The sequence below is a fragment of the Phycicoccus sp. Soil803 genome, assembly GCF_001429685.1.
In the GTDB taxonomy this organism is placed as follows: Bacteria; Actinomycetota; Actinomycetes; order Actinomycetales; family Dermatophilaceae; genus Pedococcus.
In genome coordinates this window covers 3,372,227-3,477,333 of the sequence record NZ_LMST01000001.1, presented here as the reverse complement: position 1 = coordinate 3,477,333, position 105,107 = coordinate 3,372,227, and the positions used below count along the sequence as shown (strand labels likewise).

At 71.1% G+C, this 105,107-nt stretch carries 104 protein-coding genes (1 of these 104 cut by a window edge); 58 read left to right on the top strand and 46 right to left on the bottom strand.

What is annotated here, in order from left to right:
• The first annotated feature begins 248 nt into the window (after positions 1-248).
• Positions 249-875, top strand: a complete 627-nt coding sequence (locus ASG95_RS16125) for a hypothetical protein (protein WP_157582181.1) — start codon at positions 249-251, stop codon at positions 873-875.
• Positions 876-1,475: 600 nt separating this feature from the next.
• Here the strand turns inward: ASG95_RS16125 and ASG95_RS21845 are convergent.
• From ASG95_RS21845 to ASG95_RS16105, 5 genes are all read right to left on the bottom strand, one after another.
• Positions 1,476-1,706 carry a hypothetical protein gene (locus tag ASG95_RS21845; RefSeq protein ID WP_200961926.1) on the bottom strand — a complete coding sequence of 77 codons (231 nt, stop codon included), beginning with the start codon at positions 1,704-1,706 and terminating at the stop codon, positions 1,476-1,478.
• Entirely contained in the window at positions 1,706-2,035 is a 330-nt protein-coding gene (locus ASG95_RS21840) for an MBL fold metallo-hydrolase (RefSeq protein WP_200961925.1), read from the bottom strand. The genes ASG95_RS21845 and ASG95_RS21840 overlap by 1 nt, the downstream gene beginning before the upstream one ends.
• Before the next feature lie 100 nt (positions 2,036-2,135).
• Positions 2,136-3,260 carry a pilus assembly protein TadG-related protein gene (locus ASG95_RS16115; RefSeq protein ID WP_057378118.1) on the bottom strand — a complete coding sequence of 375 codons (1,125 nt, stop codon included), beginning with the start codon at positions 3,258-3,260 and terminating at the stop codon, positions 2,136-2,138.
• Between the two features lie 77 nt (positions 3,261-3,337).
• Positions 3,338-4,123 (bottom strand): hypothetical protein, encoded by a 786-nt coding sequence (locus ASG95_RS16110; RefSeq protein WP_057378117.1) that lies wholly within the window; start codon positions 4,121-4,123, stop codon positions 3,338-3,340.
• A gap of 26 nt (positions 4,124-4,149) precedes the next feature.
• Positions 4,150-4,701: an RNA polymerase sigma factor gene (locus ASG95_RS16105; RefSeq protein ID WP_056923937.1), complete on the bottom strand. Its 552-nt coding sequence runs from the start codon at positions 4,699-4,701 to the stop codon at positions 4,150-4,152.
• Positions 4,702-4,973: 272 nt separating this feature from the next.
• Here ASG95_RS16105 and ASG95_RS16100 point away from each other — a divergent pair, with 272 nt between their 5' ends.
• The 4 genes from ASG95_RS16100 (at position 4,974) to ASG95_RS16080 (ending at position 7,728) form a co-directional block, all read left to right on the top strand.
• On the top strand, positions 4,974-5,510 hold the full coding sequence (locus ASG95_RS16100; RefSeq protein WP_157582178.1) for a hypothetical protein: 537 nt from the start codon (positions 4,974-4,976) through the stop codon (positions 5,508-5,510).
• A 224-nt stretch (positions 5,511-5,734) separates the two neighbouring features.
• Positions 5,735-6,610: an HNH endonuclease family protein gene (locus ASG95_RS20965; RefSeq protein ID WP_082592697.1), complete on the top strand. Its 876-nt coding sequence runs from the start codon at positions 5,735-5,737 to the stop codon at positions 6,608-6,610.
• 116 nt (positions 6,611-6,726) lie between these two features.
• Complete coding sequence (locus ASG95_RS16085; RefSeq protein ID WP_057378114.1) at positions 6,727-7,386, top strand: TOPRIM nucleotidyl transferase/hydrolase domain-containing protein; 660 nt, start codon at positions 6,727-6,729, stop codon at positions 7,384-7,386.
• Between the two features lie 108 nt (positions 7,387-7,494).
• A complete protein-coding gene (locus tag ASG95_RS16080) occupies positions 7,495-7,728 on the top strand; it encodes a hypothetical protein (protein WP_057378113.1) in 234 nt (77 codons plus the stop codon).
• A gap of 118 nt (positions 7,729-7,846) precedes the next feature.
• On the opposite strand, the gene ASG95_RS16075 is transcribed toward ASG95_RS16080, so the two are convergent.
• The 9 genes from ASG95_RS16075 to ASG95_RS16035 form a co-directional block, all read right to left on the bottom strand.
• Positions 7,847-8,701, bottom strand: coding sequence for a trypsin-like serine protease (locus ASG95_RS16075; protein WP_057378112.1), 855 nt, complete (start codon positions 8,699-8,701; stop codon positions 7,847-7,849).
• Between the two features lie 135 nt (positions 8,702-8,836).
• A complete protein-coding gene (locus tag ASG95_RS16070; protein WP_057378111.1) occupies positions 8,837-10,126 on the bottom strand; it encodes a hemolysin family protein in 1,290 nt (429 codons plus the stop codon).
• 146 nt (positions 10,127-10,272) lie between these two features.
• The gene (locus ASG95_RS16065; RefSeq protein WP_056923932.1) at positions 10,273-10,998 is read right to left on the bottom strand and encodes a VIT family protein; all 726 of its coding nucleotides are present in this window, start codon (positions 10,996-10,998) and stop codon (positions 10,273-10,275) included.
• A complete protein-coding gene (locus ASG95_RS16060; RefSeq protein ID WP_056923931.1) occupies positions 10,991-11,299 on the bottom strand; it encodes a 4a-hydroxytetrahydrobiopterin dehydratase in 309 nt (102 codons plus the stop codon). The genes ASG95_RS16065 and ASG95_RS16060 overlap by 8 nt, the downstream gene beginning before the upstream one ends.
• A gap of 147 nt (positions 11,300-11,446) precedes the next feature.
• The gene (locus ASG95_RS16055) at positions 11,447-12,568 is read right to left on the bottom strand and encodes an ABC transporter ATP-binding protein (protein WP_056923930.1); all 1,122 of its coding nucleotides are present in this window, start codon (positions 12,566-12,568) and stop codon (positions 11,447-11,449) included.
• A complete protein-coding gene (locus ASG95_RS16050; RefSeq protein WP_057378110.1) occupies positions 12,565-13,584 on the bottom strand; it encodes an ABC transporter ATP-binding protein in 1,020 nt (339 codons plus the stop codon). The genes ASG95_RS16055 and ASG95_RS16050 overlap by 4 nt, the downstream gene beginning before the upstream one ends.
• A 7-nt stretch (positions 13,585-13,591) precedes the next feature.
• Positions 13,592-14,602 carry an ABC transporter permease gene (locus ASG95_RS16045; RefSeq protein WP_057378109.1) on the bottom strand — a complete coding sequence of 337 codons (1,011 nt, stop codon included), beginning with the start codon at positions 14,600-14,602 and terminating at the stop codon, positions 13,592-13,594.
• 4 nt (positions 14,603-14,606) lie between these two features.
• The gene (locus tag ASG95_RS16040; protein WP_056923927.1) at positions 14,607-15,617 is read right to left on the bottom strand and encodes an ABC transporter permease; all 1,011 of its coding nucleotides are present in this window, start codon (positions 15,615-15,617) and stop codon (positions 14,607-14,609) included.
• Between the two features lie 165 nt (positions 15,618-15,782).
• On the bottom strand, positions 15,783-17,459 hold the full coding sequence (locus tag ASG95_RS16035) for an ABC transporter substrate-binding protein (RefSeq protein ID WP_056923926.1): 1,677 nt from the start codon (positions 17,457-17,459) through the stop codon (positions 15,783-15,785).
• Positions 17,460-17,637: 178 nt separating this feature from the next.
• Here ASG95_RS16035 and ASG95_RS16030 point away from each other — a divergent pair, with 178 nt between their 5' ends.
• From ASG95_RS16030 to ASG95_RS15995, 8 genes are all read left to right on the top strand, one after another.
• Positions 17,638-18,078 carry a (deoxy)nucleoside triphosphate pyrophosphohydrolase gene (locus ASG95_RS16030; RefSeq protein WP_056923925.1) on the top strand — a complete coding sequence of 147 codons (441 nt, stop codon included), beginning with the start codon at positions 17,638-17,640 and terminating at the stop codon, positions 18,076-18,078.
• 185 nt (positions 18,079-18,263) lie between these two features.
• Complete coding sequence (gene typA / locus ASG95_RS16025) at positions 18,264-20,147, top strand: translational GTPase TypA (protein WP_057378952.1); 1,884 nt, start codon at positions 18,264-18,266, stop codon at positions 20,145-20,147.
• 54 nt (positions 20,148-20,201) lie between these two features.
• Positions 20,202-21,896, top strand: a complete 1,695-nt coding sequence (locus ASG95_RS16020; protein ID WP_057378108.1) for an ABC transporter substrate-binding protein — start codon at positions 20,202-20,204, stop codon at positions 21,894-21,896.
• 4 nt (positions 21,897-21,900) lie between these two features.
• Positions 21,901-22,803 carry an N-acetyl-1-D-myo-inositol-2-amino-2-deoxy-alpha-D-glucopyranoside deacetylase gene (mshB, locus tag ASG95_RS16015; protein ID WP_057378107.1) on the top strand — a complete coding sequence of 301 codons (903 nt, stop codon included), beginning with the start codon at positions 21,901-21,903 and terminating at the stop codon, positions 22,801-22,803.
• Positions 22,800-23,363 (top strand): flavin reductase family protein, encoded by a 564-nt coding sequence (locus ASG95_RS16010; RefSeq protein WP_369820388.1) that lies wholly within the window; start codon positions 22,800-22,802, stop codon positions 23,361-23,363. The genes mshB and ASG95_RS16010 overlap by 4 nt, the downstream gene beginning before the upstream one ends.
• Before the next feature lie 13 nt (positions 23,364-23,376).
• Positions 23,377-25,056: a VanW family protein gene (locus ASG95_RS16005; RefSeq protein WP_057378106.1), complete on the top strand. Its 1,680-nt coding sequence runs from the start codon at positions 23,377-23,379 to the stop codon at positions 25,054-25,056.
• A 441-nt stretch (positions 25,057-25,497) separates the two neighbouring features.
• Positions 25,498-26,682 carry a hypothetical protein gene (locus ASG95_RS16000; protein ID WP_157582175.1) on the top strand — a complete coding sequence of 395 codons (1,185 nt, stop codon included), beginning with the start codon at positions 25,498-25,500 and terminating at the stop codon, positions 26,680-26,682.
• Between the two features lie 470 nt (positions 26,683-27,152).
• The gene (locus ASG95_RS15995) at positions 27,153-28,340 is read left to right on the top strand and encodes a hypothetical protein (protein WP_057378104.1); all 1,188 of its coding nucleotides are present in this window, start codon (positions 27,153-27,155) and stop codon (positions 28,338-28,340) included.
• Positions 28,341-28,411: 71 nt separating this feature from the next.
• Here the strand turns inward: ASG95_RS15995 and ASG95_RS15990 are convergent, their stop codons facing one another.
• Together ASG95_RS15990 and ASG95_RS15985 are read right to left on the bottom strand one after the other, a co-directional pair.
• Positions 28,412-28,825 (bottom strand): VOC family protein, encoded by a 414-nt coding sequence (locus tag ASG95_RS15990; protein WP_057378103.1) that lies wholly within the window; start codon positions 28,823-28,825, stop codon positions 28,412-28,414.
• Positions 28,826-28,900: 75 nt separating this feature from the next.
• Positions 28,901-29,935 (bottom strand): GNAT family N-acetyltransferase, encoded by a 1,035-nt coding sequence (locus ASG95_RS15985; protein ID WP_157582172.1) that lies wholly within the window; start codon positions 29,933-29,935, stop codon positions 28,901-28,903.
• Positions 29,936-29,956: 21 nt separating this feature from the next.
• On the opposite strand from ASG95_RS15985, the gene fdxA reads away from it, so the two are divergent.
• The 3 genes from fdxA (at position 29,957) to ASG95_RS15970 (ending at position 32,856) form a co-directional block, all read left to right on the top strand.
• Entirely contained in the window at positions 29,957-30,283 is a 327-nt protein-coding gene (gene fdxA, locus ASG95_RS15980) for a ferredoxin (protein WP_056924243.1), read from the top strand.
• 5 nt (positions 30,284-30,288) lie between these two features.
• Positions 30,289-31,449 (top strand): succinyldiaminopimelate transaminase, encoded by a 1,161-nt coding sequence (dapC, locus tag ASG95_RS15975; protein WP_157582169.1) that lies wholly within the window; start codon positions 30,289-30,291, stop codon positions 31,447-31,449.
• Positions 31,450-31,560: 111 nt separating this feature from the next.
• Positions 31,561-32,856, top strand: coding sequence for a citrate synthase (locus ASG95_RS15970; RefSeq protein ID WP_056923916.1), 1,296 nt, complete (start codon positions 31,561-31,563; stop codon positions 32,854-32,856).
• Positions 32,857-32,994: 138 nt separating this feature from the next.
• Here the strand turns inward: ASG95_RS15970 and ASG95_RS15965 are convergent, their stop codons facing one another.
• The 3 genes from ASG95_RS15965 to dapD all read right to left on the bottom strand — a co-directional run bounded on the left by ASG95_RS15965 (position 32,995) and on the right by dapD (position 35,966).
• The gene (locus ASG95_RS15965) at positions 32,995-33,783 is read right to left on the bottom strand and encodes a hypothetical protein (RefSeq protein WP_157582166.1); all 789 of its coding nucleotides are present in this window, start codon (positions 33,781-33,783) and stop codon (positions 32,995-32,997) included.
• 373 nt (positions 33,784-34,156) lie between these two features.
• On the bottom strand, positions 34,157-35,047 hold the full coding sequence (locus ASG95_RS15960) for a hypothetical protein (protein WP_082592690.1): 891 nt from the start codon (positions 35,045-35,047) through the stop codon (positions 34,157-34,159).
• Positions 35,034-35,966, bottom strand: a complete 933-nt coding sequence (dapD, locus tag ASG95_RS15955) for a 2,3,4,5-tetrahydropyridine-2,6-dicarboxylate N-succinyltransferase (protein ID WP_057378100.1) — start codon at positions 35,964-35,966, stop codon at positions 35,034-35,036. The genes ASG95_RS15960 and dapD overlap by 14 nt, the downstream gene beginning before the upstream one ends.
• Positions 35,967-36,054: 88 nt before the next feature.
• Here dapD and dapE point away from each other — a divergent pair, with 88 nt between their 5' ends.
• Entirely contained in the window at positions 36,055-37,146 is a 1,092-nt protein-coding gene (gene dapE / locus ASG95_RS15950; protein ID WP_057378099.1) for a succinyl-diaminopimelate desuccinylase, read from the top strand.
• Between the two features lie 70 nt (positions 37,147-37,216).
• Here dapE and ASG95_RS15945 read toward each other — a convergent pair whose 3' ends face one another.
• On the bottom strand, positions 37,217-38,569 hold the full coding sequence (locus ASG95_RS15945) for a serine hydrolase (RefSeq protein ID WP_057378098.1): 1,353 nt from the start codon (positions 38,567-38,569) through the stop codon (positions 37,217-37,219).
• Between the two features lie 63 nt (positions 38,570-38,632).
• On the opposite strand from ASG95_RS15945, the gene ASG95_RS15940 reads away from it, so the two are divergent.
• From ASG95_RS15940 to ASG95_RS15910, 7 genes are all read left to right on the top strand, one after another.
• Positions 38,633-39,430, top strand: coding sequence for a TIGR00730 family Rossman fold protein (locus ASG95_RS15940; RefSeq protein ID WP_082592688.1), 798 nt, complete (start codon positions 38,633-38,635; stop codon positions 39,428-39,430).
• A 103-nt stretch (positions 39,431-39,533) separates the two neighbouring features.
• Positions 39,534-39,779, top strand: a complete 246-nt coding sequence (locus ASG95_RS15935) for a hypothetical protein (protein WP_057378097.1) — start codon at positions 39,534-39,536, stop codon at positions 39,777-39,779.
• A gap of 37 nt (positions 39,780-39,816) precedes the next feature.
• A complete protein-coding gene (locus tag ASG95_RS15930; RefSeq protein ID WP_056923911.1) occupies positions 39,817-40,086 on the top strand; it encodes a DivIVA domain-containing protein in 270 nt (89 codons plus the stop codon).
• Between the two features lie 4 nt (positions 40,087-40,090).
• Entirely contained in the window at positions 40,091-40,570 is a 480-nt protein-coding gene (locus tag ASG95_RS15925; RefSeq protein ID WP_057378096.1) for an SRPBCC family protein, read from the top strand.
• On the top strand, positions 40,567-41,148 hold the full coding sequence (locus ASG95_RS15920) for a DNA-3-methyladenine glycosylase I (protein ID WP_057378095.1): 582 nt from the start codon (positions 40,567-40,569) through the stop codon (positions 41,146-41,148). Before ASG95_RS15925 ends, ASG95_RS15920 begins: the two co-directional genes overlap by 4 nt.
• The gene (locus tag ASG95_RS15915; protein WP_157582160.1) at positions 41,148-42,338 is read left to right on the top strand and encodes a hypothetical protein; all 1,191 of its coding nucleotides are present in this window, start codon (positions 41,148-41,150) and stop codon (positions 42,336-42,338) included. Before ASG95_RS15920 ends, ASG95_RS15915 begins: the two co-directional genes overlap by 1 nt.
• Positions 42,335-43,609, top strand: coding sequence for a hypothetical protein (locus ASG95_RS15910; RefSeq protein ID WP_056923907.1), 1,275 nt, complete (start codon positions 42,335-42,337; stop codon positions 43,607-43,609). Before ASG95_RS15915 ends, ASG95_RS15910 begins: the two co-directional genes overlap by 4 nt.
• Positions 43,610-43,690: 81 nt before the next feature.
• On the opposite strand, the gene ASG95_RS15905 is transcribed toward ASG95_RS15910, so the two are convergent.
• Positions 43,691-44,512: an enoyl-CoA hydratase/isomerase family protein gene (locus tag ASG95_RS15905; protein WP_057378093.1), complete on the bottom strand. Its 822-nt coding sequence runs from the start codon at positions 44,510-44,512 to the stop codon at positions 43,691-43,693.
• Between the two features lie 154 nt (positions 44,513-44,666).
• On the opposite strand from ASG95_RS15905, the gene ASG95_RS20960 reads away from it, so the two are divergent.
• From ASG95_RS20960 to ASG95_RS15895, 3 genes are all read left to right on the top strand, one after another.
• Positions 44,667-44,840, top strand: coding sequence for a DUF3117 domain-containing protein (locus tag ASG95_RS20960; protein WP_082592686.1), 174 nt, complete (start codon positions 44,667-44,669; stop codon positions 44,838-44,840).
• Between the two features lie 104 nt (positions 44,841-44,944).
• Positions 44,945-46,468, top strand: a complete 1,524-nt coding sequence (locus ASG95_RS15900; protein WP_057378092.1) for a M17 family metallopeptidase — start codon at positions 44,945-44,947, stop codon at positions 46,466-46,468.
• Positions 46,465-46,821, top strand: a complete 357-nt coding sequence (locus ASG95_RS15895) for a hypothetical protein (protein WP_057378091.1) — start codon at positions 46,465-46,467, stop codon at positions 46,819-46,821. The genes ASG95_RS15900 and ASG95_RS15895 overlap by 4 nt, the downstream gene beginning before the upstream one ends.
• Before the next feature lie 87 nt (positions 46,822-46,908).
• Here the strand turns inward: ASG95_RS15895 and ASG95_RS15890 are convergent, their stop codons facing one another.
• Positions 46,909-47,541, bottom strand: a complete 633-nt coding sequence (locus ASG95_RS15890; RefSeq protein ID WP_056923904.1) for an O-methyltransferase — start codon at positions 47,539-47,541, stop codon at positions 46,909-46,911.
• A 166-nt stretch (positions 47,542-47,707) separates the two neighbouring features.
• On the opposite strand from ASG95_RS15890, the gene sigE reads away from it, so the two are divergent.
• The 4 genes from sigE to ASG95_RS15870 are packed head-to-tail and all read left to right on the top strand — an operon-like array spanning position 47,708 to position 51,033.
• A complete protein-coding gene (sigE, locus tag ASG95_RS15885; protein WP_200961368.1) occupies positions 47,708-48,355 on the top strand; it encodes an RNA polymerase sigma factor SigE in 648 nt (215 codons plus the stop codon).
• Entirely contained in the window at positions 48,352-48,981 is a 630-nt protein-coding gene (locus ASG95_RS15880) for a hypothetical protein (protein ID WP_057378090.1), read from the top strand. The genes sigE and ASG95_RS15880 overlap by 4 nt, the downstream gene beginning before the upstream one ends.
• Positions 48,978-50,669, top strand: coding sequence for a trypsin-like peptidase domain-containing protein (locus ASG95_RS15875; RefSeq protein ID WP_057378089.1), 1,692 nt, complete (start codon positions 48,978-48,980; stop codon positions 50,667-50,669). The genes ASG95_RS15880 and ASG95_RS15875 overlap by 4 nt, the downstream gene beginning before the upstream one ends.
• 13 nt (positions 50,670-50,682) lie before the next feature.
• Positions 50,683-51,033: a twin-arginine translocase TatA/TatE family subunit gene (locus ASG95_RS15870; protein ID WP_056923901.1), complete on the top strand. Its 351-nt coding sequence runs from the start codon at positions 50,683-50,685 to the stop codon at positions 51,031-51,033.
• A gap of 73 nt (positions 51,034-51,106) precedes the next feature.
• Here ASG95_RS15870 and ASG95_RS15865 read toward each other — a convergent pair whose 3' ends face one another.
• Genes ASG95_RS15865 through ASG95_RS15850 form a run of 4 tightly spaced genes read right to left on the bottom strand, consistent with a single transcriptional unit; the run spans position 51,107 to position 54,779 of the window.
• On the bottom strand, positions 51,107-52,309 hold the full coding sequence (locus tag ASG95_RS15865) for an Mrp/NBP35 family ATP-binding protein (RefSeq protein WP_082592684.1): 1,203 nt from the start codon (positions 52,307-52,309) through the stop codon (positions 51,107-51,109).
• 9 nt (positions 52,310-52,318) lie between these two features.
• Positions 52,319-52,888, bottom strand: a complete 570-nt coding sequence (locus ASG95_RS15860) for a DUF1003 domain-containing protein (RefSeq protein WP_057378088.1) — start codon at positions 52,886-52,888, stop codon at positions 52,319-52,321.
• Complete coding sequence (locus ASG95_RS15855; RefSeq protein ID WP_056923899.1) at positions 52,881-54,155, bottom strand: magnesium transporter MgtE N-terminal domain-containing protein; 1,275 nt, start codon at positions 54,153-54,155, stop codon at positions 52,881-52,883. The genes ASG95_RS15860 and ASG95_RS15855 overlap by 8 nt, the downstream gene beginning before the upstream one ends.
• 21 nt (positions 54,156-54,176) lie before the next feature.
• The gene (locus tag ASG95_RS15850) at positions 54,177-54,779 is read right to left on the bottom strand and encodes a hypothetical protein (RefSeq protein WP_057378087.1); all 603 of its coding nucleotides are present in this window, start codon (positions 54,777-54,779) and stop codon (positions 54,177-54,179) included.
• Between the two features lie 51 nt (positions 54,780-54,830).
• On the opposite strand from ASG95_RS15850, the gene ASG95_RS15845 reads away from it, so the two are divergent.
• From ASG95_RS15845 to ASG95_RS15835, 3 genes are all read left to right on the top strand, one after another.
• On the top strand, positions 54,831-55,922 hold the full coding sequence (locus ASG95_RS15845) for a CoA ester lyase (protein WP_057378086.1): 1,092 nt from the start codon (positions 54,831-54,833) through the stop codon (positions 55,920-55,922).
• Positions 55,903-56,802 carry a CoA ester lyase gene (locus ASG95_RS15840; RefSeq protein WP_369820387.1) on the top strand — a complete coding sequence of 300 codons (900 nt, stop codon included), beginning with the start codon at positions 55,903-55,905 and terminating at the stop codon, positions 56,800-56,802. The genes ASG95_RS15845 and ASG95_RS15840 overlap by 20 nt, the downstream gene beginning before the upstream one ends.
• 369 nt (positions 56,803-57,171) lie before the next feature.
• Positions 57,172-58,062: a L,D-transpeptidase family protein gene (locus ASG95_RS15835; RefSeq protein ID WP_057378084.1), complete on the top strand. Its 891-nt coding sequence runs from the start codon at positions 57,172-57,174 to the stop codon at positions 58,060-58,062.
• On the opposite strand, the gene ASG95_RS15830 is transcribed toward ASG95_RS15835, so the two are convergent.
• Positions 58,056-58,847: an alpha/beta fold hydrolase gene (locus tag ASG95_RS15830; protein WP_057378083.1), complete on the bottom strand. Its 792-nt coding sequence runs from the start codon at positions 58,845-58,847 to the stop codon at positions 58,056-58,058. The two genes, ASG95_RS15835 and ASG95_RS15830, sit on opposite strands and share 7 nt — an antisense overlap.
• A gap of 105 nt (positions 58,848-58,952) precedes the next feature.
• Positions 58,953-59,789, bottom strand: a complete 837-nt coding sequence (locus tag ASG95_RS15825) for a serine protein kinase RIO (protein ID WP_057378082.1) — start codon at positions 59,787-59,789, stop codon at positions 58,953-58,955.
• 400 nt (positions 59,790-60,189) lie between these two features.
• Here ASG95_RS15825 and ASG95_RS15820 point away from each other — a divergent pair, with 400 nt between their 5' ends.
• From ASG95_RS15820 to ASG95_RS15810, 3 genes are all read left to right on the top strand, one after another.
• A complete protein-coding gene (locus ASG95_RS15820) occupies positions 60,190-61,401 on the top strand; it encodes an acyl-CoA dehydrogenase family protein (RefSeq protein WP_057378081.1) in 1,212 nt (403 codons plus the stop codon).
• 154 nt (positions 61,402-61,555) lie between these two features.
• On the top strand, positions 61,556-62,149 hold the full coding sequence (locus ASG95_RS15815) for a general stress protein (protein WP_056923892.1): 594 nt from the start codon (positions 61,556-61,558) through the stop codon (positions 62,147-62,149).
• 139 nt (positions 62,150-62,288) lie between these two features.
• The gene (locus tag ASG95_RS15810) at positions 62,289-63,032 is read left to right on the top strand and encodes a PIG-L deacetylase family protein (protein WP_057378080.1); all 744 of its coding nucleotides are present in this window, start codon (positions 62,289-62,291) and stop codon (positions 63,030-63,032) included.
• Here ASG95_RS15810 and ASG95_RS15805 read toward each other — a convergent pair.
• Entirely contained in the window at positions 63,029-64,531 is a 1,503-nt protein-coding gene (locus ASG95_RS15805; RefSeq protein ID WP_057378079.1) for an aminopeptidase P family protein, read from the bottom strand. The genes ASG95_RS15810 and ASG95_RS15805 overlap by 4 nt on opposite strands.
• 80 nt (positions 64,532-64,611) lie before the next feature.
• On the opposite strand from ASG95_RS15805, the gene ASG95_RS15800 reads away from it, so the two are divergent.
• Positions 64,612-65,430: a hypothetical protein gene (locus tag ASG95_RS15800; protein WP_057378078.1), complete on the top strand. Its 819-nt coding sequence runs from the start codon at positions 64,612-64,614 to the stop codon at positions 65,428-65,430.
• Between the two features lie 49 nt (positions 65,431-65,479).
• On the opposite strand, the gene ASG95_RS15795 is transcribed toward ASG95_RS15800, so the two are convergent.
• From ASG95_RS15795 to ASG95_RS15760, 8 genes are all read right to left on the bottom strand, one after another.
• The gene (locus tag ASG95_RS15795) at positions 65,480-66,481 is read right to left on the bottom strand and encodes a DNA topoisomerase IB (RefSeq protein WP_057378077.1); all 1,002 of its coding nucleotides are present in this window, start codon (positions 66,479-66,481) and stop codon (positions 65,480-65,482) included.
• 3 nt (positions 66,482-66,484) lie between these two features.
• On the bottom strand, positions 66,485-66,913 hold the full coding sequence (locus ASG95_RS15790; RefSeq protein WP_057378076.1) for an SRPBCC family protein: 429 nt from the start codon (positions 66,911-66,913) through the stop codon (positions 66,485-66,487).
• Positions 66,914-67,053: 140 nt separating this feature from the next.
• Positions 67,054-68,106, bottom strand: coding sequence for an NAD(P)H-binding protein (locus ASG95_RS15785; protein ID WP_082592682.1), 1,053 nt, complete (start codon positions 68,104-68,106; stop codon positions 67,054-67,056).
• 3 nt (positions 68,107-68,109) lie between these two features.
• Entirely contained in the window at positions 68,110-68,883 is a 774-nt protein-coding gene (locus ASG95_RS15780; protein ID WP_057378075.1) for a CPBP family intramembrane glutamic endopeptidase, read from the bottom strand.
• Positions 68,880-70,280 (bottom strand): deoxyribodipyrimidine photo-lyase, encoded by a 1,401-nt coding sequence (locus ASG95_RS15775; RefSeq protein ID WP_057378074.1) that lies wholly within the window; start codon positions 70,278-70,280, stop codon positions 68,880-68,882. The genes ASG95_RS15780 and ASG95_RS15775 overlap by 4 nt, the downstream gene beginning before the upstream one ends.
• A 132-nt stretch (positions 70,281-70,412) precedes the next feature.
• The gene (locus tag ASG95_RS15770) at positions 70,413-72,131 is read right to left on the bottom strand and encodes a glycerol-3-phosphate dehydrogenase/oxidase (protein WP_057378073.1); all 1,719 of its coding nucleotides are present in this window, start codon (positions 72,129-72,131) and stop codon (positions 70,413-70,415) included.
• 3 nt (positions 72,132-72,134) lie between these two features.
• Positions 72,135-73,658: a glycerol kinase GlpK gene (gene glpK / locus ASG95_RS15765; RefSeq protein WP_057378072.1), complete on the bottom strand. Its 1,524-nt coding sequence runs from the start codon at positions 73,656-73,658 to the stop codon at positions 72,135-72,137.
• 56 nt (positions 73,659-73,714) lie between these two features.
• Positions 73,715-74,233, bottom strand: coding sequence for a MaoC family dehydratase (locus ASG95_RS15760; RefSeq protein ID WP_056923882.1), 519 nt, complete (start codon positions 74,231-74,233; stop codon positions 73,715-73,717).
• 196 nt (positions 74,234-74,429) lie between these two features.
• On the opposite strand from ASG95_RS15760, the gene ASG95_RS15755 reads away from it, so the two are divergent.
• Positions 74,430-74,804 (top strand): YciI family protein, encoded by a 375-nt coding sequence (locus tag ASG95_RS15755; RefSeq protein ID WP_057378071.1) that lies wholly within the window; start codon positions 74,430-74,432, stop codon positions 74,802-74,804.
• Positions 74,805-74,952: 148 nt separating this feature from the next.
• On the opposite strand, the gene ASG95_RS15750 is transcribed toward ASG95_RS15755, so the two are convergent.
• The gene (locus tag ASG95_RS15750; protein ID WP_057378070.1) at positions 74,953-76,014 is read right to left on the bottom strand and encodes a hypothetical protein; all 1,062 of its coding nucleotides are present in this window, start codon (positions 76,012-76,014) and stop codon (positions 74,953-74,955) included.
• Between the two features lie 40 nt (positions 76,015-76,054).
• Here ASG95_RS15750 and ASG95_RS15745 point away from each other — a divergent pair, with 40 nt between their 5' ends.
• Genes ASG95_RS15745 through ASG95_RS15735 form a run of 3 tightly spaced genes read left to right on the top strand, consistent with a single transcriptional unit; the run spans position 76,055 to position 78,442 of the window.
• The gene (locus ASG95_RS15745; protein ID WP_057378069.1) at positions 76,055-76,915 is read left to right on the top strand and encodes a PHP domain-containing protein; all 861 of its coding nucleotides are present in this window, start codon (positions 76,055-76,057) and stop codon (positions 76,913-76,915) included.
• The gene (locus tag ASG95_RS15740; protein ID WP_056923878.1) at positions 76,912-77,529 is read left to right on the top strand and encodes a MarC family protein; all 618 of its coding nucleotides are present in this window, start codon (positions 76,912-76,914) and stop codon (positions 77,527-77,529) included. Before ASG95_RS15745 ends, ASG95_RS15740 begins: the two co-directional genes overlap by 4 nt.
• A 10-nt stretch (positions 77,530-77,539) precedes the next feature.
• Positions 77,540-78,442 (top strand): PD-(D/E)XK nuclease family protein, encoded by a 903-nt coding sequence (locus ASG95_RS15735; protein ID WP_235543932.1) that lies wholly within the window; start codon positions 77,540-77,542, stop codon positions 78,440-78,442.
• 76 nt (positions 78,443-78,518) lie between these two features.
• Here ASG95_RS15735 and ASG95_RS15730 read toward each other — a convergent pair whose 3' ends face one another.
• The gene (locus tag ASG95_RS15730) at positions 78,519-79,442 is read right to left on the bottom strand and encodes a hypothetical protein (RefSeq protein ID WP_157582157.1); all 924 of its coding nucleotides are present in this window, start codon (positions 79,440-79,442) and stop codon (positions 78,519-78,521) included.
• A gap of 228 nt (positions 79,443-79,670) precedes the next feature.
• Between ASG95_RS15730 and ASG95_RS15725 the strand changes: the two genes are divergently transcribed.
• The 3 genes from ASG95_RS15725 to ASG95_RS15715 all read left to right on the top strand — a co-directional run bounded on the left by ASG95_RS15725 (position 79,671) and on the right by ASG95_RS15715 (position 83,114).
• On the top strand, positions 79,671-80,450 hold the full coding sequence (locus ASG95_RS15725; RefSeq protein WP_235543930.1) for a ParA family protein: 780 nt from the start codon (positions 79,671-79,673) through the stop codon (positions 80,448-80,450).
• A 197-nt stretch (positions 80,451-80,647) separates the two neighbouring features.
• On the top strand, positions 80,648-81,976 hold the full coding sequence (locus ASG95_RS15720; RefSeq protein ID WP_082592680.1) for a peptidoglycan DD-metalloendopeptidase family protein: 1,329 nt from the start codon (positions 80,648-80,650) through the stop codon (positions 81,974-81,976).
• Between the two features lie 91 nt (positions 81,977-82,067).
• Positions 82,068-83,114, top strand: a complete 1,047-nt coding sequence (locus tag ASG95_RS15715) for an NAD(P)-dependent alcohol dehydrogenase (RefSeq protein ID WP_057378066.1) — start codon at positions 82,068-82,070, stop codon at positions 83,112-83,114.
• Between the two features lie 60 nt (positions 83,115-83,174).
• Here ASG95_RS15715 and ASG95_RS15710 read toward each other — a convergent pair whose 3' ends face one another.
• Complete coding sequence (locus tag ASG95_RS15710) at positions 83,175-83,732, bottom strand: hypothetical protein (protein WP_057378065.1); 558 nt, start codon at positions 83,730-83,732, stop codon at positions 83,175-83,177.
• Between the two features lie 127 nt (positions 83,733-83,859).
• Positions 83,860-85,428 (bottom strand): DEAD/DEAH box helicase, encoded by a 1,569-nt coding sequence (locus tag ASG95_RS15705; RefSeq protein ID WP_057378064.1) that lies wholly within the window; start codon positions 85,426-85,428, stop codon positions 83,860-83,862.
• Between the two features lie 214 nt (positions 85,429-85,642).
• Here ASG95_RS15705 and ASG95_RS15700 point away from each other — a divergent pair, with 214 nt between their 5' ends.
• Positions 85,643-86,335: a ferritin-like fold-containing protein gene (locus ASG95_RS15700; protein ID WP_057378948.1), complete on the top strand. Its 693-nt coding sequence runs from the start codon at positions 85,643-85,645 to the stop codon at positions 86,333-86,335.
• 174 nt (positions 86,336-86,509) lie between these two features.
• Here the strand turns inward: ASG95_RS15700 and ASG95_RS15695 are convergent, their stop codons facing one another.
• The 3 genes from ASG95_RS15695 to ASG95_RS15685 form a co-directional block, all read right to left on the bottom strand.
• Entirely contained in the window at positions 86,510-86,779 is a 270-nt protein-coding gene (locus ASG95_RS15695; RefSeq protein WP_057378063.1) for a GlsB/YeaQ/YmgE family stress response membrane protein, read from the bottom strand.
• A 191-nt stretch (positions 86,780-86,970) separates the two neighbouring features.
• Positions 86,971-87,192, bottom strand: a complete 222-nt coding sequence (locus ASG95_RS15690) for a DUF3107 domain-containing protein (RefSeq protein ID WP_057378062.1) — start codon at positions 87,190-87,192, stop codon at positions 86,971-86,973.
• Between the two features lie 123 nt (positions 87,193-87,315).
• Positions 87,316-87,957, bottom strand: a complete 642-nt coding sequence (locus tag ASG95_RS15685) for a TetR/AcrR family transcriptional regulator (protein WP_057378061.1) — start codon at positions 87,955-87,957, stop codon at positions 87,316-87,318.
• 76 nt (positions 87,958-88,033) lie between these two features.
• Here ASG95_RS15685 and moeB point away from each other — a divergent pair, with 76 nt between their 5' ends.
• The 4 genes from moeB to ASG95_RS15665 all read left to right on the top strand — a co-directional run bounded on the left by moeB (position 88,034) and on the right by ASG95_RS15665 (position 96,385).
• Positions 88,034-89,242: a molybdopterin-synthase adenylyltransferase MoeB gene (moeB, locus tag ASG95_RS15680; protein WP_057378060.1), complete on the top strand. Its 1,209-nt coding sequence runs from the start codon at positions 88,034-88,036 to the stop codon at positions 89,240-89,242.
• A 43-nt stretch (positions 89,243-89,285) separates the two neighbouring features.
• Positions 89,286-89,627 (top strand): MGMT family protein, encoded by a 342-nt coding sequence (locus ASG95_RS15675; protein ID WP_235543927.1) that lies wholly within the window; start codon positions 89,286-89,288, stop codon positions 89,625-89,627.
• A gap of 135 nt (positions 89,628-89,762) precedes the next feature.
• Entirely contained in the window at positions 89,763-92,957 is a 3,195-nt protein-coding gene (locus ASG95_RS15670) for an ATP-dependent DNA helicase (protein WP_057378058.1), read from the top strand.
• Entirely contained in the window at positions 92,957-96,385 is a 3,429-nt protein-coding gene (locus ASG95_RS15665; protein WP_057378057.1) for an ATP-dependent DNA helicase, read from the top strand. The genes ASG95_RS15670 and ASG95_RS15665 overlap by 1 nt, the downstream gene beginning before the upstream one ends.
• A gap of 81 nt (positions 96,386-96,466) precedes the next feature.
• On the opposite strand, the gene ASG95_RS15660 is transcribed toward ASG95_RS15665, so the two are convergent.
• Positions 96,467-97,918 (bottom strand): phosphotransferase, encoded by a 1,452-nt coding sequence (locus tag ASG95_RS15660; protein ID WP_057378056.1) that lies wholly within the window; start codon positions 97,916-97,918, stop codon positions 96,467-96,469.
• Positions 97,919-97,959: 41 nt separating this feature from the next.
• On the opposite strand from ASG95_RS15660, the gene nudC reads away from it, so the two are divergent.
• Positions 97,960-98,937, top strand: a complete 978-nt coding sequence (gene nudC, locus ASG95_RS15655; RefSeq protein WP_235543925.1) for an NAD(+) diphosphatase — start codon at positions 97,960-97,962, stop codon at positions 98,935-98,937.
• Positions 98,938-99,013: 76 nt separating this feature from the next.
• Here the strand turns inward: nudC and ASG95_RS15650 are convergent, their stop codons facing one another.
• Entirely contained in the window at positions 99,014-99,283 is a 270-nt protein-coding gene (locus ASG95_RS15650) for a glutaredoxin domain-containing protein (protein ID WP_056923863.1), read from the bottom strand.
• Positions 99,284-99,382: 99 nt separating this feature from the next.
• On the opposite strand from ASG95_RS15650, the gene ASG95_RS15645 reads away from it, so the two are divergent.
• The 7 genes from ASG95_RS15645 to ASG95_RS15620 form a co-directional block, all read left to right on the top strand.
• On the top strand, positions 99,383-99,850 hold the full coding sequence (locus tag ASG95_RS15645; protein WP_056923862.1) for a PPOX class F420-dependent oxidoreductase: 468 nt from the start codon (positions 99,383-99,385) through the stop codon (positions 99,848-99,850).
• Between the two features lie 34 nt (positions 99,851-99,884).
• Positions 99,885-102,074: an ATP-dependent DNA helicase UvrD2 gene (locus tag ASG95_RS15640; protein WP_057378055.1), complete on the top strand. Its 2,190-nt coding sequence runs from the start codon at positions 99,885-99,887 to the stop codon at positions 102,072-102,074.
• A 148-nt stretch (positions 102,075-102,222) separates the two neighbouring features.
• A complete protein-coding gene (locus tag ASG95_RS15635) occupies positions 102,223-102,459 on the top strand; it encodes a hypothetical protein (RefSeq protein ID WP_057378054.1) in 237 nt (78 codons plus the stop codon).
• A gap of 255 nt (positions 102,460-102,714) precedes the next feature.
• On the top strand, positions 102,715-103,002 hold the full coding sequence (locus ASG95_RS15630; protein WP_056923859.1) for a WhiB family transcriptional regulator: 288 nt from the start codon (positions 102,715-102,717) through the stop codon (positions 103,000-103,002).
• 149 nt (positions 103,003-103,151) lie between these two features.
• Positions 103,152-103,283 carry a hypothetical protein gene (locus tag ASG95_RS22220; protein ID WP_255358335.1) on the top strand — a complete coding sequence of 44 codons (132 nt, stop codon included), beginning with the start codon at positions 103,152-103,154 and terminating at the stop codon, positions 103,281-103,283.
• Between the two features lie 106 nt (positions 103,284-103,389).
• Complete coding sequence (locus tag ASG95_RS15625) at positions 103,390-104,871, top strand: alkaline phosphatase family protein (RefSeq protein ID WP_057378053.1); 1,482 nt, start codon at positions 103,390-103,392, stop codon at positions 104,869-104,871.
• 97 nt (positions 104,872-104,968) lie between these two features.
• Positions 104,969-105,107 carry the beginning of an HhH-GPD-type base excision DNA repair protein gene (locus ASG95_RS15620; protein WP_056923857.1) on the top strand. It continues 455 nt past the right edge of the window, so only the first 139 of its 594 coding nucleotides appear in the window; the start codon lies at positions 104,969-104,971; its stop codon lies off the right edge, out of view.

Here is a 105,107-nt window from a genome sequence, read left to right as displayed (position 1 = left end):
TTCAGTCGAGTGGTCATGGACCGACGATAGAGGGCTCATCCCAATCGAGGGTGTAGGTGGGGGGTCTGAAGCCGCCGGTCTCAACGGCACCAGCCGTCCGGTTCGACGACCCGGCACGCGAGGACTGCACGAACCGCCCGATCATGCCGCGCAGCGTGCGCTCGCCCTCGTCGGCAGGTGGTTCACGGCAGATCCGCCGGCTGGGTTGTTCCCGCGCGCTGCACCCACCAGCCTGACATGCTTCGCCCATGCCCCAATCCCAAGCAGCGGTTGCAGACGCCCTGGCTGAAGCACTGGAATCACAGCGGCCGGTTCGCATCGTTCGCGAGCACGATTGGTGGGCTGAAGAAGTCCGCGGATTCGTGGTCGGTATCTCCGGCGACTGGGTCGCGCTACACCGGTTGATGGATACCGCCTACATCGACGGCTATGACATCGTGCGCCTTCAGGACGTCACCGAGCTCGATCACGATGACGATGACAAGGCTGCCTACACCGAGCGGGCGATTGCGGGCCTGGGCCGACCGGCCGTGGGCTTTCGATTGCCGCCCAGTGCGACGACACCAGCGGTCCTACACGCCGCCGCCGACAGCGCACAGCTGATCGTCGTGCACACCGAGGCGACCGACGAGGACGCGTTGCTCATCGGCCACCTCTGTCGGCTCGGCGCGGAGGAGTTCGACATCCACCTCATCGGGCCCGAGGGCCATTGGTCCCGCGAGCCCGGCCAGTGGCGCTTCGAGGACGTGACTCGGATTGTGTTCCACGATCGCTACTCGACAGCCTTGGCCCGATATGGCGACACGCGTCCGGCTGTCCATGCAGGCTCAGCGAGAGACGGGAGCCTTCTGTGCAACTGCGTCGTAGAGCCGTGAACCGCGCGTGGCCCCCGGACTGACAACCGGGCACGCCGCGAGCCGCGTCCAGGTGGCACGCATCAGACGACGAAGCACAGCGAGCACGCATCCGTGACGTGTGCGAATCGGTGAGGACTTTCTTCACATGGCTCAAGCGCGGCTTCGCCGCGACGCGGGGCCCCGCGATGGGGCCCCGCGCTGCGGGCGGCGCTGGCGCGCCGTCCTCGCGCACCCCAACGCACCCCGCGAACAGACGAAGTGCCCCGGATCTTGTCCGAGGCACTCCTCACCACCGAGCCGCCGACCCGACTCCGCAGCCTCCGGCCGGCACTCACGAGCCCGTCAAGGCCGAGCTCCCAGCCAGGTCACGGTGCACACTCCGTGTACCGCCACATCGGCGTTCATGTCAGGGCGGCCTTGACCGACTCGAGCGCCGCCCTCCACTGCTCCGCGATCGGGTCGGTGGCTCTCCCTGCCCAGCCCTTCTGGGGCACATTTGGGGCACACGAGATTCACGCCCTGCGGCAGCCACCGTCACACAACCGAAGCCAGTCGGAGCGCTGACCAGCGCAAATACCGCCGCAACACAGGCCCAAAGCCCGGGGTCGCAGTTCCGCTTCAACGTCTGACTTGGTCGGGCCGGAACGGTGCGCCGTGGCCGGGCACGATGAGCACCGGCTCCAGCGCCAGCAGGGCAGCCCGAGACCGTTCCAGGGTGGCCTGGTCCTCCGCGAGGGGGTCTTGGTCGGGACCGTCCTCGGACCACCACAGGTGGGTGCAGGCGACCAGGCCCTCTGCGGTGTCAACCAGGGTCGTGATGTCCTGGGCCGTGTGTCCGGGCGTCGCCATCAGCCGCACCGAGGGGAGACCTCGAACCCGTCCGCCGGACGGTCGGTCCACGTGTCGCCCTCGTAGACGGCCCAGAAGTCGTGGAACCGGGCTCGCTCGAACAATGCTGCGTTCAGCGTGTGGTCGGGGTGGTGGTGGCTGAAGACCACGTCGCGGACGTCTGAGGCCTGCAGCCCGAGCGCCTCGAGCGGGTCGAGGATCTTGCCGCGGTGGGACACCATCCCGGGATCCACCACCACCGCGTGCGACCCGTCCCGGATGAGGACCACGGTGCTGGCCACGCGTTCGTCGGCGTACCCCACCGAGAGGACGTCCAGCTCTGCAGTCATGCGTCATGGTGACACGGCGTCCCCGGCGGCGCGTGCCAACGGAGGCAGCGACTCGAGCCGCTGGTGAACCACTGCCGGCCTTGGTCGCCCCCTCGCAGTGCTACTCGATGAGGTAGACCTGCCGCACCTGGAGGTCGCAGGACGTGCCGAGGGCGCAGTCGCTCTCGTGGCTCGAGCCGGACAGCCGCAGCTTCACGGCCTTGAGCAAGAGGTAGTTGGTCTGGTTGTCTCCCGTCGCCGGGGTCAACGACGAGGGGTTGTTGGTGGGTCCGGCACACTCGCCGGTCATGCTCAGCCCCGAGCTGTCCTGGCCTCCGAAGTGGTAGCCACAGACGACCACACCGATCAGCGCCTGGACCGGGTAGATGGCGTTGTTGCCGCCGGCGTTGACCACCGCCGACTGGTCGCAGGGTGGCACCCCGCAGAACACCGGCAGCAGGATCTGCTTGTGCGTGCTCACCAAGGAGTCCCAGGCCTGCAGGATCGGTGTGCCACCCAGGTTGCCGCTGTTGGCTGCCAGGCAGGAGCTGGACTTCGCCGGGCAGCTGCCCTCCAGGTAGGTGCGCAGGGCGGAGCCGGTGCGCGGGGTCTGGTTGGGGACGATCGAGATCGGGTCGGTGCAGCCGTTCTGGGTCGCCGTGCCCAGGTAGGTGGTGCTGTTGCTGCCGGCCTCGGGGCAGTCGATGGACCACCAGTTGCCGCTGCTGCTGGCGCCGGGACACATGGTGTTCCCGGTCGAGGGGAGCGTCATCTGGAAGACCGTGGAGGGCAGCACCGTGGGCAGCTGGCTCCCGCAGACCGCGTAGGGCCGGACGCCGATCGCCTCGGAGGGCGCGGAGACGATGGCGGTGGCGGGTCGGGTGGTGGAGTACGGGCCGTTGTGACCGAAGATCCCGCCGAGCAGGGTGGGCGTGGAGCCCCCCGACACGTACCGGACCTGGATGGACCCCTTGGTGGTGCAGGTGGCGCTGTAGCTGGCCTCGGTGCTGCCCGGTCGGTTGTCCTCGCGGATGGCGGAGGCAGCGCTGGCTGCGGCGGCGGTCCACGCCGGGGTGGCGAGGATCGTCGCGCAGCTGCCGGTCTTGTCCGCGAAGACGTTCGCGGCCGCCAGCGCCGCGGCATCCGAGGCGGCCTGGAGCCGTCGGGTGCTGGCATAGGACACGCCGAAGTCGAGGGTGAAGGCTCCGATGCCCACCAGGACCACCATCATCACTGCGACGGTCACCGCGACCGCGCCGCGGTCCGACCGTTCACTCCCCAGGCGGCGCCGTAGGGTCCCTGTCCTCCGGGCGTCGAACCGGTTCATGGGGCGTTCGTGGGGAGGGTGGTCACGGGCCCGGGTGTGGTCAGCGTCGCCGTGGGCAGGGTGGTCTTGGACTGGCCCGGCGGCGTCGCTGGTGCCTTGCTCTTGGACGTCGAGGTCCCCTTCGGTGTCCTGGAGGTCGAGGTGCCCTTGGGCGTCTTGGTGGCACCAGAAGAGCCGGGGTGGGGGATCTTCGCGCAGTAGGCGGCGATCTTTGCCTCGCCTCCTGCGGCCTTGGCCAGGTTGCGGAAGGCCACCGAGCTGCCGGGCTTGTCCTTGTCCTGGGCCTGGTGGTGGGTCCAGGCGTTGCAGAGTCCGAACGCGGCCGGACCGGACGCGTCGGGGCCCACGGGTGTGCCGGTCTTGTCAGGCTTCGGCGTCGGCTTCGCGGCATCGGTCGTCGCGCTGGTGGCCACCGGCGCGACCGGAGTCGGATGAGCCGGGCCCATCGCACCCGAGGCGAAGACGATCGTCGCCACACCGCCCAGTGCGACCGCGGCGCCCGCCGCGGATGCGAGGGCCCTGAGACCAGTTGCTGAGGGGATCATGGCGACCCTTCGGGATCGGGGCTGGGCGAAGGTGCTGCCATAGGCGGTCATGGCCTTCGCATAGCCGGCCAGCTCGCTGCGCTCGGGCGGCGAGGTCAGTGCGTTCATGGCGTCGGCAACCCGCTGGACCTCGGGGGCGCCCTCGAGGGGACGATGGCCCTTGAGCATCGAGTCCAGGTCGGCGTCCGAGATCTCGGGCTCGGCGCCGCTGCCGGTGGGGTCGGTGAAATCAGTCATGGCACTGGATGAAGCGCCGCCAGCGGTTACTGCGTTACACCCTGGCTCCGCAGGGTCGCTGCGAGGGTCCGCAGTCCGCGATGGGCCGACACCCGGACGGCTCCCGGGCTCTTGCCCACCATCGCGGCCACGGTCTCCACCGGCAGTCCAGCGATGACTCGAAGGGCCAACACCTCGGCCTGCACCGCAGGCAGGGTCGACAACAGGGCGACCACCGATCCCGGGCTCAGGTCCTCCAGCACGCCGAGGCTCGGGTCGGGAACCGCCCACGCCTGCTCGCTGGGGTCGCCGAGCACCTCCCGTGGTCGCCGGGAGCGGCGCCGGGCGGCATCCAGGGCTCGCCGCCTGGCCGTGGTGAACACCCAGGCGCGCCACTCGACCTCGTTGCCACGGAACCGACGAAGGCCCTTGATCACCGAGATCCACGTCTCGGCTGCCAGGTCCTCGGCATGACCGCCGGGCTCCAACGAGAGGTAGCGCACGAGACGGGGGTTGAGGTCCAGCCACAGGCGCGAGAAAGCCTCCTCGTCGCCGGCCTGTGCCTTGGAGAGGAGCTCCGCGAAGTCCTCGCGCGCCACAGGGCCAGTATCTGGAGCCGGCTCGGGTCCGGCGGCGGTTCGCCGAACCCGTCGCCCGTTCGGACGAGGTCGGATGCGGGCAGGCCGGCGCCCATCCCGGCGCCTCGAGTGGGCAATTGTCCGGTAGGTCGCGGATGTCCTCACCTGAACGGGTGCAACTTGGCCTTGCCTTGACCGCTACTTGACCAAATCCATACCTACCTTGGTCCGGCTGGGCCATCCTTCGCCCCAGGGAGACCGCAGGGGTCGCCCGTGATCGAGGGGACTTGCTCATGTTCAGGAAGACTGTGGCTGTAGCCGCGCTGGGGGCCGGGCTGCTGCTGGCAGCAGCCGGGTCGGCGTCTGCGTACACGATGGATGCAGGCGGTGTGGGCTGGGTCGGCAAGGGAGAGGTCCAGAGCGCCTACGGCTGGAACAACAAGGCCATGCAGGACAACGTCGCAGGCGTGACGTTCGCCTATGACAGCACCGCCACCTACGAGGTCGTCTGCGAGTTCGACAACCCCGGCGGGCACCACGTCATCACGAACACCAAGCGCTCCTCGGTCAACACGACCGTGGGCAGCGACTCCCGCACCAACAGCAGCGGCAAGCAGGGGCCGATGACGGGCTGGTACCTCACCGGCTTCGGCACGGTCACCTCGACCGGCACGAACATCCCGGCTGTCGGAGACGGTTGCCCCGGTAACAGCGGGCTGGGCGCCATCACCTCCGTGACGCAGACGGGCACCGGCACCGGTGGACTGTATGCGCTGTGGGGCGGTCAGAGCCGACTGCTCACCCTCACCGTGGCGACCACGACCCTCTGAGCTGGCTCGCCAGATGGTTGACCGCTCCGGCGCGGGGCCCGCGATTGGGCTCCGCGCCGGAGCCGCCTGCTGTCGGCTCGGGCAGCTCGGACGAGTGGCTGCTCGTCCGTTCGGGCAGGGTTGTCCGGTTTCGGCGCAGGCGTGGTCGGCGTCGGCCTAGCGTGGCCGCCACCGAGTGAACGTTCCTCATTTCCTGCTACGCCCGGAAGTGCTTGTCCCTCCTCATGATCCGTCGATCCGACCGCCACCGGCCAGCTCTGGCTGGGTCGATCCTCGCAGTCCTCGCGCTCGCGGCCTGCGCGCCTGCCAGCGCCGACTCGGCGGCGTCCGCAACCCCTCGCGCCGGGTCGAGCAGCGGGACCACCAACCCGGCGTCGCCCACCAACCCGGCGTCGCCCTCCATCACGGCCGCGGTCGTCACGGCGGGTCTCCCAGCCACGACCTCGAGCGCCGTCGCAGCGCCGAGCACGCGGCATACCTCGTCGCAGGACCAGCCCGCGCCCGCCCAGACGGCAACGGCGCGGCCGGGCACGGCCGTCACGACCTTGGCGACCTTGACGGTGAAGGGTCGGGCGCCGCGGACCGGCTACGACCGTGACCTGTTCGGGCAGGCCTGGGCCGACGTCGACCGCAACGGCTGCGACACCCGCAACGACATCCTGCGGCGCGACCTCACCGGCACCACCCTCAAGGCAGGCACCCATGGCTGCCTGGTGCTCACCGGCACCTTGACCGACCCGTACACGGGCACGCGCATCGCGTTCGTCCGTGGCCCGGGCACGTCCAACGCCGTCCAGGTCGACCACGTCGTCGCCCTGTCGGACGCGTGGCAGAAGGGCGCCCAGCGGTGGACCACGAAGACCCGCACGGCGTTCGCCAACGACCCGCTCAACCTCCTGGCCGTCGACGGGCCCACCAACCAGCGCAAGGGAGACGGCGACGCCGCCACCTGGCTGCCGCCGCGCAAGGCGGTCCGGTGCGCCTACGTCGCACGGCAGATCGCGGTCAAGCACCGCTACGCGCTGGCTGTCACCGCCGCCGAGCGCGACGCCATGGTCCGGGTGCTCACCGCCTGCCCCGGGCAGTCCCTGCCCCGCTGACCCCGCTGACCCCGCGACGACCCCGCTGAGGCGGCCCGACCACGCCACGGTCGCGGGACCACTGCGGCCGGAAATGCCCCGGCGCCCGGGCGGGTCGATCTGGCAGATTGACCGGTATGACCGTGTCCGTGCCCGCGCAGGTCGGACCAGCGACGCCCGTGTGGGTGCTGCTGGAGGGAGCCTCCGACGTCGCTGCCGTGCGGGTGGTCGCGCAGCGCGCCGGGGTCTCCCTGGAGGCGCGCGGGGTCGAGCTGGTCGACATGCACGGCGCCACCAACATCCGTCGGCACCTGTTCGCCGCGACCGAGGCGACCGACAGCCCGCGGGTGCTGGGGATGTGCGACGCCCCGGAGGCGCCGTTCTTCGTCCGCGCCCTGCGTCGGGTCGGCTGTGCCGTGGACGGGCCCGGCGACCTGCCCTGGTGGGGCTTCCAGGTCTGCGACCGGGACCTCGAGGACGAGCTGGTGCGCCATCTGGGCGAGGCGGGCACCCGGACGGTGCTGGAGGAGCTCGGACTCACCCAGCGGTTCGCGATGCTGACCCAGCAGCCAGCGTGGGTCTCCGGCTCCTTCCACGACCGGGTGCACCGGTTCGCGGGGGCGGCGTCGGGGCGCAAGGAGCTGATGGCCGGCGCGCTGGCCGGGGCGCTCGACCTGGACGCCCTGCCGCGGCCGCTGACCGGCCTGCTCGACGCGATCTCCCGGTCCGGGCCGACTTTCGAGGAGCTCCGTGGCGCGGCTCCAGGACCGGATCGCACCGCCGAGGGGCGCGGCTGACCCCGAGGGCGCCCACCCGCGAGGGCGCCCACCCGCGAGGCTGACGCGCACAGGGAGCCCACAGGCACCGCATACCCCTGCTTGACGGCGACCCAGCACGGTGGAGCCATGAACACCGCCGCCCTCGCCACCCGTCCTGCTCCGCTCGCCGCCCGCCCCGCGCCGTTCCAGCGTCGCGGTCACCGGGTCGCTGCCGCAGCCCTCGCCCTGGCCGCCCTGTCCATCCCCGTCACCGGGACCGGCAGCGCACTGGCCGCCACCCACGCCCCGGCCCATGTCAGGGTGGCCGCTGTGGCGGACTCGGTGGTCGGCGTCGTCGCCACGGGCAAGAACGACGTGTAGTCGCGCCGTCCCAGAGCTGGTCGCGCCGTCGCGGAGCTGGTCGCGCCGGCCCGGAGCCTGCGGAACGACGAACGTGGCGACGCCCACGAGGGGCGCCGCCACGTCGCGTCGGATCGGGTCAGGCGTGGCCCACGCCGAACCCTGCGAGCCAGCTCTGGACGACCGGGATGTCGATCCGCTGCAGACCACCGAGGTAACGGCAGTTGGACGTGTAGCCGTAGCTCGTCACGGTCACCTGGTAGCCACCGTTGAACGACGGGCCACCGGAGTCGCCGAAGCAGGTGCCACCGCCACCGCGCGGGTCGTTCTCGTTGCCGTTGACCTGGAGGATCTGCGGCGTGAGCTTCTGCCCCACCTCGTCGGTGACTCGACGCACGATCGGGTAGGACATCGGCGTGGGCTTCTGGGGACCACTCTCGGCCTGGCGCACCTCGGTGCCGTAGCCGACCGCCGTGAACAGCGTCTTGTTCAGGACGTTGGGCGTGTACTTGTTGAGATAGTTCGTCGGGGCGATGGTCGCCGGGGCGATGGTGGTGACCGGGGCGTCGAGGACGATGACGCCCACGTCGTTCCAGTTCCGCAGGTCGGTGAAGTCCGAGTAGCCCGGGTGGGTGTGCGCGGTGCCGCTGAGGAAGCCGGCCGCGGTCAGCTCTGCCGACGTGTAGCCCGCGGCCGGGTTGGCGGCCGCCGGCAGCGGCGACGGCGGGGCCTCCGCCACCACGGACTTGAAGGTCACGGCGGTCTTGCCGACCGTGCCGTCGGTGCAGTGCGCTGCGGTGACCAGGACGGTCGGCGACACCAGGGTGGCGCTGCAGCGGAACCGGCCGGTGCCGTCGTAGAACGCGATCATGCCCACGTTCGGGTGGCCGTTGCCGTCGAGGTCGCCCCCGGTGATGGCCGATGCGGCGAGGGTGGTGCCCCCGACCATGGCGGTGCTGATGCCGAAGACGGCCAGCGCGCGACGAAGCTTCATGCGGACTCCCTACAGTCTGGTCACCCCCGTGGGTGACCAGCGCATTCAAACCCCTGGGGTGTCACCTGTCCAGTGTCATCGGGGGGATCTCCTGCCGGTATGCCGCGTGCTCGCCGGGGCTCCGGACCAGTCCGTTCAGTCGCTGCCCGGGGTCGTCTCGGCGGGGCGCAGCCGCACCTCGGTGACCGCGCGCCGCGCGACACCGGTGACCTCCACCGTCCAGTCGGCCACGGCGACGACGTCACCGGGACGCTCGGGCACCCGCCCGAGCACCTTGAGCACGAGCCCGGCGACGGTCGAGTAGTCCGCGGAGGCAGGCAGGCCGAGCTCGACACCGAGGTCGGGCAGGTCGTGGACCGGGAAGGTGCCCGGCAGGGTCAGCACCCCGTCGGGGCCACGGTCGGCCGCGGCGAGGTCAGGGTCGTTCTCGTCCCAGATCTCGCCGACCACCTCCTCGAGCAGGTCCTCCAGGGTGACGATGCCGTCGACGGAGCCGTGCTCGTCGACGACGATCGCCATCTGTTGGCGCTCTTCACGGAACCGGCGCAGGGCGTCCGACAGGCGCACCGTGTCGGGGAGCATCAGGGCGGGCTGCACGCGGGAGCCGACGAGGTCGTTGTCGCCGTCGACGACCGAGCCCCAGTGGACGATGCCGAGGACCCGGTCGAGGTGGTGGCCGAGCGTCACCGGGACACGGGAGTGGCCCGCGGCAGCCATCGCCTCGCGGGCCTGCGCGACGGTCAGGTCGCTGGCGAGCGAGAGCACCGAGCCGCGGGGCACCAGGACGTGGCGCACCAGCCGCTCGTGCAGGTCGAGCGCCCCGCTGATGATGACGCGCTGCTCGGCGTCGAGCCCGGGGTTGCTGGTGACCAGGTCGCGCAGCTCCTCGGCCGAGATCTCTTCCGCGGTCGTCTCGGACCGCCCGCCGAACAGCCGGACGACGAGGTCGGTGGAAGCGCTCAGCACGGCGACCGCCGGTCGTGACAGCGTCGAGAGCACGTCGAGCGGCCGGGCCACCGCGAGCGCCCACGGGAGGGCCAGCTGCATCGCGAGCCGCTTCGGGGCGAGCTCGCCGAGCACCAGGGTGACGAACGCCAGCACCAGCGTCACGCCGGCCACGACCACGGGCTCGGCCGCGGAGCCGAGGAAGGTCACGTGGGGCACGAGCGGTTCGGCCAGCGACACCGCCGCCGTCGCGGAGGCCAGGAAGCCGGCCAGCGTGATGCCGATCTGGATCGTCGCGAGGAACCGGTTGGGGTCGCGGGCGAGGCGCACGAGGCGCTCCCCACGGGCACCGCCGCTGCGTTCCAGCTGGCGCAGCTGCCCCTCACGCAGGGAGACCAAGGCCATCTCACTCCCCGCGAAGACGGCGTTGAGGAGCACGAGTGCTCCGACGAGGGCGATGTCGAGCCAATAGCCAGACATGGCTGGGTGGATCACCGGTCCTTGCAGATGGGGGGAGAGACCGGTGAACGTCCCGGCGCGGGACCGAGTTCCCCGAGCACGGCGGTGGGCGACCCCGACTGGGGAGCGGGCCCGGCCGCGGCGGCGCGCGACGGGTCCGGGACGCGTCAGACCTGGGTGCCGACCAGGGCGCCGATCGCATAGGTCACCAGCATCGCGACCAGGCCGCCCGCGATGTTGCGCAGCACCGCGGGCCGTACGGGCGCCTGCCCCAGGCGGGCGCTGCCCCACCCGGTGAACGCGAGCGCGACGACCACGGCCACCGCGGTGACCCAGATCCGGTCGCCGGCCGGGGACAGCAGGATGGCGAGCAGCGGCAGGAGGGCACCGAGCGTGAAGGCCGACATCGAGGCCCAGGCGGCGTGCCACGGGTTGGTGAGCTCCTCGGGGTCGATGCCGAGCTCGGCCTCGGCGTGCGCGCCCAGTGCATCGTGCTCGGTCAGCTGGCGGGCGACCTCGGCCGCGAGGTCTGGGGTCAGCCCCTTGTCCTGGTAGATCTGGGCCAGCTCCTCCAGCTCCTCGTCGGGCATCTCGCGGAGCTCACGCTTCTCCTTGGCCAGCAACGCCCTCTCGGTGTCGCGCTGGGTGCTCACCGACACGTACTCGCCGGCGGCCATGCTCATCGCCCCGGCGGCGAGACCCGCGATGCCCGCGGTCGCGATGGTCGACCGCTCGACGGTCGCCGCAGCCACGCCGATGACGATGCCGGCCGTGGAGACGATGCCGTCGTTGGCGCCGAGGACGCCGGCGCGCAGCCAGTTCAGCTTGGCCCCGATGCCCTGCTCGTGCTGTTCGCCGTCGTGGGGTTCGACCTGCGTCGCTGCCTCAGCCACTGGCGGTCGCCCCCAGACGAGCGGCCGACTGGGCGACCCGGTGGGCCAGCTCGACATCGAGCTGGGTCAGTCCACCCTCCGAGTGGGTGGAGAGCACGAAGGTGACTGTGCGCCAACGGATGTCGATGTCGGGGTGGTGGTCCATGTCCTCCGCCTCGACGGCCACCTCGTCGACCAGGCGGATCGCCGTCGGGAAGTCCGGCGCCTCGTAGCTCGCCCTGATCTCGTCACCCTCGCGGGTCCAGCCGGGCAGGTCGCCCAGCTGGCGCCCGATCTCCTCGTCGGTCAGCAGTCGGCTCATGGTCCCAACTCTGGCAAGGAAGTCCGCGCCTGTCATCGAAGCCCAGCCTCACCTCAACTGACCTCACGACGTCACCGCGCCCCAGGCACGGGTATGCCGCGTGCGCTCGGTGCGCACGCGGCATACCTGCCGTGGTGGTCGGGGCGGTCAGAGGGCCTCTTGGACCGAGGCGGGACCCATGAAGTCGGTGTCGTCACCGTGCTCCTCCTGGGTCGTGATCTGGGCCTTGACCTCGTGGGGCTTCAGCTCGCCGGCCGAGATCTGCTCGGCGAAGTGGCAGGCGACGCGGTGGCTCGCCGGCACGCCGTCGATGCTGATGACGCGCAGCTCGGGGCGCTCGGTGTCGCACCTGGTCTCCTGCCGCCACGGGCAGCGGGTGTGGAAGCGACAGCCCTTGGGCGGGTTGGCCGGTGAGGGCAGGTCGCCGGTGAGCAGGATGCGTTCGCGGCGGTCCTCGATGATCGGGTCCGGCACGGGCACCGCGGACATCAGGGCTCGCGAGTAGGGGTGCAGCGGCTTGGTGTACAGATCCTCTGCGTCGGACTCCTCGACGAGCGCCCCGAGGTACATCACGCCGATCCGGTCGCTGATGTGGCGCACGACGGCGAGGTCGTGGGCGACCACGAGGTAGGTGAGGCCGAACTCGTCCTGGAGCTCCTCGAGCAGGTTGATCACCTGGGCCTGCACCGACACGTCGAGCGCCGAGACGGGCTCGTCGGCGACGATCAGCTTCGGGTTCACCGACAGGGCCCGGGCGATCCCGATGCGCTGCCGCTGGCCGCCGGAGAACTCGTGCGGGTACTTCTTGAGCGCCGCCGCGGGCAGCCCCACCGCCTTGAGCAGCTCGCGCAGCCGCTTGCCGGCCTGCTTGGCGTCCTTCGCGAGGCCGTGCGCCTTCATGCCCTCGAGCAGCAGGGACTCGACCGTCTGGCGCGGGTCCAGGCTGCCCATCGGGTCCTGGAACACCATCTGGATGTCCTGCCGCTTGTGGCGCAGCTCCTCACCCTTGAGCGACGCGATGTCGACCCCCTCGAAGTCCACCGACCCGGCGGTGGGCGGCTCGAGGTTGAGGATCGCCCGGCCGAGCGTGGACTTGCCACACCCGGACTCGCCGACCAGGCCGTAGGTCTCACCCTTGCGGATCTGCAGGTCGACCCCGTCGACCGCGTAGACGTGCCCCACGGTCTTGTCGAAGATGACGCCCTTGCGGATCGGGAAGTGGACCTTCACTCCCTTGACGTCGACCAGGATCTCGTCGCTGATGGTCATCGGGTCACCTCCACGGGGTTGTGGCAACGCAACGCTCGCGCACCGTCCTCGACGAGCTCGGGAGTGCGCTGGACGCACACGTCGATCGGCTGTGAGCAGCGTGGGGCGAAGGCACAGGCGTTGGCCCACGGCAGGTTGTCGGACACCGAGCCCGGGATCGGTGTCAGTTTCTCGCCGCGCGACCCGTCCAGCCGGGGGATCGAGGCGAGCAGGCCGTGGGTGTACGGGTGCCGGGGCGCCGCGAACAGCGGGTGCCGGTCGCCTCGCTCGACGATGCGCCCGCCGTAGAGGACGTTGACCCGGTCGACCAGGCCGGCGACCACGCCGAGGTCGTGGGTGATCATCACGAGGGCCGTGCCCGTGTCCTCCACGAGCTCCTTCAGCAGCGCCAGGATCTGGGCCTGGATCGTCACGTCGAGGGCGGTCGTGGGCTCGTCGGCGATGAGCAGGCGGGGCTCGCAAGCCAGCGCCATCGCGATCAGGGCCCGCTGCCGCATGCCGCCGGACAGCTGGTGGGGGTAGTCCTTGAGGCGTCGGGTCGGGTCGGGGATGCCGACCTTCTCGAGCATCTCGCGGGCCAGTGGCGTGGCCGCCTTGCGGGACAGCCCCTTGTGGCGCTCGAGGACCTCGGTGACCTGCAGCCCGATCGGCACGACGGGGTTCAGCGACGACAGCGGGTCCTGGAAGATCATGCCCAGGTCACGACCGCGCCGGTCACGCATCTGCTCGCGGGTCTGGGTGAGCAGGTTCGTCCCGCCGTAGAGGACCTCGCCCTCGACCCTGACCCCGCGCTGGGGGAGCAGGCCCATGATGGCCAGGGACGTGACCGACTTGCCGCAGCCGGACTCGCCGACCAGGCCCACCGTCTGCCCCGGTCGGACGTCGAAGCTCACTCCGTCGACGGCGACGAAGGGCTCCTCGCCCTGCCGGGTGAAGGTGACGCGCAGGTCGCGCACTGACAGGAGGGGTTCCTCCCGGTTGCCTCGGGTCTGGACGTTCTCCAGTGTCTCGGTCATGGTCGCCCTACCTCCTGCTCTTGGGGTCGAGGGCCTCGCGCAGCGACTCACCCATCAGGGTGAAGCCGAGCGCCACGACGATGATGCACAGCGCCGGGTAGGCCGCGAGGGTGAGGTGGTCGTAGATGTAGGGCTGGGCCTTGCCGAGCATCTGTCCCCACTCCGGCTTGCGGTCGTCGGGGTTGCCGACACCGAGGAAGGACAGCGCCGCCGCGTCGATGATGGCTCCGGCCAGGACGAGGGTGGCCTGGACGATGACCGGCCCGAGGGCGTTGGGCAGCATGTGCCGGAAGACGATCGCCGACCGCTTGACCCCGAGGGCCCGGGCGGCGAGGACGTGGTCGCTGGCCCGCTGCGCGAGCATCGACCCCCGCAGGAGTCGCGCGAAGATCGGCACCTGCACCGTCGCGATGGCGATGATGACGGTCCACTGGCTCGGCTGGGAGGCCAGCGCGGCGATGGAGACCGCGAGCAGCAGCGACGGGATCGACAGCATGACGTCGACGAGTCGCATGACGACCGAGTCGACCCAGCCGCCGAACGCGCCGGCGATGGTGCCCAGGGTGAGGCCCCCGAGGAAGCCGAACGAGGTGGCCATCACGCCGACGAGCAGCGTCTGCTGCGAGCCCACGATGAGCCGGGACAGGATGTCGCGACCGGAGTTGTCGGCGCCCAGCGGGAAGCCCGCCTGTGGTCCGGGAATCGGGTTGCTCTGGGGTCGGACCTGGTCGATGAGCAAACGTGCCGCGGGGTCGTGCGGAGCGATCAGGGGGGCGAAGATCGCCAGCAGGATGAACAGCGCGCTGATCGCCAGGCCGAGGAGGAAGACCGGGTTGCGGCGGAGCCGGCGCCAGGCGCTGGCGATGAGGGAGACACCGGCACCCTCCTCGACGTGGCCGGCACTGTCGACGACGTGGTCGTCGACGGCCACCCCGCCGGAGCGGGAGCCAGTGGCAGAGCTCGCGGCGAGGTCGTCGATCCGCTGCTTGCGGGCGCGGGGGTTGAGGGGGTTGGGCACGGGGTCACCTCGTCCGGATCCGGGGGTCGATCACGGCATACGCGATGTCGACCAGGAGGTTGATGATGACGAAGGTCACCGCGAACATCAGCAGGAGGACCTGGAGCACCGCGTAGTCCTTCCGCTCGAACGACAGCGCCGTGGCCTCGCCGAGGCCGCCGAAGGAGAAGACCCGCTCGGTGAGGACCGCGCCGACGAGCAGGCCACCGGTCTGCAGGCCGATGGTGGTCACCACGGGCAGGAGGGCGTTGCGCAGGATGTGGCGGCCGCGGATGACCCGGGCGGTCAGGCCCTTGGACTCGGCGGTGCGGACGTAGTCCTCGTCCATCACCTCGAGCACCGCGGCGCGGGTGATGCGGAAGATCACCGCGAACGGGATGGTCGCGAGGGCGAGGCCGGGGAGGATGAGGTGCTTGATGGCGTCCCACGCCGCGTCGAACTCCCGCGTCAGCAGGCCGTCGAGGACGAAGAAGCCGGTGACGCGGGTGGCGTCGAGGCCCGGGTCCTGGCGTCCCGACACCGGCAGCCAGTGCAGGTTGACCGCGAAGACGTACTTGAGCAGGAAGGCGAGGAAGAAGACCGGCACGGCGACGCCGATGAGCGAGCCGACGACGGAGAGGTTGTCGAACCAGCTCGCCCGGCGTCGGGCGGCCATGTAGCCCAGGGGGATGCCGAGCGCGACCGCGAGCACCAGCGCGAAGATGCTCAGCTCGACGGTCGCGGGGAACCGCTGGAGGAAGATCTGGAACGCGTCCACGCCGGGGAGCACACCCGTGCTCGACCCGAACTGGCCCTTGACCGCCCGCTTCACGAACTCCCAGTACTGCACGTAGAGCGGTTCGTCGAGGCCGAGCGCCTTCTCGAGGGCCGCCCGCCGCGCGGGGGTGGCCTTCTCGCCGAGGATCGCGGAGACCGTGCCCCCCGGCAGGCTGCGCAACCACAGGAAGACCAGCAGCGACAGGACGATGACGACGCCCATCATCTGCAGCAGCCTTCGCAGGATGAATCTCAGCACGGTGGCTCAATCTCCTTCACTGGCGACAGTTTCGGACGACCGGAGTCGATCACGTTCGACGGTCCGACACAACCGATCGTCGGTTGTACACGACTGTGGCCGCCCCAGCGAATCTGCTGGGACGGCCACAGTCGTTGGAATTGCTGTTCTGAGGCGAGCCTCAGGTCACTTGCTGACCGTCACCGAGGAGAACGTCTCAGCGGTCAGCGGGCTGGCCACGAGGCCCTTTAGCTTGGCGCTGACGACCAGGGCCGGCGGGGAGTGGCTGATCGCCAGACCCGGCAGGTCCTGCTCCATGATCTCCTGGTTCAGCTTCTCGTAGGCGGCGGCGCGCTGGCCCTCGTCCACGATGGCGTCCGCAGCAGCGAGGTCCGCCGAGAGCTTCGCGCCGTACGACGTCGCACTGGTGTGGAAGTCGTTCGTCTTGAGGCCACCGAAGAACGTCCCGATGAAGTTGTCGGGGGAGTTGTAGTCACCGGTCCAGCCGAGCAGCCACGCGTCGTAGCCACCGTTGTCGACCGTGTCGAGGTACCCACCGTTCCACGGCTTGGTGACGACGTTGACCTTGATGCCGACCGCCTCGAGGTCGCCACGGAGCGCCTCGTAGATCTTCTGCGGGTCCGGCATGTACGGGCGCGACACCTCGGACGGGTAGGCGAACGTCAGGGTCATGCCCTCGGCGCCGGCCTCCTTGAGCAGGGACTGGGCCTTGGCCTTGTCGTAGGCGTAGGGCTTCAGGTCCTTGTTGTAACCGGCCACGGTGTCGGGCATGAACTGCGTCGCCACCTGGGCGCCCTCGGGCAGCTGGGTCTTGACCAGCTGTTCCCGGTTGAGGGCGTAGTAGAGAGCCTGCCGGACCTTGAGGTCCTTCAGCTTCGGGTTCTTGGCCGGGTTGAGGCCCATGTAGAGGATGTTGAAGGCGGGGCGCACGAGCACGTTGTTGCCCGAGTCCTTCAGACCCTTCCAGTCGGCCGGGTTCGGGAGGTCGTAGCCGTCGATGCTGCCGGCCTCGAGCTCCTGGCGACGGGTGCTCTCGTCAGGGATGATCTTGAACACGAGCTTGGCCGTCTTGGCCTTCTCGCCCCAGTAGGCGTCGTTGCGCACGAGCGTGACCGTCTTGTTGGCCTCGTCGTACTTGTCGAGCTTGTAGGGGCCGGTGCCGACCGGGTTCTTCGAGTACGCCGGGTAGCCGAAGCCGTCACCCTGCTTGGTGACGTTGTTGGCGTCCCCAGCCTTGAGTGCCTTGGGCGACTGCATGGAGAACGAGTCGAGCGACAGCGCCGTCGGGAACTTGGACGTCGCGCGGCTGATCTTGATGACCGCCGTCATGTCGTCCTTGGCCGTGCAGCCCTGGTAGAGCGCGTCGGCGCCGTCCTTCTTGAAGCCGCCCATGACGTCGGCCCAGTAGCCGGCCGGTCCGCCTGCCGCGACCTCGTTCTGGTCGGACATGCGCTCCATGTTGTAGCAGACCGCTGCGGCGTTGAATGCCTCGCCGTCCCAGAACTTCACGCCTTCGCGCAGGGAGAAGGTCCACTCCTTGCCGTCGGCCGAAGCCTCCCACTTGGTGGCCAGCTCCGGCTCGATGTCGGCCGTGCCGGGCTTGATGCCGACCAGGCCTTCCATCATCTGGCGGGTGACCCGGAAGGTCTCACCGTCAGTGGCGTAGAAGGGGTCGAAGAGCTCCGGGGCGCCGGCGGCGCCGAAGGTGATGGTGTCCTTCACGTCCCCACCGCCGCTCGACGCATTGCCGTCGGAGGTTCGGTCGGACTGGGCACAGGCTGCCAGCGTGAGGGCCAGCGTCGTCGCCAAGGCGACCGGGGCCGCCTTCCGCGTGAGCTTCATGTATACCTCGCTTGATGTGCGATCTTTGGTCGACCCGGTCGGGCGCCAAGGGTGGTGCTGGGTGGTGCTCCTCCGCAGGAAGAGTGCGTGCGCAATCCTTCTGCGGTTGTCGGCAGACCCTAGCGAGAACTGCGGTCGCTGCACCCGTGCGCCGCGGAAATTAACAAAAGTGAGACACATGTCCGAAATGGCAGCAGGACCAGTCCGCGAGGTCGTGGGCGCCGCGGTCGTCGACGACCTGGCCCGCCCCACGCGGCTGCTGGCCGCCCGGCGCACCGAACCGCCTGCGCTCGCGGGTGGGTGGGAGTTCCCCGGCGGCAAGGTCGATCCCGGCGAGACGCCCGAGGAGGCGCTGCACCGCGAGCTGCGCGAGGAGCTCGGTGTCGCGGTAGCGCTGGGGGAGCGGGTGCCCGGACCGCTGGAGGGTGGCCGGTGGCCGCTCGGCGAGTCGTGGGCGATGGCCGTGTGGTTCGCGACGGTCACGGCGGGCGAGCCCGCACCGATCGAGGACCACGACGAGCTGCGCTGGCTGGCCGTCGACGAGCTCCACGCCGTGCCGTGGCTCCCGGCGGACCTCCCCATCGTCGACGCGATCGCCCCCCATCTTTATCGGGTCTAGGGGGAACATTGACCTTCACTCGACTTTGCTTCCGGTGCGAAGGTCAACCTTCCTGCTAGACCCGATAAAGGTGAGGTATGCCGCGGGGGCGGCAACGCGGCATACCTCACCTTCGGTGGTTTGCGTGCGGATGCGTGCACTCGCTGTGGTCAGGGCGTGCTCGAAAGCCTGAGACAATGGTGCTCATGCCCATGAAGACCCGCGGTGACATCCGCAATGTCGCCATCGTTGCCCACGTCGACCACGGAAAGACCACGCTGGTCGACAAGATGCTCTGGCAGGCCGGTGCGTTCGGCGAGCACCAGCACGTCGACGAGCGGGCGATGGACTCCGGCGACCTGGAGCGCGAGAAGGGGATCACCATCCTCGCGAAGAACACCGCCATCCACTACGCCGGCAAGGCGGCCGCCGAGGCGGGCCTGCCCGATGGCGCGACGATCAACATCATCGACACCCCGGGCCACGCCGACTTCGGTGGCGAGGTCGAGCGCGGCCTGTCGATGGTCGACGGCGTCGTGCTGCTCGTGGACGCGTCGGAAGGCCCCCTCCCGCAGACCCGGTTCGTGCTGCGCAAGGCGCTCGCCGCCAAGATGCCCGTCGTCCTCTGCATCAACAAGGTCGACCGGCCCGACTCCCGCATCGCCGAGGTCGTCGACGAGGTCTACGAGCTGTTCATGGACCTCGACGCCGACGAGCACCAGATCGAGTTCCCGATCGTCTACGCCTCAGCCAAGAACGGCCGCGCGTCGATGAACCGCCCGGAGAACGGCGGCCTTCCGGACGCCGAGGACCTCGAGGCGCTCTTCGAGACGATCCTCTCGACGATCCCCGCGCCGGTCTACGACGACGAGGCGCCGCTGCAGGCGCACGTGACGAACCTCGACGCCTCCAACTTCCTCGGCCGCCTGGCCCTGCTCCGCGTGCACAACGGCACGATCCGCAAGGGCCAGCACGTCGCCTGGTGCAAGGTCGACGGCACCGTCGAGCGGGTCAAGATCACCGAGCTGCTGATGACCGAGGCGCTGGAGCGCAAGCCGGCCGAGTCCGCCGGCCCCGGCGACATCATCGCCATCGCCGGCATCCCGGAGATCATGATCGGCGAGACCCTCGCCGACGCCGAGAACCCCATCCCGCTGCCCGTCATCACCGTCGACGAGCCGGCCATCTCCATGACCATCGGCACCAACACCAGCCCCATGGTGGGTCGTGTGCGTGGCTCGAAGGTCACCGCGCGGATGGTCAAGGACCGCCTCGACAAGGAGCTCATCGGCAACGTCTCGCTGCGCGTCCTCCCCACCGAGCGCCCCGACGCCTGGGAGGTGCAGGGTCGAGGTGAGCTCGCCCTGGCCATCCTCGTCGAGCAGATGCGACGCGAGGGCTACGAGCTGACCGTCGGCAAGCCGCAGGTGGTCACCCGCGAGGTCGACGGCAAGACCCACGAGCCGGTCGAGCGCCTCACGATCGACACCCCCGAGGAGTTCCTCGGTGCGATCACGCAGATCCTGGCCACCCGCAAGGGCCGCATGGAGCAGATGACCAACCACGGCACCGGCTGGGTCCGGATGGAGTTCCTGGTGCCGTCCCGCGGCCTGATCGGCTTCCGCACGCTCTTCCTCACCGAGACCCGCGGCACCGGTATCGCCCACCACGTGTTCGAGGACTACGAGCCGTGGTTCGGCACCATCACGACCCGCACCAGCGGCTCGCTCGTGTCCGACCGCACCGGTGTGGTCACGGCCTACGCAATGGTCAACCTCCAGGAGCGCGGGACGCTGTTCGTCGACCCGACCACCGAGGTCTACGAGGGCATGATCGTCGGCGAGAACTCCCGCGCCGACGACATGGACGTCAACATCACCAAGGAGAAGAAGCTCACCAACGTGCGCGCCTCCTCCTCGGACAACTTCGAGAAGATCGTGCCGCCGCGCAAGCTGAGCCTCGAGCAGTCGCTCGAGTTCTGCCGCGAGGACGAGTGCGTCGAGGTGACGCCCGAGGCCGTCCGCATCCGCAAGGTCGAGCTCGACCAGACCATCCGCGCCCGTAGCGCCGCCCGGGCGCGCAACGCCTGAGGCGTGCGGCCCTCGATGCAGGACCGCCGACCACGGAGGACCACGGTCCTCGCCGTGGGCGCAGCGACAGCTGCGCTCACGGTGTCGGCCTGCACCGGCGTCGCGAGCGACGGGTCGAGTGAGGCCGGCCCGGCCGGACAGCTGACCGTCCTGTCCCTGGGACCGGTGGCCACCTGGGACCCGCAACGGATCTCGACCCCCCAGGACATCGCGTTCGCGGGCCGAGTGTTCACCCGCACCCTCACGGCCTTCCCCGCCGGCGCGGATGCCGCCCGGCAGCGAGCAGTCGAGGGCGACCTGGCCACCACCGCCGGCACCGTGGACTCCACGCTGAAGCGGTGGTCCTTCACGCTGCGTGACGGCGTGAGCTGGCAGGACGGTTCGCCGGTCACCTGCGAGGACGTGCGCTACGGCGTCTCGCGGTCGTTCGCCGACCCGTTCGCGTCGGAGGGGCTGAACTTCCCCCTGGCCTACCTGGACATCCCGCGCAAGGCCGACGGGTCGTCCCTCTACGCCGGGCCGTTCGTCAAGGACACCAAGGGCCAGGCGGAGTTCGACAAAGCGGTGTCCTGCGAAGGCACGACGGTCACGTTCCGGCTCAGCACGCCGATGGCCGACTTCAACCAGGTCGTCGCGCTGCCGGTGTTCGCGCCCGTCAAGCAGTCGCAGGACAAGGGCCCCGACGGCACGTATGCCGTGTTCTCCAACGGCCCCTACCAGCTCAAGGACGCCTGGAACCCGAGTGCGGGCGGCACCTTCGAGCGAAATCCCCGCTGGGACAAGGCTTCTGACCCGATCCGGCTGGCGAAGCCCACCTCCATCGACTACGTGGAGGGCACCGAGTCGCAGACCGCCGTGCAACAGGTCATCAACGACTCCGGCGTCCACCGTCGAGCGGTCACGCTCGACTCCGCGCCGCCGGCGATGCAGCAGCACGTCCTCACCGACACCGCCCTCAAGGCCCGTTCGGTGAACCCGTCCGCGCAGTTCGTCGACTACCTCGCGCCCAACATCAGCACGGGCGTCATGCGCAACGCCAAGGTCCGCCAGGCCCTGGCCCTGGCCACCAACCGAGAGGGTTACGTCAACGCCCTGGGCGGGGCCAGCGCGGCCACCGAGGCCTACTCCCTCATCGGTCCGGCGCTGCCCGGGCACACCGACTCCGACCCGGTGGGTGCGGGCCCGACGGGCGACGCGGACGCGGCGAAGGCGGCGCTGCAGGAGTCGGGCCTGACGCTGCCCGTGCAGATCCGGGTGTCCTACCGCTCGACGCCGACCGCCGACAAGGCGATGGCCGCGCTGGTCAACGGCTGGGAGTCCGCCGGCTTCACTGTCTCCCTCCAGCCGATCGAGAAGGACTACTTCGCGGAGGTGTCCAGGCCGGCCCGCTCCGCGCAGACCGACGTCTTCTGGGCGAACTGGGCTCCGGCGTGGCCGTCGGCCTCGACCGTCATCCCCCCGTTGTTCGACAGCCGCCTCAACCTGTCCGACAGCGGCAAGGGTCGCGACTTCGGTGGTTTCGCGGACCCCGCGGTCAACGCCGAGATCACCCGCATCGGCACGCTGTCCGACGCGACCGCCCGCGCCGATGCCTGGAGCCGGCTCGACGCCTCGCTGGCCGAGCGTGGGGTGTTCGTGGCGCTGGCCCAGCGCAGGTCCCTGTTCGTAGCGGGCAGCTCGGTGACGGGCCTGTCGGCCAACGAGGCACTGGGCGGGTTCGTCGACCTCGCGACCCTGGGTGTGGAATAGCGACGTGAGCGCCCAGCCCGAGAGCCTGTTGTTCGTCCATGCCCACCCGGACGACGAGACCCTGACCGCGGGGCTGACCATGGCCCGCTACGTGCGCGACGGCTACCGCGTGCACGTGCTCACGTGCACCCTGGGTGAGGAGGGCGAGGTCATCCCGCCCGGGCTGCGGCACCTCGACGCGGCCCACGACGACGCCCTGGGCGCCCACCGCCTCGAGGAGCTGCGGAGTGCGATGGCCGTCCTCGGTGCCACCCACGAGGTGCTCGGGGCGGATCTCGCCGAGGGTGCCCTGTCGCGCTACCGCGACTCCGGCATGGCGGGCACCCCCAGCGCGGCCAACCCCGACGCCTTCGTGAACGCCGACGTCGACGAAGCGGCGGCCCTGGTCGCCGACGTCGTCCGGCGCGTGCGACCGGCCGTCGTGGTCACCTATGACGAGCACGGTGGCTACTGCCACCCGGACCACATCCAGACCCACCGCGTCACCTGCGCGGCGGTCGCCTCCCTGCCCCCCGAGCAGCGCCCGGAGCTGTATGCCGTGCTGGTGCCGGAGTCGTGGGCGCGCGAGGACCGCGTGTGGCTGGCCGAGCACCCGCCGACCGGCACCGGCTGGGAGCTCCCCGACCCGGACGGTGACTACCCACCGTCGGTCGTGGCCGACGACCTGGTGACGCACGAGGTGGTCAGCCCGGAGCTGGTGCCCGTGCAGGCCGCGGCCCTGCGCGAACACGTCACGCAAGTGACCGTGGCGGAGTCCGGGGACGCCTACGCGCTCTCCAACGACATCGCCGCCCGGATCCCGGGGCGCGAGGGCTTCTCCCGCCTCGACCCGACCACCGGCCGGCTCGCACCGCCCGACACGCAGGCGAGCGGGCGGCATACCGATCTCCTGCGCGGTGACCGATGAGTCCCGCCGACGCGGCGCTCCCGGTGGGTGCCGACGACGTCCCGGGTGCCGTGGCACCGGGGACACCGCTCCCGCCCGTGGACGGCGACCAGTTCCGCCTGGCGATGGGCCGGTTCGCCACCGGGGTCACGGTGCTGACCACCTTCAGCGCCGGGCACGACCACGCCATGACGGCCAACGCGCTGACGTCGGTCTCGATCGACCCGCTGCTGGTGCTGGTCTGTGTCGAGGTCGACGCACGGTTCCACGACGCGATCGTCGACTCGGGCGTCTGGGGCGTCAGCGTGCTCGGCGCCGACCAGCGACCGGTCGCCCAGTGGCTCTCCACCCAGGGGCGGCCGCTGCACGGGCAGCTGGACCGCATCGCCCACCACCGCGGGGGCGCGACCGGAGTCGCCCTCCTCGACGACGCACTGGCCACCCTCGAGGTGCGGACGACGGCAGTTCACCCCGCCGGTGACCACAGCATCGTGGTCGGCGAAGTAGTCTCGCTCGCGAGCACCGAGCACCCCGCAGATGCGCTGGTGTACTACCGAAGCCGATACCAGGCGCTGAAGTGATGGGAGTCCGCCCGTGAAGGACAGCGGTTCAGCCGGGCTGCGCCTCGGCATCGCCGTCGCGGTGCTGCTGGCCGGCTACCTCGGCATGGCGTGGTTCCTGGGGCGTCACATCCCCTCCAACTCCACCGTCGCCGGGGTGCCCGTGGGAGGCATGGCTCCGAAGTCCGCCGAGGACACCCTGCGCCGCGCGCTCGCCTCGCGGGAGGGCGCCAAGGTCACGCTGCAGGCTGGCGACAAGACCTTCCAGCTCGACCCCAGGGCCGCCGGTCTGGCGATCGACTACGCGGGCACCGTCGACGGGCTCTCCGGGTTCAGCCTCAACCCCGCCGACGTCTGGAACAACCTGTCCGGCGGGTCCGCCGAGAAGCTCGAGATCAGGGTCGACCGCGACAAGCTGCTCGCCGCGCTCCGGGGCGCGGAGGCCACCCTCGACACGAAGGTCGTCCAGGGATCGGTGACCTTCCCGGCCGGCAAGGTCAAGGTCGTCGAGCCGGTCGAGGGGGCGACCCTGTCGTTGGAGAAGACCGCCGACGAGGTCGCGGCCCGGTGGCCGAGCACCACGCCGATCACGCCGCAGGTCGACCGGGTCGCCCCCGCGGTCAGCGCCCAGGAGGTGGACCGTGCGGTCGCAGAGTTCGCCTCGCCCGCGGTGTCCGCGCCGGTCACGGTCAAGGTGGCGGCAAAGACCTTCGCCGTGCCGCCAGCGGCCTTCGCGCCTGCCCTGGCGATGAAGCCTGACCCGGCCGGCAAGCTCGCTCCTGCCATCGACAACGCCAAACTCGTTGCGGCAGTGCGGAAGTCGGCCTCCGCTGCGGGACTCGAGGCGAAGCCCCGTGACGCCAAGATCACCTTCAGGGGGACCACGCCGGTCGTGGTGCCGTCCGCGGCCGGAGCGACCCTCGACGAGAAGTCGGTGGTGTCGACGTTCGTCCCTGCCCTGACCTCGTCGACCCGCACCGCAACCGTCACCACCGCGGTGCTGCAGCCCAAGCTGACCACGGCCGAGGCCGAGAAGATCAAGCCGCGCGAGGTGGTCTCGACCTTCACCACGTACTTCCCGTACAACCCGCCGCGCACCGAGAACATCACCATCGCGGCGCGCACCCTCAACGGCACCTACGTCGGCCCGGGCGAGCAGTTCAGCCTCAACAAGGTGCTCGGCCAGCGCACTGCGGCCAAGGGCTACAACCCCGCCCCGGTGATCAACAACGGTCGCCTCACGACCGACTACGGCGGCGGCATCTCGCAGCTGTCGACGACGACGTTCAACGCCGCGTTCTTCTCCGGCGTCCGGATCGACGAGTACCTCGCGCACAGCTTCTACATCTCGCGCTACCCCGAGGGTCGCGAGGCGACGATCTCCTGGCCCGACGTCGACCAGAAGTGGACCAACGACACGGGCTACGGGATCCTCATCCAGGCCTTCGTGTCCAACGGGTCCGTGACGGTGACGTTCCACGGCACCAAGGTGTGGGACATCGAGAGCGTCAAGAGCCCGCGGCGCAACGTCGTGCAGCCGAAGACCATCGTGGACGACAAGCCCGGGTGCGTGACCCAGTCCCCGAGCACCGGCTTCGACGTCACGGTGACGCGGATCTTCAAGAAGGCCGGCAAGACGATCCGGTCATCCACCTTCACCACGCACTACATCCCCGAAGACAAGGTCACCTGCACCCATCCGAAGGCCAACTGACCCGTTCGGGGTCGTCGGGGGGTGGCGGCCCTCCGCCGAGGGCTAAATGACCCACGGGTGCGGGTGTCGTGGCAGGTCAGGGACATTCGTCATGAACGTGTCGTCGGTCATCCGCCACGTGAGCTATCCCCAAATGTCTGATTTGCCCGGAGTTTGACGGGTTGTGCCACCAAGGATGGTTCGACTCTTTAGTTGCGTACGGCTACTGTCGGCAACGTCGATCTGCGTGTGGAACGCCACACGCCTGACGGTGCTCCGGAACCTCCTGCAGGGGGACGGCCGCCTGGAAATGCCGCCGTCGCGACGCTCCCAGACTCCGAGCGATCAGTACACCCTCGGGGTTGTACCTGGTGAGGATCGACATCGTCTGTCGCCGCTTCTGCGCGCGCCAGCGAACCCTTTGCTGTACCCAGTGCCCCCTCGGGGCCGAAGGAGAACCTGATGTCCACACGCAGAACAGTCCTCAAGCGCCTCGGCGCAGCCGCCGTCGTCACGACGGGGGTCGCAGTTGCCGGGAGGACGACTGCGTCGGCGGCCGTGGGCGACGAGGAGATCCAGCTCGACTCGTTCACCGGCACCGACGACCAGAAGCTCACCGCTGCACTCGACCTGGCGCGGAACTCGAACCCGCGCCGGCCCATCCGCCTGTCCGCACACAGCTACACGTTCAGCCAGACCCGCACCACGTTCTCGGGGCTGCGGATCCTCGGTCCCAATGTCGGGTGGCAGAACCCCGAGATCGCCAACACCGCCGGCGCGCTCCCGCAGTGCACCGTGACACTCAACTGCGGCAACGGTGCCAATTCGTGGCTCGTCGGGGCCGCGACCACCTACGACGTCATGGTCGCGGGCATCACGTTCAAGTCCTCGAACGCCGTGACGCAGTTCTACCACCACCCCTACAGCGCCGGGACGTCCTTCGCCACGACGCTCGACACGCTGTCGTTCTACGGTTTCAAGCACGTCCTCGGCACCCCGGCCGACCCCTTCTCGATGACGCTGGTCACCACGCGCGGCTCGTGGACCTGTGTCGCGGTCCAGGACACCCAGTTCTCGCTGCGCGGGTCCGACAACTTCCTGTGGGTCGCCGGCGACCTGAACTACGGCTGGCAGGGCGCCAACCAGGGTCGGTACCTCATGCGCTTCAGCAACCTCTCGAAGACCGCTGTCAAGCACCTCTACCTCACGGCCCGCGGCGGCTCAAGAGCCGTCCTCGTCGAGGCGACCGCCCAAGGCGGCCTGGACTTCAGCGATTGCGTGATCGAGGGCCAGAACGCCAACGACCAGGCGATGGGCGCGCTGATCGTCACGAAGGGGCAGGCGTCCTTCACCAACATCAAGCTCAACTTCGGCATGGCGCGACCGTCGGACTTCACCGACCAGGCCGACACCGCCTACATCATGGTGCTCGGCGGGTCCGCGCTCATCGCCAACGTCTGGGTCAACAAGGCGAACAAGCCCGGCACGTCGACGCAGGTCGCTGAGACCGTCCCGGTCGTCGACGTCCGCGGCGGCACAGCCTACGTGAGCACCGTCATCGGGTGCGGCTCCGGTTGGGCGACCAAGCCTCTCGCCAAGGCCTCCGGTGGGACCCTCGTCGCGGACCAGTCACTCAGGACCAGCTAGCAGCGGCTCGGCCAAGGCATGGCCCAGCGACGGCGACGGCCGCGCGTTCCCCACCATTGTCGGGCTTCCGACGTTGCGGGCGTGTCGGACGTATCGGGTCGTGACGTCGCTGGTCAGCGGGTTGTCCGTCGCTTGGCACCGTCGGCGATCCGCCACCTGGCCGGAGGTTGTGGTGTCCCGAATGTCCTGATTTTGCGCACAGCTACCGCGGACGAGATTTCGCGGGCGCCGTGCCGTTGCGTAGTCTCCTGCCTCATCGATCCGCGTGTGGGAATCCACACCGCTGGACCGGTGTCCGGAGCCTCCTGCAGGGAGGTGGCCGTCGGAAGCGCGTCCTCGAGGACGCCACCGCCTTCAGTGACCAGTCGTGCCGCATGGCGTGACTGGTGCTGGTCGGTGCTCGCTGGGCCGTCCCTCGGCGAGCCACCCCCGTAGCCAGAGCCCCCTCCCCCCGGGGCCGAAGGAGAAGCATGCCCACCCCCCGCAGAACCATCCTCAAGCGCCTCGGCGCTGCCGCAGTCGTCACGACGGGGGCCGCCGTCCTGAACGGAACGACCTCAGCGTCGGCGGCCACGGCGTCGGGCGAGGACGACATCCTCCTCGACTCGTTCAGCGGCACCGACGACCAGAAGCTCACCGCGGCGCTCGACGTGGCTCGGAACTCGAGCCCGCGTCGACCGATCCGGCTCTCTCCCCGCAGCCACACGTTCAGCCAGACCCGCACCACGTTCTCGGGCCTGCGCATCCTCGGCCCGAACGTCGGGTGGCAGAACCCCGAGATCGCCAACACGGCCGGAGCGCTCCCGCAGTGCAACGTGACGCTCAACTGCGGCAACGGCGCGAGCTCCTGGCTCGTGGGTACCCAGACCACCTACAACGTCATGGTCGCGGGCATCACGTTCAAGTCCTCGAACGCGGTGACGCAGTTCTACCACCACCCGTACAGCGCGGGCACGTCCTACGCCACCACGCTGGACACGCTCTCGTTCTACGGCTTCAAGCACGTCCTGGGCACCCCCGCAGACCCGTTCTCGATGACGTTGGTCACCACGCGCGGCTCGTGGACCTGTGTCGCGGTCCAGGACACGCAGTTCTCGCTGCGGGGCTCCGACAACTTCCTGTGGGTCGCCGGTGACATGAACTACGGGTGGCAGGGCGCCAACGCTGGCCGCTACCTGATGCGCTTCTCCAACCTGTCCAAGACCGCGGTCCGCCACCTCTACCTCACGGCGCGTGGCGGGTCCCGCGCGATCCTCGTCGAGGGCCCGGACTCCCAGCAGGGTGGTCTCGACTTCTCCGACTGCGTCGTCGAGGGCCAGAACGCCGGCGACCCGGCCATGGGTGCCCTCATCGTCGTCAAGGGTGGCGGTGTGTCGTTCACCAACACCAAGCTCAACTTCGGCATGGCCCGTCCGTCGGACTTCACCGACCAGAGGGACACCGGCCTGGTCATGGTCCAGGGCGGCACCGCCCTGCTGACGAACACCTGGACCAACCGCGCCAGCGCCACTCCCGAGTCGGTCCCGGTCGTCTCGGTGTCCGGCGGCACCGCCTACGTCAACCTGGTCATGGGCATGGGTGGCAACTGGACCGGCAAGCCACGGGTGTCACGCACCGGTGGGACGCTCGTGCCCGACGCGTCGGTCTCGGCAGCCTGACCGCAGCCACGCCCGGCCGCTCCTCCGGCCGCCACCGGTCGGCGCCGCCCGGACAGTCCGGACCCCTGCGGCTACCTCACGAGGTGGGCGTAGGGGTCCGGTCGTTCGGACTCGCTGCGCAGCACGCAGAACTCGTTGCCCTCGGGGTCGGCCAGCGTGACCCAGCCGGTGCCGGGCCCGTGCTGGTCGCGCAGGTCGTGAACGAGCGTGGCGCCGGCCTCGAACAGCCGCTCGACCTCCTCGTTCATGGTGCGGTCGGTCGGCCAGAGGTCGAAGTGCACGCGGTTCTTGACCGACTTGCCCTCCGGCACCTCGATGAAGAGCACCCGCTGGCGCCCGTCCGGCGAGAAGATCATGCACTCCTCGTGACCCGGGAGGTTGGGGTCGCGAGGGTCCTCGGAGAAGCCGAGGACGCCACACCACCAGACCGACTGCTCGTAGGCGTTGCGGGAGTCGATGCTGGTGTGCGAGATGCGTGACGTCATGGCGTCACTCTGGCCGGTGCGGCGGGCTGCACGCCAGCAGGTTTTCGGTGCCCGGGACCGCGACGCCCCGGTCCCTCAGCCTTGGGTGAGGTAGGCGTACGACGAGTGCACGTCGAAGCCGAGCCGCCGGTAGAGCCGGATCGCGGTGTCGTTGTCGTGCTCCACCTGGAGGTGGATGAGGGCGATGTCCTCCTGGCGCAGGTGCGCTGCGAGGGCTGCGGTGAGGTGCGCGGCCAGTCCGCGACCTCGGTATGCCGGGTCCGTCCAGACCGCACCGAGGCCGGCCCAGCCCGCGCCGATCCCCAGGCGTGCCAACGCGATCGGCGTCGTGCCTGCGGCATCCGCCGCGCGCAGACCGAGCTGCTGCGACAGGCCTCCGCCGGGCGTGATGCTGGCGAAGACCACTCGCGGGCTGTCCCGGAGGACCGCCTCGGTGGCGCCCGGCACGGTGGCGCGGGTGAGCCGGTAGGCCTCCAGCCACTGTGGGGTCAGCTCGCTGCCGATGGTCACCGCCGGGCCGCCAGGATCGGCTGCCGCGATGGTCTCGCGGGCGGCCGTTAGGTTCAGGGTGCGGCTGCCGACGACGTAGCCCCGGCCGAGCAGGAGCGTGCCCAACGGGTCGTCGGCGGGGTCGAAACCCTCGGGCCCGGCGAGGGCGAACTTGGCTGGGAGTCCGCGCGCGGCATACCAGGCCTCGACGTCGGCGACGGCGTCGGCGAGGGGCTTGCCGGGGCTGCCGACCGGCACCACGGAGTTGCCACGCTGGGTGTAGCCGGCGGAGGCGCGCAACGCCCAGTCGCCGACGGCCGCCCGCTCGACCGCGCCCCAGGCGGGCGTCATCACCCGCTGCAGGTCCTCGATCGTCAGCGCGAGGTGGGCCGCGCCCCGCCGCGACGGCTTCGGCGGCACCTCCTTGGCGGCCGTGACCCGTGCGCGCTCGATCGTCACCACGCCGCGGGACGTCTCGACGCGGACGGTCTCGGCGTCGCGCGCGAGGAGCGTGCCGACGGCGTCGGTCAGGGTCGCGCCGGTCGCCGGATCGGGGGCCGCCAGCCGCCACCTGACCACGACTCGGGACCCGAGGGGGAGGTTGCTGACGTCGGCCGACATGAGCCGCATAGTATGTGCGGCATGACGTACGTGATCGCCCAGCCTTGTGTGGACCTCAAGGACAAGGCCTGCATCGAGGAATGTCCGGTCGACTGCATCTACGAAGGTGAGCGGTCCCTCTACATCCACCCCGACGAGTGCGTCGACTGCGGTGCGTGTGAGCCGGTCTGCCCGGTCGAGGCGATCTACTACGAGGACGACACCCCCGAGCAGTGGGCCGACTACTACAAGGCGAACGTCGAGTTCTTCGACGACCTGGGCAGCCCGGGCGGTGCGGCCAAGCTCGGCCTGATCCCGAAGGACCACCCGCTGATCGCCGACCTGCCGCCGCAGGTCCACGACGAGTGAGCGGTGTGAGCCCGCGCGCTCTGCCTGACTTTCCCTGGGACTCGCTCGCTCCGTACAAGGAGCGGGCGAGTCTCGCTGTCGGTGTGCCCGGCTCGTCCGGTGGGCCCGGTGGCGGCATCGTCGACCTGTCGGTCGGCACCCCCGTCGACCCCACGCCCCAGGTCGTGCAGGAGGCGCTGCGGGCTGCCGCTGACGCGCCGGGGTACCCGCAGACCTACGGCACGCCCCCGCTCCGCGAGGCGGTGGCGACCTGGTTCGCCCGCCGCCGCGGAGTGCCGGACCTCGACCCCGACGGGGTCATGCCGACGGTGGGCTCGAAGGAGCTCGTCGCGTGGCTGCCGACCCTCCTGGGGCTGGGGGAGGGCGACATCGTCGGTTTCCCCGGAGTGGCCTACCCGACCTACGACGTGGGTGCCCGCCTCGCGGGGGCCCGGCCGCAGGTGGTCGACGGCCTCGCTGCGCTGGGCCCGCTGACTACCGCCACGACGCCCAAGCTGCTGTGGCTCAACAGCCCGAGCAACCCGACCGGGCGGGTGCTCGGCATCGACCACCTCGCCAAGGTGGTCGCCTGGGCGCGCCAGCACGGCGTCGTCGTGGCCAGCGACGAGTGCTACGCCGAGCTCGACTGGCGACCGGATGGCGAGCGCGACGGCTCCTCGCCGACCACGCCGAGCATCCTCGACCCGCGGGTCTGCGGCGGTAGCCACGACAACCTGCTCGCCGTCTACTCGCTGAGCAAGCAGTCCAACCTCGCCGGCTACCGGGCCGCGTTCATCGCCGGCGACGTGGCCCTCGTGCGACGGCTGCTCGAGGTCCGCAAGCACGCCGGGATGATCGTGCCGTGGCCGGTGCAGCAGGCCCTCACGGTCGCCCTCGGTGACGACGTCCACGTGGCCGAGCAGAAGGCCAGGTATGCCGCGCGGCGCGCCACGCTGCGGGCCGCCGTCGAGGGCTTCGGGATGCGGGTCGACCACTCCGACGCGGGCCTGTACCTCTGGGCGACGCGGGGCGAGGACGCCTGGGCGACCGTCGACGCGATGGCCGCGCGCGGCATACTCGTGGCGCCCGGCAGCTTCTACGGCGAAGCCGGTCGTGAGCACGTGCGGATCGCCCTCACCGCCACCGACGAGCGCATCGCCGCAGCGGCCGAGCGTCTCGCGGGCTAGTCGGGTCGATTCCCTGAGGCCCGTGGTGGTGGGGTAGCGTCGCAGTGCGCGGGAAGCGCCCGGTGGGACACGGATCCGGGCGCCCGCATCACGTTGGAGGATGGATTTCGCATGACTGACGCAACTGGTGGCGCCACCCTGACGGCCGGGGGCAAGACCCTCGACCTCCCCCTGGTCAAGGCTGCCGAGGGCAACAACGGCTACGACGTCTCCAAGCTCCTCAAGGAGACCGGCAACGTCACGCTCGACAGCGGGTTCGTCAACACCGCATCGTGCAGCAGCGCCATCACCTACATCGACGGCGACGAGGGGATCCTGCGCTACCGCGGCTACCCGATCGAGCAGCTCGCCGAGAAGTCGACCTTCAGCGAGGTCTCCTACCTCCTCATCTACGGCGAGCTGCCCACCCAGGCCCAGCTCGACGACTTCGACCAGAAGATCCGGCGCCACACGCTGCTGCACGAGGACCTCAAGGCCTTCTTCGGCGGTTTCCCCCGCGACGCCCACCCGATGCCGGTGCTGTCATCCGCGGTGTCCGCGCTCTCAACCTTCTACCAGGACAGCCTCGACCCGTTCGACAAGGAGCAGGTGGAGATCTCCACGGTTCGCCTGCTGGCCAAGCTGCCGACCATCGCGGCCTACGCCTACAAGAAGTCGGTCGGGCAGCCGTTCCTCTACCCCGACAACTCCCTGTCCGTGCCGGAGAACTTCCTGCGCATGACGTTCGGCTTCCCGGCCGAGCCGTACGACATGGACGAGGACATGGTCAAGGCGCTCGACCTGCTCCTCATCCTGCACGCCGACCACGAGCAGAACTGCTCGACGTCGACGGTACGGCTGGTGGGCTCGTCCAACGCCAACCTGTTCGCGTCGGTCTCGGCCGGCATCAACGCTCTGTTCGGGCCGCTGCACGGTGGCGCCAACCAGGCAGTCCTGGAGATGCTCAACACGATCCACCAGGACGGCGGCGACGTCGACACCTTCGTGAAGAAGGTCAAGAACAAGGAGGACGGGGTCAAGCTGATGGGCTTCGGCCACCGGGTCTACAAGAACTACGACCCGCGCGCCGCCATCATCAAGAAGACGGCCGACAAGATCCTCACCAAGGACGGCGTCTCCGACCCCCTGCTCGACATCGCGATGCAGCTCGAGCAGCGGGCGCTGGAGGACGACTACTTCGTGGAGCGCAAGCTCTACCCGAACGTCGACTTCTACACCGGCCTCATCTACAAGTCGATGGGCTTCCCCGAGCGGATGTTCACCGTGCTCTTCGCGCTCGGCCGGCTGCCCGGCTGGATCGCCCAGTGGCGCGAGATGATCGAGGACCCGCAGACCAAGATCGGGCGTCCGCGCCAGATCTACACCGGTGCCACCGAACGCGACTACGTGGCCATGACCACCCGCTGACCCACCCCGCGCCCAGCTGCTCCGAGGAACGTTTGCTAGCAAAGGTTCCTCGATCAGGGACACGTTGCGGCCTGTCCGCGATTGACTTACCTGTGGTGGGTCGTGGCCTTCGTGCGCCGAGGTATGCCGCCGGACCGGTCATGCGGGTCGGCGCAGCCGCGCGCGTGCCACGGCCGCCCCAACTCGGTCACGCACGAGCGCGAGGTTTCCCACTTCGTGCCAGGTGAACCGGACGAACTCGTGGTTGGACCTTCGCAGGACGTCCTCCTCTCGGCGCTTCTCCGCGGCAAGGTTCTGCCGTGCTGCGGCAACGGTGCCTGATGCGGCCGTGGCTGTGGCCAACACGTACTTCCCCAGTCCATCGAACTCGACGACGACGGGGACTTCGTCGAGGAGGAAGTCACCTCGGTAGCCGCGCCCACCCGGGAGGGATGCCTGCGGAGTGAACTGGAAGCCGAGCTGGCGCATGGAATGGGCAAGCCGTGTCTCACCAGGAGACTCATGGCGTCCGTCGGCGTGCTTGAGGAGCGCCCGGACGCCCGGGATGCCCGGATGATGGGTGTGCTGGCGGAGGGCATTGTCGAGGGCGTCCCGTGAGAGAAACCCCTGCTGCAGGGCGAAGTCGGCCGCGATAAGGCTGTCCATGCTCGGTCGGCGTCCAGAGTCGTCGGCGGGGTAGAGGCCGACCTGGACGACGGCTTGGGCCACGGGAACAGTCTGGAATCCCTCCGCAGTCTTCACGGGTTGGTCTGGCACAGGTGGATGGATGACGGCCGACGGCCTGTGCCGCGTGTGGTTCGTGCTCGTCCGGCAGACGTGGGCGGTGCTCAGGTCTGCCTGCCACAGGGGGACACCATGCAGCACCAGGGCAGACTGGTGGCTGGCGACCACCCGCCCTTCGAATGACTTCAGGAGGGCGACGGTCAACAGGCGATGCTCCAGCCGGGCCGTCTCGAAGTCGTCCGCACCTTCCCACGGTGCACGGCTCCGACCAGGCGTCCGCACGGCATACCAACCTCGAATCACACGCCGGATCGCACCGGTCTTGACCAGCCGTTGTAGCCCCGAAGGATCCAGCCCGATCGACCTGGCGGCGGCCGCGGACACGAGGTCGTGCTGAGCGAGGTCGTGCAGCTCCATGTCGCGAGGGTGTCAGAAATGCGGGGACCACCCTCGAGGCCCTGTGGACAACCCGCGGAGGCATCACGACTCAGCGCAGGAACCTCGTTCCCGGATAGCGTGCAGGTTGTCCGCGAACGAGGAACCTTTGCTAGCAAAGGTTCCTCGTCAGACCTGGGGGTCAGGGGGCGAAGGTGACGGTCACGGTGTTGGCCGTGCCGCGCTGCTTCTTCGCGTCGTGCCACTCCCAGCCGGAGGAGTTGCGCGTCCGGGTCCATTCCCGCGTCCCGACCTGCACCGACGTCGCGCCGTGCACCGAGGCCTTCGCCACGGCATACGCACCGGCACTCCAGGCCGCGCGCTGGGAGACGGCCGCGACGGTCAGGGTGCGACCGCTCACCGTGGCCTTGACGCCCAGCTCCTTCGACAGCGCGGACTTCAGCGCCGCGGGGTCGCCGGACGTGGCGTCGTCGAGCCGGCAGCCCATGCCCTCGGGGGAGTGGCCACTGAGGGTCGAGGCGAGCAGCCGGCCCTCGGTCTCGTGGTCGGCGTACGCCTCGGGGTAGGCGCTCTTCTGCACCTCCTGCGCGATCTCGGTGATCCGCATGTGCTCGTAGCCGTCGACCTTCACCAGCGCGTCGTAGAACTTGTTGGTGGCGTAGACCGGGTCGAGGATCTGGTCGACCGTGCCCCAGCCCTGGCTCGGCCGCTGCTGGAACAGCCCGACGGAGTCGCGGTCGCCGTACTTGAGGTTGCGCAGCTTGGACTCCTGGATTGCCGTCGCGATCGCGATGGTGGCGGCGCGCGCGGGCAGCCCCCGTTTCTCGGCGACCGCCTCGATCGTCGCCGCGTATGCCGTCTGGCTGGGGTCGAAGTCGACGCTCGCACCGGCGGCGGTCGCCTGGCAGCGCGGGCTGCCGAAGTTGGTCACGAGCCCGCGGGCGCCGACCACGCCGGCGACCGCGAGACCGGCGACGAACAGCAGGAGCACCAGACGGGTGACGAGCTTGCGGGTCCGCGAAGGGGGACGCTGCTCCGAGAGGACGACGCCGCCGCGCTTAGTCGTTGGCATGCAGGGCCGAGTTCAGGACGATGCCGTGACCGTCACGTGCGCGCGCCTCCACGGTGCCGGTGACCGAGTTGCGCAGGAAGAGCAGGTTGGACTGGCCGGAGAGCTCGCGGGCCTTGACCACCCGGCCGTCCGTGAGCGTGACCTTGGTGCCGGCCGTGAGGTAGAGGCCAGCCTCGACCACGCAGTCGTCGCCGAGGGCAATGCCCAGGCCGGACTCGGCCCCGAGCAGGCAGCGCTCGCCGATGCTCACGCGGGCGGTGCCGCCGCCCGACAGGGTGCCCATCGTGGAGGCCCCTCCGCCGATGTCGGAGCCGTCGCCGACCACGACGCCCTGGCTGATCCGACCCTCGACCATGGAGTGGCCGAGGGTGCCGGCGTTGAAGTTGACGAAGCCCTCGTGCATGACCGTCGTCCCGGGGGCGAGGTGGGCGCCAAGGCGGACGCGGTCGGCGTCGCCGATCCGCACGCCGGCGGGCACCACGTAGTCGACCATCCGCGGGAACTTGTCGACGCCCAGGACCTGCACCGCCCCCCTGGCCTGCAGACCGGCCCGGGTCAGCTCGAAACCGTCGACCGCGCACGGCCCCTGGGTGGTCCAGACGACGTTGACCAGCACGCCGAACAGCCCGTCGAGGTTGATGGTGTTGGGGGCGACGAGGGTGTGGGAGAGCAGGTGCAGGCGCAGGTAGGCGTCGGCCGGGTCGACGGGGGCGGCGTCGAGGTCGATCTCGGTCGTGACCACCTCGCGTCGGACCTTGCGCACGTCATCCTTGCCGACCAGCGCGTCGAGCTCGGCCGGAGCCGCGGCGTCTGCCGGCCGGTCGCCGAGGACGGGCTGTGGGTACCAGGTGTCGAGGACGGCGCCACTGTCGTGGATCGTCGCGAGTCCGTGGCCCCAGGCCGTGCGTGCGCTGCTCATGGGTCAAGCCTACGAGACGCGGTCGGGTGCCCGAGCCAGGTCCGACTGCCGGTCGGCGCGCTCGCTCACGGTGGATATGGTGGCGGGCATGGCGAACCCCACGACCACCGCGACTCCTGCCCTCGACCTGTCTGCGGACATCGTCACCCTCACGGCGGCCTTGTGCGACATCGAGTCAGTGAGCCGCGACGAGGCGGCCGTGTGCGACGCCATCGAGGCGGCGCTCGCCCCACTCGGGCACCTGGCCGTCACGCGGATCGGCAACACCCTGGTCGCCCGCACCGAGCTCGGTCGCGACGAACGGGTCGTCCTCGCGGGCCACATCGACACGGTCCCGCTCACCAAGGCGCCCGCCAACCTGCCCACCCGGCGGGACGGCGACGACCTCGTGGGCCGGGGCACCGTCGACATGAAGGGTGGCGTGGCGGTCCAGCTCAAGGCGGCCCTGGTCGCCGAGCCAAGTCGCGACCTCACCTTCGTGTTCTACGAGGGCGAGGAGATCGACAGCCAGTTCAACGGCCTGCTCCACGTGCAGCAGCAGCGCCCTGAGCTGATCGAGGACGCCGACTTCGCGGTGCTGCTGGAGCCGACGGCCAGCCAGGTCGAGGGCGGCTGCAAGGGCACCCTGCGCGTCGACGTGACGGTCAAGGGTGTCGCCGCCCACTCGGCCCGTCCGTGGAACGGCCGCAACGCCATCCACGACGCGACCGCGGTGCTGACCCGGTTGACCGCCTACGAGACCTCGACCGTGACCGTCGACGGGCTCGACTACCACGAGGCCATGAACGCCACCGGCATTCGCGGCGGCATCGCCGGCAACGTCATCCCCGACGAGTGCGTCATCACGGTCAACTACCGCTACGCCCCCGACAAGTCCGCCGACGAGGCCCTGCTCCACGTGAAGGACCTGTTCGAGGGCTACGAGGTGCTCTGCCTCGACAACGCTCCCGGCGCCCGCCCCGGCCTCGACCTGCCAGCAGCCAAGGCCTTCGTCGACGCGCTCGCGGTGCCGGTCATCGCCAAGGAGGGCTGGACCGACGTGGCGCGGTTCTCCGGGATGGGGATCGCCGCCGTGAACTTCGGGCCGGGTGACCCCAACCTCGCCCACCACGACGACGAGCGGGTGCCGGTGGGTCAGCTCGAGTCGGCCGAGGCCGCGCTGCTGCGCTGGCTCGCCTGACGCCGCGGCGCCGGATGCGGCGCCGCCCAGGCACGAGGAGTATGCCGCCGGGGCCGGCCCCGGCGCGGCGTCACCCGTCCAGCGGCTCGCCGAACCCCAGCGGCGCCCGGCTGACGAGGTAGGTCGCCCAGTTCAGCTTCACCACCGCGCCGTCGGCGTCGTAGGTGACCCGCAGCGTCTCACCGCGTTCGCGACCCGAGACGGTACGGAACGTGCTGTCGTCGATGCGCTCGAAGACCGACGGAGCGCGGTCCGACGGTGCGTTGTCGGCCCGCGCCTCGAGCCGGCCCTCGCGGACCGAGAAGGTGTAGCCGGACCCCTCGGAGAACCACCGGCCCAGCAGGGGAGCCAGGTCGTCGGGCACGGAGGTGCCCGGCCGCCACGGCTCGGCCTCCGCGGGGTCGTGCTCGAGGACGTGCTCACCAAGGGCGATCGCGAAGGCAGCAGGGTCGGGGGAGGACGAGCTGTTCATCAGGACGATCCCGCCGGTGCCGCTCTCGCGGTGCGTGAACACCCCGGTCACCTGGCCCGGCATCCCTCCGGTGTGCCCGACCCAGGTCCGCTTGCCGGGCGAGCGCATCAGGAAGAAGCCCAGTCCCATCGCACCGCCCCAGTCGTCCGGGTCGACCATCAGCTGCGGTTGGCACATCTCCTCGAGGGTGTCGGGCGAGAGGACGGCGGAGTCGGGGTCGGCCACGAAGCCGGACCACTTCGCGAGGTCGGTGACGGTGCTGGCCAGGGCACCGCACGGACCCATCGCCCGCAGGTCGACCACGGGCTCGACGCGGGGCACGTCGTGGAACGGCTGCACGTGGTAGCCGGTCGCCCGGGGTCCGTCGTCGAAGCCCACGGTGGTGCGGGTCATGCCCAGGGGGTCGAGGATCCGCGCCTTCAGCGACTCCTCCCAGGCGCGGCCGTCGAGGCGCTCCACGAGCTGGCCCAACACGGCATACACGACGTTGGAGTAGTGCCAGTGGTCGTGCGGCCGACCGACGCGCTCGATCGAGTTGAAGTCGCGCACGAGGGTTGCGGCGTCGGGCTGGTCGAGGGTCTCCCAGACGTCGCCCAGTGGTTCGCGGGCCAGGCCGGTCGCGTGGGAGAGGGCCTGACGCACGGTCGCCCGGTGCTTCACCTCGGGCAGGTGCTGGTCGAGGGTGTCGTCGAGGTCGAGCCGACCCTCGTCCCGCAGCGCCATCACGAGCACGGCCGTGAAGGTCTTGGTGTTCGAGGCAACGAGGAACTGGTCGTCCGGGCCGGGCACGCGGGGGGTGGCCACGTCGACGGTGCCGACCCCGTCGGACCACAGGAGCTCGCCGTGGCGGACGACGGCTGCCGCGAGGCCGGGCACCCGACCGGTGCGCTGGCGGTCGATGGCGATGTCACGCAGCCGTCGGACGGTGGTGTCCTGCAAGGTGGTCTCCACGCCATCGACCCTAGCGACCACGGTCCGCGCAGGCGGCCCGTGCCGCTCGCGTAGGTTGGCTCCGTGACCGACGAGACGCAGACCTCCGGCGCCACCGAGCGCGACGACGACTATCCCGGGTTCGACTACCACACGGGTCCGGTGACCCTGCGTGGTTCGCGGGTGCCGGGGACGACCACCGACCAGCGGCTCCTCGACAGCCGCGGCCCGACCGACTGGGTGCATGCCGACCCGTGGCGCGTCATGCGGATCCAGAGCGAGTTCGTCGAGGGCTTCGGGGCGCTGGCCGAGCTCGGGCCCGCCGTGAGCGTCTTCGGGTCGGCGCGCACCAAGCCCGGCACCCCCTTCTACGAGCTGGCCACCCAGGTGGGGCGTCGCCTCGTGGAGCAGGGGTATGCCGTGATCACCGGTGGCGGGCCCGGCGCCATGGAGGCGGCCAACAAGGGTGCCCGTGACGCCGGGGGCGCGTCGGTCGGCCTCGGCATCGAGCTGCCGTTCGAGCAGGGACTCAACGAACACGTGAACCTCGGGGTGAACTTCCGCTACTTCTTCGCCCGCAAGACGATGTTCGTGAAGTACGCGCAGGGGTTCATCGTCCTGCCCGGTGGCTTCGGGACGCTGGACGAGCTGTTCGAGGCGGTGACGCTGGTGCAGACCCAGAAGGTCACGTCGTTCCCGATCGTGCTGATGGGCACCGAGTACTGGGGCGGCCTCTTCGACTGGCTGCGCGGCACCGTCCTCGAGGCCGGCACCGTCAGCCCGAAGGACGTCGACCTGCTCCACCTCACCGACGACGTGGACGAGGCGGTCCGGCTCGTGACCGAGGCCGACGACGACGTCGCACCGAAGCGCCCCGAGTAGACCCCCGAGTCGTGCGTCCGGGCCCGCCCTGGCGCGTCCTCAGGCCCACGACTCGGAGATCGGGGGATGGACGGGACCGGTCCGCTCGGCCGATGATGGGTGCGTGACCATCTCGCCGCTGCCGCGTCATGGTGACGTCATCGTCGGTCGGGACGTCGCTGGTCGCACGCTGCGCATCTCCGGTCACCCGGAGTCCGGTCGGGTGGTCCTGTCGATCTGGCAGGACACCGTGTGCCGGGCCACCCTGCGCCTCGCCCCCGAGGACGTCCCCCAGTTCGTCGAGATGCTGACGCGCACCGCGATCAGCCAGTCCGACGACGACGTCCGTGACCTCGGTACGGCGGGCTGACTAGGTCGTCGTCAGCAACTCGTGCGACGATCGGCCGGTGATCTGGGTCCTCTTCATCGCCGTCGGCGTGCTCCTCGTCGGGGGGTTCGCCGCGCTCATCGTGGGGCGGGTCGGCTACGACCCCCTGTCCGAAGCCACCACGACCCAGGCCGACCCGGTGCTGTCCGAGGAGTTCGGCGCCGGGGAGATCGCAGCGGTGCGCTTCGACACCGCCCTGCGTGGCTACCGCATGGACCAGGTCGACGCCGTGCTCGACCAGCTCCAGACCAGGATCGCGGAGCTCGAGGCCGGGGACCAGCACCGCTGACCCCATGGCCGACTTCCACCTCACCCGCCTGTGCGCCGCGCCACCCGCGATGGTGTGGGACGTCGTGACCGACTTCGCGGCATACGGTGACTGGATGCCGTTGACCCGCATGCGGGTCGACCCGGGCGGACCCCGGCTGGGCTGGGGTTTCACGGGGGTCAGCGGAGTGGGGCGCGTGGGGTTCTCCGACTCGATGCTGGTGTCGGCGTGGGTGCCTCCGGGTGAGGACGGGCGCGGCTCGTTCCGCGTCGTCAAGACGGGACGGCTGCTCGGCGGCTGGGCCGAGGTCCTGGTCGAACCGGAGGGGGCCGGCACCCGTCTGCAGTGGCATGAGGACGTCGTGGTGAGGCCGCTGCCGTTCAAGCGGCTGTTCGCGCCGTTGCTGACCCGCGCGAGTGAACGTCTCTACGGTCGGGCGATCGACGCCATGCTGGCGCGCGCCGAGCAGCGAGCGCAGTCGGCGGGCTCGGAGGAACGGCGGTGAGCGGACTCGTCGTCGGCGCGGACGGCATCGCGCGTTGTGCCTGGGCGGGGTCGACGCCCGACTACCTCGACTACCACGACACCGAGTGGGGGGTGCCGGTCCACGGTGAGCGAGCCCTCTACGAGCGGCTCACCCTCGAGGCGTTCCAGTCGGGCCTGGCGTGGATCACGATCCTGCGCAAGCGCGAGGGGTTCCGCGCAGCCTTCGCCGGGTTCGACCCCGAGGTGGTGGCGCGGTTCGACGACGACGACCGGGCCCGGCTGATGGCCGACACCGGCATCGTCCGCAACCGGCTCAAGGTCGACGCCGCGATCAAGAACGCCGCAGCGGTGCTCGCGTTGCGCGAGGCAGGCGGGCTCGACGAGCTGGTCTGGTCGCACGCGCCCGAGCACCACACCCCACCGCAGACGACGGCGGACTTCCGGGCGACCTCGCCGGAGTCGGTTGCGCTGGCCAAGGCGCTGAAGAAGGCCGGCTTCGTCTTCGTCGGCCCCACGACGATGTATGCCGCGATGCAGGCCTGCGGGCTCGTGGACGACCACCTGGCCGGCTGCCACCGGGCGGGCGGAGCCCGATGATGCGCACCCTCGGTGTGAGGGTGGCGGTGGTCTACCTCGCGCTGCGGGCCGTGTCGGCGGTGCTGCTCGTCCTGGCCAGCCGCGACCAGGTCGTCATGCCCGACTGGACCGGGCCGACCGTCGAGCCGATGGACATGACCGTGCTGTGGGACGGCAGCTGGTACCGCTACATCGCCGAGCACGGCTACCCGCACGTCCTGCCGGTCGACCCCGGCAACGGTCACGTGTCCCAGAACGCCTGGGCGTTCTACCCGCTGTTCCCGATCCTGGCGCGGATGCTCATGTCCGTGACGCACCTCGGCTTCCCGGTCGTGGCCGCCACCCTCTCGCTGCTCTGTGGCCTGGGGGCGGCGCTCATCATGGGTCAGCTGCTGGCCGACCGCGTCGGCCCGCGGGTGGCGCTCGGGACCGTCGCGGTGTGGGGAGCCTTCCCCGCAGCCGTCTCGCTGCAGATCGCCTACACGGAGGCGATCGCCATGCTGGTGCTCTGCGGCCTGCTCTGGGCGCTGGTGCGACGCAACTGGGTGGTGACCGGCGCCCTGGCCCTCGTGCTCGGGGTGACCCGACCGATCGCCGTGCCCGTGGCGGTCGTCGTGGCGCTGGTGCTGCTTCTGCGCTGGCGTCGTCGCGCCGTCGACCCGATCAAGCCCGGTGAGTACGCCGCCGGGGCGTTCGCCCTCGTCGCCTCGGCCGTCGGTGCCGTGGCGTGGCCGTTGATCGCCTGGCAGGTGACCGGGGTGCGCAGTGCCTACACCGAGACCATGGCGGCCTGGCGGGTCGGCAACGTCATCACTCCGTTCAAGCCGTGGCTGGGCATGTCCCAGTGGACCTTCCGCGACTTCGCGAAGGGCGACGTCTACGGTCCCGTCGCCCTCGCTGCCCTGGCCACCACGATCATCGTGCTCACCTGTGGCCCCTGGGCGACCAGGCTGGGCCCCGAGCTGCGCGCCTGGTGCCTGGCCTACCCGGCCTACCTCGCCGTCGTCCTCGACCCGTTCACGAGCATCTTCCGCTACGCCATCCCGCTCTTCCCGCTGGTCGCGGTGGTCCTCGGCGGGGCGTGGGTCGAGCGGGGAGCCCGCCACCTCTGGACGAAGGTCAGCCTCCTCGTCGCCATCGGCATCGCCGGGCAGGCCATGTGGATCTGGAAGCTGCTTGTCTACGTGCCACCCTCGGACTACCCGCCGTGACCGTGACCGGGCTGCGCGCCGTCGTGACCTCCCAGGGGCGCAGCGCAGTGGGGAAGTGGGCACTGCGGCGTCCCGTCGTCTTCCTGCTCCTCGTGTATGCCGTGACCCGGGTCATCGCGCTGGTCGCCATGTGGGTGGCCGCGACGTGGTTCCAGACCCCTGCCGGGGTGGGCCACCTCGACCCGACCGTGGGCGACATCCTCGGCAACTGGGACAGCATCTGGTACCGACGCGTCGCGACCCAGGGCTACCCCGTCCCCCTGCCGGCCGACCCCGACACGGGCCTGCTGACCTACAGCGCGTGGGCTTTCTACCCGGCCTTCCCGTTGCTGGTCCGCGGACTGATGCTCACCGGCGTCTCGTTCGAGGTGGCCGGGGTGGGCCTCAACCTCGTGCTGGGTGCCGTCTGCACGCTGCTGGTCTGGCGCTGCTTCAACTTCGCGCTGCACGCCTCACCCCAGCCGGCCCGCGAACGCCTCGCCCTCGTGACCGGCGCGCTCTGGTGCCTCTACCCGGCCACGGGCATCCTCGTGATGCCCTACACCGAGGCGTTGGCCGGAGTGCTGATCGCCGGGTCGCTGCTCCTGCTGATGCAGCGGCGCTACGCCTGGGTCGTCGTCCTCGTGCTCGCGCTCGGGTTCACCCGGGCGGCGGCGCCCGGCATCGCGTGCGCAGCGATCGCCCACCTCGTGCTGCGGTGGCGCGACGACCGCGCGGCAGGGGTGTCACCCCTGCGTGGCCAGCGGGTGACGGCCGCCCTCATGCTCGTCGCGACCGGCGTCTCGTCGGTCGCGTGGCCGGTCGTGGTCGGCATCACCAGCGGCCTGCCGAGGGCGTTCTTCGACGTGCAGGCCGCGTGGGGGCAGAAGCCGGAGTCCGGCCCGTTCGTGCTCTGGCTGTCCTGGGCCTGGGACGCGCACGGCCTCGTCGGGGTGGTCATCCTCGTGGGGCTGGTTGCGACCTACATCGCGCTGATCCTCGGTCGGCACGGCCGGTGGCTGGCGGTCGAGCTGCGGGTCTGGGCGCTGGCCTACCCGTTGTACCTGCTCGCCGTGGTGCGCCCGATCACCAGCATGTGGCGCTTCCTGCTGCTCGACTTCCCGCTGGCGGCCGTGGTGGCCTCCGTGGCGATGCGGACGTCCACGGGCGCCAAGGTCGTGGCGCACTGGCGACGGCGGGTGGGCGTGGTCGCTCTGGTGCTCCTCGTGGGGCTCTTCTGGTTCACCTGCACCCTGCTGACCTACACGCCCTGGGCCTCCGCCCCACCCTGACCAGACGACTGTGCGTCTGTGGGAAGTGGAACTACCGGATATCCGGTAGTTCCACTTCCAACAGACGCGGTCGCGGAGGGGTCACTCGCCGGTGAAGACCGGCTTCTCCTTGGCGAGGAACGCGGCGACGGCCGCGCGGTGGTCGGCCGTCCCGCCGGTCAGCGTCATGTAGTCACCCTCGTTGGCCAGTGAGTCGCTCAGGCCGTGACCGGCGCTGAACGCGACGGCGCGGCGGATCGAGCCGTAGGCGAGCGTCGGCCCCGCGGCCAGCCTGGTGGCCAGCTGACCCACCGCGGCGTCGAACTCGTCCGGGGGGACGACGGTCGTGACCAGGCCCAGGGACAGGCACTCCTCGGCGGGGACCGTGCGCGGGAGCAGCAACAGCTCCTTGGCCTTCGCGGGGCCGACGAACCGCTGCAGCGACCACGACGTGCCGGAGTCGCACGACAGGGCGATCCCGGCGAAGGCCAGGTTGAAGCCGGCGGTGTCGACCATCACCCGGAAGTCGGCCGCCAGCGCGAACCCGGCCCCAGCGCCTGCCGCCACCCCGTTGACCGCCGCGACGACCGGCTTGTTCATCGTCGCCAGGAGCTCGACGACGGGGTTGTAGTGCCGGGCCACGGTGTCCCAGAGCGAGGGGTCGTCGTTCTGGAGGAGGGTGATGTGCTCACGCAGGTCCTGCCCGACGCAGAAGGCGCGACCGCTGCCGGTCAGGACGACGCAGCGCACGCTGGGGTCCTCGGCGACCTCCGTCAGGGCGCTGACCAGCGCGTCCTTCGTGGCGATGTCCAGGGAGTTCATCGACTCGGGCCGGTTGAGGCGGACCGTGGCCACCCCGCCGTCGCGCTCGACGAGGACGAGGGAGCTCGGCTGGGTGGTCGCGTCGGTGGTCGTGTCGGTCATGCCGTCATCCTGCCGGACCGTCGTCGGACCCGGATTTCGCCTGTGAGGTGGTTCACGGGATAATGGAGCAAATCTGGCGCGCGCGGGACTGATCACAGGCACTGGCGTGGATCCGCGTGGCCAGCAGCAGACCACGCCAAACGGAAGGACACTCATGGCGGCAATGAAGCCGAGGACCGGCGACGGCCCGCTCGAGGTGACCAAGGAAGGTCGCGGCATCGTCCTGCGCATGCCCCTCGAGGGTGGCGGCCGACTCGTCGTCGAGATGACTCCTGACGAGGTCCGCGCCCTCGGCGACGCGATCACCAACTGCGAGGGCCTGAAGTAGTCCCCACCGCACGTTTCGAGGACCCCCATCGGCAGCTGCCGGCGGGGGTCCTCGCGCGTGCAGGGTATGCCGCGGGCGAGAGGCAGGTGGGTAGGGTCGAGTCCGTGCGTGCACCCGAACTGCTCGACCCCGCAGCCAGCGACTGGACCATCTCGGCAGAGCCGCTGGCCGACGTCCTGGCCGACCTCGACCCCGTCGACCTGCTGCTGGCCCTCCCGGTGCCCACCGGGGGAGTGCGCCCGACGGGGGCGACCGCCAAGGCGCTGGCCCTGGTCGGCCTGGACGCCGTCGAGGTGTCGGCCACCTACGAGCCCAGGTCCGAGGCCGGGTCGGTCACGACCATCCCGCTCCCGCCGGGCGAGCGTCCAGCCCGCAAGGTGCTCCTGGTGGGGGTGGCCGCTGCCACTGCTGCCGACCTGCGCGCTGCCGGTGCCGCGCTCGGCCGAGCAGGCAAGGGTCACGCGGCGCTGGTGACGACGGTCGGCGGTGGCACGTCCCGGGCCGGCCAGGCGGCGCTCGCCGAGGGTCTGGCCCTCGGCGGCTACTCCAGCCCGCGGTGGGTCCGCGACGACGCCACGCCGGCCTCCACCCCTGCCGCGCAGGTCGCCCTCGTCGGTTCCTACGACGAGCCGTCCGTGCGGCACTCGGTCGTGCGGGCCCGCGCCACCATGCTCGCCCGCAACCTCGCCGTCGTCCCCTCCAACACCAAGAACCCCGCCTGGGTCGCCGCCCAGGCCAGGACCCTGGCGGGCCGAAGTGGGCTCGACGTGCGCGTCTGGACCGAGCGTGAGCTGAAGACAGAGGGCTTCGGCGGCCTGCTGGCGGTCGGCGCCGCCTCCGCGACCCCTCCGCGCCTCGTGCAGCTCGACTACGCACCCGAAGGTGCCACTACCCGGACGCCGCGGGTCGTGCTGGTCGGCAAGGGCATCACCTTCGACACCGGAGGCCTCGACATCAAGCCCGCCGACGGCATGCTGGCGATGAAGACCGACATGAGTGGCGCCGGCATCGTGCTGGCGGTGCTGGCCGCCTGCCGTGAGCTCGCGGTGCCGGTGAAGGTGACCGGGCTCCTGGCCCTCGCCGAGAACGGCGTCGGCGGCGCGGCATACCGGCCCGGTGACGTCGTCACCCAGTACGGCGGCCGGACCGTCGAGATCGGCAACACCGACGCGGAAGGGCGGATCGTGATGGCCGACGCCCTCGCCTACGCGGACCTGCGCCTCGACCCCACGGTGCTCCTCGACATCGCCACCCTCACGGGCGCCGCCCGCGTGGCGCTCGGTCGGTCGATGGCCCCGGTCTACGCGACCGAGGACGGCCTCACCCGTGCGCTCGTGGCGGCGGGGGAGGCGACCGGCGAGCTGCTCTGGCCGATGCCGCTGGTGGAGGACTACCGCGCCAACCTCGACAGCGACGTGGCCGACATCAACCACATCGCGGGCATGGGAGGCGGTGGCGGCTCGATCTCGGCAGCATTGTTCCTGCGCGAGTTCGTGGGCGCGCGACGCTGGGCACACCTCGACATCGCCGGGGTGGGTCGTTCCGACGTCGACCGCGGACTCCTCACCAAGGGCGGGACGGGTTTCGGTGCCCGCCTGCTGCTCACCTGGCTGGAGGAGATGACATGAACGCGGGATACGGACTGAGCGTGCGCTGGTCCCTGGAGTCCGCCCCCGAAGGCGTCGAGCAGGAGCTGCGCGACTACGTCGTCGGCACCTCGATGGCCAAGTTCATGTTCCTCGACGGCCTCGCCTTCAAGACCTGGCGGATGGTCGAGGGGCGGTGGTTCGAGGGCACCTACGTCTTCGACGAGAAGGTCTACCGCGACGACTTCCAGCGCGAGTTCTCCGCCACGGCCGCCGAGTCGGCGGGCAGCGGCATCATCGGCTCTGCGCCGACCCTGATCGAGCCCTTCGAGGTGGTCGCGATCGCCGAGGGCCCCGGACGGTTCCGTCGCGGACCCGGCCCCGGCACCGCCTGACCCTAACCGCAAACAGCGCTCCTGTTGGGAGGGGAACTACCGGATATCCGGTAGTTCCCCTCCCAACAGGAGCCAGCGGTCGGGGGATCAGCGCTTGACGGCCGCCAGCACGCCGTCGCCCACGGGCAGCAGCGCGGGGATGAGGCGCTCGTCGTCGCGCAGCGCCTTGCCGAGGTCGCGCAGCACCGAGGTCTGCTCGTCGCGTGCGGCCGGGTCGGCCACCTTGTCGTGCCAGAGCATGTTGTCGAGCACGAGCACGCCACCGGAGCGCAGCAGGCGGATGCCGTGGCTGACGTACTCCGGGTACTCCACCTTGTCGCCGTCGATCACGACCATGTCGTAGGCGCCGTCGGTCATGCGGGGGAGCACGTCGAGCGCCCGACCCGTGATGACTCGAGTGCGCTGGTGGGCGATCCCTGCCTCGGCGTAGGCCTTCCTCGCCACGCCCTGGTGCTCGGCCTCGACGTCGATCGTGGTGAGGATGCCGTCCTCGGGCATGCCCTGGAGCATCCACAGCCCGGAGGTGCCCGCGCCGGTGCCCACCTCCACGACCGACTTGGCCTTGACCGCAGCCGCGAGGAGTCGCAGCAGCACCCCCGCGCCGTTGCCGACCGGAGTGGCCCCCAGCTCCTCGCCCCGGCGCCGCGCCGACTCGATCACCTCGTTCTCGGTGACGAACTCCTCGGCGTAGGCCCAGCTGGCCGGCTTCTGTGCGCTCATGCGCCAAACCCTACTGCCGCGAACGCCGCGAACCGGGCACCGCGGCATACAGGGAACGCTCAGGTTGTTGGGGAACGATGCAAGCCATTCGGTCGTCTGGACCGAATGACAGGTGTGCGCCGCCCGGCGCTCGACGGAGGTGAGGGACGTGACCGCGACCGACACGATCGGTACGGCCCGGCAGGACGTCCAGGGGGACGCCCAGGAGGGACCCGCGTGGGTCCCGCCGACCTGGGAAGAGATCGTCGAGCAGCACTCGGCCCGCGTCTACCGCCTGGCCTACCGGCTCACCGGCAACCCGCACGACGCCGAGGACCTCACCCACGACGTCTTCATCCGGGTGTTCCGCTCGCTGCACAGCTACCAGCCGGGCACCTTCGAGGGCTGGCTGCACCGCATCACCACCAACGTGTTCCTCGACAAGATGCGGCGCAAGCAGCGCATCCGGTTCGACGCGCTGTCCGACGAGTCCGCCGCCCGCCTGCCCACCCGTGAGGCCGGTCCCGAGGCCGCGTTCGAGGCCACCCACTTCGACGACGACGTGCAGCGCGCGCTCGACGCCCTCTCGCCGGACTTCCGGGCTGCCGTCGTGCTGTGCGACATCGAGGGTCTGTCCTACGAGGAGATCGCGGCGACACTGGGCGTCAAGCTAGGCACCGTGCGCTCGCGGATCCACCGTGGTCGCGCCCAGCTGCGCGAGGCGCTCGCGCACCGTGACCCCAAGCTCGCCCGTCCCGCCGTGGACGCCGACCGTGCGCCCGTGACCAAGCGCCGGATCCCGGTGCTCGGCCGGGCGGTGCCGGGATCACGGTGAGCCGCCCGGGGTGGACCGGCGTCGCGAGTGCTTCGTTCAGCCCGCGCGGCCGGTGCCTCGGCGACCAGCTGACCTCCTATGCCGACCGGGCGATGGACGACGCGACCCTGCTGCGCTGGGACCGCCACGTCGTGGCCTGCCAGTGCTGCCGCGCCGCTGTGGACGAGGAACGCCGAGTCCTCACCGCGCTGCGCTCCTCGGCCGGCTCCCCGATCCCCGGTGACCTGCGCGGGATGCTCCTCGCCCTCGCCACGCACATGCCGTCCCCCGGCCCCGACGGCACGAGTGCGACCCGGGCCCCGCTGCTCCCGCCCATCCCGGTCGCGCCGGTCCCGGTCGTCGACCGCGGCACCCCCGCGCTGCACCGGTCGGCCGGTCGGGCGACCGTCTACGCCGGGCTCGCCGCCGGGGCCACGGCCGCCGCGGCGCTGAGCCTCGTGGTGAGCGGTGGCCTGACCTCGACCAACCCCACCGCACCCCCTGTCGTGCAACGCGCCAAGCCGGTCAGCCCCGGTTTCGCGACGGCTGCCTTCACGGTGCCCGGGCTCGGGGGCTCCGCGCCCGGCCCCTCTGCCACACCCTCTGTGGGCACGGTGCGTGGTCGTTCGGCACAATCGTCTCCATGAGCGACGAGCGAGACCCGGCAGGCCACGACCGGCCGACGCCCGCCGACCCTGCCGCCGACTCGCCCGAGGTCCGTCCCGAGCCCACAGCCGAGCCGACCTCCGAGCCCACCGCCGAGCTGACCCCTGAGGCTCCCGCTCCCGTCACCGAACCGGTCTGGGACCCCTGGGCCCCACCCGGACGTGGCAGCGGAGACCACACCCAGCCCGTCGACCTGACGCACACCCGGGAGATCCAGGGTCAGCCGGTCCACGGTGCCGCCGACGGCGCGACGACCGGCGCGCCGTCGACCTCCGACGCCCCCGGCAGCGGACCCGTCTGGGCCGCGGAGCCCACCGGGTGGCCCTTCGACGACGTTCAGGCGCACAGCGCGGACGTCCCCGTCGGTGCGTCCTCGGCGCCCGCGCCGACCGGTTTCCCGACCGAGCCAGCCAGCCACGCGGCACACGCCTCCGCCCAGCCCGCCACGAGCGAGGGCTGGGACCCGATCAGCAGCCCCAGCGCGGACGCCGGGTATGCCGGCCAGCCGACCCCGTGGGTCGGGCAGCGCCCGCCCGAGGCCACGGCTCCCCAGCAGAAGGGACCCGGCTGGGGTGCCCTGGTGGCCGTTGCCGCCGTCGCCGCCCTGGTGGCAGCGGGTCTCGGTGGCGTGTTCGGTGGCTGGCTGGGGGCGACCGGACGGGTCGACTTCGGCCGGCTCGACCGCACGCCGTCGTCGATCCCCTCGGCCGGCGCGGGCTCGACCGCCCGGCCTGCGGGGTCGATCGCCAACATCGCGGCCAACGCGCTGCCGAGCGTCGTGACCATCAAGGTCGAGGGTGCTGACGGCGGTGGCACCGGATCAGGCTTCGTGCTCGACCGCGACGGCCACATCATCACCAACAACCACGTGGTCGCGAGCGCCGCGAGCCGCGGCACCATCAAGGTGGAGCTGTCCGACGGCACCGAGATCGACGCCACCATCGCCGGCCGCGACGGCTCCTACGACCTGGCCGTGCTCAAGACCGACCGCACCGACCTCGTGCCGCTGGTGATGGGTTCGTCCAAGGACGTCGTCGTCGGCGACCAGGTGATCGCGGTCGGTGCACCCCTCGGGCTCGAGTCCACCGTGACCAGCGGCATCGTCAGCGCGCTCAACCGACCGGTCAGCCCCGGTGGTGACGGCAACCAGCAGTCGTTCATCAACGCGATCCAGACCGACGCCGCGATCAACCCGGGGAACAGCGGGGGACCGCTGCTCAACATGGCCGGTCAGGTGATCGGCGTGAACTCCGCCATCGCGCGCATCCCGGGGGCCACCGACACCCAGTCGGGCAACATCGGCGTGGGGTTCTCCATCCCGAGCGACCAGGTCATCAAGACGGCGGAACAGCTCATCAAGACCGGTTCGGCCCAGCACCCGGTGATCGGGGTGGTGCTCGACCGTGAGTTCACCGGTGACGGGGTGCGGATCCTGGCCAAGGAGAGCGACACGAGCGGTCCGCCGGTGGACCCCCAGGGCCCGGCCGGCAAGGCCGGGATCAAGCCCGGCGACGTCATCGTCGAGTTCGACGGCCGCCGCGTGACCGATCCCGACGACCTCGTCGTGGCGATCCGGGCCAAGAGCGTGGGTGACGACGTGTCGATGAAGGTGCGCCGCGGCAGTGAGACGATCAGCGTCACCCTGACCCTGTCCGGCTCGGGCAAGTAGGAGAGGGCACGCCATGGCGAGCATCAACGGCTGGGAGTTCATCGCCCTCATCGTGCTGGCGGTGGTGATCCTCGGTCCCGAACGACTGCCGGAGTATGCCGCGAAGCTCGGTCGCCTGGTGCGCCAGGCGCGGGCGATGGCCGAGGGCGCCAAGGGCCAGCTGCGGGAGCAGATGGGGCCGGAGTTCGACGACATCGACTGGCGCCAGTACGACCCGCGCCAGTACGACCCGCGACGCATCGTCCGGGAGGCCCTGCTCGACCCCAACCCGGCCGACGCCGACCGGACTCCGCCCACCTACGCCACCAGCACCGGCGGTTTCGACGCGACCAAGCCGACGCCCTACGACGACGACGCGACCTGACGAAACCCCCACGGGTTCGAGGTGAACACGCCGGGAGTTCCGGGCGTGTTCACCTCGAACCGCGGGAAGGCGGCTAGCGGCCGACGGGGGACAGGCCCAGCGAGCGACCGGCCAGCCCGCGGGACCGGGTCGCCAGACCACGCGAGATCGCGCGCAGCGACACCGCGGCCGGCGACTCGGGGTTGCGCAGCACGACCGGGGTGCCCTGGTCGGCGCCTTCACGGAGGTTGACGTCGAGGGGGATCTGGCCGAGCAGTGGCACGTCGGCGCCGACCGCGCGGGTGAGGGAGTCGGCCACGGCCTGACCGCCACCCGACCCGAAGATCTCCTGGCGCGAACCGTCCGGCAGCTCGAGCCAGGACATGTTCTCGATCACCCCGACGATGCGCTGGTGGGTCTGCAGCGCAATGGATCCCGCGCGCTCGGCGACCTCGGCGGCAGCCTGCTGCGGAGTGGTCACGACCAGGATCTCAGCGGTCGGGATCAACTGGGCCACGGAGATGGCGATGTCGCCGGTGCCCGGGGGGAGGTCGAGCAGGAGGACGTCGAGGTCGCCCCAGAAGACGTCGCCGAGGAACTGCTGGAGCGCGCGGTGCAGCATCGGTCCGCGCCACACCACGGGCTGGTTGCCGGGCACGAACATCCCGATCGAGATGACCTTCACCTCGTGGGCGATCGGCGGCAGGATCATGTCGTCGACCTGCGTCGGCCGGTGCTCGACGCCGAGCATCCGCGGCACCGAGAAGCCGTAGACGTCCGCGTCCACCACCCCCACCCGCAACCCGCTCTGGGCGAGCGAGGCGGCGAGGTTGACCGTGACCGAGGACTTGCCGACGCCGCCCTTGCCGGAGGCCACGGCATACACCCGCGTGAGCGAGCCGGGCTTCGCGAAGGGGATCTCGCGCTCGGCGGTGCCACCCCGCAGCTGCTGGCGCAGCGCCACGCGCTGCTCGTCGCTCATCACGCCCAGCGTGACGTCGACGCCGGTGACCCCGGGCACCTTGGCCAGGGCCGCGGTGGTGTCCTTGGTCAGCGTGTCCTTCATCGGGCAGCCCGAGACGGTGAGGAGGATGGTCACGGCGACCCGGCCGCCGGCATCGACCGTGACGCTCTCGACCATGCCGAGCTCGGTGACGGGCTTGCGGATCTCAGGGTCGATGACGGTCGACAGGGCCTGGTGGAGGGCGTCGTCGGTCACCGGGGCGGCCGCAGACCCGCTGTCGCTGACGGCGTCGCTCTGGGCGTCGCTCGAGGTGTCGCTGGGGCTGGGGCACATGCCCCCATGTTAGGTCGCGCCGTGGTCCCTCGAAGAACCGGTCGCGCCTGGGCGGCTGTCATCTGCCTCACGTCGGCGCACCTCCAGGCCGCGTTCCTCGAGCTCGTCGAGCAGCCCACGCAGTTCGGAGCGGACGAAGTCACGGGTGGCGGCGTCACCCATCGCGTGACGCAGCGATGCGACCTCGCGGGTGAGGTACTCGGTGTCGGCGAGGTTGCGCTCGTCGCGGGCGCGGTCCTGCTCGAGGGCGACCCGGTCGCGGTCGGCCTGGCGGTTCTGGGCGAGCAGGATCAGCGGCGCGGCGTACGAGGCCTGCAGGCTCAGCATGAGCGTGAGGAAGATGAACGGGTAGTTGTCGAACCGCCACTCCTTGGGCGACACGAGGTTCCAGATCACCCAGAAGACGACGAAGACCGTCATGGCGATGAGGAAGGCCGCGGTGCCCATGAAGCGGGCGAACTGCTCGCTCCACCGCCCGAAGGTCTCCTGGCTCATGGTGGGGCGCGGCAGCAGCGCCCTGCGGGTCTCGCGGGGCTGGTCGAGCCGGCTGGACGACACCCGGCGGTCGCGCTCAGCCACGGGTCACCTCGTGCCGGTCCTCACGCCAGTCGTCCGGGAGGATGTGGTCGAGGACGTCGTCGACGGTGACCGCACCGATCAGCCGGCCGTCGGCGTCGACCACGGGGACACCGACCAGGTTGTAGGTGGCGAGGATCCGGGTCACCTGACCCAGCGGGGCATCCGCGGTCAGCGGCTCGATCTCCTTGTCGAGGATGCCGCCGATCGCCCCGTGGGGAGGCTCGCGCAGCAGCCGCTGGATGTGGACGATGCCGAGGAACTTGCCCGTGGGGGTCTCGTGGGGGGCCCGGCAGACGTAGACGGTGGACGCGAGGGCCGGTGAGATCTCGGCCCGGCGCACGACGGCCAGCGCCTCGGCGATCGAGGCCTCCGGACCGAGGATGACCGGCTCGGTGGTCATCATGCCGCCGGCCGACTCCTCGTCGTAGGTCAGCAACCGGCGCAGGTCGGCCGCCTCGTCCGGCTCCATGAGCTGGAGGAGCTCCTCCTGCTTCTCGGCGGTGAGGTTGTGCAGCAGGTCGGTGGCGTCGTCGGGCTCCATCGCCTCGAGCACGTCGGCGGCCCGCTCCACGGGCAGCGTCTCGAGGATCTCGACCTGGTCGTCCTCCGGGAGCTCCTCGAGCACGTCGGCGAGCTTGTCGTCGTCCATCGCCTCGGCGACCTCGGCCCGGCGCTTGGGTGACAGGTCGTGGATGACGCCGGCGAGGTCGGCGGACTTCAGGTCGTCGTAGGTCTCGAGCAGCATCGCCGCCGACTGCCCCGCGGTGGACTGGTGGATGCCGGTCACGTCCTCGACGGGCACCAGCACGGTGGCGCCGCGGCGCCGCCGGAACGGCCCGAGCGTGCCGCGCGCCGTGCCCTGTCGCACGAACACCTTCGACATCGCCCAGTCGCGGCTGCGCTCGCGCTCGATGGCGACGTCCTCCACGGTCGCCTCGTAGTCGCCCTCGGGGTCGTGCACGGTAACCGGTCGCTCGAGGATCTCGGCCATCACGAGCACCTCGTTCGTGCGCTGCTCGAACCGGCGCATGTTGACCAGGCCGGTGGTGATGACCTGCCCTCCGTCGACGGACGTCACGCGCGTCATGGGCACGAAGACCCGCCGACGACCGGGCACCTCGACGACGAGGCCGATGATGCGGGGGCGGCGTCGGGAGGCCCCGAACGTGACGACGACGTCGCGGACCCGACCGACCTGGTCACCGAGCGGGTCGAACACGCTCAGGCTGGTCAGGCGGCCGACGAAGACGCGCGACGGAGTGCTCACGCCGCAAGGTTATCCGGCTGGTCAGCCGTCGTCCGGGAGGCGGTTCCCGCGCCGTCGTCGTGGTCGTCCGCGCCAGTGCCACGGGCGCCAGGTCGCGGTCGTGGCCTCGCTGGGCGGCGGCGGTGCGGCGCCGGAAGTCGTGGGGTAGGACCCCGGACCCTCCACGAGGGTGCCGAACGGCCGCAGCGCGCGCACGGTGCACTCGCGGGCCCACCTTTCGACGGCGTCCACGGACGCGTTCAGCCGCCCGGCCCGCAGGGCCTCGGTCGCCGCGCCCCAGCCCTCGTCGGCGGGGCCGATCTCCTGGACGGTGGCCTGCACGGTGAGCAGCCGACCACCGGTGTCCTTGCTCCGGAGGATGAGGAGCACCTCCTCGGGCAGCCACGGCAACGCCTGCTCGCCCGGTCCGGACACGGCATACACGGTCTCGTCCGCCCACGCGTGCCAGAACGGCCACGCGCGGTCGCCGGGGGGCTGGACCCACATGAGACCCGACTTGGTCGCCGCCTCGGCGAACAGTGCGGTGACGTTGAGCGGCGTGACGGTGAGCGGCGTGCTCGCGGTGAGCTCGGGCGGCGCAGGCGCGGCGCCGCCTCCGGCAGGCTCGGGCGCGGGCTCGGTCACACGTGAACTGTGTCATAACCGCAGTGAGACTGTCGCTGCTAGCGTCGCCGCGTGCGCAGCCCCAAGGACTTCTTCGCCCCACTGGCGGTGGGTGCTCCCACCCCGCTCACGCAGGTGCCCTCGCGCCCCTCGCGCGTGATCCACTTCTTCGACCCGAGCAACGCGAAGATGGCCGCCAAGATCCCGGCCATGGTCGGCACGGTGGACGTGCTCCTCGGCAACCTCGAGGACGCGGTCAAGGCGGACCGCAAGGAGGCAGCGCGGGCCGGGCTCGTCGAGATCGCCCGCGGCACCGACTTCGGCGACTCCACCCAGCTGTGGACCCGGGTCAACTCCCTCGACAGCCCCTGGGTGCTCGACGACCTCACCACTCTCGTGACCGAGGTCGGCGACAAGCTCGACGTCATCATGGTCCCGAAGGTGCAGGGGCCCGAGGACATCCACTACGTCGACCGGCTGCTGGCCCAGCTGGAGGCCCGCGCCGGCCTCCAGCGCCCGATCCTCGTGCACGCGATCCTGGAGACCGCCCGGGGCGTCGCCAACGTCGAGGCCATCGCGGGGGCCAGCCCGCGCATGCAGGGTCTCTCGCTCGGCCCGGCCGACCTCGCGGCCGACCGGCGGATGAAGACCACGCGCGTCGGCGGGGGGCACCCCGGCTACCTCGTCCGGCAGGACCCCCCGGCTGGCGTCGAGGACGCCGTCAACGCGAACCGCCAGACCTACCAACAGGATCTGTGGCACTACACGATCGCGCGGATGGTCGACGCCTGCGCGATGCACGGGATCTTCCCGTACTACGGGCCGTTCGGTGACATCAAGGACGTGGTCGCGTGCGAGGACCAGTTCCGCAACGCCTTCCTGCTCGGCTGCGTCGGCACCTGGTCGCTGCACCCGGTGCAGATCGAGATCGCCAAGCGGGTGTTCAGCCCGTCCGCCGAGGACGTCGCCCACGCGCGTCGGGTCGTCGAGGCGATGGGCGACGGAACGGGCGCCGTGATGCTCGACGGCAAGATGGAGGACGACGCGTCCCTCAAGCAGTGCCAGGTGATGCTCGAGCTCGCCGAGCGGCTCGCCGCGACCGACCCCGAGCTCGCGCAGCTGTATGCCGCGAAGCCGGCCGCCCGTGACGGCGACGGTGCGTGACGTGGTGGACACCACGGCATACCGGCCGCGGCGTTCGGTGCTCTACATGCCGGCGTCCAACGAGCGGGCGCTGGAGAAGGCCAAGACGCTGGCCGTCGACGCCCTGATCCTCGACCTCGAGGACGCGGTGGCCCCCGACGCGAAGGACACGGCCCGCGACAACGCCTGCGCCGCGGCGCGGTCCGGTGAGTACGGTCGGCGCGAGCTGGCGATCCGGGTCAACGGGATCGGGACCCAGTGGCACGAGGCCGACCTGCAGGCCGCGTGTGCGGCGGGGCCGGATGCGGTCGTGGTGCCGAAGGTCGGGTCGGGCGACGAGGTCCGCGCGCTGGTCGCGGCCATGGAGGCAGCCGGCGCCCCTGACCACACCGCGCTCTGGGCCATGGTCGAGACCCCGCAGGCGATGCTGCACTGCGAGGAGATCGCCGGCGCCTCCGACCGGCTCACCGTGCTCGTGATGGGCACCAACGACCTCGCCAAGGAGCTGCACGCCGAGCACGTGCCCGGCCGGGCGCCGCTGCTCACCGGGTTGTCGCTGTGCCTCCTGGCGGCCCGGGCGACGGGGACGGTGATCCTCGACGGCGTCTACAACGACGTGAAGGACGCCGAGGGCTTCGCGGACGAGTGCACTCAGGGGCGTCAGCTGGGCTTCGACGGCAAGACCCTCATCCACCCCGGACAGGTCGAGGCGTGCAACGCGGCGTTCGCGCCGGGCGAGGCCGCCGTGCAGGACGCCCGGGCCGTGCTCGCGGCCTGGGAGGCCGGTGCCGGAGCTGGTGTCGTGACGCTCAACGGACGACTGGTCGAGAGCCTGCACGTCGAGACGGCGCAGCGGGTGCTGGCGATCCACGAGGCGATCACGGCGCTCACCGAGGGCTGAGTCGGGGCTGCGTGGCCCCGCACTCCTGGCCACCAGTGGTGCGTGTCGGCCCGCTCCCGGGCCCTTCGCGCCACACCAGTGGCCGCAAGTGCGTCCGGTTGAGAAATCAACAGGACAACGGGGGCAACCTTTCGGCCCGCCGCCGCGTCTTGGTGTTTGCGGTCGTCCTCGACGAGGACGACCGCGCCATGCCGGGGGGCATGGTGGCTGGCTCCGGGGCGGAGCGGGAGGGAGCGCCGCCCCGGAGCCTCGCAGCTCGCCATGGTCACGATTCGGCGCGGTGGACAACCGAAATGCGGTCGAGTGCGTCACCATGACTGACAAGGCGTCGCCTGCGGACCGCGTCCGCCGGCCAGGGAAGGGGACTCGATGGACCGCAGGCGGACTGGATCAGGCGTGGCGCTGGCTGCGTCGCTGCTGGTCGGCGCGCTCGCGCTGAGCGGGTGCGGAGGCATCACCTTCGGCAAGAACACCTCGGCGACTCCCTCGGCCCAAGGCACGACGTCGGCCACCGACCCCGCCACGACCGATCCCACACCGGAGCCGACGGACCCCGGCACGGTCACGTCCGGCCCGACCACGCCGCCCACCACGGCGACGGCCACGCCGAAGCCGACGACCAAGCCCACCCCACCCAAGCCGACCCCCAAGCCGATCCCGACCGAGGGCGACACCCTCCACTCGGGCGACACGGGCCCCTACGTCAAGCAGGTGCAGCAGCGGCTGTCCGCGCTCGGCTACTGGAACGGCTCGGCCGACGGGGTCTACGGCGGCCTGACCTCGCAGGCGGTGATGGCCCTGCAGAAGGCGGCCGGACTCGGCCGGGACGGCGTCTTCGGGCCGGCCACCCGACGTGCCCTGCAGAACGGCGTGCGCCCCCAGTCGCGGATCGGGGGCAGCGGCATCGAGATCGACAAGGCGCGCCAGCTCCTGCTCGTCGTGCGCGGTGGCCGGGTCACGATGATCCTCAACACCAGCACGGGCAGCGGTGAGCGGTACACCAGCCAGGGCTCCACCCGCACGGCGCTCACCCCGGCAGGGACCTTCAGCACCTTCCGGTCGGTCAACCACCTCGACAAGGGGCCGTTGGGTGACCTGTGGCGCCCGCGCTACTTCAACGGTGGCATCGCGGTGCACGGTGCCGGCAACGTCCCCGGCTACCCGGCCTCGCACGGCTGCGCCCGGGTCAGCAACCCCGCCATGGACATGATCTGGGCCAACGACATCATGCCGATCGGCGGGCGCGTCACCGTCTACTGACGGTCGTACTGCTCGCGCACCCACTCCAGCTGCGGGCCGCCGTGGCTGGTCCAGTACTCCGCCGTGTGCCCGCCCTTGTCGAAGGTGAGCTCAGCCGAGGGCAGGGCCTTGCCGAAGGCCTTGTTGCCGGGGACGAACGGGTCGGAGCGCCCACAGTCCATCCGCACCGGGATCTTCGCTAGCACGTCGGTGCGCTCGAACACGTCGTGGGCCTCGAAGTCCTCGCGGTCGTCGAAGGCCCCTGCCGCGCTGAGCCCGGGGTCGGTCCACAGCGCGGCGCTCTCGGCGACCACCGCGAAGACCCGGTCGGGACCGAGCTCGCTGGCCAGCAGCAGCGAGCCGTAGCCGCCCATCGACCAGCCGAGGAAGGCGACTTTGCCGTGGTAGCCGGTCTCCCGTCGGACGAGCGGCAGGAAGTCCTCGACGACCATGGCGCCGGTGTCGACCCCGGCCCGGCGGGCGTGCCAGTAGTAGTCGCCGCCGTCGACCGACGCCAGGGTGACGCCCGCCGAGCGCACGTGCTCCTGCAGCCGCATGATCCGGAAGGCGTGTGAGGCGTCGCCGCCCTTGCCGTGCAGGACGACCACCACGGGTGCGGGCGTGGTGACGTCCTTGGTCTGCTGTGCGAGCTGCCAGTGGATGTCCCGCCCGGGCCAGTGGCTGCTGCGCAGCGACCCGGACCGCACGGCCACGTCCGAGGCGTCGGGGCCACGACAGCCAGCCAGGGCGAGCCCGCCCGCACCCGCCGCCCCGGCGAGGAGGGTGCGACGGGTGATCGTGGCCATGGCCTCACCCTAGGACGGGTCAGGTCCGGACTCCGGTATGCCGCGTGGCCGGCCAACAACACGTGGCCGGCCACCGGCGCGGGCCGGCACCCCGCGGGTGTCGGGCTACCAGCGCGAGGTCGCCTCTGCGACGAGGTCGCCGAGCAACTCGCCCTCGTCGACCTCGAGCCCCTTGCTGACGAACCACCGGCACATGTTGGCGACGTCGCGCTCGAGGAACTCGAAGCCACGCGGGTTGCCGATGATGTCGACGATCTGCGGCCAGTCGATGATGACCAGCCGCTCGTCGTGCAGGAGCACGTTGTAGGGGGACAGGTCGCCGTGCGTCCAGCCGCGCCTGGCCAACGTGACCATCGAGGTGCGCAGCTGCTCGAACAGCTCGGGCAGCAGGTCGGCCGACGGGCGCGTCTGCGCGAGACGCGGTGCCGCCTCGCCGGGGTCGCCGATGAACTCCATCAGCATCTCGCGGTCGCTGAGCTGCACGGGGTAGGGGACGGGCAGGCCCATCTCCCAGAGCGTGGCCAGCGCCTCGAACTCGGCCACGGCCCACTGCCCCGAGAGCAGCTCCTTGCCGAACTCGGTGCGCCGGGCCATGGCGCGCATCTCGCGGCTGCGCCGGACCCGTCGGCCCTCGTGGTAGCCGGCGTCCCGGTGGAACAGCCGGTGCTCGCCGGTGCGGTAGCGCTTGGCGGCGAGGAACGAGTCGACGGCAGGCGTGGTCGTCCCGTCCGGCAGCCAGCGCCGGACGATGTGCACGTCGGCCTCTTTGCCCGTCTTGAGGACACCGAGGTCGGACTCGACCGCACCGAGCGCGGTGATGACCCAGTCGGGTCGGGGTTTCGGACCGTGCGTCGCACCGTCCCAGCTGGACCAACGCTCACCTTCGGGGGGTGCGTCGGGAAGGCTGTCAAACGAGAAGGAGAGGTGCTCCTGGAACTGCATGGGTGGACTCCATCGAACGAAGGGAAAGGGCAGTGGACACGCCCAGGACAGTCGTGGACATCTCGTGCCTCCTTCGGTTGATGTAGTCGTCCCTCCGAGAGGGAGTCGTGCGCGCGGCGCTGTGCCACGCGACATACCCGGAGAGCGTGACAGACCCGCGGTCGGTCACGCCACTGATTTACCGAGTCCCAGCTTTATCGGGTCTAGGGACAAGGTTGACCTTCACACCGGTTTGTTTCCCGGGTGAAGGTCAACGTTCTTGCTTGACCCGATAAAGGTGAGGTCTGGGTGGGGAGGCTCACACGGCCGCAACCTGTGCTGGGACCGGGCCACTCGGCATACTCGCGGGAGGTCCTGATCCCCGAGATCGAATCCCTACAGCTGCAAGGTGGCGAACCGCATGTCCCGACTCCAGCAGACCGACGGCCTGACCGAGGAGCAGACGGAGCTGGTCAAGCTCGTGCGCGAGTTCGTCAACGAGCAGATCATCCCCGTGGCCCAGGAGCTCGAGCACAAGGACGAGTACCCGACCGAGATCGTCGAGGGCATGAAGGAGATGGGGATCTTCGGGCTGATGATCCCCGAGGAGTACGGCGGTCTCGGGGAGTCGCTGCTCACCTACGCGCTGGTGGTCGAGGAGATCGCCCGCGGCTGGATGTCGGTGAGCGGCATCGTCAACACCCACTTCATCGTCGCCTACATGCTGCTGCAGCACGGCACCGAGGAGCAGAAGCAGCGCTACCTGCCGAAGATGGCGACCGGCGAGATCCGGGGCGCCTTCTCGATGAGTGAGCCGGGACTCGGTTCCGACGTCTCCGCGATCCGGACCAAGGCGGTGAAGGGCGACACGGTCGACGGTGTCGACCAGTGGTCGATCACCGGACAGAAGATGTGGCTCACCAACGGCGGCAGCGCGAATCTCGTTGCGGTGCTCGTGAAGACGGACCTCGGCGCCGACTCGGTCTACAAGAACATGACGACCTTCCTCATCGACAAGACCGCCGGCTTCGGCGAGACCGCCCAGGGCGTCACCATCCCCGGCAAGATCGAGAAGATGGGCTACAAGGGCGTCGACACCACGGAGATGGTGCTCGAGGGTCACCAGACCACCAGCGCCCAGATCCTCGGCGGCGAGCCGGGCAAGGGCTTCTACCAGATGATGGACGGCGTCGAGGTGGGTCGCGTCAACGTGGCCGCCCGCGCCTGCGGGGTGTCGATGCGGGCCTTCGAGCTCGGGATCGCCTACTCCCAGCAGCGCGAGACGTTCGGCAAGAAGATCGCCGAGCACCAGGGCATCCTGTTCCGCCTCGCCGACATGGCGACCAAGGTCGAGGCCAGCCACCAGATGATGGTCAAGGCCGCGCGGCTCAAGGACGCGGGTGCGCGCAACGACCTCGAGGCCGGCATGGCCAAGTACCTCGCCGCCGAGAACTGTGCCGACGTGGTCGAGCAGTCGTTCCGCATCCACGGTGGCTACGGCTACTCGAAGGAGTACGAGATCGAGCGCCTCTACCGTGAGGCCCCGATGCTGCTCATCGGTGAAGGCACCGCCGAGATCCAGAAGATGATCATCGGCCGCCGCCTCCTCGAGGACTTCGCTCTCAAGAAGTGATGGCGCTCTCAAGAAGTGATGGCGCTCTCAAGAAGTGATGGCGCTCTCAAGAAGTGAGGGCGACGTATGCCGCGTGGCCGGCCGCGCGGCGCACCACAGGTCCCGATCGGGTGCCGTCCAGCGGCCTCCCAGCGGGCTTTGACACACTGGTGCCATGAGCACCCAGCCCAATGCCATGGCCAGGTCCCGCGCGGTCCTGTCGCTGGAGTACCCGATGTCGCTCGGACGGTACGACACCTACGACAAGGCCCAGAAGGCCGTCGACTACCTCTCCGACCACCAGTTCCCGGTGCAGAACGTCCTGATCGTCGGAACCGACCTCAAGCAGCTCGAGCGCGTCACGGGTCGGCTGACCCGGCAGCGGGTCGCGGTCGGCGGCCTCGTCTCCGGTGCGTGGCTCGGCCTCTTCGTGGGCCTGATCTTCTCGCTGCTCGACACGGGCAGCAACGGCGCCGGGTTCGTCGGGGTGCTGCTGACGGTGGCGTTCGGGGCGATCTTCGGCCTGGTCTGGGCGCTGATCGGCTACGCCCTGACCGGGGGCAACCGTGACTTCACCTCGGTGATGCAGGTCGTCGCCACCCAGTACGAGGTCCTGGTGGAGCACAAGTTCGCGGCCCAGGCCCGTGAGCTCCTGACCAAGATGGACCCGATGGCGGCAGCCCAGGCCCAGGTCGACGCCGCCCGCGAGGCCGAGCGTCAGCGCGCCGCCGCCGAGCAGGCGAGCCCCCCGCCGCCTCCCACCGTCTGAGCTCGGCGCCGACCTCGCGACTCTGAAGGATCCTGCGGGCCAGGACCCGGCGGATCCTTCAGAGTCGCGACCCGGTCCGTCCGAAGAACCGTCAGTGAGGGGAGGCGCGGTCGCGGGCACGCGGCATACGCTCCCTCCCATGACTGAGAACGCAGGGGACAAGCCCGCTCTCGCCGACTTCGGCGACGACTTCACCTCCGTCCTGTGCGTCGTGGCGCACCCGGACGACATCGAGTACGGCACCGCTGCGGCCGTGGCCAAGTGGACCGCGGCCGGCAAGACCGTGACGTACTTCCTGCTGACCAGGGGGGAGGCAGGCATCGACACCATGCACCCCGACGAGGCGGCCGGCGTCCGCGAGCAGGAGGAGCGCGACGGGGCGGCCATCGTGGGGGTGACCGAGGTGGACTTCGGGAGCCATCGCGACGGCAACGTCGAGTACGGCCTGGCCCTGCGCCGCGACATCTCTCGCGAGATCAGGCGACGCAGGCCCGACGTCGTGATCACCGGCCACTACGGCGACCGGTTCGTCCAGGGGATGCTCAACCAGGCCGACCACCGCGCCGTCGGGCTCGCCACCGTCGACGCGGTCGCCGACGCCGGCAACCGCTGGATCTTCCCCGAGCTGGTCGACGAGGGCTTCGAGCCCTGGAACGTCAAGCGGCTCTGCTTCGGCGGGTCGCCCACCGCGACGCACTTCGTCGACGTGGGCGACCACTTCGAGCAGGCGGTGGCGTCGCTGGAGGCCCACCGGGCCTACAACGACGCGCTGCCCGACACCTTCCCCAAGCCGGCCGAGCTGATCGGCATGATCCTCGGGTGGGGCGGTCAGGCAGCCGGCGTCGACAAGGCCCTCACGCTGGACGTCGTCGAGCGCCGTTAGCGGCTCTGGACCTCGCGGATCCAGGCCTCGACGTCGGCCGACGCGCGGGGCATGCCGGCGGAGAGGTTCTCGTGGCCTTCGGCGGTCACCAGCACGTCGTCCTCGATGCGCACGCCGATGCCACGGAAGCGCTCTGGTGCCTTGAGGTCGTCGGCCTTGAAGTAGAGGCCCGGCTCGACCGTCAGGACCATGCCCGGCAGCAGCTCGGCGTCCATGTACTCCTCGCGGGTGGCGAGGGCGCAGTCGTGCACGTCGAGGCCGAGGTGGTGGCTCGTGCCGTGCACCATCCAGCGGCGGTGGTACTGGCCGTGCTCCTTGTCGAGGGTGTCCTCGACCGAAACGCCTTCGGGCAGTAGGCCCCACGCGAGCAGGTGCTCGGCGATGACCTTGATCGCGGCGGCGTGCACGTCGGAGAACTTGTTGCCCGGCTTGACCGCCGCCAGGCCCGCTTCCTGCGCCGCGTAGACGGCGTCGTAGACCTCGCGCTGGGCATCGGTGAACGTGCCGTTGGCGGGGAGCGTGCGGGTGATGTCGGCGGTGAACAGCGAGTCCACCTCGACGCCGGCGTCGAGCAGGATGAGGTCGCCGTCACGCAGCTCACCGGTGTTCTTGATCCAGTGCAGCGTCGTGGCGTGGTCGCCGGCGGCGGCGATCGAGTCGTAGCCGACGCCGTTGCCCTCGTGGCGTGCAGTGAGGCCGAAGACGCCCTCCACCCAGCGCTCGCCGCGGCCCTTGGCGACGGCCTCCGGCAGGTCGGCGATGACGGCGTCGAACCCGTGGTGGGTGGCCTTGACGGCCTTGCGCATCTCCTCGACCTCCCACTCGTCCTTGGTGAGCCGCAGGGTCGAGAGGAAGTGGGCGAGCTCGTCGTCGGCCTCGGTGAGGTCGTCCTTCTCGGCCGTGGCGGAGACCGCCTCCGAGGTGCGGGCGGTGTCCAGCTCGCGGGTGAGGTCACGGTCGGCGTCCCGGACCAGGCGCACGGTCACCTCGCCGGCGTCCTTGACCACCGCGTCGGAGAACTCGTCGATGTGGCGGCCGGTGACGCCGAGCTCGATCTCCACGTCCTCGATGGTCGGGCGGGCGCCCACCCAGAACTCGCCGTAGCGGGCGTCGGCGAAGAACTCGTCGGTGTCCCGCCCGGCCAGGGGACGGAAGTAGAGGATCGCCTCGTGCGTGCCGTCGTCGCGGGGTTCGAGGACGAGCACGGCATCCGGCTCGCGGTCGCCGCCGAGCCCGGTGAGGTGGACGAACGCGGTGTGCGGTCGGAAGACGTAGTCGGTGTCGTTGCTGCGCACCTTGAGCCCACCCGCGGGGATCACCAGCCGGTCGCCCTGGAAGGCGGCGCTGACCGCCTCCCGACGCGCCGCGGCATACCGGGCTGCCTCGCTCAGCTCGCTCGGACCGGGCGGCCGTGGAGCCCAGTCCTCGGCGACAAACGCACGGAACTCGTCCGTGGTCGGGCGGGCGCGGTTCTCCGACTTCTTCTGCTCTTCGCTCACCCGCCCATCGTGCCATGGCACCACCCGGCCTCACCCCAATGGTGGGGGTCGTCCGAGACGTCCTTTGCCAGCATCGGTCCATGGCACGGCACAGGGGCAAGGCCAGGCACCCGGTGGTCATCGGCGCGGGTGTCCTGCTGGTCGCGGCGCTGGCAGTCGGAGGCGTGTATGCCGCGATGAAGGCTGACGATGCCACCCCACCGCCGAGCGGAGCCGGCGCCACGACCACGTCCCCGAGCAGCACGTCCTCCAGCACCTCGTCCAGCACCTCGTCCGGCAGTGCGCCGTCGAGCAGCACCTCCTCGAGCGGCGCAGCGGGCACCAGCGCCACGAGCTCGACCAGCTCCAGTGCGCCGGGCTCGGCGACCACCGACGCCACGGCCGTGACCGCGCTCGCGTCCTGCACCACGACGGTGCGTGCCCAGCAGGGGCTGGCCAGGGCGGTTGCCGCATCTGCTCGGGACTGGGGCCTGCACACCGATGCCCAGCGCAAGTTCGACTCCGGCGAGTTCACCGTGGCGCAGACCGAGGCGCAGTGGGCGGCCTCGAAGGCGCGCGGTCCGGCCGATCTGGCGGCGTGCACGCGAGCCGTGAAGGCAGTGCAGCGCGCTCGCGGTGGCTGCGACCGGCTCGCTGCCACCACGTCCGGCTCCTCCGTCGAGGTGCCCGCGAAGCGGTGCACGACCCGGTCGGCGTCGCTGGCGCGGGTGGCGCGCACCGGTGCGGTGGTGCACCGGCAGTGGGCGGCCCACCTCGCGATGATGGCCCACAAGCAGCACATGGGCGAAGCCGAGTACCTCGATCGGTGGGCCGGCATGGTCGAGGACGCCAAGCCCGCGCTGACCGCCTACCGCGCCGCCGCGGCTGCCCTCGCGAAGGCGCCACCCTGCTCGGCCTGACCTCGACCACGCTGGACGGGCACTGAGTGGCCGGGCCGCCGGCTGAGGGTCAGTCGTCGGCCAGGAGCGCGAGCACGGCCTTCTCGATCGCCGCCTGGCGACGCTCGGGCGTGCGGTAGCGCGACGGGTCCACGTCGATGGTGGCACCCGACTCGTAGCGGTCGAGCACGCGCGGGTCGATGTAGGAGTTCTTGGCGATGGTCGGGGTGTTGCCCAGGTACCCCGCCACCTCGTCGACGGCTGCCTTGACCGCCCGCTTGCGGGACGCCTTGGTGTCGCCCGGTTCGTCGCTCGCAGCGAGGGCGACCGCGGCCAGCACGGTCGCGTGCCAGGTGCGGAAGTCCTTGGCGGTCAGCTCGCCGCCGAGCAGGTCGCCCAGGTAGGCGTTGACGGCGGTGGAGTCGAGGTCGGACCAACGACGGGCTTCCTGGTAGGCCAGCAGCCGCTTGCTCGCCGACTTGCGCCGCCGCATCCGGTCCAGCGCCTCGATGGCGGCCGCGTCGTCGATCTCGATGGTGTGCTCGATCCCGGACTTGCCGACGAACGTGAAGACGATGACGTCGCCGCGGCGGCGGACGTGCTGGCGCTCCAGGGTGGTGAGACCGAACGACCCGTTGTCCTGGGTGTAGGCGTCGTTGCCGATGCGGAAGTACCCGAGGTCGAGCAGGCGTACGGCGGTCGCGGCCGCCCGACCGCGGGGCATGCCCTCGAGCGCGAGGTCCGCGAGGATGCGTCGTCGGGCCGCGGGCAGCTTGGCCGCGGCGGCCAGCACCCGGTCGAACTTGGTCTGGTCCTGCTTGAGCCTCCAGACCGGGTGGTAGAGGTACTGGCGCCGACCCGCGACGTCGGTGCCCACGGCCTGGATGTGTCCCTGCGGCAGGGGGCAGATCCAGACGTCCTCCCAGGCCGGCGGGATCGCCAGCGACCGGATCCGCTCGACGTCAGCGGCGCCCAGCTTCGCCCCGTTCTCGTCGAGGTAGACGAATCCCTTGCCTGCTCGGCGACGCCGCCAGCCCTTCGACTGGGGTGAGACCTTCCGCAACCTGGGCACGGTCTACAGCCGGTCGAGGGCCGACTTGAGCGTGCGGGCGGTGTCGTTGCCGAGCTTGCTGAGCAACGGCATCGCCACCGGCCACAGCCACCGGCCCAGCCCGGTGAAGGAGAACTCCGCCGTGTAGTCGACCGACGACCCGGCGCCGTCGGGGGACACGGTGATGGTGTCGCGGCTGGTGGTGGTCTCGTTGCGCCCCACGATGACGAACCCGTGGTCGGCGACGCTCTCGAGGGTGTAGTCGAGGTCGACGGTGCGGCCCGCGAACTTCGACACGTTGTGCCAGACGGTGCCGGGGGAGCCGTCGCCCGAGAGGAGCTCGCAGGTGACCGTGCCGGCGTCCCACTCCACGGCGTTCTCGAAGTCCAGCAGGTAGGGCAGGACCCGGGTCGGTGGTGCGGTGGTGGTGACGGTGCGTCGGACGGTGGGCATTCACGTGCTCCTGTGGTCAGTGACGCGGGTTGCGTCGGGCAATGGCTGTGGTGAGGGCGGTCGCGAAGGGGCGCCACCCGGCACACGCGAGCAGTCCGGTGGCCTTACCCCGTCAGGCCGGCGCCACACGTCCAGCGAGGTCACCCGCGCTCACGGTGCGGGCCGATCGTCCGGAGGGTCGCGGCCACGATGGCGGCGCCGACGGCCGCACCGGCGGCGGCGCCGGCGGTCCGCTGGACCGTGCGCCGCCACTGCTGGGCGTCGACGGTGCGCAGTGCGGCCCGGACGGCCGTGTCGAAGCCCGCGGGACCGCCCGGTGGGGGGCCGATCTCGGTCTGCGCATCGTCCTCGTGGCAGACCGCCTCGTGGACCAGGCTGCCGACCAGCGGGCGCGCGATGCCGGCGGAGATCGGCGTGACGAGACCGACCCACAGTCCAGCCAGCCGGGGCGACAGCACCGGCACGGACACGATCAGGCGACGGCCCAGGCCGGCCACCTCGGCGTAGCGCTGCATCATGTCGGCGTAGGTCAGCACCTCGGGGCCGCCGATGTCGTAGGTGCGGTTGCTGTCCGCCGGGAGATCGGCGGCACCGACCAGGTAGTGCACGACGTCGTCGACGGCGATCGGCTGGATACGGTTGTCGACCCACTTCGGCGCGACCATCGCGGGCAGCCGCTCGGTGAGGTGGCGCAGCATGTCGAACGACGCCGACCCGTCCCCGAGCACCACTCCGGCCTGGAGCACGGTGGCGGGCACCGGGCCGGCCAGGAAGATCTCGCCCACCTCGACCCGCGACGCGAGGTGCTCGGACAGCTTGCCCGACGGGTGCAGGCCGCTCAGGTAGACCACCCGGGTGGTGCCCGCGTCGGCGGCCGCGGCGGCGAAGCCCTGCGCCATGGTGCGGTCGCGCTCGACGAAGCTGCCCCGCCCGTCCATCGAGTGCAGGAGGTAGTAGGCGACCTCCGTGTCGTCGAGGGCGCGGCCGAGGTCGTCGGGTGAGGTGGCGTCTCCCTCGACCACCTCGACGTCCTCGTGCCAGGGATGGCCTGCGAGGCGCGAGCTGCTGCGGGTGAGCACGCGCACCCTCCACCCGGCGTCGAGCAGGGCGGGCACGAGCTCGCCCCCGATGTAGCCCGTCGCGCCGGTGACGAGCGCCGTGCGTGGTGTGCTGCGGGGGACGGAGTCGGTCATGCGTCAGCTCCCGGTGGACAGGACGAGGGGCAGGAGGAAGAGCATCCCGAGCGACCACGTGAGGTGCGTGACGACCGGGCCGAGGATGCCACCGGTGACGCGGCGCTGCAGGGCGGTCAGCAGCCCGAGCAGGCCGGCGGCCAGGACGAGCAGCGGTATGCCGGCCCCGACCGTGGTCAGCGCGTAGACGACGGTGGTGATCGCCACCGCGTGCCGGCGGCCCACCGCGGAGTAGAGCGCGCCGCGGAAGTAGAGCTCCTCGGCGACGCCGTTGACGGCGGTGAGCACGGCCACCAGGGCGAGTGAGCCGAGGCGGGCGTGGTCGAGGAGGTGCTGCACGGGGTCGCGCAGGACCGGCACCTGGGCCACCACCACTGCCCCCACGAGGAACAGGGCCAGGAGGAGCGCGCCGAGCGCCAGGGACTGGACGATCGGCCGGGCGTCCTGTCCGCCGGCGCGGGTGTGGGCGTGGCCGAGGTGGAGGGGGCCAGAGGCGAACGCCCCGGTGGCCCACACGGCAGCGAGGCCGAGCGTCGCGACGTAGAAAATCGGGTCGCCCGGCTGGATGCGCAACGCGAACGCCAGCACCGCCGCGCCGACGACGAGGGTCACGAGGGCGACGACGCGGCGTCGGCGGAAGGCCGCGTCGCTCTCGGTGTGGTCGCGCGCGACCGGCGTCACGAGGGCCGCGCGGATGAAGTCGCGGACCTCGCGGACCGGGTGCGGTCCCCGGCTCGCCGCAGGCGTCCGGTGGGCGCCCGGTGTGGACCCGCTCATCCGCGGACCGACGCGTAGCGGCGCAACGCCTCGCGGCGCTCGTCGGCGTGGTCGACGAGCCGCTCGGGGTAGTCGTGGGCGTAGCCGTCGTCGTGCTTCCAGGGCTCGTGGACCGCCGGTCCCTCGAGGTGGGCGAGCTCCGGCACGTAGCGACGGACGTAGTCGCCGTGCGGGTCGAAGCGCAGTCCCTGCGTGATCGGGTTGAAGACCCGGAAGTACGGCGACGCGTCCGTGCCGGTGCCGGCCACCCACTGCCAGCCGTGGTTGTTGGAGGCGATGTCGCCGTCGATCAGGTGGTCGAGGAAGTGCCTGGCCCCGATCGGCCACCACACGTGCAGGTCCTTGGTGAGGAAGCTGGCCGTGACCATCCGCATCCGGTTGTGCATCCAGCCCTCGCGCAGCAGCTGGCGCATCGCCGCATCCACGACGGGGTAGCCGGTCCGTCCCTCGCGCCAGGCCTCGACGGCCTCGCCGCCGTCGTCGTAGTCCATCCCCGACAGGGCGGGGCGCAGGTCGTGCCACGCCGACTCCGGGTGGTGCCACAGGACGTCGGCGTAGAACTCGCGCCAGGCCAGCTCGGTCGCGAACCGGTCGGCTCCCGGGCCGAGGTTCCTGCGGCCGTCCGCGAGGTCGGCCAAGAGGGTGCGGGGGTGCACGGCCCCGATCTTGAGGTACGGCGACAGCCGCGACACCCCGTCGAGGTCGGCCCGGTCGCGGTCGGTGCCGTAGTCGGCCAGAGCACCGTCGCGGAAGTCGGCCCACCGCTCGAGGGCGGCCGCCTCGCCCGCGGCGGGCAGAGCGGGCAGGCCGTTCGCCTCGCGGGCGTCCTCGAGGGTGGTGAGGGCCGACTGGTCGGACCGCACCTGTGCCAGGCGCAAGTCCTTCGGCTCCGTGGCCGGAGCGGGCCAGCCGTGCTCGCGCCACGCCTTCGAGAAGGGCGTGAAGACCTTGTACTCCGTGCCCGAGCCGTTGCGCACCGAGCCCGGCCCCACGGCATACGGGGAGCCGGTCTCGACCCACGCGATGCCGGCCTCGCCGAGCGCCGCCGCCACGGCGCGGTCGCGGCGTCGCCCCGCGGGCGTGGTCTCGCGGGAGACGTGGACGGAGTGTGCGCCCAGCTCGGCGGCCAGTGCCGGGACCACCTCCACCGGGTCACCCTCCCGCACGCAGAGCCGCCCTTCGTATGCCGCGTCGGCGGCCTGGAGGCTCTCGGCCAGCCAGGCACGGCGGGCGTCGCCGGCGCCCTTCCACAGCGTGGGGTCGAGCACGAAGACGACGGCCACCTCGCCAGGCCCGGTGCCCGAGGCACTCGCGGCCGCGTCATGCGCCGCACCCAGGGCCGGGAGGTCGCCACGACGCAGGTCCCGGCGCAGCCAGAGGATGCTCGGCGACGACACGCGGCACTCCTCTCGGTGGGCTGGCCAAGGCGGGGGGATCGAGTGTGCTCAGCTGCCTGGAACACCCACGCTAACCGTCTGACCTGCGATGTTCAAAGTGTGTCCAAGGTGTCTCGAGTCGTCGTCGACCAGTCAGAGGGTGCCGTCGGGACCGCTCCGACGGGCCTCGTCGGCGCTGGCGTCGTCGGGCATGGTCTGGCTGATCCGCTCGGCCTCGACACGACCGAGGTAGATCTCGATCTCCTCCTTGGTGCGGGCGTCGTCCCAGCCGAGCACCGGCGCGACGAGCGCGGCGGCGGCGGGGGCGGCCGAGACCCCTCTGTCCCAGGCCTCGATCGAGATCCGGGTGCGGCGGGTGAGCACGTCGGTCAGGTGCAGCGCCCCCTCGTGCGACGCCGCGTAGACGATCTCGGCCCGCAGGTGGTCCTCGGCGCCGTCGAGCGGCTGGCCGAGCTCGGGCCGCTCTGCGACGAGGTCGAGGAGCTCCTGGGTGAGGGCGCCGTAGCGGCGCAGGAGGTGCTCGATGCGGGCGACGTGCAGCCCGGAGGAGCGGGCGAGCGTCTGGCGCTGGTTCCAGGCCGCCTGGTAGCCGACGCCGCCCAGCAGCGGGATGGTGTCGGTCGTCGACTCGGCGATGCGCCCGGGGATGGCCTGGGCCGCCTCGTCGACGGCGTCCTTCGCCATCACGCGGTAGGTCGTGTACTTGCCGCCTGCCACGACGACCAGCCCTGGCGCGCTGTGGGCGACCACGTGCTCGCGCGACAGCTTGCTGGTCGACTCGGACTCGCCGGCCAGCAGGGGCCGCAGGCCGGCGTAGACGCCCTCGACGTCCTCGTGGGTCAACGGGGTGGCCAGCACGCGGTTGACGTGGTCGAGGATGTAGTCGATGTCGGCCCGGGTCGCCGCCGGGTGCGCCTTGTCGAGCGACCAGTCGGTGTCCGTCGTCCCGAGGATCCAGTGCCGGCCCCACGGGATGACGAAGAGCACGGACTTCTCGGTGCGCAGGATGAGGCCGGTCGAGGAGTGGATGCGGTCGCGGGGCACGACCAGGTGGATGCCCTTGGACGCGCGCACGTGGAACTGGCCGCGCTCGCCGACCATCGCCTGGGTGTCGTCGGTCCACACGCCGGTGGCGTTGACGATCTGCTTGGCGTTGATCACGAACTCGCGGTCGGTGAGCTTGTCGACGGCCCGCACGCCGGTCACCCGCTCGCCCTGGCGCAGGAAGCCAATGGCAGCAACGCGATTCGCGACGTGCGCGCCGTAGCTGGCCGCCGTGCGGGCGAGTTCCATGGTGTGTCGGGCGTCGTCGACCTGGGCGTCGTAGTACTGCACTGCACCGGTGAGTGCGCTGCTCTTCAGGCTCGGCATGAGGCGCAGCGCCTGGCGACGGGTCAGGTGGCGGTGGTGGGGGAGACCCGCGCCGTGACCCGAGCTCATGGCCATCGCGTCGTAGAGGGCGATGCCCGACCCGACGTAGGCGCGCTCCCAGCCGTGGTGGGTCAGCGGGTAGAGGAACGGCACCGGGCGCACGAGGTGGGGTGCGAGGGTGGTCAGGAGCAGCCCCCGCTCGTGCAGGGCCTCTCGGACGAGGGCGAAGTCGAGCATCTCGAGGTAGCGCAGGCCGCCGTGGATGAGCTTGCTGCTGCGCGAGGACGTGCCGCTCGCGAAGTCGCGTTGTTCGATCAGCCCGGTCGACAGGCCGCGGGTGACGGCGTCGAGGGCGGTACCGCTGCCGACCACGCCACCACCGATCACGAGCAGGTCGAGCTCCTCGCCACTGCCGAGCGTGGCGATCGCGCGCTCGCGGCCCTGCGGCGAGAGTGCCGTGTTGGTGCCTGCCAGACCCATGTCCTACCCCTCGTCGACGTCCACCCAGTCAAGGGTGCGTTCCACGGCCTTGCGCCACCCGGCATACCCGTCGGTGCGCTGCCGGTCCGACCAGGTCGGTGACCACCGCTTCGACTCCTGCCAGTTCGCGCGGAGCTCGTCGGTGCCTGACCAGAAACCGGTGGCCAGACCAGCAGCGTAGGCCGCCCCGAGCGCGGTCGTCTCGGCGACCACGGGACGGGACACCGGCACGCCGAGGATGTCGGACTGGAGCTGCATGCAGAGGTCGTTCGCGGTGACGCCACCGTCGACCTTGAGCACCTCGAGCTCGACCCCGCTGTCCTTGGTCATCGCGTCGGAGACGTCGCGGGTCTGGTAGCAGATCGCCTCGAGCGTGGCCCGCGCCAGGTGGGCGTTGGTGTTGAACCGGCTCATGCCGACGATGGCGCCACGGGCGTCGGGCCGCCAGTAGGGGGCGAACAGGCCGGAGAAGGCCGGGACGAAGTAGAGGCCGCCGGTGTCGTCGACCTGCTTGGCGAGGCGTTCGATGTCCGCGGCCCCCGAGATGATCCCGAGCTGGTCGCGCAGCCACTGCACCGCCGACCCGGTCACCGCGATCGAGCCCTCGAGGGCGTAGACCGGCTTGGCGTCGCCGAGCTGGTAGCAGAGCGTGGTCAGCAGCCCCGACTCGCTGCGCACGATCTCCTCGCCGGTGTTGAGGATCATGAAGTTTCCGGTGCCGTAGGTGTTCTTGCCCTCGCCAGGCGCGAAGCAGACCTGGCCGACGGTCGCGGCCTGCTGGTCGCCGAGGTCTCCGGCGAGAGGGACCTCACCACCGAGCGGGCCACCGGCGCGCGTCAGCCCGTAGAACTCGGGGTCGGAGCTCGGCCGGATCGTGGGGAGCATCTGCCGTGGGATGTCGAAGAAGCCGAGCAGCTCGTCGTCCCAGTCGAGGGTCCGCAGGTCCATCAGCATGGTGCGGCTGGCGTTCGTGACGTCAGTGACGTGCACCCCGCCGTCGGTGCCGCCGGTGAGGTTCCACAGCAGCCAGGTGTCGATGGTGCCGAAGAGGGCGTCACCGTGCTCCGCGGCGGCCCGGGCGCCTTCGACGTGGTCGAGGATCCACTGGACCTTGCCCGCGGAGAAGTACGCCGCAGGCGGGATCCCGGCGCGCTCGCGGATGACGTCGCCCTTGCCGGACTGGTCGAGCGCCCGGGCGATGCGGTCGGTGCGGGTGTCCTGCCAGACGATCGCGTTGTGCAGCGGTCGGCCGGTGCGCTTGTTCCAGACGACCGTGGTCTCGCGCTGGTTGGTGATCCCGAGCGCGGACAGGTCCGACGGCTGGAGGTCGAGCTGCGACAGTGCCGAGCCGATCACCGTCTGGGTGCGTTCCCAGATCTCGAGCGGGTTGTGCTCGACCCAGCCGGCCTGCGGCATCACCTGCTCGTGCTCGAGCTGGTGTCGGCCCACCTCGGCGCCGTCGTGGTCGAACACCATGAAGCGGGTGCTCGTCGTTCCCTGGTCAACCGCACCAACGAAATCGGCCATGAGGTGACCCTAGTGCGGCACGAAGCCGGCCACGCGGCATACCGAGGTCGTGACGGCTAGTCCTTGGGGGCGGGTTCGACCAGCTCGGGGCGGCCGGGCTGCTCGCCTCCGCGCGCCTCGAGGTAGGAGTCCTTGGGCACCATCACCTTGCGGCGGAAGATGCACACGAGCGTGCCGTCCTGGTTGTAGCCCTTGGTCTCGACGTGCACGACACCGCGGTCGTCCTTGGACTTCGACTCCCACTTGTCGAGCACCTCGGTCTGGCCGTAGATGGTGTCGCCGTGGAAGGTCGGGGCCACGTGGCGCAGCGACTCGATCTCGAGGTTGGCGATCGCCTTGCCGGAGACGTCGGGCACGCTCATGCCCAGCAGCAGCGAGTAGATGTAGTTGCCCACCACCACGTTCTTGCCGAACTGCGTGGTGTTCTCCGCGTAGTTGGCGTCGAGGTGGAGCGGGTGGTGGTTCATGGTGAGCAGGCAGAACAGGTGGTCGTCGTACTCGGTCACCGTCTTGCCGGGCCAGTGCTTGTAGACCGCGCCGACCTCGAACTCCTCGTAGCTGCGTCCGAATTGCATGGGCCCCATCCTGCCGATGCCCGCCCCGCAGGGACACCGGTATGCCGCGTGGGTTCCCTCACAGCGGACGCGTCGGGAGGTGGTCGCAGAACTTTCTCGAGAATTCCGGGTCGAAAGATCGAGACCGTCGGTTCCGGGCCGTCAGGGTAGTGACAGGGCCACCCGGCCACCGATCCCCGGACAGGGAGCAGCAACCATGAAGTACGTCATCCTCATCCACTCCAACCCACAACCGTGGGGTCACCCCACCAGTGACTTCGTCGCCGAGCACCAGGCGTTGTCGCCCGAGGAGCGGGCGTCCCTCGAGGCCGACTTCGAGTCGGTGATGCAGGAGATGTCCGACACCGGCGAGCTGCTCGGCGGCCAGGCGCTCGGCGACCCCGCCGACGCGCGCCTGGTCCGGTGGCACGCCGGGCGGCGCAAGATCACCGAGGGCCCCTACGCCGAGACGGTCGAGCAGTTCGCCGGGTTCTTCCTCATCGACGTCGTCAGCCAGGAGCGAGCCGAGGAGGTGGCCGAGAAGTTCGCCGGACCGGGCGAGACCGTCGAGCTCCGCCCGGTCGCCACCTGACCCGGGGGCGCGGTCAGGACTCGGCCAACTGGCCGACTTTCCTGACCCGCGCGGCGTGTGGGGCTCGGGGAAGCGGGCAATTGGCCGACTTTCCTGACCCGCGCCGCCTGTGGGGCTCGGGGAAGCGGGCAATTGGCCGCTTCTGGGGTCAGACGACGCCGGGAGGCCCCTCCCCGACGGCGCTGTCCTCGCCGACGGGGATGACCGGGTCCGCGTCGGTCTGCCGCGGGCTTCGGTGCTCGAACAGCAAACCCCGGCACAACCCCAGCAGGGCGAGGTTGATGAAGACGAGCAGGTAGCCGGCGAACTCCTGGTCGAGCAGCCGGAAGAACTGCACCACGAACAGCTCGGCGAGCAACGCGATCTCGAACATCCGCAGGGCGCGCTCCCGGTCTCCGCGCACCCACCGGACGGTGGCCACGACGGCCAGAGCCGCCGAGGCGACGCTGAAGAGCCCGTAGATCACGTCGCTCGTCGTAGGGCCACTGGCGAGGAGGACCAGCGGGCGCACCATGGACGCCACGACGAACACGAGCACCACCACGACGGCGGTGCGCTTGACCAGCTCGAGCCGGGGCAGGCCGACGATCGTCCGCCGCGCCCGGGCGTAGGCGCGGGCGATGAAGGAGCTGGAGACCGCGGTGACCGGCAGCCCCTCGAGGGTGCGGCGCAGCGGCCCGGCCAAGGGCTCCGAGCCGCCCACCTCGCGCAGCAGGTCGATCGCGCGCTGCCGCTCCGCCTGGTCCATGTCGTGCGCTGCGGACTCCTTCAGCAGCTCGACGGCGTTGACGACCCGCTCACGATCGGTCAGGGGATGCCGTTGCACGACGAACGTGACGACGAGGTACATCCCGACGAACGTGCCGTAGATGATCGCGGCCACGGGTTCGTAGAAGTAGTTGTTGTCACCCGTGACGAACTTGCCCACCTCGTCGATGAACAACCCGAACCCGATGCCGGCGAACACCGTCGCGACGTTCCGCACGGCCCGGCTGAGGAACAGCATGAACATGAGCTGCGCGACGAGCATCCCGAGACCGCCCCAGAGCAGGTGGGCGAGGTGCAGGGTGCCGCCACCCAGCTGGGGGAAGCCGGTGGCCGCCAGGATCATCCGGGTCAGCGCGATCGACAGCACCGAGCAGACCAGGAAGACCTCGAAGCGGTCCGCGCCCTCGGCATCGCGGATCGGCAGTCGCGAGGGGGAGGGCACCTGGCGATGATGGCACGGCGAGGGCCCTACCCTTGGGCACGTGCCGATCGACCTCCACACCCACTCCACCGCGAGCGACGGCACCGAACCCTCCGAGGTCGTCGTGGCGCAGGCTGCGCGGGCCGGTCTCGACGTGGTGGCCCTCACCGACCACGACACGTATGCCGGGTGGCCGGCTGCCGTGGCAGCCGCCGGCGAGCTCGGCGTCGACCTGGTGCGCGGGGTCGAGGTGTCGTGCTCGCAGCGCGGGATCAGCGTCCACCTGCTGGCCTACCTGGTCGACCCTGAGGCCAGCGGCCTCCTGCACGAGCTGGACCGGGCCCGCGACTCGAGGGTGACCCGGATCGACCGGATGGTCGAGCTGATGGCTGCCGACGGCATACCCGTGACGATCGAGGAGGTGCGCGCGCAGGCAGGTGTCGGCACGACGATGGGTCGGCCACACATCGCCGACGCGCTCGTCGCGAGCGGCTTCGTGATGAGCCGCGACGAGGCGTTCGCCGATGTCCTGCGCAACGGCAGCCGCTACTACGTCTCCCACTACGCCCCCGACCCGGTGCGGGCCGTCGAGCTCGTGCGCGCGGCGGGCGGTGTGCCCGTGATGGCGCACCCGTTCGCGAACGGTCGCGGCTGGACCGTCGAGGACTCGGTCATCGAGCGGATGGCCGACGCCGGCCTGGCCGGGCTGGAGGCGCACCACCGCGACCACACGCCCGCGGAGCGCACCCACGCGGTCGAGCTCGCGGCGCGGCTGGGGCTGTTCGTCACGGGGTCGAGCGACTACCACGGCGCGGGCAAGGAGAACCGGCTCGGCGAGAACACGACGACCCCGGAAGTGCTCGCGCAGATCGAGGAACAGGCAACCAGCGGCATCGACGTGGTCAGGGTGGCACGAGCGTGAACGACATCATCAACCTCCAGACCTTCGGCTCGGTCTTCGTGACCCTGCTGGTGATCATGGACCCGCCCGGCGCCCTGCCGATCTTCCTCGCCCTGACCTCCTCGCTCACCCAGAAGCAGAAGGTCGCGGCGGCCCGTCGGGCGTCCCTCGTGGCGCTGGGCGTGATCGTCCTCTTCGCCGTGTTCGGGCAGCAGATCCTCACCTACCTGCACATCTCGCTCCCGGCGCTGCAGGGCGCCGGCGGTCTGCTGCTGCTCCTCGTGGCGCTCCAGCTGCTGACCGGGTCCGAGCAGGAGCAGCACGCCGACGCCGGGGTCAACGTCGCCCTGGTGCCGCTCGGCACCCCGCTGCTGGCCGGCCCGGGTGCCATCGTCGCGACGATGCTGCAGGTCAAGCGCGCCGACGCCGTGGGCGACTACATCGCCGTCGCGGCCGGTCTGGTCGCCACGATGTTCGTCGTCTGGTTGTTCTTCCGCTTCGCCAGCCAGGTGCACCGCGTCCTCAAGGACAGCGGCACGGTGCTGGTGACCCGGATCGCCGGCCTCCTGCTCTCCGCGATCGCGGTCCAGATGGTCGCCGACAGCATCCGCGCCTTTGTCAGCGGCACCGCCTAGCGTGGTCGGCATGGGCACGGGGGAAGTTGGCGACCAGGGTCACGGCGCGCGCGGCGTCCAGCAGGAGTTCGTGGGTATGCCGCGTCGCCTGTTCCGCGCCAGCCCGAGCAAGCTGCTGGCGTGGGTCGACTGCCCGCGGCGCTACCGCATGCAGTACCTCGACCGCCCGGCCCCGCCGTCGCGCCCGCAGCGAGCCCACACCTCGGTCGGGGTGGCCGTGCACAACGCGCTGCGCGACTGGTGGGACCTCCCGGTGGAGCAGCGCTCGCCGGCGGCCGGGGCTGAGCTGGTGCGCACGTCGTGGATCGACGTGGGCTTCCGCGACGCAGACCAGTCGATCGCGTGGCGTGAGCGGGCCCAGGGTCAGGTGGTCGCCTACCTCGACGACGTCGACCCGGCCCACCAGCCGCTGGGGATCGAGCGCACCGTCTCGCTGAAGACCGAGGTCTTCACGCTCCAGGGCCGCATCGACCGCCTCGACGACCGCGCCGGCGAGCTGGCCGTCGTCGACTACAAGATGAGCCGCTGGGAGCCCACCGACGACGACGCGCGCACGTCGCTCCCGCTCGCCCTCTACGCCGCGGCGGTGTGGAAGATGTTCCGGCGCAAGTGCGTGCGCGTCGAGCTCCACCACCTCCCGAGCGGGTCGGTCGCCAGCCACGAGCACTCTGGTGAGTCGCTCAAGCGCAAGATCGACGAGGCCGAGTCGATCGCCCGCGAGGCCCGACGGGCCGAGGACGACTACGCCGAGTTCGGCGTCGACTCGAGTCGGTTCCCCGCCAACGTCGGCCCGATCTGCCAGTGGTGCGACTTCCGGGCGCACTGCCCGGCGGGCCAGGCCTTCGGTCCGGAGAAGTCCGACTGGGCCGCCCTCGAGCAGCCGGCGCCCGCAGCTGCCGGGGACCTCTCCTAGCCAAGGCTTCTCGGTGGTGGACAGGGGCAACCTGTCCACCGACCAGCAGGCTGTGCCAGCCAAAAGCTTGCTGGTGTCACCAGTCCCAGCGGACCCCGACGACCCCCGGCCCGGCGTGGTGCAGGACGTGCTGCACGCTCGTCGACCCGTTCAGGTGGACCGGGCGGGACATGGTCCGACCCCCGAGGGTGCTGTAGGTCACGACCCGTGCAGGGAGCCGGGCAGGGGAGAACCGCACCCAGATCATCAGCTCGGTGACCTCGCGCACGAGGTAATACTCGATGCAGTGCTTGGAGCCGAGGTCGCGGGGGATCAGGACCCGGTGCTCGGCCGCAGCCGTCTCCCCGAGCCGCAGCGGCCGGTCGAGCACCAGCTCGGCCGCGAACACGCCGACCTCGGGTCGCGACACCTGACGACCGAGGGTGCACCCGCTCACCGGCACGAACTCGGCGCGCTCACCGCTCGGCACGTCGATGGTCAGCAGCGCGGGCAGGTGCTGGGCGCCCGGTCGCACGGCCCGCACCACGTTGCGGATGGTCCGCACTCGTTCGACGCCGTGTTCGTCGACATCGAGGGTGTCGTGGATGGTGACGTCGACCAGGCCCGGGTTGGCCCCGAAGCCCAGGTCGGCCAGGGCCAGCTCGGCGTCGGGGTGGTCGATGGGCAGGCCGACGGCGGTGACCTCCTGCTGGGTCAGGAACGGTCGACGACGAGGGCCGATCCGGTCCAGGAGGTGTCCGTGCGGCAGCTGGAGCAGCTCTTCGAGGTGCAGCACGGCGCGCAGGGACGAACCGCGCTGGGGCTTGCTGCGACCGGACTGCCAGTAGCTGAGGGTGGCGATGCTGACGGGGGTCCCGCGCTCCGCCAGCCTGCGGCGCAGGGACTCCAGGCTCCGGCCGCTCCCGGCGATGGCCGTGCGCAGCGCGTCGGGGAAGGCGTCCGGATCGCCCGGACGCGGCCTGTCCCGGGTGGCGCCGTCCACGGCGTCCCCTGATGTCATGCTGCCACCCCCTGCGCTGGGCGCTGCCTGCCGATTGGTCGGCTCGATGCAGCCCCCCGGCACCGAAGCTCTTGAAGCCTCAACCTTACAGACGCGGAAGCGGGATTCACGGACAATCCCAGGTTTCGGTGGGACGGGCGGCCACGGGGACGGCGCACTCACCTGACAGACTTGGCCCACCGGCATACCCATCTCCCGAGGGCAAGCACAGCAGAAGGGCGGCCACTGGTGGCGAGCACCCGCACGAAGCCGGCCACGATCGTCTCCGTGGCCAACCAGAAGGGCGGCGTCGCGAAGACGACGTCGGTCGCTTCGCTGGGCGCGGCGTTCGCGGAACAGGGCAAGCGTGTGCTCCTCGTCGACCTCGACGCGCAGGCCTGTCTGACCTTCAGCCTCGGTGTCGACCCCGACGAGGTGGACAGCTCGATCAACGAGGTGCTGCTCGGCAGGGCGACGATCGCCGACGTGCGGGTGGCCTGCGACGACGGGGTCGACCTGGTGCCGAGCGTGATCGACCTCGCGGGCGCCGAGGCCCAGCTGCTGCCGCGGCCCGGTCGGGAGTACGTGCTGCGCACGGCGCTCGAGGAGGTGCGGGACGAGTACGACGTGATCCTGCTCGACTGCTCCCCGAGTCTGGGTGTGCTGACCCTGAACGCCCTCACGGCGAGCCAGGCGCTGATCATCCCGATGCCGTGCGAGATGCTCAGCCACCGTGGTGTCGGCCAGCTGCTCGACACGGTGGGCGACGTCCAGAAGATCCTCAACAAGGACCTCGAGGTGTGGGGGATCCTGCCCACTCTCTTCGACGGCCGCAGCAACCACGCGCGTGAGGTCCTCGCGGACGTGGGCGAGCGGTACGACCTCCCCGTCCTGGACCCGCCGATCCCGAAGACGGTGCGGTTCGCGGAGGCGCCGGCCGTGGGGCGCTCGATCCTGGCAACCTCACGCACCTCGAAGGGCGCGAAGGCCTACCGCGACGTGGCCGCTGCGCTCGCCAAGAAGCTCTGAGCAGATCGCCATCGCCTGAACTGGCGACTGCGCTCATCGTCCGAACGGGTGTGATTGGGCGTATCCTCTGGCGTCGACCCCTGAATCCGTCGGTTGGCGCCCGTCCACGTGTATGGGCTGCAACCATCGGGTGAACCCCGCCTGCCGGTCTCCAGCGACCGCTGTTTGCCTGAGCTCACGCCCCCGAGGAGCTGTCCATGTCCATTGCCACTTCGACCCGCCCTTCTGGGCGAACGTCCTGGCTGGCTCGTCTCGCCGTGCTCGCCCTCGCGGCGGGGCTGCTCGCCGTGTCACCTGCCGGTCTGCTGCACGGCCACACCAGCGCGGCCGGAGCGACGACGACGACGGCGACGGTCCCTGCGGCGAGCTCGACGCACCCGTTCAGCGCACCGATCTGGTCCCCCCTGCGGTCCCCCGCCACGATCAGCTGCGTCAGGACGAACTGCACGAGCTCGAACGGTGAGCACTACCACGGCTACTGGGCGATCGACTTCCTCGGTGCCCGCGGAGACGGCATCTACGCGGCCGGCGCCGGGATCTTCCACGTGGGCGCCACCGAGCAGACCTGCGGCACCACCACCACCCAGACCGATGGCACCTGGGCCTGGGTCGACCACGGCGGCGGCAAGGTGACGAAGTACACCCACCTCGACTCGATCGCCGTCGCGGAGGGAGCGCTGGTCACACCGGCCACCATGATCGGGCGGATGGGTCACTGGGGCGACAGTGCCCCCTGCACCACCAACTACCTGCACTTCGAGGTGCGTGAGGGCGGGATCAAGGGGACCCGTGTCGACCCCGGCACGCTGCGCGCCTGCACGTCGGGGACCGTGGTCATGCCGACCATCTTCAACGGGAGCACGTCGTTCGACACCCTGCCCAAGATGGCCTACCGGACCCCGACCACCAACTCGTCCTGCATCACGGACGTCTGGAACAAGACTCCCGCGCAGCCGACCCTGACCGCCACCCGCGCACCGTCCTCGGCGAAGCTCGCGTGGGGCACCCCGCCGAGCGGAACGACGTCGGTGCGGGTGACCACCGAGCTCTGGGGACCGAGCTTCAACGGGTGGCACGCCCCGACGTACAAGACCTTTGCGGGCACCACGACGGGCACCACGATCACCGGACTGACCAACGGACGGACCTACCGCTTCCGCGTCACCTTCGGCAACAGCTCGGGCTTCAGCGCCTGGTCGTCGGCCAAGTCGGTCATCCCGGCGACCGTGCCGTCCGCTCCGCCCTCGCCGCGCTACCTCACCTCGCCCCAGCCGACCTACGTCCACTACGGCTGGTATGCCGCGACGGCCAACGGCGCGGCCGTCACCAAGTACACGACGCAGGTCCGCTGCCTCAAGAGCGGGGTCTGGCAGGCCTGGAAGAGCGCCACGACGGCTCCCTCGGTGATCTACTACAACCACTACGGGCTGACCGGGTACACCTACTGCCAGGTCCGGGTGAACGCCACCAACGGGATGGGCACCAGTGCCTGGTCCACGGTGAGCAGCATCTCCAAGGCCGCCTGAGCCGCGGACCTCGGCCGCCGGGGCGGAATAGCAGCACGGGGTGCGGACTTGTCCCCTGACGGTGACTGAACCCGAACCCCTGAGGAGACTCATGTCCCGCACTGCCGCACTGTCCACCGCCTCCGCAGGCGCCCCGCTCACGGCGACCACCATCGAGCGCCGCGACCTGCGTGACGACGACATCACCATCGACATCGCCTACGCCGGAATCTGCCACAGCGACATCCACCAGGTCCGCGAGGAGTGGGGCAGCGCGATCTTCCCCATGGTCCCCGGCCACGAGATCGCGGGGGTCGTCTCCTCCGTCGGCGACGGGGTGACCCGATACCGGGTCGGCGACCGCGTCGGCGTCGGCTGCATGGTCGACTCGTGCGGCGAGTGCGAGTTCTGCAAGGACGGCCAGGAGCAGTTCTGCGCCAAGGGTGCCGTGATGACCTACAACGGCAAGGGCTACGACGGCGAGGAGACCATGGGTGGCTACAGCCAGCAGGTCGTCGTCAGCGAGCGGTTCGCCGTCCGCATCCCCGACGCCCTCGAGCTCGACGTCGCGGCCCCGCTGCTCTGCGCCGGCATCACGACGTACAACCCGCTCAAGCGCTGGGGTGCCGGTCCCGGCACCAAGGTGGCCGTCGTCGGCCTCGGTGGACTCGGACACCTCGGGGTGAAGTTCGCGGCGGCCCTCGGGGCCGAGGTGACGGTCCTCAGCCAGTCGACCGCCAAGCAGGCCGACAGCACGCGGTTCGGCGCCGTCGACCACCGCGCCACCAAGGACGGGTCGACCTTCACGGACCTGCGCGGCCAGTTCGACCTGATCCTCAACACGGTGAGCGCGGACCTGCCGTTCGACGACTACCTCGCGCTGCTCAAGCCCAACGGGGCGATGGTCAACGTCGGAGCGCCCAGCGACCCGAGCTCGTTCCAGGCCTTCTCGCTGATCGGGGGCAGCAAGGTGCTGGCTGGCTCGAACATCGGCGGCATCCCGCAGACGCAGGAGATGCTCGACTTCGCGGCGGAGCACGGCATCGCCGCGGAGATCGAGACGATCAGCGCTGACCAGGTCAACGAGGCCTACGACCGGGTCGTCGCCTCTGACGTGCGCTACCGCTTCGTCATCGACACCGCCACGATCGGCGCCTGACTCCCGACCGGGCCGAGTTCGTGCGGAAACGCCCGGGTTTCCGGGCATTTCCGCACCGACTCAGGGGTGCAGGACTTCGCCGGGGCGGATGACCCGCACCCTGTCGTGGGGAGCCAGGGTCGGGCCGAGGTGGGCCCTGGTCGCGGCCGGGTCCACCGACTCGACGACGACTACGTAGATGTACCGGTCCTCGAACCTCACCTCCACCACGTGGGGGTCGGTGGCGATCCGGCCGAGCAGGTCCCGCATGGCCACGTTGGCCGCGTGGTTCCCGACCGGCAGCGTCACCGTCCCGCTGGAGATCGTCAGCCCCCAGGTGCCAGCCCACGCATGGTCCACCAGATAGCCCTCGTACGCGGTCGCGAACCGCGAGTACGTCGCCGGGGTGAGCTCGCCGTCCAGGCCGACCCAGGCTGTCGGGGACCAGTCGCTGGCCTCCCGGATCGGCCCGGCGCTCACGCCCGCGCTGGTGACGCCCGGCTGCTTCTCCAGCCATCGCTCGAGGCGCGCCTGGTGCGGCACGGTGCGCAGGACCACGACCGTGGCCACGCACACGAGCACGACCGCGGCCAGGACGGCGACCGGCTGGGTCAGTGGATGCTGTCGGATCCCCCGCATGCGCCGATGTTCGCAGGCGAGTCGGTCGGCGCGACGGCGCGTGACCGATCCGCAACCCCGCCGAGACGAAACAGGTATGCCGCGCGGTCCAGCCGCGCGGCATACCTGTTCATCGTGGGTGGGCCGGTCAGGCCTGGGTGCTGGTCTCCCCGGTCGCTCCGCCGCGGGTGCGGCGTCGGTTGCGGTTGCGGCGCGGCTTGGCGTCGCCGCCCTCGCTCGGGGCCGACGGGGCGCTGTCGCTGCGACGCTCGCCACTGCGGCCTCCGTCGCGACCTCCACGACCACCACTGTCGCGGCCACCGCCGTCGCGGCCACCGCCGTCGCGGCCACCGCCGTCCCGGGCACCGCGACCGCCGGCAGCCGGGCGACGACCGCTGGACTTGCCGGTCTCGCCGAGGTCCTCGAGCACCTCGGCGCCGAGGCCGGCGAGCTTCTGCGCGGCCTTGGGCAGGCGGCCCTTGGCGGTGCGCGGGATGTCGAGCTGCTCGTAGAAGTGCTCGGAGGAGGAGTAGGTCTCCTCGGGCTCGGGGATGCCGAGGTCGAGGGTCTTGTTGATCATGCCCCAGCGCGGCAGGTCGTCCCAGTCGACGAAGGTGACCGCGATGCCGGTGTTGCCGGCGCGGGCCGTGCGACCGATGCGGTGCAGGTAGGTCTTCTCGTCCTCGGGGCACTGGTAGTTGATGACGTGCGTGACGTTGTCGACGTCGATGCCGCGAGCCGCGACGTCGGTGGCGACGAGGATGTCGACCTTGCCGTTGCGGAACGCTCGCAGGGCCTGCTCGCGGGCGCCCTGACCGAGGTCCCCGTGGATCGGGGCGGCGGCGAAACCGCGGTCGATCAGGTCGTCGGCGACCTTGGCGGCAGTGCGCTTGGTACGGCTGAAGATGATGGTCAGGCCACGGCCCTCGGCCTGGAGCATGCGGGCCAGCATCTCGACCTTGTCCATCGCGTGGGCGCGGTAGACGAACTGCTCCACGGCCTTCACGGTGTGGGCGTTCTCCTGGTCGTCGCCCATCGCGCGGATGTGCGTCGGCTGGCTCATGTAGCGGCGGGCCAGGGCCACGACCGCGCCCGGCATGGTGGCCGAGAAGAGCATCGTCTGGCGGGCCGGCGACGTCATCGCGAGCAGCTTCTCGACATCGGGCAGGAAGCCCAGGTCGAGCATCTCGTCGGCCTCGTCGAGCACGACCGACTTGCAGTGCGACAGGTCGAGGTGGCCCTGCTTGGCCAGGTCGATGAGGCGACCCGGGGTGCCGACGACGATCTCGACGCCGTTGCGCAGCGCCTCGATCTGGGGCTCGTAGGCGCGGCCGCCATAGACGGTGAGCACGCGGATGCCACGGCGCTTGCCGGCCCGCTCGAGGTCGCTGGCGACCTGGACGGCGAGCTCACGGGTCGGGGCGACCGCGAGGGCCTGCGGCTTGCCGGCGTGGGGGAAGGTGTCCCAGGCGTCGTCGCCGCGGGCGATGGTGCGGTTGAGCATCGGGACGCCGAAGCCCAGCGTCTTGCCGGTGCCGGTCTTGGCCTGGCCGATGATGTCGTGGCCGCCGAGGGCGACCGGCAGGGTCATCGCCTGGATGGGGAAGGGCGAGACGATGCCGGCATCGCTCAGGGAGGCGACGATGTCGGGGTGGACGTCGAAGTCCGCGAAGGTCGGGGCTGCGGGCACGACAGCATCCGTGGTGGTTTCAGTCATGAAGTTCTCTCGATCGGGGGCACACCCAGAGGGGGCGCGCTCGCGCAAGCGGGCCGATCGGAGGTCTTCGTCAATGCTTGTGAGCGGGGTCGCGGAGCGGGTCCGCGGCTGATTCGTGCCGACCGGGCACCTTTGACCTCAGCAGTCTAGCCCGGGCGGCGTGACATCCCTGCATCGACGGCGTCCCACGAGGGGCGCCGTTAGGGTGACCGACATGACCAAGGACGACTGGCTGGCCGACCCGCAGTACCGCGACGCCGTCGCAGACCTGCTCGGGGTGCTGGCCTACGGCGAGCTCACGGCGTTCACCCGGCTGGCGGGGGACAGCGAGCTCTCACCCAGCCAGCCGCTCAAGGCCGCGGTGGCCGGGCTGGCCGTGGCCGAGTTCCGGCACTACGAGATCCTCGTCGCGCGGCTCGACGAGATGGGCATCGACCCGGAGGCCGCGATGGCCCCGTTCCTCGCGCCGATCGACGCGTTCCACGAGCGGACCAAGCCGAGCAGCTGGCTCGAGGGCCTGGTCAAGGCCTACGTCGGCGACGGCATCGCGACGGACTTCTACCGGGAGATCGCGGCCTACGTCGACCCCTCGACCCAGGCCCTGGTGCACTCGGCGATGGAGGATGTCGGGCAGGCCGAGTTCGTCGTGAAGGTCGTGCGCGAGGCCATCAAGGCCGACCCGAAGATCGCCGGGCGCCTCGCGCTCTGGGGGCGCCGCCTCGTGGGGGAGGCGCTCTCGCAGGCGCAGCAGGTGGCCGTCGAACGCGACGCCCTGGCCTCCCTCCTGGTCGGTGGGGTCGGCGGTCCCGACCGGCCGAGCGCCGACCTGGCCGAGCTGGGCCGGATGTTCGCGCGGCTGACCGACGAGCACACCCGGCGGATGGGTCGCCTCGGCCTCGCCGCCTGACCCCACCTGCGACTTCGGGCCACTGGTGTCGCTCGCGGGCCCGGAGACGGGGGCCTGGTGCGGCATGCGTGGCCAGAAGTGCGGGAGGGTGGCATGCGGGAGGGGGATGCGGAAGGGCCCCGTCCTGGTGGACGGGGCCCTTCGGTCAGGTCAGGACAGACCCGGCTTGCTGGGTCAGCGAACCTGCTTCCGGCCGGTGACCGCGCCGTAGATGACGACCAGGACTGCAGCGACGACGATGCTGATGATCCAGCGGATCCAGTCGATGCCCGAGGTGTTCCCCTTGTCGGAGATGGCACCCCACAGGTAGTACCCGGCGAGCGCGCCGAGGATGCCGAGGATGACGGTGACGATCAGGCTGATGTTCTGCTTGCCCGGGAGGACGAGCCGCGCCAGGAATCCAATTACCGCACCGAAGATGATGGTGCCAATCACAGCTCCCATGACTGCACTCCTTCTACACGGCACAAACCGTGCTGACGTGGGCCCTGATCGGGCCCGTACGTCCCCAACTCGACCACGAATCGCCTCGAAACGCACGTTTCGTGCCTGCGTGCCGCATTAAGAAGTGGACACGATGCCGTCGCGTTTGTGCAGGTCAGAGGCTCGCCGGGGTCAGCCAGGCGCTGGAGTCGTCAGACTCCGAAGCCCACCCCACGCTTCTCGGACTCACCGATCTGCACGTAGCCGAGGACCGAGGCGGGGACCAGGAGCTGGCGGCCCTTGTCGTCGGTCAGCGTGAGGACGGCGCCCTTCTCGAGCGAGGCGCTCACGGCTGCGGCGACCTCCGCCGCGCCCTCGCTGGACTCGAAGACGACCTCACGTGCGACGTTCTGGACACCGATGCGGACCTCCACGGTGGTTCCTCTCTGTGCTGGGTGTGGCCGCGGTGGCGCCCCTGACGGGGAGGTCACGGTCCACGGTGGGCACGCGGCATACGAGCGCGTGCGGATCTGTCGACAAGGCTAACGAGCGGTGTGTCAGGAACCTTCCCCGCCCACCTTGGGGAACGACCCGAGCCCCCGCCAGGCGAGTGCGCCCATGAGCAGCGCGGCCTCGTCCTTGGGGACGTCGGAGCCCTGGGCGAGCCAGTGCCGGGCGCTGACCTGAGCCAGTCCGGTGAGGGCCATGCCCAGCAGGGAGGCGTCCTCGTCGGTCAGCCCGGTGTCCTCGGCGATCACCTCGGCGACCGCCTCGGCGCAGACCAGGCCGACGGCGTCGAGGCGGTTGCGCACCGCGGACTCGTTGGTGAGGTCGGACTCGAAGATGAGCCGGAACGCCGCACCGTCGCGCGAGACGAAGTCGAAGTACGCGGCGATGGTCGCGTAGACGCGTTCCTTGTTGTCGTGGGTGGACGCGAGCGCCTCGCGGACCAGCTGCTCGAGCGCCTCGCTGTGCTTGTCGAGCAGCGCCAGGTAGAGCTCGAGCTTGCCGGGGAAGTGCTGGTAGAGGACCGGCTTGGAGACGCCCGCCCGGTCGGCGATGTCGTCCATCGCGGCGGCGTGGTACCCGGACTCGACGAAGGCGGCCTGCGCGGCATCGAGGAGCTGTGCGCGGCGGGCCGACCGGGGGAGGCGCTGGCCGCGGGCGTTGTCGGTGCCTGGGACTGCTCGAACTGACATGGGGACTCTCTGTTCGGCGGTGGTGCAGCCTGACTGCGGTGTCGAGGACATCGTACGGGTGGGTAACCTGCATCACATGGCGATCCCACCGCTGGTCGCGCCCGGACCTGAGCTCAGCACCGAGCAGAAGGCCCGGTACGCCCGCCACATCCTGCTCCCCGAGATCGGCGTCGAGGGCCAGCGACGGCTGGCCAACGCGCGCGTCCTCGTGGTCGGTGCGGGGGGTCTCGGGTCGCCCGCGCTGATGTACCTCGCGGCGGCCGGCGTCGGGACCATCGGGGTGGTCGACGACGACGTGGTCGACGCGTCGAACCTCCAGCGCCAGGTCGTGCACGGTGTCGCCGACGTGGGGCGGTCCAAGACGGAGTCGGCGGCCGAGACCGTCGCGGCGATCAACCCGCTGGTCACCGTCGTGCGCCACGACCTGCGGCTCACCTCCGAGAACGCCCTCGAGATCCTGGCCGACTACGACGTGGTCCTCGACGGCGCCGACAACTTCCCGACCCGCTACCTCGTCAACGACGCGTGCGTCTTCCTGGGGCTGCCGCACGTCTGGGGGTCGATCTACCGGTTCGACGGCCAGGTCTCGGTGTGGTTCGCCGGCCACGGACCGTGCTACCGCTGCGTCTTCCCCGACCCGCCACCGCCGGACGCCGTGCCGTCGTGTGCGACCGGCGGGGTACTCGGTGTGCTGTGCGCGGCAGTCGGGTCAGTCCAAGTGGCGGAGGCGTTGAAACTCATTGTGGGACAAGGTGATCCGCTCGTCGGCCGCCTACTCGTCCACGACGCGCTGCGCCAGACCTGGGACTCCCTCACGGTGCGCGCGGACCCCGACTGCCCCGTGTGCGGGGAGTCCCCGACCGTCACCTCCCTGGTGGACTACGAGCAGTTCTGCGGTATGCCGGGTGCCTCCGACGTGCCCGACGGGCAGGAGGGTGCCGTGCCCGGCTTCGCCGACGTCTCCGCGAAGGAGCTCGCCCAGATGCTGGCCGAGCGGGAGAGCGGCGACCGGACCTTCGAGCTGGTCGACGTCCGTGAGCCGGGCGAGCGGGCGGTCGTGTCCATCCCGGGGTCGCGCGCCCTGCACCTCGACCGGTTCCGGGACGGGACCGCCGTGGACGAGCTGCCGGCGGACACCCCGGTGGTGCTGCTGTGCAAGTCCGGGGTCCGGTCGGCGGAGGCGGCTGGCTTGCTCGCCGCGGCCGGTCGCACGGAGGTCGCGAACCTCACCGGCGGGGTGCTGGCCTGGGTGCGCGACGTCGACCCGAGCCTGCCGGTCTACTGAGCGGCTACCGAGGGAGACAGTGATGGTGACGCAGGCGGGCCAGGTGAGTGGTGCCCCCAGCGAGTTCGCGGACGACGTGCTCGAGGTCGTCGACACGATCCCCGAGGGCATGGTGATGACGTACGGCGACATCGCGGAGCTGCTCGGGCGTGGCGGGGCACGAGGCGTCGGCAACGTCATGGCGCGCTACGGCTCCGACGTGCCGTGGTGGCGGGTGATCCGCTCCGGTGGCTACTTCCCCCAGGGGCTCGAGGAGGAGGCCCTCGCGCACTACCGCGAGGAGGGGACGCCGCTGGTGCGCGGCCAGGTCGACGGCCGCCGCGTCGACCTCGCCAGGGCGCGCTGGCTGGGGGCCCGGCCGCCAGTCCCGCCACCCCCGGGCTGACGCGTGGCTTCACCCCGAAAGGTTGTCCTTCACCCGGGAAACCTTCCGGGGTGAAGGACAACCTTCTCCCTAGACCCGATAAAGCTGGGGCGGGGGGTGCGGGGAGATGTCGGTCGGGGATGGTGGGATGGGTCCGTGCTGAACCTCCGCCGCGCCCCGAGCGTGGTGGCCGAGGCGCCGCCGCTCGACGACGTCCAGCTGGCCGCACTCGCCCACCGCGGTGGAGTGCTGCGGGTGCTCGGCGGCCCCGGCACCGGCAAGACCACCACGGCCATCGAGGCCGTGGTCTCCCGGGTCGAGTCGGGCGAGGCCACGCCCGACCAGTGCCTCATCCTCACCTCCTCGCGGGTCGCGGCCGGCAGCCTGCGTGAGCGGGTCACGGCCCGGCTGGGCGGCACCTCGACCGAGCCGCTGGCCCGCACCCACCAGGCCCTCGGCTTCGGCATCCTGCGGCAGGCCGCGGCCCTGCGCGGTGACCCCACCCCGCGACTGCTCAGCGGGCCCGAGCAGGACGTCATCCTGCGCGAGCTGTTGGCCGGACACGTTGCCGAGGGCACCGGTCCCGCCTGGCCCGAGCGGGTGCACCTCGCGATGGGCACGAGGGGGTTTCGCGGCGAGCTGCGCGACCTGTTGATGCGCGCGGTCGAGCACGACCTGGAGCCGCACGACCTCGCCCGCCTCGGCCGGGCGCACGACCGAGCCGAGTGGGTGGCCGCGGCCGAGGTGCTGGCGGAGTACGACGAGGTCACGGCGCTGTCCGCGCCCGGCGCCTACGACCCGGCCTGGATCCTCGGTGCGGCGGCCGACCTGCTCGAGGAGGACCCGGCCGCCCGCGCCCGGCTCGTCGACGGGCTGCGCCTGGTCGTGGTCGACGACGCCCAGGAGCTCACCTCGGCGGCGGCCCGGCTGTTGCGCACCATCGCCTCGCCCGGGCTCGACCTCGTCCTGCTGGGCGACCCCGACAGCGCGGTGCAGACCTTCCGCGGCGCCGATCCCCGCCACCTCAGCGACGGATGGGTGCAGCTCGGCTCCCGCGCGGTGGAGGGCCCCAGGTCCGCCGGCGGTGAGCCGCGCACCCTCGTGCTGCCCACGGCATACCGGCTGCCGCAGGCGGTCGTCGACGCGGCGGCCAGGGTGGCACCCAAGATCGGTGCGCTGGCCGGCGGCGTCCAGCGCGGTGCGGCCGCAGGCCGAGCAGGGGGCCGCGTCGACGTGCGGCTCCTGCGCGCGGTGAGCCAGGAGGCCAGCCACGTCGCCGCCGAGCTGCGCGAGTCGCACCTGAGGTTCGGGATCCCGTGGTCCGAGATGGCGGTCATCGTGCGTGGCCAGGGGCGCACGTCCACGCTGCGACGGGTGCTGATGGCTGCGGGGGTGCCGGTCGCCGGCACCGCGACCGACCTGCCGGTACGCGACGAGGTGGCGGTGCGTCCGTTGCTGGCCCTGCTCGAGGTCGTGCTCGACCGCGCCCGGGGCGTCGACGAGCCGCTGCCGCCCCAGATCGCCGTCGACACCCTGCTGTCGCCGATCGGCGGTGCCGACGCGGTCGGGCTGCGTCGGCTGCGGCGCGCGCTGCGCCGGCTCGAGCTCGAGGGCGGTGGTGGGCGCACCAGTGACGAGCTGCTCGCCGAGGCGCTGCTCGCGCCAGGTGCCCTGGTCGAGGTGGGGGCCGAGGGGCATCCCGCCCGCCGCGTCGCCGCGACGATCGCCGCCGGGGTCAAGGCGGCCCGTGGGGTGGTCGACGACACCCCGACCGGACCGGTCTGGCGGTGGGAGCCGGGGGTCAGCGCCGAGTCGGTGCTGTGGGCCATGTGGGCCGCGACGGGTCTGGGTGGGGAGTGGCAGGCCACCGCGCTCGCCGGCGGCCCCGGAGCCGGTCGTGCCGACCGTGACCTCGACGCCGTGGTCGGGCTCTTCGACGCCGCGGCGAAGTTCGTCGACCGCCTGCCGCAGGCCGGTCCCGAGGAGTTCCTCACCCACATCGGCAGCCAGGACATCCCGGGCGACACCCTGGTCGCGCGCTCGCCCGTCGGTGAGTCGGTGACGGTCACGACGCCCCAGGCCGCCGCCGGCCGGCAGTGGCAGCTGGTGGTCGTGGCGGGCGTGCAGGAAGGCGTGTGGCCCGACCTGCGCCTCCGCGGATCGCTGCTGGGGTCGGAGCACCTGGTCGATGTCGTGTCCGGGCGCGCGGGCACGTTCCGGGCCGCACAGGCCGCGGTGCGCTACGACGAGACCAGGTCGTTCCTCGTGGCGCTCACCCGGGCGAGTGACCGGGTGGTCGTGACGGCGGTGCGTTCCGACGACGAGCAGCCGTCGGTCTACCTCGACGTCGTCGACCCCGAAACCATTGCGACACAAGGAGATCGACCGTTCGCCGAGGTCGCGCGCACGATGACCCTGCCGACCCTGGTGGGTGAGCTGCGCCGCCAGCTGGTCTCCGACGACACCTCGGTACGCCGCACGGCGGTGGCGGCGCTGGCCCGGCTGACCCGCGAGGGAGTCCCGGGGGCCGACCCGGCGCAGTGGTGGGTGCTGCGCGGGCTGTCCGACGAGCGACCGCTGCGCGAGCCCGACCAGGAGGTGCGGGTCTCGCCGAGCAAGGTGGAGTCGTTCGGCAACTGTGGCCTGCGCTGGATGCTCGGCTCGGTCGGGGGCGACGGCCCGTCGGTCGGCGCTGCCGACATCGGCACGCTGGTGCACGACATCGCCGCCGAGCTCGGCGACGTCGACGCCGACACGCTCGTGGCCGAGGTGGACGCCCGCTGGGGACGCCTCGGTATGCCGGCCGGCTGGGTCTCGGACCGCAAGCGCCACGAGGCGCACGGCATGGTCCGGCGGCTCGCGACCTACTTCGACGAGGCCCGTGCCGGGGGGTGGGTCCGACTCGGGGCCGAGGTGGACATGAAGGTCGTCCTCGGTCGGGCGGTGCTCAGCGGCAAGGTCGACCGGATCGAGGGCACGCCCGACGGCACGGCCCTGCGGGTGGTCGACTACAAGACCGGCAGCACCAAGCCGCGCACCGAGGAGCTCGACCGGCACCCGCAGCTGGGTGCCTACCAGCTGGGCGTCGAGCGGGGTGCCTTCGGCGAGCTGGGCGACCGCTCGGCCGGAGCGGCGCTGCTCCAGGTCGGCAAGGCGGCCCTCGTGAAGACGACCTTGCAGACCCAGGGCCCACTGAGTGCCGACCCGGAGCCGCAGTGGGCCGCCGAGCTGGTCACCAGCACGGCCGAGGGGATGGCCGGCGCCACGTTCCAGGCGACCGTGGGCGACTGGTGCAAGCTCTGCCAGGTGCGGGCGTCGTGCCCCGCCCAGCCCGAGGGGCGGGTGCTGTGATGACGCGTTCCCTGTTGTCCGCCACGGAGATCGCGGCCGCACTCGGTCAGCCGCCCCCCACCGACCAGCAGGTGCGGGTGATCGAGGCGCCGATGTCGCCGCTGCTCGTCGTCGCCGGCGCCGGGTCCGGCAAGACCGAGACGATGACCGGTCGGGTGGTCTGGCTCGTCGCCAACGGCTTCGTCGAGCCCGACCAGGTCCTCGGCCTGACCTTCACCCGCAAGGCCGCGACCGAGCTGTCCGAACGCATCGGTGCTCGGCTCCGGCTGCTCCAGCAGCGCAATGTCTGGCACCCCCGCACCGACGACGCCGAGACCGGGGCCGAGGTCCTCGGCGGCACGCCGACCGTGTCGACCTACCACTCGTATGCCGGTCGGCTGGTCCGTGAGCACGCGCTGCGGCTGGGTTACGAGTCGGAGTCGCGGCTGCTGTCCGAGGCGGCTGCGTGGCAGTACGCGTCCGAGGTCGTGGCCGCGTACGACGGCCCGATGGACGAGGTCCGCTTCGCGGAGTCGACGGTCACGGCAGCCGTCGTCGACCTGGCCGGTGAGATGGCCGAGCACCTCGTCGAGGTCGGTGACGTGGCGGCCTACCTCGAGCGGGTGCTGGGCTCGCTGGCGGCGCTTCCGCCGCACGTCGGCGCGCGGGGCAAGGACCTGCCCGGCGAGGTGAAGAAGATGCGCGAGCAGCTCCTGGCCCGCGCGGGGGTGCTGCCCATGGTGGAGCGCTACCTCACCCTCAAGCGCACCCGCGACGCGATGGACTTCGCCGACCAGATGGCGCTGGCCGCCAGGCTGGCGATCGGGTTCGAGGACATCGGGAGGATCGAGCGTGAGCGGTTCGGGGCCGTGCTCCTCGACGAGTTCCAGGACACCTCGGCTGCCCAGCTCCAGCTGCTGCAGTCGTTGTTCATGGCCCCGGGGGAGCCGTCTCCGGTCACCGCGGTCGGTGACCCGCACCAGTCGATCTACGGCTGGCGGGGAGCCAGTGCGACCACGCTCAGCGAGTTCCGGCGGGCGTTCGGTGGACCGGAGGGCCTGGCTCCCGTGCTCCCGCTCGCCACCAGCTGGCGCAACGACGAGGCCGTACTCGACGTCGCCAACGCCGTGGCCGAGCCGCTTCGTGAGCGCTCGACCGTGCCGGTCGACCAGCTCGTCGCCCGCGACGGCGCCGGGCCGGGCCGGGTCGTGGCGGCGCGCGTCGAGACGGCCGGTGAGGAGGCAGCGCTGGTCGCCGACTGGCTGGCGCAGCGACGAGCGGCAGGTGCGAAGTCGGCTGCGGTGCTGTGCCGCAAGCGATCTCAGTTCGCGCCACTCATCGACGCGCTCGAGACGAAGGGCGTGCCCTACGAGGTGGTCGGGCTCGGTGGGCTGCTCCTCACGCCCGAGGTCGAGGACATCACCGCCCTGCTCCACGTGGTGCACGACCCCAGCCGCGGCGACCAGCTCATGCGCCTGCTCACGGGGCCGCTCTGCCGGCTGGGGGCGGCCGACCTCGACGGGCTGATGGCGTGGGCCCGTCACCAGCAGGACCTGCGTCTGGGCATCGACGACCGGTCGGCCCCCGACGACGACGACGATGCCGAAGGGGCAGTCATCGGGTCGGCGACGGCCGGCAGCGGCAGTGGTGACGCGGGCCCGGCCCGGCTGGTGCGCGACCAGTCCCCGGACAGCTCCGACCGGGTGAGCATCGTCGAGGCGGTCGACGACCCGCCTCGGCCCGGCTGGACCAGCTGGGACGGCAAGCGGGTCAGCGACGTGGGGCTGGGGCGGCTCCGAGGGCTGCAGCAGGCCATCCGCCGGCTGCGCTCGTTGTCCGCCCTGCCACTGGCCGACCTGGTGGGGGAGGCCGAGCGCGCCCTCGGCCTCGACATCGAGGTGCTCGCCCGCGAGGGCTACACCCCAGCCGCAGCCCGAGCCCACCTCGACGCCTTCGCCGACGTCGCCGCGACCTTCACGGTCAGCGCCGACCGACCCAACCTCGGGGGCTTCCTGGCCTGGCTCGCCGCAGCCCTGAAGGAGGAGCGCGGGCTGGACAAGGGCTACATCGAGGCGTCCTCCGACGCGGTGCAGATCCTGACGATCCACGCGGCGAAGGGTCTGGAGTGGGACGCCGTGGCCGTCCCCGGGCTCGTCGAGGGCTCGTTCCCGGCGCTGGCCTCGGCCGCGAGTCGTTCGAACGGCGAGGCGTGGACGATGTCCGACCCCAAGCAGCGCGGGTGGATCGGTGGCCTCTCCGACGGGGGCATCCCCTACGCCCTGCGGGGAGACCGTGACGGTCTGCCGCTGCTCGACTGGGAGGGGGCCGGCGACTGGAAGGACATGGAGACCCGGGTCGAGCGGTTCCTGCGGGCCGGCGGCGACCACGGCGTCGACGAGGAGCGACGCCTCGCCTACGTCGCGTTCACCCGGGCGAGGTCGGACATGCTGCTGTCCGCCTCGGTCTGGACCGACGGCAAGACGCCGAAGGTGACGTCCCGCTTCCTGCTCGAGGTCGTCGAGGCCCGGCCACCCCTGCCGGTCACCCGCCTCGCCTGGGTCGACCTCCCCGACCCCGCAGAGCCTGCCGAGGCCGTCAACCCGACCGCCGCGACCGCTGTCAGCGTGCAGTGGCCCGCAGATCCCCTGGCCCACCGTCGGGCTGCGCTGGCCGCAGGAGCGGAGGCGGTGCGCGCCGCGGTCGCGGGACAGGTGGACGGCTCGGGCGCTGCGCCAGCGCTGGCGGAGCAGGGCATGTTCCCGCTGCCGGGTGACGCCCTGACCGTGCTGGAGGAGCTCGACCTGCTGCTCGAGGAGCGCCGCAGGCTCGCGCACCGTGGTGACGTCACGGTCCTCATGCCGCGCCACCTGTCGGCCTCCGCCGTCGTCAGCCTGGCCCAGGACCCGGCGCGGTTCGCCTCGGCCCTGCGCCGACCGATGCCCGAACCGCCCGCGCTCGCCGCTCGCCGTGGCACGGCCTTCCATGCCTGGGTCGAGCAGCACTACGCGCAGGCGGCGATGGTCGACATCCTCGACCTGCCGGGCAGCGCGGACGACGACCCCGGCGACGACGCGGACCTGCCCCTGATGAAGGAGCGCTTCCTCGCCAGCGAGTGGGCCCACCGCACCCCCGCGGAGATCGAGATCGCGGTCGAGACCGTCATCGACGGGATCGCGGTGCGCGGGCGGATCGACGCGGTGTTCCCGCGCCCGGGAGGTGGTTTCACGATCGTCGACTGGAAGACCGGGTCCAAGCCCACCGGCGAGTCCGCACGGTCGCGGGCCCTCCAGCTGGCGGCCTACCGGGTGGGCTTCGCCCGACTGCGTGGTCTGGGCCTCGACGAGGTCGACGCGGCGTTCTACTACGCAGGCACCGGCGAGACGGTCTGGCCCGAGCTCCCCGACGACGCGGCACTCGCCGCGCTGCTGGGGACCGTCCCCGACGCCTAGGCCGGGTCAAGCCTNACGTGGTGCGGCGACGTGGTGCGGCGACGTGGTGCGGCGACGTGGTGCGGCGACGTGGTGCGGGGGCTAGCTGCGCGGGTGGTAGCCGGGCTCGAACTCCGGGCCCGGGTCGTCGCCCTCGATGACCTCGGGACGGCGCAGCGAGCTGACGTCGAGCTCCGCCGTGACGTCGTGGTTTGACCCGGTCTCGGGCTCGGTCTCGGACCCGGCTTCGGTCTCGGACCCGGCCGCCGGCTGGTCCTCGGTGTCGAGCTCGCCCTCGCCCGCGAGCTGTCCCGGGGTCTCGTCCTCGAGCTCGAGGACGAGCTCGCCCTCCAGCTCGCCCTCGAGCTCACCCTCGAACTCGGCGTGGCCGACCCGGCCCGGTGACACCGCGTCGCTGTCGCTGTCGCTGGCGTCGCTGGCGTCGCTGTCGCCGGTGTCGCTGTTGTCGTCGGGGTCGGCCGTCCGGCCGAACATCACCTCGACATCGTCCTCGTCGTCGTCCTCGGCGTCCGCGAGGACCGGGGGCACCAGCACCGGGCTGCTCGTGGTCGGGCCGCTGCCGGCCCGCCGGTAGTCGTTGGCGGCCTCCTCCTCGGCGTGCACGCGGTCGTCGAGGCGACGCAGGGCCGAGGCGAGTCGCTCGACCTGGAGCCGGTCGCCGCCCGACACGGCGGACATCAGCTGCGAGAGCGTGCGCATCTCGGCCGAGAGCCGGGCCCGGGTGAGCAGGTGGGAGTCGGGGCGCTCGGCGCGGGCGTGCGCGTAGGCCTCCATCAGTGTCTCCAGGGCCCTCGGCGCGGTCTGCGTGACCAGGGCGAAGAAGTCGTCAGCGGGGTCAGCGACCTTGGCGTCCTCCCACCCGGTGAACGCCTTGACGCGGCCGCTCGCAGCATCGTCGTCGTCGTCGAAGACGACCAGCACCTGGTCGCCGGTCAGGTCGCCGTGCGTCGGGGTCGGCGCGAACCGCCAGAGCGTCACGTCCTCCAGCAGCTTCTCCCAGCGCGCGAGGAGGCCGGTCGGCACGTGCCCCGTGGCCGCCGCGCGGTCGAGCTCACTGAGCCGCCGGGTGCGGTAGGTGTCGGCGTCGTAGGCCGGCAGCCCGGCCTCGTCGAAGAGGCCGTGGTCGGCGTTGTGCAGCGCGGCGATCGACCGCCCGAGCTCCGCGGCCAGGCCCGGCCCGGGTGGCAGCTGCGCGAAGTCGACGTTCTGTCCGGGCAGGTAGGGATAGATCGCGGCCCGGCCGCCCTCCTTGAGCGCGGCGAAGCCCTTCGGCGTCGGCACACTGAACGGAAGCCGCCGCGCCAGCAGCGCGAGCAGTCCGAAGGTGGACTCCATCTGGGCGGCGGCTGCCTGGCTGCGCGGCACCCGCACCACCCAGCGCCGGTGCTGGGTGTCCTGCACGAACGCGACGTCGTAGCCGTTGGCCTGGTCACCGTGGTCGGACGTGCCGGGGAGCGCCTCGACGCTGGCCGGGTCGAGCCCCGGCACGGCAGCGCTCGCGAGCGCTGCGAGGAAGAGGGGGCTGCGGTCCACACGGTCACCGTATGCCGTGCGGGCGCGCCTAGGGTGGAGGTGTGGGCCTCCTGACCGAAACTCTCCCGAATCTCGCGCTCGCCCGGCCCGGTCTCGACCGGCACGCCGAGCTGCGTGCGCAGCCGGACCTGCTCGACCGGCTGCTCGCCGACCCCTCGACCCGGGTCCTGGAGGTCCACGGCGACAAGGTCCCGGTGCTCCTGGGCCACGCCGACGACGGGGACCGGCCGGACGACGACGGCGCGGGCGCCGCGCCGGCCCTGGACCTGCGGGCGCCGGTCCCCGCCGATGCCGATGCGCTGGTCCTGTTCCTCGGGCAGGACGGCGACGGCACGGCATACCTCGCGGTGGCGCGCCCGGCACCAGAGGTGGAGGCGCCGGACGGCGGCGTCTGGGAGCGGCTGCGCGGGCTGCGCCAGGTCGGCGCCGACCTGTCCGACCGCGACGCCACGGTCTTCGCGACCGCGCTGGCGCTCGCGAACTGGCATGCGACCCACGGCCACTGCCCACGCTGCGGTGCTCCCACCGAGCCGATCCAGGGGGGCTGGCTGCGCCGGTGTGACCGGGACGGCAGCGAGCACTACCCGCGGACCGACGTGGCCGTGATCATGTCCGTCGTCGACGACCGCGACCGGTTGCTGCTCGCCCGAGGGGCGGGCTGGGGCACGGGTCGCTTCTCGGTGCTCGCAGGCTTCCTCGAGCCGGGGGAGAGCCTCGCGGCGGCGGTCGCCCGGGAGGTCCACGAGGAGGTGGGCCTGCAGGTCCACGACGTGGAGTACCTCGGTGACCAGCCGTGGCCGTTCCCGAACTCGCTCATGGTCGGCTTCACCGCCAGGGCGACCGGCGACGAGCTCCGGCTGCAGGAGGCCGAGATCGCCGAGGCCCGGTGGTTCACCCGCGAGGAGTACCGCGAGATCCTCGCGGCAGGAGAGGTCAGCCCCTCCACCCGCTTGTCCATCGCCCGCCGGCTGATCGAGCGCTGGCTGGGCCACGACCTGGCCGAGGTCGCTCCCGGCTGACCACGCGGCGAGCGAGCCGGGCATGACGAGACCCCGGCCGGTGGCCGGGGTCTGGTGGGTGTCTAGGTGCTCCGGATCAGGAGGCGAGGCGCTTCTTGACCTCGTTGATCGAGGGGTTGGTCGCCGACGAGCCGTCCGGGAAGAGCAGCGTGGGGACGGTCTGGTTGCCGTCGTTGGCGTCCATGACGAACTTCACGGCCTCCGGCACGTCCTCGATGTTCACCTCGGTGAAGGCGATGCCTTCGCGCCCCATCTGGGCCTTGAGACGGTTGCAGTAGCCGCACCACGAGGTGCTGAACATGGTCACGGAACCGGGGACGGGGTGCTTCAGGGCGCTGGCGCTCATGATCTCTTTCAGGGGGTCGGAGACTGTCTAGCCATGTAACCACGCTCCGGCCCGCGTTCTTCCGCGCCGGGGTGTGACCTCTGTGACCATGATTGTCCCATGGCCTCCACTGCAGCATCCGGACAAACCCCCGCGTTCGACCCAGCCCTGCTCGCCCTGGCCGCGGGCCGCAACCTCGGCGCGCTCGCGGCGCTCAAGCGCGACGGCCGGCCCCAGCTCTCGATGGTCAACTTCGCCCTCGACCGCAGCGACCCGGCCACCCCCACGGTGCGGGTGTCGGTCGTCGACGGCCGGGCCAAGGTGGCGAACCTCCTGCGCGACCCGAGGGGCTCGCTCATGGTCACCTCGCCGGAGGGCTGGTCGTATGCCGTGCTCGAGGGTGACGCGGAGTTCTCACCGGTCGCGGGGGCCGAGGACGACGAGGTGGTCGACGAGCTGGTCGAGCTCTACCGGACCATCCGTGGCGAGGACCACCCCGACTGGGACGACTACCGGCGGGCGATGGTGAAGGACGGTCGTCGCATCCTGCGCCTGCGGGTGACCCGCGTCTACGGGCTGGTCCAGTAACCCGCCGTCAGTCGCCCATGACAGGATCTCGGCGATGCCCACCCAGCCCCACGGCATACCCGTGCACTCCTCCGCCGACGACATCCTCGCCGCCCTCGACCCCGAGCAGCGCGAGGTCGCGGCGCACCCCTTGGGACCCATGGTCGTGCTCGCCGGCGCCGGCACGGGAAAGACCCGGGCGATCACGCACCGGATCGCCTACGGCGTCCACTCCGGCGCCTACCAGGGCCAACGCGTCCTGGCCGTCACGTTCACCGCCCGAGCCGCCGGCGAGATGCGCACCCGGCTGCGCACCCTCGGCGTCGCCGGGGTGCAGGCGCGCACCTTCCACGCCGCGGCCCTGCGGCAGCTGCACTACTTCTGGCCGCAGGCGATCGGCGGCGCCGCCCCCGAGGTGATGAGCCAGAAGGCCGCTGCGGTCGCCCAGGCCGCTGCGTCGCTGCGGCTCGACCTCGCGCGCGACCGCACCGCCATCCGTGACCTGGCCGCCGAGGTGGAGTGGGCCAAGGTGTCGATGCTCACCCCTGAGACGTATGCCGCGGGGGCGCGCGCCGCGCGCCGCGAGCCGCCCGGCCTCGACGCCACCGCGATGGCGCGGGTGCTCGAGGCCTACGAGCAGGTCAAGACCCAGCGTGGGGTCATCGACTTCGAGGACGTGCTGCTGCTGACCGTAGGGATCCTCGCCGAGCGCGACGACATCGCGCGGGCGGTGCGCTCGCAGTACCGCCACTTCGTCGTCGACGAGTACCAGGACGTCAACGCGCTCCAGCAGCGGCTGCTCGACCTGTGGGTGGGGGAGCGCGACGACCTCTGCGTGGTCGGTGACCCGGCCCAGACGATCTACTCGTTCACCGGCGCCAGCCCTCGCCACCTGCTCGAGTTCCAGACCCGGCACCCCAAGGCCGAGGTGGTCAGGCTGGTGCGCAACTACCGCTCGACACCGCAGGTGGTGGGGCTCGCGAACCTCGTCGTGCGCGGGCCGTCGGGGGCGATGCGCAGCAATGCGGTGGTGCTCCAGGCCCAGGGGCAGGACGGGCCGACCCCGGTCCTCACCGCTCACCCGGACGACCCGGCCGAGGCCGCCGCGATCGCCGCGGAGGTCGCCAAGCGGGTCGCCGACGGGGTGTCTCCCGCCGAGATCGCGATCCTGTTCCGCACCAACGGCCAGTCCGAGGCGTTCGAGTCCGCGCTGGCCGACCAGGGTGTGCCCTACCTCGTGCGGGGCGGGGAACGGTTCTTCTCCCGACGCGAGGTGCGGGACGCGATCCTGCTGCTGCGCGGTGCGGCCCGGTCCGACGACTCCTCGAAGCCGCTGCCCGAGCTGGTGCGCGACGTCCTGCTCGGCGCGGGCTGGACCCGCGAGGCGCCGAGCTCGGGAGGCGCCGGCCGGGAGCGCTGGGAGTCGCTCAGTGCCCTCGCCGCGCTCTCCGACGACCTGGTCGTGACCAGTCCCGAGGCCCGCCTGCCCGACTTCATCCGTGAGCTGGACGAGCGGGCCTCGGCCCAGCACGCCCCGGCCGTCCAGGGCGTCACGCTCGCCTCGCTGCACGCCGCGAAGGGACTGGAGTGGGACGTCGTGTTCCTCGCCGGGGTCTCCGACGGCTACCTGCCGATCATGATGGCCGAGACCCCCGAGGCCATCGAGGAGGAGCGCCGCCTCATGTACGTCGGCGTCACCCGGGCGCGGCGCGAGCTGCGGCTGTCGTGGTCCGGCGCCCGCACTCCCGGGGCCCGGGCCAGCCGCCGGCCGTCGCGGTTCCTCGACGGCGCGGCGAGCATCCTCGGCGACGGCGCTCGCTCGCAGCCCAAGGGGTCGGCGAAGGTCGGAGCGGGCAAGGGCGGCCGGGGCAAGGCCCTCAAGCCGGCGCTCCCCGCGCACTGCCGCTCGTGCGGCACCGAGCTGACCACCGCGGCGCAGCGCAAGACCGGTCGCTGCGACACCTGTCCGCCGACCTACTCCGAGGCCACCTTCGAGCGGCTGCGGGCCTGGCGGCTGGCCGTCGCGCGGGAGACGAGCGTGCCGGCCCACGTCGTCTTCACCGACGCCACGCTCACGGTGATCGCCGAGCGCGAGCCGGGCTCCGAGAGCGAGCTGGCCCAGATCTCCGGTGTCGGGGCGCGCAAGCTCGGGCTCTACGGCGCGCAGGTGCTGGCCCTCATCAGCGGTGAGGATGTCGAATCTGTGCTCGAAACCCGTTCTGCTGCAACGGATTCCGAAGACTAGGCGTTCGTTCACCAATTCTTTGCAGGAAATCTCGATAAATGCGTTGCTGCCCCGCAGGGGCGTCCCGTACTCTGGACCAACACACCAGCCCAGGGTGTCGCGCGCGATGCGCTGGGGTCCACGAGCACACGAAGGAGGGTAGGTCCCAATGGAGAACTTCACGATGACGATCGACGCGACTCACATGTCCCGCGTCCGTTCCGTGTGCCCCGAGGTCGGCCGTGTCCTCCTCGCAGGCAGCCGTGGATGGGTCCAGGGGACCACTGTGCCCGCGCCCATCGCCACCCGTGTGATCACCGATGCCCCGGCTCCGACGTTCTACATCGGCGGCTTCGGTGCCACCAAGGATCTCGCGTTCCGTCCCTTCGGAGAACCACCTGTCTAGGCCACCAGCCAGCAGGCCCTCTCCGAGGCCGCGGAACCCGATATCCGGGATCCGCGGCCTTTCTGTTTGTCCGAACACCCGTTGTTGGTCAAACACAAGTCTTCCGCACCACACCGAGCAGGAAGAAGCACCACCAGAGATGAAGTCCGACACCGAAGAGAACGGACCGGCCCTCGACCGAGGACCCACCGGCCAGACGGAAACAGGGAAATCCGCCACCACCGTGGCGGGACGACGAGAGGGAGGTGACACCCGATGCATCTGAGCGCACTCCACGACCTGAACGAGCAGGCCGCGGTCGCCGGCGCCGGCATCCCGTGTCGAGAGAACGACGCCGAGATGTGGTTCGCCGAGAGCCCGGCCGACGTCGAGTTCGCGAAGTCGCTGTGCCACACGTGCCCGGCCCTGGCCGCCTGCCTCGCAGGCGCGCTCGAGCGGTCCGAGCCGTGGGGCGTGTGGGGCGGTGAGCTCTTCGTCCAGGGGGTCGTCGTCGCACGCAAGCGGCCCAGGGGCCGGCCGCGCAAGAACCCGGTCGCCGCCTGATGTCGTCCACGGCATTCGTCCAGACCGTCACCGGCGGGGGTACCGGAGAGGTGAACGCGGGGCCAGCCGCAGGAGCTGGCCCCGCGGGACCGACCCGTCACCCCGCCCACAGCACTGAACACCACTCTTCACAGACCAGGAGTTCCACCATGTTCCAGGCCTTGTACGCCGACCTGGCGCGCGCCCATCGACGGCGCCGTCAACGGGAGTACCAGCGCCGGCTCGAGGCACAGGCGCAGCACGAGTTGCTGCTCGCCATGCCTCGCATGCTGGCCCGGTGACCCCCGTGCCCGAACCCGCCGGGACCTTCCGCTCTGGAGGTCGTCCCGGCGGGTTCTTCCATGTCTGGGGTCCTGCGCACGGCCTTCGACTCGTTATCGTCCGCACATGTCCCGCGAAGCCGTCGTCAAGGCCCTGACCGCTCCCGACCTCTCCGCCGTGGTCGACCTGGCGGTCTGGGTCGAGGGCGGGGTGGCGCACGCCGCGAACCACCTGGGCACGGTGCGGCTGCACGCCGACGGCAGCCACGAGGTCCTCTCGGGGATCGACCCCGTGGCCAGCGAGGACCCGATGGCCTTCTTGCCCTACGAGGCCGAGCTCGCGGCTGCCGGCCCGCGGGTGTCCACCGACAACGCCTACCCGTATGCCGCGCAACGGATCCTCTCGTTGTTCGGCGACGCCGACCGCAGCCCCGACGTCGCCGTCGTCCACACCCCACGGCACTGGTTCGTCGACGAGGGTGGGCACGCAGGCGAGCACGGGTCGCTCGATGTCATCCAGTCGCGCGCCCCGCTGGTGATGTCCGGCCCGGGAGTGGCGAAGCTGGGCTTCGTCGACGACCACGCCCGACTCGTCGACGTGGCTCCGACCCTCGCCGTGTTGTCGGGTGTGCCGTCCGACGACCTGCGCGACGCGCACGGTGCCGAGCTCGACGGCCGCGCCCTCACGGCATACCTCGAACCACCCGCGGACGGGCAGCGTCGGCGGGTCGTCGGCATCCTGTGGGACGGAGCGCACTGCGGTGACCTGCTCCACCTCGCCCAGTCGGGTGAGCTGCCGGGGGTCGCTCGCCTCATCGAGCACGGGCTGGCGCTGCGTGGGGGTGCGGTGGCCGAGTTCCCGAGCGTGACGCTCACCAACCACACCTCGATCCTGACCGGCGTCGGCCCGGGGCGGCACGGCGTGCTCGGCAACGTGTACTTCGACCGGTCCCGGCAGGAGCGGGTCGTCCCCAACGACGCGGAAACCTGGCACCGGAGCGCGGAGTGGCTCCGGCCCGGCGTGCGCACCGTCTTCGAGATGGTGAACGACCATGTGCCGCAAGAGGGTTCGCCCCGGACCGCCAGCGTCGACGAGGCCATCGACCGCGGTGCGGACTACGGGACGATGGCGCTGCTGAGGGCTGCCGGCGGGTTCGAGTCGGCCACCACGGGGATGGGTGACCTGCTCCCGGACCCGGAGAAGTCCCCGTTCGTCCAGCGACCCGAGCACCTGGCGGACCCCTACTTCCGGTGGGGGGTGCAGGTGGACGACATGGGCCTGCAGCAGGTGCTCCAGCTGTGGGAGACCGCTGCCGACGCGCCCACGCTGACCTGGTGGGCGCACGTCGTGACCGATGCCGGACACCACGGCGGCGGACCCCGGTCGGACCTCGCCCGGGACTCGCTGCGGCAGAGCGACGCCCGGCTCGTGGTGTTCCTCGACCACCTCAAGTCGCTGGGGGCGCTCGACGAGGTGACCTTCCTGCTGACGGCCGACCACGGGTTCGAGGGCGCCGACCCGAGCGTGACCGGCTCGTGGACGCCGGCGCTCGAGGCGCTCGGCATCCCCTACCGCGACGAGGGCCCGGGGTTCGTCTACCTGCTCTGAGGCCACCGGGCGGGCCCACCCAGCGGCAAGGAGGGGGACCGCCCCGCTGCAGGTTTCCCTCCAATTGGAACGAAACCTGCAGGCTAGGCTGGTCCGCATGGCTACGCAGATCCGGATCGCCCAGGACGAGGCCGCCGACGAGGTGCTGAGCAACGACCCGTTCGCGCTGCTCGTGGGGATGCTGCTCGACCAGCAGTACCCCATGGAGCACGCGTTCCGCGGACCGTGGAAGATCC

Coding starts and splice junctions, on each gene's coding strand:
- dapD (WP_057378100.1), bottom strand. CDS start 35,966: ATGAGCAGCGCACGCACGGCCTGGGGCCACGGACTCGCGACGATCCAC.
- ASG95_RS15730 (WP_157582157.1), bottom strand. CDS start 79,442: ATGACATCAGGGGACGCCGTGGACGGCGCCACCCGGGACAGGCCGCGT.
- ASG95_RS15970 (WP_056923916.1), top strand. CDS start 31,561: ATGACTGACGCAACTGGTGGCGCCACCCTGACGGCCGGGGGCAAGACC.
- ASG95_RS15720 (WP_082592680.1), top strand. CDS start 80,648: ATGTCCATTGCCACTTCGACCCGCCCTTCTGGGCGAACGTCCTGGCTG.
- ASG95_RS15905 (WP_057378093.1), bottom strand. CDS start 44,512: ATGACCGACACGACCACCGACGCGACCACCCAGCCGAGCTCCCTCGTC.
- ASG95_RS15650 (WP_056923863.1), bottom strand. CDS start 99,283: ATGAGCGCCAGCGCCCTGAAGCACCCCGTCCCCGGTTCCGTGACCATG.
- ASG95_RS15665 (WP_057378057.1), top strand. CDS start 92,957: ATGACGCGTTCCCTGTTGTCCGCCACGGAGATCGCGGCCGCACTCGGT.
- ASG95_RS15710 (WP_057378065.1), bottom strand. CDS start 83,732: ATGCGGGGGATCCGACAGCATCCACTGACCCAGCCGGTCGCCGTCCTG.
- ASG95_RS15990 (WP_057378103.1), bottom strand. CDS start 28,825: ATGACGTCACGCATCTCGCACACCAGCATCGACTCCCGCAACGCCTAC.
- ASG95_RS15825 (WP_057378082.1), bottom strand. CDS start 59,789: ATGCAGTTCCAGGAGCACCTCTCCTTCTCGTTTGACAGCCTTCCCGAC.
- ASG95_RS15705 (WP_057378064.1), bottom strand. CDS start 85,428: ATGACTGAAACCACCACGGATGCTGTCGTGCCCGCAGCCCCGACCTTC.
- ASG95_RS16035 (WP_056923926.1), bottom strand. CDS start 17,459: ATGAAGCTCACGCGGAAGGCGGCCCCGGTCGCCTTGGCGACGACGCTG.
- ASG95_RS16055 (WP_056923930.1), bottom strand. CDS start 12,568: ATGACCATCAGCGACGAGATCCTGGTCGACGTCAAGGGAGTGAAGGTC.
- ASG95_RS15890 (WP_056923904.1), bottom strand. CDS start 47,541: ATGAGCGCACAGAAGCCGGCCAGCTGGGCCTACGCCGAGGAGTTCGTC.
- ASG95_RS15695 (WP_057378063.1), bottom strand. CDS start 86,779: ATGGGAGCTGTGATTGGCACCATCATCTTCGGTGCGGTAATTGGATTC.
- ASG95_RS16085 (WP_057378114.1), top strand. CDS start 6,727: ATGACCGTGTCCGTGCCCGCGCAGGTCGGACCAGCGACGCCCGTGTGG.
- ASG95_RS16000 (WP_157582175.1), top strand. CDS start 25,498: ATGTCCACACGCAGAACAGTCCTCAAGCGCCTCGGCGCAGCCGCCGTC.
- ASG95_RS15960 (WP_082592690.1), bottom strand. CDS start 35,047: ATGCCAACGACTAAGCGCGGCGGCGTCGTCCTCTCGGAGCAGCGTCCC.
- ASG95_RS15645 (WP_056923862.1), top strand. CDS start 99,383: ATGGCCTCCACTGCAGCATCCGGACAAACCCCCGCGTTCGACCCAGCC.
- ASG95_RS16100 (WP_157582178.1), top strand. CDS start 4,974: ATGTTCAGGAAGACTGTGGCTGTAGCCGCGCTGGGGGCCGGGCTGCTG.
- ASG95_RS16010 (WP_369820388.1), top strand. CDS start 22,800: ATGAGTCCCGCCGACGCGGCGCTCCCGGTGGGTGCCGACGACGTCCCG.
- ASG95_RS15625 (WP_057378053.1), top strand. CDS start 103,390: ATGTCCCGCGAAGCCGTCGTCAAGGCCCTGACCGCTCCCGACCTCTCC.
- ASG95_RS15815 (WP_056923892.1), top strand. CDS start 61,556: ATGAGCACCCAGCCCAATGCCATGGCCAGGTCCCGCGCGGTCCTGTCG.
- moeB (WP_057378060.1), top strand. CDS start 88,034: ATGGCGATCCCACCGCTGGTCGCGCCCGGACCTGAGCTCAGCACCGAG.
- ASG95_RS20965 (WP_082592697.1), top strand. CDS start 5,735: ATGATCCGTCGATCCGACCGCCACCGGCCAGCTCTGGCTGGGTCGATC.
- ASG95_RS15800 (WP_057378078.1), top strand. CDS start 64,612: ATGGCACGGCACAGGGGCAAGGCCAGGCACCCGGTGGTCATCGGCGCG.
- ASG95_RS15790 (WP_057378076.1), bottom strand. CDS start 66,913: ATGCCCACCGTCCGACGCACCGTCACCACCACCGCACCACCGACCCGG.
- ASG95_RS15635 (WP_057378054.1), top strand. CDS start 102,223: ATGGAGAACTTCACGATGACGATCGACGCGACTCACATGTCCCGCGTC.
- ASG95_RS16050 (WP_057378110.1), bottom strand. CDS start 13,584: ATGACCGAGACACTGGAGAACGTCCAGACCCGAGGCAACCGGGAGGAA.
- ASG95_RS16110 (WP_057378117.1), bottom strand. CDS start 4,123: ATGACTGATTTCACCGACCCCACCGGCAGCGGCGCCGAGCCCGAGATC.
- ASG95_RS22220 (WP_255358335.1), top strand. CDS start 103,152: ATGTTCCAGGCCTTGTACGCCGACCTGGCGCGCGCCCATCGACGGCGC.
- ASG95_RS15755 (WP_057378071.1), top strand. CDS start 74,430: ATGAAGTACGTCATCCTCATCCACTCCAACCCACAACCGTGGGGTCAC.
- ASG95_RS20960 (WP_082592686.1), top strand. CDS start 44,667: ATGGCGGCAATGAAGCCGAGGACCGGCGACGGCCCGCTCGAGGTGACC.
- dapE (WP_057378099.1), top strand. CDS start 36,055: ATGGCGAACCCCACGACCACCGCGACTCCTGCCCTCGACCTGTCTGCG.
- ASG95_RS15995 (WP_057378104.1), top strand. CDS start 27,153: ATGCCCACCCCCCGCAGAACCATCCTCAAGCGCCTCGGCGCTGCCGCA.
- glpK (WP_057378072.1), bottom strand. CDS start 73,658: ATGGCCGATTTCGTTGGTGCGGTTGACCAGGGAACGACGAGCACCCGC.
- ASG95_RS15715 (WP_057378066.1), top strand. CDS start 82,068: ATGTCCCGCACTGCCGCACTGTCCACCGCCTCCGCAGGCGCCCCGCTC.
- ASG95_RS15865 (WP_082592684.1), bottom strand. CDS start 52,309: ATGTGCCCCAGCCCCAGCGACACCTCGAGCGACGCCCAGAGCGACGCC.
- ASG95_RS15985 (WP_157582172.1), bottom strand. CDS start 29,935: ATGTCGGCCGACGTCAGCAACCTCCCCCTCGGGTCCCGAGTCGTGGTC.
- ASG95_RS16060 (WP_056923931.1), bottom strand. CDS start 11,299: ATGAGCCGACTGCTGACCGACGAGGAGATCGGGCGCCAGCTGGGCGAC.
- ASG95_RS15640 (WP_057378055.1), top strand. CDS start 99,885: ATGCCCACCCAGCCCCACGGCATACCCGTGCACTCCTCCGCCGACGAC.
- fdxA (WP_056924243.1), top strand. CDS start 29,957: ATGACGTACGTGATCGCCCAGCCTTGTGTGGACCTCAAGGACAAGGCC.
- ASG95_RS16070 (WP_057378111.1), bottom strand. CDS start 10,126: ATGTCTGGCTATTGGCTCGACATCGCCCTCGTCGGAGCACTCGTGCTC.
- ASG95_RS15830 (WP_057378083.1), bottom strand. CDS start 58,847: ATGGCCACGATCACCCGTCGCACCCTCCTCGCCGGGGCGGCGGGTGCG.
- ASG95_RS15915 (WP_157582160.1), top strand. CDS start 41,148: ATGCGCACCCTCGGTGTGAGGGTGGCGGTGGTCTACCTCGCGCTGCGG.
- ASG95_RS15925 (WP_057378096.1), top strand. CDS start 40,091: ATGGCCGACTTCCACCTCACCCGCCTGTGCGCCGCGCCACCCGCGATG.
- ASG95_RS16080 (WP_057378113.1), top strand. CDS start 7,495: ATGAACACCGCCGCCCTCGCCACCCGTCCTGCTCCGCTCGCCGCCCGC.
- ASG95_RS15870 (WP_056923901.1), top strand. CDS start 50,683: ATGGCGAGCATCAACGGCTGGGAGTTCATCGCCCTCATCGTGCTGGCG.
- ASG95_RS21840 (WP_200961925.1), bottom strand. CDS start 2,035: ATGACTGCAGAGCTGGACGTCCTCTCGGTGGGGTACGCCGACGAACGC.
- ASG95_RS16125 (WP_157582181.1), top strand. CDS start 249: ATGCCCCAATCCCAAGCAGCGGTTGCAGACGCCCTGGCTGAAGCACTG.
- ASG95_RS15770 (WP_057378073.1), bottom strand. CDS start 72,131: ATGGGTCTGGCAGGCACCAACACGGCACTCTCGCCGCAGGGCCGCGAG.
- ASG95_RS15630 (WP_056923859.1), top strand. CDS start 102,715: ATGCATCTGAGCGCACTCCACGACCTGAACGAGCAGGCCGCGGTCGCC.
- ASG95_RS15760 (WP_056923882.1), bottom strand. CDS start 74,233: ATGCAATTCGGACGCAGCTACGAGGAGTTCGAGGTCGGCGCGGTCTAC.
- ASG95_RS15810 (WP_057378080.1), top strand. CDS start 62,289: ATGACTGAGAACGCAGGGGACAAGCCCGCTCTCGCCGACTTCGGCGAC.
- ASG95_RS15780 (WP_057378075.1), bottom strand. CDS start 68,883: ATGAGCGGGTCCACACCGGGCGCCCACCGGACGCCTGCGGCGAGCCGG.
- ASG95_RS15820 (WP_057378081.1), top strand. CDS start 60,190: ATGTCCCGACTCCAGCAGACCGACGGCCTGACCGAGGAGCAGACGGAG.
- ASG95_RS16075 (WP_057378112.1), bottom strand. CDS start 8,701: ATGAAGCTTCGTCGCGCGCTGGCCGTCTTCGGCATCAGCACCGCCATG.
- ASG95_RS15895 (WP_057378091.1), top strand. CDS start 46,465: ATGAACGCGGGATACGGACTGAGCGTGCGCTGGTCCCTGGAGTCCGCC.
- ASG95_RS15735 (WP_235543932.1), top strand. CDS start 77,540: ATGGGCACGGGGGAAGTTGGCGACCAGGGTCACGGCGCGCGCGGCGTC.
- ASG95_RS15700 (WP_057378948.1), top strand. CDS start 85,643: ATGACCAAGGACGACTGGCTGGCCGACCCGCAGTACCGCGACGCCGTC.
- ASG95_RS16030 (WP_056923925.1), top strand. CDS start 17,638: ATGTCCGAAATGGCAGCAGGACCAGTCCGCGAGGTCGTGGGCGCCGCG.
- typA (WP_057378952.1), top strand. CDS start 18,264: ATGCCCATGAAGACCCGCGGTGACATCCGCAATGTCGCCATCGTTGCC.
- ASG95_RS15785 (WP_082592682.1), bottom strand. CDS start 68,106: ATGACCGACTCCGTCCCCCGCAGCACACCACGCACGGCGCTCGTCACC.
- ASG95_RS15875 (WP_057378089.1), top strand. CDS start 48,978: ATGAGCGACGAGCGAGACCCGGCAGGCCACGACCGGCCGACGCCCGCC.
- ASG95_RS15835 (WP_057378084.1), top strand. CDS start 57,172: ATGGACCGCAGGCGGACTGGATCAGGCGTGGCGCTGGCTGCGTCGCTG.
- ASG95_RS21845 (WP_200961926.1), bottom strand. CDS start 1,706: ATGGCGACGCCCGGACACACGGCCCAGGACATCACGACCCTGGTTGAC.
- ASG95_RS15685 (WP_057378061.1), bottom strand. CDS start 87,957: ATGTCAGTTCGAGCAGTCCCAGGCACCGACAACGCCCGCGGCCAGCGC.